Source organism: Streptococcus oralis, from assembly GCF_024399415.1.
In the GTDB taxonomy this organism is placed as follows: domain Bacteria; phylum Bacillota; class Bacilli; order Lactobacillales; family Streptococcaceae; genus Streptococcus; species Streptococcus oralis_CS.
Genome location: NZ_CP029257.1, coordinates 897,231 through 1,012,573 on the forward strand (window position 1 = coordinate 897,231; position 115,343 = coordinate 1,012,573).

A 115,343-nucleotide genomic window follows, 5' to 3' on the forward strand; every position below is an offset into this window, starting at 1 on the left:
TTCCCAGAAATCAAGGATATGAACGATGAGCGTGCTTATCATTACATGGACTTGGAGCCTGGTCAAAAGCCAGCGGACATTGAACTAGGTTATATCTTTATCGGGTCTTGTACCAATGCTCGTCTCAGTGACTTACAGCTGGCTGCGCGATTTGTCAAAGGGAAGAAAATTGCTCCCAATCTAACAGCAATCGTAGTACCAGGTTCTCGTCCTGTCAAACGAGCTGCTGAGAAGTTGGGCTTGGATAAGGTCTTCCTAGACGCTGGCTTTGAATGGAGAGACCCAGGTTGTTCTATGTGCCTAGGGATGAATCCCGACAAGGTCCCTGATGGTGTCCACTGTGCCTCAACCAGTAACCGAAACTTTGAAGACAGACAAGGATTTGGTGCTAAAACCCATCTCTGCAGTCCAGCTATGGCAGCTGCGGCGGCTATCGCAGGGCGCTTCGTAGATGTTCGGCAAATGCCAGAGGCCCAGTAAGGAGAGGATATGGAGAAATTTACAGTTTATACGGGAACGACCGTTCCTCTCATGAACGATAACATCGACACCGACCAAATACTCCCCAAGCAGTTTCTCAAGTTGATTGATAAAAAAGGCTTTGGTAAGTACCTCATGTATGCTTGGCGTTATCTAGACGACAAGTATACTGAGGACCCAGACTTTGTTTTTAACCGACCTGAATATCGTAAAGCTAGTATTCTCATCTCAGGGGATAACTTTGGGGCAGGTTCTTCGAGAGAACACGCAGCTTGGGCTCTAGCCGACTATGGTTTTAAGGTTGTGATTGCAGGATCTTTTGGGGACATTCATTACAATAATGAACTCAATAATGGCATGTTGCCTATTGTTCAGCCTAGGGAGGTTAGAGAAAAGCTAGCCCAACTCAAACCGACCGATCAGGTAACTGTAGACTTGGAACAACAAAAAATCATCTCACCAGTTGGAGAATTCACTTTCGAAATCGATAGCGAGTGGAAACACAAACTTTTAAATGGTTTGGATGATATCGGTATTACCTTGCAGTATGAAGATTTGATTGCTGCTTATGAAAAACAACGCCCATCCTATTGGCAGGATTAGAAAAAATAGAAAAGGAACTATAGAACTATGACAAAACACATTCAATGGAACGGAACACTTTCTCAAGAAGGCTATGACATTTTAAAAGGTGAGGGCGGATGTATTGTTTGTCCTACAAAAGTTGGTTACATTATCATGACGAGCGATAAGGCAGGTCTTGAGCGTAAGTTTGAGGCTAAAGAACGTAATCGTAACAAACCAGGTGTTGTACTTTGTGGTAGCATGGACGAGCTACGCGCTTTAGCAAAACTCAACCCAGAAATTGAAGCCTTCTACCAAAAACATTGGGATGAAGATATTCTCCTTGGTTGTATCCTTCCTTGGAAACCAGAAGCTTTTGAAAAACTCAAAGCATACGGTGATGGCCGTGAAGAACTCATGACTGACGTTCGTGGTACTAGCTGTTTTGTCATCAAATTTGGTAAAGCTGGTGAACAGTTGGCTGCTAAACTTTGGGATGAAGGTAAAATGGTCTATGCGTCATCAGCCAACCCATCTGGAAAAGGAAACCGTGGTAAGGTGGAAGGTATCGGTCAACGAATCGAAGGAGCAGTGGATCTTGTCATCGAAGCAGACGACTACGTGGCATCTATCCAACCAGACAAAACGATTGAAACGCGCTACGAGCAAGGTGTGATGGTCTCTATGGTCGATAAGGACGGAAAACTCATCCCAGAACAAGGAGGAGCCCGTTCAACCTCACCAGCACCAGTCGTTATCCGCAAAGGGCTTGACATTGATAAAATCATGATGCACCTGTCAGATACCTTTAACTCTTGGGACTACCGTCAGGGAGAGTATTACTAAGATAAAAAAAGAAGTCTAGTGTTAAGAGTCATTGAAGCTCCTAACGCTGGGCTTTTTTTAGAAGTTCTTTTCTTTTTTAAATAGATATGATATTCTATATATGAAATAGGGTTTTGAAATATTAAATACTAACTAGCCTATAATATGAAAATGGAGCTACAAAATGGAAGAAAAATTAAATTATTGGATGATAGTTGCAGGAGGAGGTGGAAAAGTTTGGTCTTTATTCAAAGAAGAGAATATAGCTTGTATAGATTTCGATTCTAGTTTATCTAATATTTTAGATTACAATAATCCTGAAGAATTGAAGCAAGGAAAGCGGAGCAATTTATTTATTTGGAAGTTTGCACATGACATAAAAATAAATGATTATATAATAGCTACCTCAGGATTTAACAAAATTTTAGGTATTGGACAATGTGTGAAAACATATTACTTTGATGAAACAAAAACAGAGTTTAAACATTGTATTGGTGTTAATTGGTTGAAAGTAGATGGTGGATGGGAATACCAAGGTAAAAAAGGTACAAGACAAACCATCAACTGGGATAGAAATTCAGAACGTATCAATTTATATAAATCTATTATAAATGGTACATACAGAAAAAATATAGAGAAAGTTGTTATGGATAAAAATATTAACGATTATTTAGATAAATTAAAAAAATCCAAAAACCTCATCCTCCGTGGTGCACCTGGCACAGGAAAAACTTATCTTGCTAAAGAAATTGCTAAAGAATTAACGGATGGTAACGAAGACCAAATCGGATTTGTACAATTTCACCCATCCTATGATTATACGGATTTTGTGGAGGGTTTAAGACCGGTATCAAATGGGGATGGAGCTATTGAGTTTAAATTACAGGATGGTATTTTTAAGAAGTTCTGTCAGAGAGCGAAAGAAGCTCAGAAAACTGGAGGACAAGATAATTTTGAGGAAGCGTGGGGTAAGCTAACGGATGCTATCAATGAAAAACAAGGACAATACTTCTTCCCTCGTAGTTCTGTTCCAGCTAGTTTAAATAGTCAAGGGAATGTGAAGTTTGATTCTCCTGTTGCTACCAAAGAAAAAGTGTATCTTTTGTACAAGGGTGAAGATACTAATTTAAAGTACGAAACTTATCAAAACATTGTTTTGGATCACATGAAAGAAAGTTATGGATTATGTGATTATGTATCTCCAACGATTGACACAGACAAGAAATTCGTCTTCATCATCGATGAAATCAACCGTGGGGAGATTTCTAAGATTTTTGGTGAACTCTTTTTCTCTATCGACCCTGGCTATCGTGGTGAAAAGGGAAGTGTTTCTACCCAGTATGCTAATTTACATGAGACTGATGATAAATTTTATATCCCTGAAAATGTCTACATCATCGGAACAATGAATGATATTGACCGTTCAGTAGATACCTTTGATTTTGCTATGCGTCGTCGTTTCCGTTTTGTTGAAGTTACTGCTGAAAGTCAGTTATACATTCTAGATAACGAACTAGATGGACATGAGGAGGAAGCGAAAAAACGTCTAAGAAACTTGAATGCTGCTATCGAAAACGTTCAAGAGCTAAATAGTCATTATCATATCGGACCAAGTTATTTCCTTAAGTTGAAGGATGTGGATTTTGACTATGAGTTACTCTGGTCTGATTATATTAAACCGCTCCTAGAAGACTACTTGCGTGGTTCTTATGAAGAAGATGAAACTCTGCAAACATTGAAAAAAGCATTTGATCTGACAAATAACGAGCAAACAGTTCGGCAAGAGACTGGTGATGATGATGCGGATAACTGATAATCAGCATAAAATTGCTAAAGAAGACTTTGTAGCAGAATATCCCAAACTAAGTCAAGCGCTTCTTGATAGAACACTGGATAACCTTTCTCGAGAGGACCGTATCTTTATTTTCCCGAATGATTTGATAAATTCTCTTGATTTAGATAAGGACCAAAAGATTTTGGAAACAGTTAATCAGGAAATCAAGACAGGAAACGTGATTGGTTTTCTTGGATATGGTCAGGAAAGATTAACGATTGCCTCTCGTTTTTCTGATGAAAGTAACGACCATTTTTTGCATTATCTCTTACAAAAGGTTCTCAATATCAATCTGACTAGTTTAGACATCGGTCTATCTCTAGAGGATAAACTCTATCAGCTTTTGATTTACCTCTTTCCCAAGTATTTACAAGCTGCTCTCAGAAAAGGTCTTTATAAGGAATACCAGAGATTTTCTCATAACGACAGTCATGTAAAGGGAGCCGTTGATGTAGGAAATCATCTTAAGAAAAATCTTCCTTTTACGGGAAATATTGCCTATACAACAAGAGAGTTTACCTATGATAATCCACTCATGCAGTTGATTCGGCATACGATTGAGTACATAAAGATTCAAAAAAGTTTTGGAGCACTACTTGATAGTAATCGTGAAAATATAACTGAAATTACTCGTGCAACTCCAGCTTATAAACTAGCTGATCGTGCTAAGATTATCAGAATGAATAAAATCAAACCCATCCGACACGCCTACTTCAGAGAGTACAGAAAGTTACAGGAACTCTGCTTGATGATTCTGAGTAGAGAAAAGCATGGTCTTGGCCCTCAATCTCAAAGGGTACATGGTATTCTTTTTGATGTTTCCTGGCTTTGGGAAGAGTATGTCTACACCTTGTTGCCAAAATATTTTGTACATCCCAGAAGTAAGGATAGGACGGATGGAATTTCAGTATTTTCTGTTGGGAAACGAAAAGTATATCCAGATTTTTATGACAGAGAACGAAAGATTGTTCTAGATGCAAAATATAAAAAACTGGAGTTTACTGAAAAAGGGATTAACCGTGAGGACTTGTTCCAATTGATTTCCTATTCTTATATCTTAAAATCTGAGAAAGCTGGACTGATTTTTCCTAGTATGGAGCAGTCAGTAAATAGTGAAATAGGGAAACTAGCTGGCTATGGATCTCAATTGAAGAAGTGGTCTATCCAAATCCCTCAGAATGCCTCATCCTATAGTGCATTTTGTAAAATGATGGAAAACTCCGCAGAAATTTTTAAAGCGATTATTGATGAAGAAGTGGGGAGAAAATAATCTCTTCACTTTTTTGATATTTATATAAGCAATTTCCGAACAATATAGTTTGATTATTAAAAATATTTGACAAAAACTGTACTTTAGTTTATAATAAATCAAGGAAACGTCAGAAAAGACGTAGGGATGCGCAAGCATAGGTAGGTCATTACAAAAGAAACGAGACATCGATATGTTAAATGAATTTCCAATTTTTGATTATGAAGATATTCAGTTGATCCCAAATAAATGTGTCATTAAAAGCCGTGCAGAAGCAGACACGAGTGTCACACTAGGAAATCACACTTTCAAACTACCTGTTGTACCTGCAAATATGCAGACGATTTTGGATGAGAACGTAGCAGAGCAACTGGCTAAAGGCGGTTACTTCTACATTATGCACCGTTTTGATGAAGCGGGGCGCATTCCTTTTATCAAGCGCATGCACGACCAAGGCCTCATTGCTTCCATTTCTGTCGGTGTCAAGGATTATGAGTATGATTTTGTTAGTCAACTCAAGGCTGATGCTCCTGAGTATATCACGATTGACATTGCTCATGGTCATGCGGATAGCGTGATTTCTATGATCCAACACATCAAGAAAGAATTACCAGATACTTTTGTCATTGCTGGTAACGTGGGAACACCAGAAGCTGTTCGTGAATTGGAAAATGCTGGTGCGGATGCAACAAAGGTTGGAATCGGTCCTGGTAAGGTTTGTATAACCAAGGTCAAGACAGGTTTTGGTACAGGTGGCTGGCAGTTGGCTGCCCTACGTTGGTGTGCCAAGGCTGCGCGTAAACCGATTATCGCTGATGGTGGCATTCGTACTCATGGTGATATTGCCAAGTCTATCCGTTTCGGTGCCAGCATGGTCATGATTGGTTCCCTATTTGCAGGACATATCGAAAGCCCAGGAAAGACGATTGAAGTCGATGGCGAACAATTCAAAGAATACTATGGTTCAGCTTCACAATATCAAAAGGGTGCTTATAAAAATGTGGAAGGTAAACGCATCTTACTTCCTACCAAAGGGCATTTGCAAGACACCCTTACTGAGATGGAGCAGGACTTGCAAAGTGCTATTTCCTACGCAGGTGGACGCAAGGTTGCTGACCTCAAGCACGTTGATTATGTGATCGTGAAAAACTCTATCTGGAACGGTGATGCATCCCACTAATGGACGCTTAGTCCACCCATAAAAAACTTGTTATTAGAGCAAATTTCTGTTATAATAAGACAAGTTTCCACCCTTAGTGTAATGGATATCACGTAAGATTCCGGTTCTTGAGATGGGGGTTCGATTCCCTCAGGGTGGATGTAAATAGCCTAAGAAAGCCTTAAATAAGGCTTTTTTCTTTATCTCGCCCCGAGTTTGCCCCTAAAAATGAAAAGTTTGTTCTAAAAATGCTCAAATCTCCTCTAGTCCCGTTTTAAAGTGACTCAGGGGGCTTTTTTTGATATAATAAAAGAGACTGTTATCAGTTAGAAAGAGGTTGGTATGAAAGAATTACAAACTGTACTAAAGAAGCGTTTTGCAATCGAATTTGCAGACAAAAACTTACTAGAAACGGCCTTTACTCATACGAGTTATGCCAATGAGCACCGCCTCTTAAAAATTTCACACAATGAGCGCTTGGAATTTTTAGGAGACGCTGTTCTGCAATTATTGATTTCAGAATATCTGTATAAAAAATATCCTAAGAAACCAGAGGGAGATTTGTCTAAACTTCGTGCTATGATTGTCCGTGAGGAGAGTTTGGCTGGTTTTGCGCGTGATTGTCAGTTTGATCAGTTTATCAAGCTAGGAAAAGGGGAAGAAAAGTCTGGTGGGCGCAATCGCGACACCATTCTTGGGGATGCTTTTGAAGCCTTTCTGGGAGCATTGCTTTTAGACAAGGATGTTGCTAGGGTAAAAGAGTTTATCTATCAGGTCATGATTCCCAAGGTTGAAGCAGGTGACTTTGAAATGATTAAGGATTACAAGACACATCTGCAAGAGTTGCTCCAGGTCAATGGAGATGTAGATATTCGCTACCAGGTTATCTCTGAGACAGGGCCTGCTCATGATAAGGTTTTTAATGTAGAAGTTCTGGTTGAAGGCAAGAGTATCGGAAAAGGCCAAGGCCGTTCTAAAAAATTAGCAGAGCAAGAGGCCGCAAAAAATGCAGTTGAGAAAGGGCTGGATTCATGTATTTAAAGGAGATTGAGATTCAGGGATTCAAGTCCTTTGCTGACAAGACCAAGGTCGTCTTTGATCAAGGTGTGACAGCTGTCGTTGGGCCCAATGGTTCTGGGAAGTCAAATATTACAGAAAGTCTGCGATGGGCCTTGGGGGAGTCTAGTGTCAAGAGCCTTCGTGGAGGCAAGATGCCCGACGTTATCTTTGCTGGAACTGAAAGCCGCAAACCACTCAATTATGCCTCTGTTGTCGTGACTTTGGACAATGAAGATGGCTTTATCAAGGATGCGGGGCAAGTCATTAAGGTAGAGCGTCATATTTACCGTAGTGGAGATAGCGAGTATCGAATTGATGGCAAAAAAGTTCGCTTGCGTGATATTCATGACCTCTTCTTGGATACAGGTTTGGGGCGGGATTCCTTTTCCATCATTTCCCAAGGGAAGGTTGAGGAGATTTTTAATTCCAAGCCAGAGGAACGCCGAGCTATTTTTGAAGAAGCTGCTGGAGTTTTAAAATACAAGACTCGTCGAAAAGAAACAGAAAGCAAACTGCAACAAACTCAAGACAATCTCGACCGCTTAGAAGACATTATCTACGAGTTGGACAATCAAATCAAGCCCCTTGCAAAACAAGCTGTGAATGCGCGCAAGTTTCTCGACTTGGATAGTAAACGCAAGGCCATTTACTTGGATGTACTGGTTGCCCAAATCAAGGAAAACAAGACTGAACTAGAGCTAACAGAAGAAGAGCTTACGCAAGTTCAGGAACTTTTGACTAGCTATTACCAAAAGCGTGAAGAGTTAGAAGAGGAAAATCAAACTCTTAAAAAGAAACGCCAAGATCTCCAGGCTCAAATGGCCAAGGATCAAGGGAGCTTGATGGATTTGACTAGTTTGATCAGTGACTTAGAGCGAAAACTAGCCCTATCCAAACTGGAATCTGAGCAAGTGGCCCTTAATCAACAAGAAGCGCAAGCCCGTTTGGCGAGTCTGGAAGATAAGAGAAAGGCTCTAAGTAAGGAAAAGGCTGAAAAAGAAGCGAGCTTGGAACAGTTAGAGAAAAGTCTAGCTGAAAACAACAAGGAACTCAATCGCCTAGAAGCAGAGTTGTTGGCTTTTTCAGATGATCCTGACCAGATGATTGAGCTCCTGCGTGAACGTTTTGTGGCGCTTTTACAAGAAGAAGCGGATGTCTCAAACCAGTTGACCCGCATCGAGAATGAGTTGGAAAACAGTCGTCAACTCTCTCAAAAACAAGCAGATCAACTTGAGAAATTGAAAGAACAACTGGCTACAGCTAAAGAGAAGGCTAGTCAACAACAGGCTGAGCTTGAAACTGCCAAGGAGCAGGTTCAGAAATTATTGGCAGACTATCAAGCTAGTGTCAAGGAACAAGAGAAGCAGAAAGCTTCTTACCAAGCCCAGCAGAGCCAACTCTTTGACCGTCTGGACAGTCTCAAAAATAAGCAGGCTAGAGCCCAGAGTTTGGAAAACATCCTAAGAAATCATAGTAATTTTTATGCGGGTGTTAAGAGTGTTCTTCAAGAAAAAGCCCGTCTTGGTGGGATCATTGGTGCAGTCAGTGAACATTTGACCTTTGATGTGCATTATCAAACTGCTTTGGAGATTGCACTTGGAGCTAGCAGTCAGCATATCATTGTAGAAGATGAAAACGCGGCAACAAAGGCGATTGATTTCCTAAAACGTAACAGAGCTGGTCGTGCAACTTTTCTTCCATTGACGACTATCAAGGCACGTACAATATCTAGTCAGAATCAAGATGCTATCGCAGCAAGTCCAGGATTTCTGGGAATGGCAGATGAGTTGGTGTCGTTTGACAAGAGACTAGAAGCCATTTTTAAGAATTTGTTAGCTACGACGGCTATCTTTGACACAGTAGAACACGCGCGTACGGCAGCTCGCCAAGTTCGTTATCAGGTTCGCATGGTGACACTAGATGGGACAGAGTTGCGTACAGGTGGTTCCTACGCGGGTGGTGCTAATCGTCAAAATAACAGTATCTTCATCAAGCCAGAACTAGAGCAATTACAAAAAGAAATTGCTGAAGAAGAATCTAATCTGCGGTCAGAAGAAGCGAGTTTGAAGACCTTGCAAGATGAGATGGCGGTATTGGCAGAAAGGTTAGAAGCTATCAAATCTCAAGGTGAGCAAGCTCGTATTCAGGAGCAAGGTTTGTATCTTGCTTATCAACAAACCAATCAGCAGGTCGAAGAACTGGAAACGCTTTGGAAACTTCAAGAAGAGGAATTAAATCGCCTATCTGAAGGAGATTGGCAAGCGGATAAGGAAAAATGCCAAGAGCGCCTTGCCACCATTGCCGGTGAAAAACAAAATCTGGAAGCTGAGATTGAAGAGATTAAGTCTAACAAAAACGCTATTCAAGAACGTTATCAAAACTTGCAGGAACAGATTTCTCAAGCGCGCTTGCTTAAGTCCGAACTGCAAGGACAGAAGCGGTACGAAGTGACTGATATTGAACGCTTAGATAAGGAATTGGATAACCTCAATCTCGAACAAGAGGAAATTCAGCGCCTTCTCCAAGAAAAGGTTGATAATCTTGAGAAAGTGGATACGGATTTGCTAAGTCAGCAGGAGGAAGAGGCCAAAACTCAGAAAGCCAATCTTCAACAAGGTCTGATTCGCAAGCGGTTTGAATTAGATGATATCGAGGGTCAACTGGATGATATTGCCAGCCATTTGGATCAGGCTCGTCAGCAGAATGAGGAGTGGATTCGTAAACAAACGCGTGCTGAAGCCAAAAAGGAAAAGGTCAGCGAACGCTTGCGCCATCTACAAGGTCAGTTAACAGACCAGTACCAGATCAGTTACACAGAGGCGCTAGAAAAGGCTCATGAACTGGAAAATCTCACTATGGCGGAGCAAGAGGTTAAGGATTTAGAGAAGGCTATTCGCTCGCTGGGTCCTGTCAACTTAGACGCTATTGACCAGTACGAAGAAGTCCACAATCGTTTGGATTTCCTCAATAGCCAACGAGATGATATTTTGTCTGCGAAAAACCTACTCCTTGAGACCATCACAGAGATGAATGATGAGGTTAAGGAACGATTCAAATCAACCTTTGAGGCGATTCGTGAGTCCTTTAAAGTGACCTTTAGACAGATGTTTGGCGGTGGTCAGGCAGACTTGATATTGACTGAGGGCGATCTTTTAACTGCTGGTGTGGAGATTTCTGTCCAACCTCCAGGTAAGAAAATCCAGTCTCTCAATCTTATGAGTGGTGGTGAAAAAGCCCTATCAGCCTTGGCCTTGTTGTTCTCCATCATTCGAGTCAAAACTATTCCTTTTGTTATCTTGGACGAGGTAGAGGCAGCGCTGGACGAAGCCAATGTCAAACGTTTTGGGGATTACCTCAACCGCTTTGACAAGGATAGTCAGTTTATCGTCGTAACCCACCGTAAGGGGACGATGGCGGTAGCGGACTCTATCTATGGAGTTACCATGCAAGAATCAGGTGTTTCTAAGATTGTTTCGGTTAAGTTAAAAGATTTAGAAGAAACAATAGACTAGTTACCAAATGATAGCATCTCTTAGGAGGTGCTATTTTTTTAAACTAAAGTGCTAAATTTTCTCTTACGGTCAGTTCAGGCGCAAAAAACGACATTTGGGATTTCCTCTTAGCGAAAAGACTTTCTCTATGATATAATAGTTTCATGATTACAACAGTACCTATTAAGAACGAAAAAGATATTGCAGTACCGGGAAAAACAGTCCTTGTACTAGGTTATTTTGATGGCATCCACAAGGGTCATCAGAAACTCTTTGAAGTGGCCAGCAAGGCTTCGATGAAGGACTATCTGCCAGTTGTCGTGATGACCTTTACAGAGTCGCCAAAACTTGCCTTACAACCCTACCAACCTGAGCTCATGCTTCACATCGTCAATCATGAGGAGCGGGAGCACAAGATGAAGTGGCACGGAGTAGAGGCTCTTTTCCTACTTGACTTTAGTAGCAAGTTTGCTAGTTTAACGGGTCAAGAATTCTTTGATACCTATGTTCGAGCTTTAAAACCAGCGATTATTGTAGCAGGATTTGACTATACCTTTGGCTCTGATAAGAAAACTGCGGATGACCTGAAGGATTATTTTGATGGAGAGATCATCATTGTTCCTCCGGTCGAAGACGAAAAGGGCAAGATTAGTTCCACACGGATTCGTCAGGCTATTCTTGATGGAGATGTCAGGGAAGTCAATCAACTGCTCGGCACACCGCTCCCAACCCGTGGGATGGTCGTTCATGGAAATGCTCGTGGGCGGACTATCGGTTATCCAACAGCAAATTTGGTCCTAAGAGACCGAACTTACATGCCAGCTGACGGTGTTTATGTAGTCGATGTCGAGGTGCAACGTCAAAGATATCGTGGAATGGCGAGCGTTGGCAAAAATGTCACCTTTGATGGAGAAGAACCACGTTTTGAAGTCAACATTTTTGACTTTTCAGATGATATTTACGGAGAGACAGTCATGGTCTACTGGTTGGACCGTGTCCGTGATATGGTCAAATTTGACTCCATCGACGAGCTCGTAGACCAACTCCAGAAAGACGAAGAAATTGCTCGGAACTGGAAGGATGGAGAGTAAGAGTTTGCTATCAATTCGAAAGAGTAGATAGAATGAAATTCATATAATGGACAAAAAAAGTAGCCTTTGCAGGCTACTTTTTATTAAAACACACGATAGACATAAGGATTTTCTGGTTTGTCTACTTTTGTGAAACTCTCAACTTCCAGTGTTGGGAGTTTTTGTTTGAGTTCTTTATGGTAATGGAGGGTCAGGGTTCCTCTAGCGGTAATCCAGGTATTATCAGGATACTGGCGTGAGTTCCCCTTTGTCAAGAGTCCATATACACCAGAATCGGCTATACAGTGGATGATTCCAAAGCGAAAGAGGAACTGGCTATCTTCATGGCTAGGATCGTTATAGACGAAGCCTGTAAACTCGATTTTCTTTCCTTCAAACTCTTGAGGGTAGTCATAGAGAACTTCCATGACCTCCATATAGTTTTCATCAGTGATGTGAATGGTTTGCTGGGAGAGGTATTTATCAGCTGTAGTCCTCATTTCCTTTTCATAAGCAGATTTGGAAAAATAGGTGCTGGTATCGGGTTTGAGGTATTGACTGGATGTGCCTTCACTTGCCTGAATAGCTGCGTTGATTCCCTCAGCAAGTGGGAAATGATAACCTTTGGCAGATACGGTTCTCGAGTCCAAACTTACTGTCGGAAAGGCAACCCCAATCAACAGAGGTAGTGACAGTAAAAGGATACTGATTCGTCTAGCTCGACGACTTTCCAAATGGCTGTGAGAGTTGATTTTCTTAATCCAGATGTAGAATTGAACCAGAGCCAATAGAAGAGAAAGGATCATGGAGATATAGACTAGATAGGAATAGTGGAGGTTGATGTAGTGACTGAGCTTGCCAGATAGCTGCAGATAAAGGGTCAGAGCAAAATAACCTAGTAGAATGATAAATCGGATCATAGCATCACCCCCATCATGTAAGAATAAAGCAAGACAAGCACTGTCACGATACCCATGAATTGCCAGATGAAGCGCGCTTTTAGATAGTGCTTCATCATGAGGAGATTTTTGATATCAAGCATGGGGCCAATGACCAGAAAGGCAAGGACTGGCGCTAGGCCGAAGCTCGAGAGGAGAGAAGCGCCGATAAAGGCGTCCGCCTCGCTACAAAGAGAGAGGAGAAAGGCTAGAAACATGAGCAAGAGAATCGCAAGGACTGGACTAGCACTGATAGAGGTCAAGATCCGAGTCGGGACATAGACCTGCACGATAGCCGCAAAGAGACAGCCAAAGACCAAGTAACGCCCCATATCGAAAAACTCATCAATAGCCTGTATAAAGACCTGAAACACTTTTCTAGAGGGACTCAAGTGTGAAAAGTCATGTTCGTGACAAGTAATAGAATTCTCTTTTTGAATGGGTTCCTTCCAGAAAAATCCTAGGAAAATCCCAAGCACCAAAGCAATCATAATAGCTCCCAGCGCTCGCAAAAAGGCAAGTTTTATTGAATTGCCAAAGGCAGAATAAGTAGCGAAAAGAACGATAGGATTGATAATGGGAGCAGTCACCAGAAAAGGAACGGCCGTGTAGCTGGGCACTTTCTTTTCCAGAAAACGATTGATGATGGGAATGATTCCACATTCGCAAGAAGGAAAGAGAAAACCAATGAAGGTACCAAAAAAGATCCTCCCCCAACGATTGCGAGGGAGAAACTCATAAACTTTATCAGGTGTGATATAGACCTCAATCAATCCCGAAATGAGACTCCCAATCAAGACAAAGGGAAGGGCTTCAATCATGATGGAGAGAAAAATAGCTCCCGCTTGTAATACACTAGGAGGAAGAGATTGGAAAATCGTCATCTATTTTTTCTTCTCAACTTTTTCTTTTTTGTCTTTGTCATCTGGGAAACTGACTTGTGTTAAGTCAGGAAGTTTAGCAAATTCTTCAAACATCTTGTCCAAGTCATCGGTTTTTGTAAATTTAACAGCCATGGGCCTACCTCTTTTCTACATTCTACCTCTATTATACTATTATTTTTTGGAAAAGGGATTATTTTGATAATCAAAGATGCAAAAACAGGTAAGGCAAAACAAGAGCAGTTTCTTATGGTATAATAGATTTATGGATAAAAAATATGAAAAAATCTCCCAAGATTTGGGAGTAACCTTAAAGCAAATCGATACTGTTCTAAGTTTGACTGCCGAAGGGGCGACGATTCCCTTTATCGCGCGTTATCGGAAGGATATGACTGGTAGTCTGGATGAAGTGGCGATTAAGGCCATTATCGACTTGGATAAAAGCCTGACTAATCTCAATGATCGCAAGGAAGCTGTCTTGGCTAAGATTCAAGAACAAGGTAAGCTAACCAAGGAATTGGAAGAAGCTATCTTAACTGCCGAAAAACTAGCAGATGTAGAAGAACTGTATCTTCCATACAAGGAAAAGCGTCGGACCAAGGCAACTATTGCCCGTGAAGCTGGACTCTTTCCTCTTGCGCGCTTGATTTTACAAAACGTAACTGACTTAGAGAAAGAGGCTGAGAAGTATGTCTGTGAAGGATTTGCGACTGGTCAAGAAGCCTTGGCTGGGGCAGTTGATATTTTGGTAGAAGCCCTATCTGAAGATGTCAATCTACGTGCTATGACCTATCAGGAAGTGTTGAGACACTCTAAAATCACTTCGCAAGTCAAAGATGAAAATCTTGATGAAAAACAAGTTTTTCAGATTTATTATGATTTTTCAGAGACAGTTGGCAACATGCAGGGCTATCGAACCTTGGCGCTCAACCGTGGTGAAAAATTAGGCATCTTGAAAGTTGGCTTTGAACATGCGACGGATCGTATCCTAGCTTTCTTTGCTGCTCGTTTCAAGGTGAGAAACGCCTATATTGATGAAGTTGTTCAACAGTCAGTTAAGAAAAAGGTCTTGCCTGCTATCGAGCGCCGTATTCGGACAGAATTAACCGAAAAGGCAGAAGAAGGGGCGATCCAACTCTTTTCAGACAACCTGCGTAACCTCCTCTTGGTTGCTCCGCTAAAAGGGCGCGTGGTTTTAGGATTTGATCCTGCCTTTCGTACAGGTGCCAAGCTAGCCGTCGTTGATGCGACGGGGAAAATGCTGACGACCCAAGTCATCTATCCTGTTAAACCAGCCTCAGCTCGTCAGATTGAAGAAGCCAAGAAAGACTTGGCCGACCTGATCGGTCAATACGGTGTGGAAATCATTGCCATCGGAAACGGAACGGCCAGTCGTGAAAGTGAAGCCTTTGTGGCGGAAGTTCTGAAAGATTTTCTTGAAGTCAGCTATGTTATCGTAAATGAGAGCGGTGCTTCTGTCTACTCTGCTAGCGACCTTGCTCGTCAGGAATTTCCAGAATTAACTGTTGAAAAACGCTCTGCTATCTCAATCGCCCGTCGCTTGCAGGACCCCCTTGCTGAATTGGTCAAAATCGATCCCAAGTCAATCGGTGTCGGTCAATACCAGCACGATGTCAGTCAGAAGAAACTATCTGAGAGTCTGGACTTTGTCGTTGAAACCGTAGTTAACCAAGTCGGTGTCAATGTCAATACAGCCAGCCCAGCTCTTCTTTCCCACGTAGCTGGACTCAATAAAACTATTTCTGAAAATATTGTCAAATACCGTGAAGAAGAGGGAAAAATCACTTCACGCGCTCAAATCAAGAAGGTTCCTCGTCTGGGTGCCAAGGCCTTTGAGCAGGCTGCTGGTTTCCTCCGTATCCCTGAAAGTAGCAATATCCTTGATAATACAGGAGTTCACCCAGAAAACTATGCTGCCGTCAAGGAGCTCTTCAAACGCTTGGATATCAAGGACTTGAATGAAGAAGCACAAAATAAGCTTAAGTCCCTATCAGTCAAGGAGATGGCGCAAGAACTAGAACTTGGTCCAGAAACCCTTAAAGATATCATTGCTGACCTTCTCAAACCAGGTCGAGATTTCCGTGATTCATTTGATGCACCTGTGCTTCGTCAAGATGTCTTGGATATCAAGGATTTAAAAGTCGGCCAGAAACTGGAAGGTGTGGTGCGGAATGTCGTTGACTTCGGTGCCTTCGTTGATATCGGGATTCACGAGGACGGCTTGATTCATATTTCCCATATGAGTCGTAAATTTATCAAACATCCCAGCCAAGTGGTATCAGTCGGAGATTTGGTAACGGTTTGGGTCAAGAAAATCGATACCGAACGTGAAAAAGTCAATCTGTCGCTCTTAGCTCCAGATGAAACTGACTGAGTACGTTCAGTCTGTTTCCCTCGAAGACTTTGGTAGACCTTTTACCCACCAAGCCCAGTGGAATTCTCGTCTGCGAACGACAGGTGGACGATTTTTCCCCAAGGATGGGCATTTGGACTTTAATCCCAAGGTTTATAATGAACTAGGTTTGGAAGTCTTTCGCAAAATCGTGCGCCATGAACTCTGTCACTATCACCTTTATTTTCAGAAAAAGGGTTATCGACATAAGGACCGAGATTTTAAAGAACTTTTGAAAGAAGTGGATGGACTGCGCTTTGTTCCCCATTTGAAAGACCAAAGTAATTTCCTGGTCTATCAGTGCCAATACTGCCAGCAACGCTATCAACGCAAGAGGAAGGTTGATACAAAACGCTATCGCTGTGGCGTCTGCCGTGGCAAACTCGTCATTTTAAATCGGCCTAAGGACTGATGTTTGTGACCCCGTTTCATGCTATACTACTTGTAAGAATACCGAAAGAGGAAACAATCATGAATACAAAATTTTATAAAATGAAACGAAACAGCATGGTGTCGGGAGTTTTAGCTGGTCTATCAGACAAGTGGAATTTTGATGTAACCCTAGTCCGCTTTCTCTTCGCCATTTTTACCGTAGCAAATTTTGGAATTGGTGTGATAATCTACATCATCCTTGCCTCTATCCTGCCAACTAAGGAAGAAATCGAAGCCGAAATGTACGGAACAGGACCACGCAAACGTAAGGAAGCCGAGGCCATTGATGACAATGATGGCTGGTTTTGGTGAGTCAGATTTGGAAATAGTTTACAGACACTTTCCTTATTTCTCAAAGAAGTCAGAAAAAGAAGTGAACCTTAACCCTTGTATCCGCAAGGGTTTTCTTCTTGTATTTCATTTATGGTAAAATATTGATAGCGAAATTACTTGATATTCTTCTATCTTACAAAAATGTAAGATTAAAGTCTCTTTTGTAAGGTTAGGTTATGGCAAGCCGTCTTTTTTTGCGATAAACTAGACTCATAAAGAACAAAGGAGCAAAACCATGAAAAGAATCTTACAAAAGAAAACAAGAAAACCAAGTCAAAAAGATATCGAGCGTGTTCAACTGGGATGCGCTATGATGCAAGCACAGTTTCAAATGATGGGATATTAAGAAGGAGAAAATCATGACACTTTTAGATGTAAAACACGTTCAAAAAATCTACAAAACACGTTTCCAAGGCAACCAAGTAGAGGCCCTCAAGGATATTCACTTTACCGTGGAAAAGGGTGACTACGTGGCTATCATGGGAGAGTCTGGCTCTGGGAAATCAACCCTGCTCAACATCCTAGCTATGCTGGATAAACCAACTCGAGGTCAGGTTTACTTAAACGGAACAGACACAGCCACTATTAAAAATTCACAGGCTTCGAGTTTCCGTCGTGAGAAGTTGGGATTTGTCTTCCAAGACTTTAACTTGCTAGATACCCTGTCTGTTAAGGACAATATCTTACTTCCGTTAGTTCTATCACGAAAACCTATCACGGAGATGATGAAGAAATTGGTAGTAACCGCTGAAAATTTGGGCATAAACCAATTGCAAGAGAAGTACCCTTATGAGATTTCTGGTGGTCAAAAACAGCGGGTAGCAGTAGCACGCGCCATCATCACCGAACCTGAAATTCTCCTTGCGGATGAGCCAACAGGAGCCCTTGACTCCAAGTCATCTGCAGCTTTACTCGATGTATTTGATGAAATCAATGAACGCGGTCAAACCATTCTCATGGTAACTCACTCAACGGCAGCAGCCAGCAGGGCCAAGCGCGTTCTCTTTATCAAGGACGGCATTCTTTACAACCAAATCTACCGTGGAGACAAGACAGAGCGTCAAATGTTCCAAGAAATCTCTGATACTTTGACTGTTATGGCAAGCGAGGTGAATTAGTATGTTCCGATTAACCAATAAGTTAGCGGTATCTAATTTGATTAAAAACCGCAAACTCTACTATCCCTTTGCCCTTGCTGTTCTCTTAGCAGTGACCATCACCTATCTCTTTTACTCACTGTCACTTAATCCTAACATTGGCAAGATCCGAGGGGGAGAAACTATCTCTATGACCCTTGCTCTCGGAATGGTGGTTGTTACCATCGCTTCTGGAATTATTGTCCTTTATGCCAATAGTTTTGTCATGAAGAACCGCTCCAAGGAGCTGGGTGTATATGGTATGCTGGGTCTTGAAAAGCGCCATTTAATCAGTATGGTTTTTAAGGAGCTTCTTATTTTTGGTTCCTTAACCTTGACAGCTGGTCTCGGCCTAGGAGCTCTCTTTGATAAGCTAATCTTTGCCCTTCTTCTGAAGTTGATGAAGATGAAAGTGGAGCTCGTTTCGACTTTCCAACCAATTGTCTTTATCCTAGTTCTCATCGTCTTTGGAGCTATCTTCCTAGGTCTAATTTTTATCAATGCCTTTCGTATCGCACGCATGAATGCCCTTCAGCTCTCTCGTGAGAAGGCCAGTGGTGAGAAAAAAGGACGTTTCTTAGGTCTTCAAACTATACTAGGTTTGATTAGTATGGGAGCTGGCTACTACCTAGCAGTTACCGTTGAAAATCCACTTTCTGCTGTTCTGATTTTCTTCGTAGCAGTCTTGTTGGTAATTTTGGGAACTTATCTTCTCTTCAATGCAGGGATTACAGTCTTCTTACAAATCTTAAAGAAAAACAAGCGTTATTATTACCAACCCAACAACATGATTTCCGTATCCAATCTCATTTTCCGTATGAAGAAAAATGCGGTTGGTCTGGCGACGATTGCTATTCTCTCAACCATGGTCTTAGTGACTATGTCTGCTGCAACAAGTATCTTTAAGGCATCAGAAAACTTCAAGAAGGTCATGAATCCACATGATTTTGGGATTACAGGACAGAATGTTGAAAAAGAAGACATCGAAAAACTCTTGAACCAGTATGCTAGTAATAAAGGATTGACTGTCACAAAGAAAGAAGTCCTTACATACAGTAACTTTGGTGTGGCAAATCAAGAAGGTACGAAATTGACAATCTTTGAGAAAGGTCAAAATCGTGTTCAACCGAAAACTATTTTTATGGTCTTTGACCAAAAAGACTACGAGAATATGACAGGACAGAAACTTGGACTTTCAGGCCATGAAGTTGGATTGTTTGCTCAAAACAAGCAACTTCAAGGGCAGAAAGAACTGACTCTGAATGACCAGACTTACACAATTAAAGAAGAAATCAAAAAAGATTTTATTCTTGAACATGTCCCAAATCAGTACAATATCCTAACTTCGGACTATAACTATTTGGTTGTTCCTGACTTACAAGCCTTTCTAGAACAGCATCCTAACTCTTCCATCTTTAATCAATACTATGGTGGTATGAATGTAACGGCTAGTGAGGACGAGCAGCTTAAAATTGCAGATGACTATTCAAAATTCGTTAACAACTTTAATAGAGAACTAAACAAAGAAGGAAGCTATGTTTACGGAAGCAATCTGGCTGATAGTAGTGCGCAGATGAGTGCTCTCTTTGGTGGAGTTTTCTTCATCGGTATCTTCCTCTCTATCATCTTTATGGTGGGAACAGTTCTTGTCATCTACTACAAACAAATCTCTGAAGGATACGAAGACCGCGAACGCTTTATCATTTTGCAAAAAGTCGGTCTCGATCAAAAGCAAATCAAGCAAACCATCAACAAACAGGTGCTAACTGTATTCTTCCTCCCATTGCTCTTTGCCTTCCTACACCTTGCCTTTGCCTATCATATGCTTAGCCTCATCCTAAAAGTCATTGGGGTGCTAGATGCGACCATGATGTTGACTGTCACTTTATCCATCTGTGCTATCTTCCTCATCGTCTATGTCTTAATCTTTATGATTACCTCAAGAAGCTATCGCAAGATTGTGCAAATGTAAAAAAAAGATACCTCGATATTCATCGAGGTATTTCTTTATCTTAAATGCTGAAGAGTTGTCCAAACAGGTAAGTCACTCCCATGGTGAGAAGTCCGATACAGAGGTTACGGATCATAGCAGTTTTCGTAGGTGCCTTGCCTAGTTTAGCACTGGTATAGCCAGTGACGAGAAGGGAAAGGGCAACGATAAAAACAGTAGCAGGAATGCGATAATCACTTGGAAAGACAGTGATCGAAAGCATGGGAGGAAGACTTCCCAGTACAAAGGCGATAAAGCTAGAGATGGCAGCATGCCAAGGATTGGTAAATTCTTCGTACTCGATACCGTATTTTTCCTCAACCAAGGCTTTGAGGGGATTTTTTAAAAAGGCCTTGTTGGTCAAGAGTTGGGCGGACGTTTCACACTCACCGTTTTGAAGATAAGCAGCATAGAGGGATTGTTTTGCAGATTCCATGTCTTTATCCAAGAGTAATTGCTCTCTCTCAACAGCGGCTTCTTCCGTATCTTTCTGAGTGGATACAGAGACATATTCGCCACCTGCCATAGAAAAAGCACCAGCGAGGATAGCAGCCAATCCTGATAAAAAGATAATCCAGATATTGCTTGTCGCACTGGCAACCCCAATAACGACTCCAGCGATGGAAATAATTCCATCATTGGCACCCAGAACACCTGCGCGTAGGATATTGAGTCGTCCTGCAAAGTTAGCATCAATTTCATGTTTTATTTCTGTCATAGTCATCTCCTTTCTCTCCATTATAGAGAAAAGAATAGTGGAATACAAACTTTTTAAACTATCTGAAAAAAGTTCTACGATTCTAATTTTTAGGCCCTTTGAAGTTTCTCCGAAAAAGTAGTGCTATCCTACTGTACTGGACCTTTTTAAACTTATCTATGGTATAATAGAAGATAGATTTATCAATTGGAGAATGAAGGATTTTATGATTAAACTTGTAGCAACCGATATGGATGGAACCTTTCTAGATGGAGAGGGTCGGTTTGATATGGAACGCCTTAAAAATTTACTTGTTTCCTACAAGGAAAAGGGGACTTATTTTGCAGTGGCTTCAGGTCGTGGTATTCTGTCCCTGAAAAAGTTGTTTGCGGATGTGCGAGATGAAGTGATTTTTATAGCTGAAAATGGTAGCTATGTTGAGTTTCATGGCGAGGATATGTACGAGGCTACTATGTCTCGGGATTTTTACTTGAGCACTTTTGAAGCTTTAAAGAAATCACCTTATTTTGATGAAAGAAAAATGCTACTGACGGGGAAAAAAGCTTGTTATGTTTTGGATACAGTGGATGAGACCTATCTCATGTTTAGTCGTCACTACAATGAAAACATTCAAAAAGTAGCGAGTTTGGAAGATATCACGGATGAGATTTTTAAATTCACTACTAACTTTACTGAAGAAACGATAGAAGCTGGGGAGGCCTGGGTCAACGAAAATGTTCCTGGTGTGAAAGCCATGACAACTGGTTTTGAATCCATTGATATTGTCTTGGACTACGTTGATAAGGGTGTGGCTATTGTTGAGCTAGCCAAAAAACTGGGGCTTAGCATGGATCAGGTTATGGCTTTTGGCGACAATCTCAATGACCTTCACATGATGCAGGTTGTGGGACACCCAATCGCTCCTGAAAATGCGCGACCAGAGATTTTAGAATTAGCAGAAGCAGTGATTGGCCACCATAAGGACCAATCAGTGATGACTTATATGGAGGGTTTGTAATGGCAGATATTAGATTGATTGCACTTGATTTGGATGGTACTTTACTGACAACGGATAAAAAGCTGACAGATCGTACCAAGGAAGTCCTCAAAGCTGCGCGTGACCGTGGTATCAAGGTCGTTCTGACAACGGGACGTCCTCTGAAAGCTATGGATTTTTTTCTCAAGGAGTTAGGAACTGATGGTCAGGAGGACGAGTACACCATCACCTTTAATGGTGGTCTGGTGCAGAAAAACACAGGAGAGATTCTCGATAAAACCGTCTTTTCAATCGACGATGTGGCACGATTGTATGAGGAAACTGAAAAACTCGGACTTCCGTTAGATGCTATTTCAGAAGGAACAGTCTATCAAATCCAGTCGGACCAAGAAAGTCTCTATGCGAAGTTCAACCCAGCCTTGACTTTCGTACCTGTCGCTTTTGAAGATCTATCTAGTCGGATGACGTATAATAAATGTGTGACTGCCTTTGCCCAAGAACCTTTGGATGCAGCGATTCAACAGATTTCTCCTGAATTGTTTGACCAATATGAAATCTTCAAATCGCGTGAACTTTTATTGGAATGGTCACCGAAAAACGTCCACAAGGCAACAGGTTTAGCGAAATTAATTAAACACTTAGGAATCAATCAAAGTCAAGTGATGGCTTGTGGGGACGAGGCCAATGACCTTTCCATGATTGAATGGGCAGGTCTGGGAGTTGCTATGCAAAATGCTGTTCCAGCAGTTAAGGAAGTTGCCAATGTGATTACCCCAATGACCAACGACGAGGAAGCCGTTGCCTGGGCTATCGAAGAATACGTGCTAAAGGAGAACTAAAATATGGGATTATTTGACCGTCTATTCGGAAAAAAAGAAGAGCCGAAAATCGAAGATATTGTAAAAGAAGCTCTGGAAAATCTTGATTTGTCAGAAGAAGTTGAGGAAAACCAAACGGCAGTCGAAGAAACTTCTCAGGAAGTGACAGCAAGAGACAAAGTGGAAGAAACCCCTCAGATCTTGACAGAAGAAGTTATTGAACCAGAAGCAGTCGAAGAAATTGCTCAGGAAGATCTTGAGCTAGAAGCTGATGAATTGGAACAACTCCAAGAGCTGGAAGAAGTTTTAGAAGAAGAGAGCCAAGAGTATCTAGAAACTGAAGAAGAACTTCCTCAGGTTGAGGAAACCGTTCAGGAAAAATATGACCGCAGTCTCAAGAAAACCCGTACGGGATTCGGAGCTCGTTTGAATGCTTTCTTTGCCAACTTCCGTTCAGTCGATGAAGAATTCTTCGAAGAATTGGAAGAACTGCTCATCATGAGCGACGTCGGTGTGCAAGTCGCTTCAAACTTAACAGAAGAACTACGCTATGAAGCTAAACTCGAAAATGCTAAGAAGCCTGACGCGCTCCGTCGTGTCATTATCGAGAAATTGGTCGAGCTCTATGAGAAGGATGGCAACTACGATGAACAAATCCATTTCCAAGATGGTTTGACAGTCATGCTCTTTGTCGGAGTCAATGGTGTTGGGAAAACAACTTCTATCGGGAAATTGGCTCATCGCTACAAACAAGCTGGCAAGAAAGTCATGTTGGTTGCGGCAGATACCTTCCGTGCTGGCGCCGTTGCCCAGCTAGTAGAATGGGGCCGTCGTGTGGATGTTCCTGTTGTGACGGGACCTGAAAAGGCTGATCCAGCAAGTGTGGTATTTGATGGGATGGAACGTGCTGTAGCAGAAGGAATTGATATCCTTATGATTGATACAGCAGGCCGTCTGCAAAACAAGGACAACCTTATGGCCGAGTTGGAAAAGATTGGTCGCATTATCAAACGTGTCGTTCCTGAAGCACCTCATGAAACTTTCCTGGCACTCGATGCTTCAACTGGACAGAACGCCTTGGTACAAGCTAAGGAATTTTCGAAGATAACACCATTGACAGGTATTGTTTTGACAAAAATTGACGGAACTGCCCGAGGTGGTGTTGTTCTGGCTATCCGCGAAGAACTCAATATCCCTGTAAAATTGATTGGTTTCGGTGAAAAAATTGATGATATTGGGGAATTCAACTCAGAAAACTTTATGAAGGGTCTCTTAGAAGGCTTGATTTAATACAAAATAAATATCCTGCAAGTCAATCTTGCAGGATATTTTTGCTATTCTAAACGGCCATCTTCACGATAGGCGATATCTGGTTGCCAGGTCCATTTGGCTCCATACTTTTCAAGTAAGTCAAAGCTAGCTTGAGGTCCCATACTTCCGGCTTTATAGTCATGAAGTGGGGCGCCATTTTCAGCCCAGAGCTCTTCGATACGGTCAATCAATTTCCAAGAAGCACTTACCTCATCCCAGTGGCTAAAGTTGGTAGAGTTGTTATTCAAGACATCGTAGATTAATTTCTCGTAAGGATCTGGTGAGGCCCCGGTAGCAGTAGCATCTGTACGATAATCCAGAGAGCTTGGTGCCAGGTTAAATTCTTCACCTACTTGCTTACCATTTAGGCTGAGTGAGAAGCCTTCTGTTGGTTGGATATAGATGGTCAAGATATTTGGTGCCAAAGGCTCACCAAAGATAGAGTCCATTTGCTTAAAGACGATATTGACATGAGTGCCTTTTTCTGTCAGGCGTTTACCAGTACGGAAGAAGAAAGGAACACCACGGAAGCGATCGCTATCTACAAAGAAGGCACCAGATGCGAAAGTTTCTGTTGTGGATTCAGGATCGACATTTGGTTCGCTTCGATAGGAAATGTATTTCATGCCATCGATTTTACCAGAGCGATATTGACCACGGATAAACTGTTCTTTCAGTTCTTCCTCAGTTGGATGATAGAGGTTTTTAAAGACCTTTATCTTTTCAGCACGAATCTCATCTTTTGTAAAACTAGCTGGTTTGTCCATGGCTAGAAGAGAGAGGAGTTGGAGAGTATGGTTTTGCACCATATCACGAAGGGCACCAGATTGATCATAGTAGCCACCGCGTTCTTCAACACCCAAGCGTTCCGCAAAGGTAATCTGTACATTATCAATGTGCTCACGGTTCCAAACATTCTCAAAGATCATGTTGGCAAAACGAACAGCAAAGATACTCTGAATCATCTCTTTACCTAGGTAATGGTCGATACGGTAGATTTGCTCCTCATCAAAGGCCGCAAGGAGATCTTCATTGAGTTTGCTAGCTGTTTCGTAGTCTGTACCGAATGGTTTCTCAACGATCAAGCGTTCAAAACCTTTGCCATCAACAATGTTTTCAGATTTGAGGTGCTTGGCAATGGTTCCAAAGAACTGAGGTGCCATAGACAAGAAGAAGAGCTTGTTGTGTTCAGCTTGGTATTTTTCGTTGAGCTCAGCTTGTAATTGGCGCAAAGCAATGTAATGTTCCGTATCATTCACATCATGGCTTTGATAGTAGAAGTGGCTAGCAAATTCCTGGGCTTGCTCGGTACTATCTGCCAAATCAAGGATGGACTCGACAACTACAGATTCAAAATATTCCTTACTCCAAGGTCTACGAGCTGTTCCGATAACAGCAAAATGCTCAGAGAGATTGCCTGATTTATAGAGTCTGAAAAGGGAAGGGTAGAGTTTGCGTTTAGCTAAATCTCCACTCGCACCGAAAATTGTAACAATAACCTTTGATGACATCTAGCTACCTAATTTCTATATTTTTTCCTAGTTGGACTAGGGATGAGATTTCCTCATTTTCATAGTCTTTATTTTATCATAATTTTCAAAAAAATCAAAAAATCCAATACGCAATTAAAAAACTGTAAGGAGAACCTTACAGTTTTGTTTTATACATTTAAGACCTTGTCCAAGAACTCTTTTAGACGAGGGTGTTGCGGGTTATCAAAGATTTGGTCTGGAGTTCCATCTTCAAGAAATTCTCCATCAGCTGTGAAAATAACACGATTAGCTACCTGACGAGCAAATCCCATCTCGTGGGTTACGATGATCATGGTCATACCTTGCTCTGCCAATTCCTTCATAACGTTCAAAACATCTCCAACCATCTCAGGGTCAAGAGCGGAAGTTGGCTCATCAAAGAGCATGATATCAGGATTCATGGCAAGTCCACGAGCGATAGCTACACGCTGTTTCTGACCACCTGAAAGGCTATCTGGATTTGCCTTAGCCTTGTCTGCAAGACCGACTTTCTCCAGCAATTCCATCCCCAATTTTTCAGCTTCTTCTTTGGTCATCCGTTTGTGTTCAATAGGTGCAAAAGTGATATTTTCTAGGACGGACATGTGAGGGAAGAGATTGAAATGTTGGAAGACCATTCCCACGTTTTCGCGGACATGGTCGACATTGGTTGACTTTTCAGTCAAATCATAACCATTTACTGTGATGTGGCCACTCGTTACCTCCTCGAGAAGGTTAAGGCTACGGAGGAAAGTGGATTTACCAGAACCAGAAGGACCGATGATGCAGACAACATCTCCTTCATAGAATTTAGTTGTAATTCCTTTTAAAACCTCATTTTTTCCATAATACTTATGCAAATCATTTACATCAATTTTTAGTTTTGCCATTAACGAATCCTCTTTTCTAAGCGTTTCGCTAGTCTAGTCAAAAGCGTGATAATTACAAGATAGAAGATAGCAAGGATTGCATACATCTTGAAACTTTGGTAGTTACGGGCGATGATGATCTTACCAGTTTGGAAAAGTTCCACCAGACCGATAGCAGATACGATGGTTGTATCTTTAAGAGCGATAACGAATTGGTTGACAAAGTTTGGCAACATCAATTTAGTCGCTTGTGGCAAGATAATCTTACGCATGGTTTTTCCATAAGAGATACCAAGACTGCGGCTGGCTTCCATTTGCCCAACTGGAACAGCTTGAATCCCACCACGAACGATTTCAGCGATATAAGCTGCCGCATTGAGTGAGAGGGCAATAGTACCAGCTACAAAGTCATTGATTGGACTTTGTTGGCCTGTAATCGACTCGATGAAGTTTGGAATACCCCAGAAGATGAATGCTGCAAGAATCATCAATGGAATACCACGAATAACGTCAACGAAAATCTCAGAGATCAGACGAAGAGATTTGTATGGGCTAACGCTAAACATACCAAAGATAATCCCGATGACAATGGCAATTGCAAATGAGATAAGAGCTAGAGCAAGAGTGATTCCAAGTCCACTCAGAAGTTGTTTGTAGTTGTTTTGAAGCAAGCCCCAGATAGTTGTTTCGTCAACCGTACTTGTTGAGTCAGTTGAAGTTTCGCTAGCTAGATACTTGTCAAGAATTTTTTGGAATTCTCCGTTAGCTTTGAGGTTCGCAAGTCCGTTATTGAACATCTGGATCAATTCTGGATTTGTACCTTTTTTAACCGCAAAGGCTGTTTCACCGATTGGAGTTCCAGCGATTGGCGTTTTCAATTTTTGACCTTGGCTGATAGAATATTTGAGAACTGGCTCATCATCCATCACGGCATCGATAGAGCCAGTATTCAGACTGTCATACATAGAAGCGCCATCTGCAAAGGTTTTAATCTTATAGCCGTATTTGCTTTGATTTTCAGTAAGGAACGTTTGAGAAGCAGTTCCGTTTTTAACACCGACAGTTTTATCCTTGAGGTCTTCATAAGAAGTAATTGTGCTTGATTCTTTCACACCGAGAATCGTATTTGCTGTGTAGTATGATTCTGAGAAGTCAAAGGTTTCCTTACGAGCATCTGTTACAGACATACCAGCAATGATACCATCTGCTTGTCCAGCTTGAACAGCACTAATGGCTGCGTCAAATCCTGGATTGGTAATCTCAATTTCAAAACCTTGATCTTTGGCAATGGCCTTGATGAGGTCCATATCAATACCGGTGTATTGATTGCTTGAATTTTGAAAGACGAATGGGGCGAAAGATGAGTCGCTGGCAATAATGTACTTGCTTTTCACAGGAGTAGCTTTTTGTCCAGCAGCAGTAGTAGTAGTAGTTGTTGTTGTTGTTGGGCTTGCCGTAGTTTTAGAAGCCGTCCATTTTTGGATGATTTGCTCCAAGCTACCATCCTTCTTCATTTGTGCTAGGGCTTCGTTAAACTCGGTAACCAAGTGTTCATACTTGCTCCCTTTCTTGACACCGAAGGCAAAGCTTCCAACAGCCTCACCATCCATATTGATGCTGAGATCTTGTCCTTGGTTAATCGCATACTCGATAACAGGTTTATCATCCATGATGGCATTTACAGCACCAGCACTTAGACTGTTATTCATCAAATCACCTGTATCAAAGGTTTTGATAGAGAAGCCGTATTTATCTTTGATACTTTCGAGGAAACGTTGGGCGGCAGTTCCGTTCTTAACTCCAACTGTTTTTCCGCTAAGTTCCTCATATTTGGTGATTTTATTTGCCTTTGTGGTAGCAATGACAACTTTTGTATCATAATAGGTATCAGACATGGTAAAGACATTTTCGCGTTCTTTTGTTTTTGTCATACCTGCCATAATGGCATCTGCTTGACCTGACTGCACTGCATTTACAGCTGCATCAAAGCCAGGATAAGACATTTGGATGTTCCATCCTTTGATTTCTGCGACTTTATTGATAATATCAACATCAATCCCTTTATAGGTTTGATCTGAATCTTTAAACTCAAAAGGTGCGTAAGCTGTATCAGACACAATCTTAACAGTATCAGCTTTTGCCATACCTAGTGAGAAAATGGGAAATAAAATGAGCAAACATGCTAGTATTTTTTTCTTCATTTTTAGTCTCCTTTTCCGAATATTTTCCCATTATATCAGAAAATGAATGAAAAGGCAAATTTTATGGATTTTATGTAAGGAAATGTAACATGAAATACTCACTCTTATCAACTTAGAGAGGAGTCTGAAAAGTAAATTTATGGTAAAATAGAAGGATAGAAAAATGCAGATGAGGCAATCATGATTAATCGAATTACAGATAATAGATTTAAACTAGTATCAAAATACCAACCTTCAGGTGATCAACCACAAGCGATTGAGCAGTTGGTTGAAAACATCGAGGGTGGAGAGAAGGCTCAAATTTTGATGGGGGCGACGGGTACAGGGAAGACCTATACAATGAGTCAGGTCATTTCCAAAGTTAATAAGCCAACTTTGGTCATTGCCCATAACAAAACCCTAGCTGGTCAGCTCTATGGGGAGTTCAAGGAATTTTTCCCTGAAAATGCTGTTGAGTACTTCGTATCTTACTATGATTATTACCAACCCGAGGCCTATGTCCCTTCTAGTGATACCTATATTGAAAAGGATAGCTCGGTCAATGATGAGATTGACAAGCTCCGTCACTCAGCGACTTCAGCCCTTCTGGAGCGCAATGACGTCATTGTCGTGGCTTCAGTCTCTTGTATCTATGGTTTGGGTTCGCCCAAGGAATATGCTGACAGTGTGGTGAGTCTCCGTCCAGGTCTGGAGATTTCTCGTGATAAACTCTTGAATGACTTGGTTGATATTCAGTTTGAACGCAATGATATTGATTTCCAACGGGGAAGATTTCGCGTTCGCGGGGATGTGGTGGAGATTTTCCCAGCTTCCCGAGATGAACACGCTTTTCGAGTAGAGTTTTTCGGGGATGAGATTGACCGTATCCGTGAAGTTGAGGCTTTGACAGGTCAGGTATTGGGAGAAGTCGATCATTTGGCGATTTTCCCTGCCACTCACTTTGTGACCAATGACGACCATATGGAAGTTGCCATTGCCAAGATTCAGGTGGAGTTGGAGGAGCAGTTAGCTGTCTTTGAAAAGGAAGGCAAACTGCTAGAAGCTCAGCGTTTGAAACAACGGACAGAGTATGATATTGAGATGTTACGTGAGATGGGTTATACAAATGGGGTTGAGAACTACTCACGCCACATGGATGGTCGTAGTGAAGGAGAGCCTCCTTATACGCTTCTTGATTTCTTCCCAGATGATTTCTTAATCATGATTGATGAAAGTCACATGACCATGGGGCAGATTAAGGGCATGTACAATGGAGACCGTTCACGTAAGGAAATGTTGGTCAATTATGGTTTCCGTTTGCCGTCTGCCTTGGACAATCGCCCTCTCCGTCGTGAGGAGTTTGAGAGTCACGTTCATCAGATTGTATATGTTTCAGCGACACCAGGTGACTATGAAAATGAACAGACCGAGACAGTGATTGAGCAAATCATTCGTCCGACAGGACTTCTAGATCCTGAAGTGGAAGTCCGTCCGACTATGGGACAGATTGATGACCTCCTAGGTGAAATCAATGCCCGTGTTGAAAAGAATGAACGAACCTTTATCACAACCTTGACCAAGAAAATGGCAGAAGACTTGACCGACTACTTCAAAGAAATGGGCATCAAGGTCAAGTACATGCACTCAGATATTAAGACCTTGGAACGAACGGAGATTATCCGTGACCTACGTTTGGGTGTCTTTGATGTCTTGGTCGGAATTAACCTGCTCCGCGAAGGGATTGACGTTCCTGAAGTGAGTTTGGTTGCCATTCTCGATGCTGATAAGGAAGGTTTCCTTCGTAACGAACGTGGCCTCATCCAGACCATTGGTCGTGCTGCCCGTAATAGCGAAGGGCATGTCATCATGTATGCGGACACGATGACTCAGTCTATGCAACGTGCTATCGATGAAACGGCCCGCCGTCGGAAAATCCAGATGGCTTATAATGAAGAGCATGGTATCGTTCCACAAACCATTAAGAAAGAAATCCGTGACCTAATCGCCGTAACCAAGGCAGTTGCCAAGGAAGAGGACAAGGAAGTCGATATCAATAGCCTCAATAAACAAGAACGCAAAGAACTCGTCAAAAAACTCGAAAAACAAATGCAAGAAGCTGTCGAAGTGCTTGACTTTGAACTCGCAGCTCAGATTCGTGATATGATGCTGGAAGTCAAGGCGTTGGATTAGATAGGAGAAAACGAATGAAAATTTTAGTCATCAATGGACATCCTGACAAGGGAAGTTTCTGTCAAGAAATTTTTCGAACGATTGTAGAAAATATTGACTCAAATCATCATGAGCTTGAATCTATTAACCTAAATGAGATAGATTTTGATCCTGTATTGCGTTATGGTTATCGAAAACGGATGGAAGAGGACTCTTTCATACTTCGCTCTCAGGAATTAATTCAGTGGGCAGATCATTTCATTTTCGTTTATCCAATTTGGTGGAGTAGTATGCCTAGTTTATTGAAGGGTTGGATCGATCGTGTTTTCACGCCAGGAATTGCGTACTCTGCCAATAATCAAGGAAGTTTTATTTTAAACTACTTAAGGGGTCAGCAGTTTAAAAAGTTACTAAAAGGAAAAACAGCTAGTATTTACGCAACATCCATGGCACCAACATGGTGGTACAAAGTATTTTCAGGTCCTATCAATATCCCAGACAGTTATGGAATATCAGTATTAAAGAATGCTGTCCTAAATCATTGCGGTATCAAAACAAAGAAAGTTTCAATTTTGGGTGAGTTAGGGCGTGAGGTGAATACAAATTCTACAAGACAAAAATATCTACAAAAAGTAGCTGAGGAAGTCAAGGCTTTGGATTAGTGAAATAAATTTTAATATGTTTATCTAGGAGAATGTAGTAATGAAAAAAGCGTTAGTGTTGAATTTCAGTTTTATCGCAATTATCCTCTCAGCCTGTTTTCTGAGTTTTGTAGTCATTTTATTAGTTACCTTTCATACTACTTTTTCAGGACCATCTAAATCTGAAATTGAGAGTGTAACAAGAAGCACCTTAAAGTTATATGGTTTTGAAGGAGATGTAAAGGTTACTAAATATTCTAGATACAGATGGCCTTCTGTAGAGTATGAAATTGAATACGATTATAGTGAAGAAGTTAATGGTAGGAAAGTCACTGTCAGTGATAGTTTGATATTTGATCCTAAATCTTCCAGTACTTCTAGAAAAACGTATGAAGCACTGGCATACGATGGAACTATTGAAACGATGTTACATCAATTTTCACATATAGCAGATCAGCTACTCAACCAGAATCCTGTCAGTGTTTCTAACAAAGAAAAGGTAGAGAGTTTTTTCAAGCAATATGAAAATCCCAATTTGGAATTCGTAAGTAGTTACTGGAGTGTCGATACTGAATCTGACAATATCCAAGACTATTATGCTCTCATCGAAAAGAACCATAAGGAAGGGAAAGCTTTTCAAGGTTTATATGACCTCCCTATTGATGAATTTTTGGAAAAAGGAATTATTAAAGGAAGTGTTAGATATAAAGACACTGTTTTAGAAGAGGGTGAGAAAGATTATTTTGATGGTGAAGGCGGACTGACAGGATTTATTTCAAATGGGATAGATAATGCTGAGTTGCCAGATGCCTTTTATGAGGTTTCTTATTACTATGGTGCTAAAGGATATCGTTCAGGTAGTGGTGTTTCTTTAAAGATTAAAAATCATAAACTGATAAGTTACGAAGAGAACAGAACTAAGAAATTTTAAATCTTAAAATTTAGCTTTGAACCTATACCACCTATACGTTTTAGATTATATTTTAAATAGAGGGAAGTTATTATGAATTTGAAAGAGAAGAATTATAAGAAGTCATCAGGCTTAGATTCTGTTCGTTTTTGGTTACAAGGGCATCGATTTGTCAAATTTATGCTTGATATTGTCTTTTATATCATCTTGTTCCTAGTTATAGAATTTACAACATCACAAAACAAAAGCATTCCAGCTGATTTTCGGTACAGAGAGCTTTTATTTCCCTTGCAATTGAATCTTTTTATCTTGGGTAATAGGTTCTATGCTCTCTTTTTGTCAGTGAAAACTGAAAAAGAAAGGACCCTTAAAAGATTTTGTGAACCCTTTATTTATATCAATGTCCTTAGCTTCATTTTTCAACTGATTGGTGTGAGAAAAAGAGGAAGAGTCGTTCTGTCACCATTGTTTTCACTGGAGTCATCCTATATCTGGTTTCCTATTGTCGTCTACCTTCTAGTCTTGATGTTAACTCTGGCAATCTTCTTTCTCTCTAAAGGCTCAAAAAAAGGAGTAGATGAAAATGAAGATGAGTAGACAAATGAAGTACAAGACAAAAGAAAAGTCTTCTTGGACTAAGAGGATTTTTCTTTGGCTGGAAAGGCACAGAAGGATTGGTCAACTTTTGGATACGAGTGTATTATTTGGATCTATGTTTGTATCATTTCTTGCCGCCTCTTACATTAGTTATCCATTACCGAACATGAACTATCTTTCCCCCTTAAGCTTCAATCTTATCCTTCTGATCTTATCAACCTATTTCCTTGTCTTTCGTTTTAGTAGTGATAAACTTCAGAAATGGCGTTACTTTTCATGGGGATTTATTGGGTTCAATGGTCTTCTTTTTCCCTTTCATCTCTTGGTAGGTCTGAATTGGCTAGGACGTCGTAAGTCAACGAATTTCCCTCCCATAATTTCTATGGATCCAGCATATGTCTGGGTTCCTATTGTAAGTTATCTCTTTTTCTTTTTCTTGGGGCTGGGCATTCTGCTTTTGATTATACAGAAAGAAAAGAGAAGAAGGAGGCGAAAATGGAACGAAAGATTAAGAAACCAAAGAAGATCAAGCAACAGAACAGACAAATGAGAAAAATCCAGAAAAAGTATTCTTTGATAGCTCACGTCCAATTGTGGATGGAAAGACATTCAAAGATTGTTTCTTTTATGGATGGTGGTATAATATTATTATCTATTTTTGGTATCATGTATGTGTTGTTCGGGACGTCACTTATCCCGAAACCGTATCAAGAAATGTCCTATGTCTTGCCAATTATTATGAATTTTGTCTTTTTGGTGCACACACTTTATCAAGGTATTTTTAGAGATGGTTTTAGCAATAAGGCTTCAGTACAAGGATTTTTAAAAACTTTTCTATTCATAAACGGACCTATTTTTCTCCTCCACTTAATTGTTGGGGTGAAAGGGAGAAATGTTAAAAAAATTCCTTCCCTATTATCTATCGATTATCGCTACATCTGGCTTCCAATTACTACCTATCTAATCTTTTTCATCATTCCAGCGATATTAATGGTGATTTTGAAATATAAGGACAAAAAGAGGAAAAATCATGACAAAAGAAAATCTAACTAAGTTATTTTCATTTAAAACTCTCTATTTGGCTTTGCTAGCTTTTGTGATTCTTCATTTGGTACTGTTAGTTTTTGGCCTATCCTTTACTCCAGTTTTGTGGAATAGTTGGTTTTTTATTCTTTGTTTAACCTTCCTAATCCACCCCTGGAGAATCTTTTATAGAACAAGAGATTTTCAATGGTATCACCTTATTTTTCAAATATTTAGTGGATTGGTGACATTTTACCTTTGGTTTGCAGCATTCTTTGTTTTATCAGTTATCTCGGATCCAGCCGTCCCTATCAATATAGACTATCGCATAGAAGATAAGGAAATCATCATAGCTAGAGGTTTTTTGGCCCGTACTACTTATGACCATCATGAATTGATCAATCCCTTTATCATGAAGTCCGAAGTAAAATATCGAGATGAATAATAGCAAATAGAAAGTGAGTGAATCCATGTCACGTTCCCAAAAGACAATCCTAACAAACATCTGCCTTGTCGAAGATAAGGCGCGAGGTAAAGTCCTAATGCAATATCGCTCTCCTGAAAACAATCGCTGGTCTGGCTATGCCTTTCCAGGAGGACATGTTGAGAATGGCGAGGCCTTTGCCGAGTCTGTCATTCGTGAGATTTATGAAGAAACAGGTCTAACCATTCAGAATCCACAACTAGTCGGCATTAAAAACTGGCCCTTAGATACAGGTGGGCGCTACATCGTCGTTTGCTATAAAGCGACAGAGTTTACTGGAAATCTCCAATCTTCAGATGAAGGAGAAGTATCTTGGGTACAAAAAGACCAGATTCCAAATTTGGATCTGGCCTATGATATGTTGCCTCTGATGGAAATGATGGAAGCACCTGACAAGTCTGAGTTCTTCTATCGCCACCGCACAGAGGACGGCTGGGAAAAAGAAATTTTCTAGTCTTTTACTAAATAACCTAACTGATCCAAGGCCTCCTCGATATAGTGGAGGTCTTGTTGTGTCTCGGCTTCAACAAGGTGGTAATGAATGCCATCTGTCAATTCAGAAAGGGGTCTAAAGTCTGAATTCTCTACTTGTTCGAGAAAATGCTGGACATCTCGGCGGCAAGTGAGTTTGAGTAGGGTTTCAATTTCGCCATAAACGGGATGATCGATTAAGATATTTTGAACGCGTCCGCCGTTATCTACAATGGCTAGTAGTTCCTGACCGATTTCTTCCAGTTCATGTTTCACTTTAAAGAGTTTGTGGACGTAGGGGCTGGCATCATTTTCTTTGTAGATATAGCCACGATTGGTGGATAGGATAGGAGCTCCATCTGCTCGGAGAATAGCGATGTCCTGTACAATGACTTGGCGCGTAACATGGAAGTGTTCAGCCAAGGTTTGACCATTGAGAGCTTTTGGCGCCTCTTTTAACAGTTTGAGAAGAGCTTGTTTGCGATCCTTTGTCATAGTTTTTCCTTTTAGCGACGTTTTCGAAGCACTTTATAGACAGCTAGTGCTAATGTATAGTCTACCATACTATGAACGATTGTGCCAAAACCAACTAGGACAAAGAGAACATAAAACATATTTTCAACATTTGTCCCTGAAGTAGCATAAAAGATGATACAAGCTATTACTTCAGCGATAGCATGAACAACACCCAAAACAAAGTTAAAAATCCAAGACGCCTTTGGTTTATCCAAGGTTTCAGGGAATTTCTTTAAGTACAAAGCCCCCAAAGTACCAAAAACAATGTGAGAGAAGGCACGGAGTACAATAACAGGCGGATAGCCTGCCATCAGAAAACCAAGACTAGAAGCAATAATCACAAAAGCAGCCATCAAAGGCGAAAGAAACATGGCGATAAAGATGGGGATATGACTTCCCAAGGTGTAAGAAGCCGGTGGGATAACGATTTTAAAAGGCATAATGATTGGAATCAAAATCGCTATTGCAGTGAGTAGGGCAGTCATGGTCATAAACTGCGTTTTTTTCCGTATATCCATAAGAACCTCCATTTATCTGTATATACACAAGTATAGTACAATAAATCACCAATCAAGTCAAGAAGCATTATTGATTTTTCAGGAAAATTTGGTTAAAATGTGGTAAAGAATAATAGGAACTGAGGAGAAATTGTGATGATACTTTTTGTTTACCTAATCGTGGTAATCGTGATGATGTCAAAGCAGAAAAAAGAAGGGAAAGTAGTCTCAGGTTGGACTCGCTTCCTAGTTTATAGTTTATTGGTCCTTTCGCTATTCTCTCTATTAGCAGGTGTTTTGGCTCTTTCACTTGTCTTAAATCCCTTAGTAGGATTTTACTATATGGAAGTTATAGGAATCATGTTAGAAATTGTTCATTTTGTCAATATGATGATTGCTTTTGGTTTGATTTTATTGTCGGTAAGTATATACTTGGATAGTCAGAGAAACCAAGAACCAACTCCTCTTTCACATCATGTAGTGAGACTCGGTGTTCATATCCTTTTGATTATTCTCATGCTTAAAATATGAAAACTCCACTTTCATTATGAAAGTGGAGTTGATTTTTTATTTTTTCAAGGTTTCGAGACGGGGAACAATTGCTACTGTTAGAACGGCAGAGATGACAAGCTCGGCAATTGAGTTTGTAGAAATAACGGTTGCCAGGAGTTTTTGGATATTTCCATCAAAGACACTTCCAAAAAGGAAGAAGATTCCCCCAAGGACAAAGACGGTGTTGGTAAGGGAACCGAGAGCACCAGCAAAGATGAGACCTGTTCTGTTTTTTAATAATTTATAAACCAAGTAAGGTGTCAGACCAATCAAAACGCGAGGGACAATAGCGATAATCGCAGAATAGATGTTTCCGTTCGGTACGAATGGTGAGAAGAGGTAGCTGGTCGGAAGGATGGTAATCGTATTTACCGTTAAGCTCAATAGTCCCATAAGAAAACCAAGTGTAACTCCAACTCGAGGGCCATAGATGATACTAGCAATAATGACTGGAATATGAACGATAGTTGGTTTAATCGGGAATGGGAAAAGGTTAAATAGGAGAGAACTCAAAAAGTGGATAACGAGCATAACTGCAAAAAAGATAGCAATCGGTGCAATGTTAGAGCGTTTGTTCATCGAGGGTTTCCTTTATTCTTTCTAAAATAGTATTCAGGTCAGCTAGGGCGCCTTTGCCGTGATCGCCACAGGCTAGTAGAGATTCTTTTGGAGAGATGATTTGATAACCAAAAGTCTCTAATGTTCTTAGATTAGTCTGAGTTGCCGGATGGTCATACATTTTTGTATTCATGGCTGGTGCGACTAACTTTTTGACGTGGTTTGGCAGGGCAAGCGCTGTGCTTGTCACCATGTTGTCAGCAAATCCGTGTGCTAGTTTGGCAATGGTATTAGCAGTAGCAGGAACAACAATAAAAAGGTCAGTCCTTTTGCCTAGTTCGATATGATTGACTTGATCAGGAGCAGGTTCCTTCATGACATCAAGGTGGACAGGATTTTGAGAGAGGACCTGTAGTGTCAACGGTTGGATAAACTCTCTCGCTGCCTCAGTCATTAAGACAGTGACCTGATGGCCCTGTTTCTTCAAGGAACTAACTAGGTCAGCTGATTTATAGGAGGCAATGGAACCTGTCACTGCGATAAGAATATTTGCCATGGCTTTCCTTTCTAAAAATCGTATGCTTGAATTTTTTCAAGGAGGAGGTTTGCGATTTCCTCTTTGGTTTGAACGGTTTGAAGATGATCATTCTCAACAAAGATTGCGCGATGCTGATTTGCTGAAATTTGAGTCAGGTCATTTGCGATGATTAAGTCTGCTTGGTTCTTGATAAGACTCTTTCGTGCGATCTCAATGAGATAATCCTCAGAGACATCAACCAATAGTTTGAAACCAATCAGATGAATGGCAGGGTTCCATTCTTTGACCAAAGAGATGATTTTGGGTGTTTTTTTCAGGAATAAGACCTGAACCTCATCAGTTGAAGAAATCTTCGCTTGATGATTCTGCTTGTTTAAGAATTCTTCCAGATTGGAGCTAGCCTGAACTTCCTCAAGCCCCGTCATATAAACAGGTGTGTAGTCAGATACAGCCATAGAATGAATCAAGACTTGATAATTTTGAACACGTTTTTGCATCTCAACTAGAAGGTCGTTGGTATTATTAATTTCTCGAATGCTTAGGTTGGGATGAGCTTCTGGCTTCAGAGCTCGTTTTGTTGTTATCAAACAAACTTCATGCCCTGCCGCCAGCAAGGTCTCCGTGATGATTTTCCCCAAGCGACCTGTAGAATGGTTAGTAATAGAGCGGACACTATCGATAGCTTCACTGGTACCGCCTGACGTGACTAAAATTTTCATAGCACTATTGTACACAAAAATAAACAGTAAGTAAAATGAAAGCGATAAAATTTTGCTAAAACAAAGCTACACTATAGTTTATAACTATAAAGCCATATAAAATTTTTAAAAGAGCCCTAAAAATCTTGAAATTCAGGATATTTACGAACGTTTAGAGAGTTTATGGATGTTAAAAATCTTGTTTTGTGTTATAATGAATTATCACATTAGAGGTTAGAGGAGTTTTGAATGAAAACAGATATTGAAATCGCACAGAGTATTGAGTTGAAACCAATCGTTGATGTTGTTGAGAAACTTGGTATTTCTTACGACGATTTGGAATTGTACGGGAAGTATAAGGCTAAGCTCAGCTTTGATAAAATTCGTGCAGTTGAGAGCAATCCAGTTGGGAAATTGATCTTGGTTACTGCCATCAATCCAACACCAGCAGGTGAAGGGAAATCAACTATTACCATTGGTCTGGCAGATGCCTTGAACAAGATTGGTAAGAAAACCATGATTGCTATTCGCGAACCGTCTCTTGGCCCAGTAATGGGGATTAAGGGTGGTGCAGCCGGTGGTGGTTATGCCCAAGTGTTGCCAATGGAAGACATCAACCTTCACTTTACCGGGGATATGCATGCCATTACAACTGCTAACAACGCTCTTTCTGCCTTGATTGACAACCACTTACACCAAGGAAATGAGCTGGGAATCGACCAACGTCGTATTCTTTGGAAACGTGTTGTGGACTTGAATGACCGTGCCCTTCGTCATGTGACTGTTGGCCTTGGTGGTCCTCTAAATGGTATTCCTCGTGAGGATGGCTTTGATATTACCGTTGCTTCAGAAATCATGGCCATTCTTTGCTTGGCTACGGATATTGAAGACTTGAAACGTCGTTTGGCGAATATCGTTATCGGCTATCGTTACGATCGTACGCCAGTTTCTGTTGGTGATTTACAGGTTGAGGGGGCTTTAGCATTGATTTTGAAAGATGCTATCAAACCGAACTTGGTTCAGACAATTTACGGTACACCTGCCTTTGTACATGGTGGTCCATTTGCCAATATCGCTCATGGATGTAACTCTGTTTTGGCAACGACTACAGCCCTTCACTTAGCGGACTACACAGTTACTGAAGCTGGTTTTGGTGCGGACCTTGGTGCTGAGAAATTCCTTGATATCAAGACACCAAACTTGCCAACTTCTCCAGATGCTGTTGTCATCGTTGCAACCCTTCGTGCCCTTAAGATGAATGGTGGTGTAGCTAAGGACGCTTTGACAGAGGAAAATGTGGAAGCAGTTCGTGCAGGTTTTGCTAACTTGAAACGCCACGTTGAGAACATCCGTAAGTTTGGTATTCCAGCAGTTGTTGCGATTAACGAATTTGTTACTGATATAGAAGCTGAAATTGCAGCTTTGAAAGAACTTTGTGCTTCTATTGATGTGCCAGTTGAACTAGCAAGTGTCTGGGCTGATGGGGCAGAAGGTGGTGTAGCACTTGCCGAAACGCTTGTCAAGACAATCTCAGAAAATCCAGCAAACTACACTCGTCTTTATGACAATGACCTTTCTGTCCAAGAAAAGATTGAAAAAATTGTCACTGAAATCTACCGCGGTAGCAAAGTGAACTTTGAGAAGAAAGCTCAAACGCAAATTGCCCAAATCGTTCAGAATGGTTGGGACAAATTGCCAATCTGTATGGCGAAAACTCAGTACAGTTTCTCAGACAATCCAAATGCACTTGGAGCACCAGAAAACTTTGAAATTACCATTCGTGAATTGGTACCAAAATTGGGTGCAGGCTTCATCGTTGCCCTAACTGGTGATGTCATGACCATGCCAGGTCTTCCAAAACGTCCAGCCGCTCTTAATATGGATGTGGAAAGTGATGGAACCGTTCTAGGTTTGTTCTAGTAAATTGCAATTGATTTAAATGAGTTTGGAAAAGCTATCCAAGCTCATTTTCTTGTCTAAATCTAAGGAGTTGTCTTCTGCTGATAATAGTGTTACTCTCTAGACGTAATCAGTCTAGGTAAAGATATTTTCCCTGATTTCTGATATAATAGAAACATTGACTTCAAGAGTAAGGAAGAGAAAATGAACGCATTATTGAATGGAATGAATGACCGTCAAGCTGAGGCGGTGCAAACGACAGAAGGGCCCTTGTTGATCATGGCTGGGGCTGGTTCTGGGAAGACTCGTGTTTTAACTCACAGAATCGCCTACTTGATTGATGAAAAGATGGTCAATCCTTGGAATATCTTGGCCATTACCTTTACCAATAAGGCTGCTCGTGAGATGAAGGAGCGTGCCTATGGGCTCAATCCAGCTACTCAGGACTGTCTGATTGCGACCTTTCACTCCATGTGTGTTCGTATCCTGCGTCGCGATGCGGATCATATTGGCTACAATCGGAATTTCACCATTGTAGATTCTAGTGAACAGCGAACCCTCATGAAACGCATTCTCAAGCAATTAAACTTGGATCCTAAAAAATGGAATGAACGGACTATTTTGGGGACTATTTCCAATGCTAAGAATGACCTGATTGATGATGTGGCTTATGCTGCTCAAGCTGGTGATATGTATACGCAAATCGTGGCTCAATGTTATACAGCCTATCAGAAAGAGCTTCGTCAGTCTGAGTCGGTTGACTTTGATGATTTGATTATGCTGACCTTGCGTCTTTTTGATCAAAATCCTGATGTTTTGACCTACTACCAGCAAAAATTCCAATATATCCACGTTGATGAGTACCAAGATACCAACCATGCCCAGTACCAATTGGTCAAACTCTTGGCTTCACGCTTTAAAAATATCTGCGTAGTCGGTGATGCTGACCAGTCTATTTACGGTTGGCGTGGGGCTGATATGCAGAATATCTTGGATTTCGAGAAAGATTATCCTCAAGCCAAGGTCGTTTTGTTGGAGGAGAATTACCGTTCAACAAAAACCATTCTCCAAGCCGCCAATGACGTCATCAAAAACAATAAAAATCGTCGACCTAAGAATCTCTGGACCCAGAATGCTGATGGGGAACAGATTATTTACTATCGTGCAAATGACGAACTGGATGAAGCTGTTTTTGTAGCCAAAACCATCGATGAACTTGGTCGTAGTCAAAACTTCCTCCACAAGGATTTTGCAGTTCTTTATAGGACTAACGCCCAGTCTCGTACTATTGAGGAAGCCCTCCTAAAGTCCAATATTCCTTATACTATGGTCGGCGGGACCAAGTTCTACAGCCGTAAGGAAATCCGTGATATTATCGCCTATCTTAATCTCATTGCCAATCTGAGTGACAATATCAGTTTTGAGCGCATTATCAACGAGCCGAAACGTGGAATCGGTCCAGGAACGGTTGAGAAAATCCGGGATTTTGCTAACCTGCAAGAGATGTCTATGCTGGATGCTTCAGCCAATATTATGTTGTCAGGTATCAAAGGAAAGGCAGCTCAGTCTATCTGGGATTTTGCCAATATGATTCTGGATTTGCGGGAAAAACTGGATCAATTAACTATCACCGAGCTGGTTGAGGCTGTTCTAGAAAAAACTGGTTATATCGATATTCTCAATGCCCAAGCGACCTTAGAAAGCAAGGCGCGAGTTGAAAATATCGAAGAGTTCCTATCTGTTACCAAGAACTTTGATGACAATCCTGATAGTCAAGAAGAGGAAACAGGTTTAGATAAACTCAGTCGTTTCTTGAATGACTTGGCTTTGATTGCAGACACAGATTCAGGCAGTCAGGAGACATCAGAAGTAACCTTGATGACCTTGCACGCAGCTAAGGGACTTGAGTTCCCAGTTGTCTTTATCATTGGGATGGAAGAAAATGTCTTTCCACTTAGTCGTGCAGCAGAAGATCCGGATGAACTGGAAGAGGAACGCCGTTTGGCCTATGTAGGTATCACGCGTGCGGAGAAAATTCTCTATCTGACCAATGCCAACTCACGCTTGCTTTTTGGTCGTACTAGCTACAATCGTCCAACTCGTTTTATCAATGAAATCAGTTCGGATTTGCTTGAGTATCAAGGTTTGGCCCGTCCAGCGAATACTAGCTTTAAAGCCTCTTATAGCAGTGGTGGGATTGCTTTCGGTCAAGGTATGAGTTTGGCTCAAGCCCTTCAGGAACGGAAACGCAAGGCTGCACCAAGCTCTATCCAGTCAAGTGGTCTTCCGTTTGGACAGTTTACATCCAGAAATAAAAAAGATTCAAGCGATACTAACTGGTCTATTGGAGATATTGCACTTCACAAGAAATGGGGAGAGGGAACGGTCCTTGAAGTTTCAGGTAGTGGTGATACTCAGGAACTAAAAATCAATTTCCCAGAAGTCGGTCTGAAAAAACTCTTAGCTAGTGTAGCCCCAATTGAGAAAAAAATCTAATTTTCCATCCTTCTCACGAATAATAAAGTGAGGAGGATTTTTATGTACAGTATTTCATTCCAAGAAGATTCACTCTTACCTAGAGAAAGACTAGTAAAAGAAGGAGTAGAGGCTCTAAGCAATCAAGAGTTGTTAGCTATTTTGCTCAGAACGGGAACGCGTCAGGCCAATGTTTTTGAAATTTCCCAGAAAGTCTTGAACAGTTTGACCAGTCTAACTGATTTGAAAAAAATGACCCTGCAGGAATTGCAGAGTCTGTCTGGTATTGGACGGATTAAGGCCATTGAACTACAAGCAGTAATTGAACTGGGGCATCGTATTCATAAACATGAAACCCTTGAGATGGAAAGTATTCTCAGTAGTCAAAAGCTAGCCAAGAAAATGCAACAGGAGCTTGGCGACAAAAAACAAGAGCACCTAGTGGCGCTCTATCTCAATACTCAAAATCAAATCATTCATCAGCAAACTATTTTTATCGGCTCTGCGACACGCAGTATTGCTGAACCGAGGGAAATCCTTCACTATGCTTTGAAGCATATGGCTACCTCCGTGATTCTCGTTCACAATCATCCATCTGGTGCAGTATCCCCTAGTCGAAACGACGACCATGTCACTAAACTAGTCAAGGAAGCCTGCGAACTGATGGGAATTGTTTTCTTGGACCATCTGATTGTCTCTCACTCTGATTACTTTAGTTACCGTGAAAAGACGGATCTGATTTAGAGTTCGTTAACAACATAGTCAAATAGCGTTTTATCTTTGGGGCGATTTTCAAAGAGAAATTCAGGATGCCATTGAACACCAAGATAAGGAAAGCCGTCCGTAGTTGTCACAGCCTCAATGATTCCATCTTTAGGATCATGTGCTACAACCTTAAGATTTGAAGCTAGATCTTTAATACTCTGGTGGTGGAAGGAGTTGATATGAGAGATTTCTCCATAGATTTCTCGGAGAATGGTATCAGGTTCCGTTACGAGGCGTTGAGTCGTGTATTCGGCTGAACAGTCCTGCCAATGATCCTCGATATCTTGGTGTAGCGTGCCTCCCATGGCGACATTGAAAAGTTGAGTACCCCGACAAACAGAGAAAATTGGTTTCTTTTGCTTAATCGCTTCTTTGATAAGTGCTAGTTCAAAAATATCTCTTTGAAGGTGGTAGTCATCACTATCAATAGCCTTTGATTCACCATAGTATTTTGGATCAACATTTTGCCCACCCGTTAGGATGAGCTTATCAATGATACTGATGTAATAGGCAGCCATTTCTTGATCACCAATCGGTAGGATGATTGGAATTCCGCCAGCGTCCTTGACTCCTTCAACGAAGCCCTTTGCTGCATAGCTCATCATGATGTCATCATCTGGATGAGCTTTTTCATTTCCTGTAATCCCAATAACTGGTTTTTTCATAAATGCTTTCGCTTTCTAATCCTCTTTACGCATAAAATAGAGGAGGGTTTGGAGTTCGCTTGTCAAATCGACATACTGAACGACCACATCTTTTGGGAGGTGAAGGTGAACAGGGGAAAAACTGAGAATACCTTTTATACCTGCCTCAACCAAAAGATTGGCAACTTCTTGTGATTTAACACTTGGAACTGTTAGGATAGCAGTTTTGACATCTGCTTCTTTGATTTTTTCTTTAATCTGTGAGATACCATAGATTGGAATTCCATCAGGTGTCTGGCTTCCAACTTCTGGATGGTCATCTAGGTCAAAGGCCATGATAATTTTCATCTTGTTACGCTCGTGGAAGCGGTAGTGGAGAAGGGCATGGCCCATATTTCCAATCCCAACCAGCATAACATTTGTAATTGAGTTATCATTTAGGAGATCAGCAAAAAAATTCATCAATTTTTTGACATCGTAACCAAAACCACGACGACCTAGCTCGCCAAAATAGGAAAAATCACGTCGAACGGTCGCAGAGTCGATACCGATAGCCTCTGCAATTTGCTTGGAGTTAGCACGTTCGATTTTTTCTGCATGAAATCTCTTGAAAATTCGATAGTAAAGAGAGAGTCTTTTTGCTGTTGCTTTTGGAATAGCAGACTGTTTATCTTTCACAAAATCACAACCTTTCTATTCTTCTATTTTATAGAAACATTGTGAAAAAATCAACAAAAACAAGAAAAAACTAAGAAATTTCTTAGTTTTTATCTGAAAAATGAGCTTGTGATAGAAAACGGTAGAGATCGCCAACCAATCCTTGATAAATCACCTTATCATTCAGCGTTAAGGAGCTGATTAGGAGAGTATCAGGTAAGGTCACACAGCCTGATAGAGATAACATGAGCTCTTCGTAATCCTTATATTCAAGTGTACGTTCTACGTGATAGTTATCTTGATAGGTAAGTCGATACATAGTCAATTATCTTTCTTCTTTAGTGAAGATACCGCGTTCTACAAGGCTGTCCATGAGGAAGTAGAATTTTTCCTGATGAATGTGGTGGTCTTCTGATTTAAAGATATTCACCAAACGAAGGCCAGACTTGTCAGTGATGTTGAGTTTAGCACCTGTAAGGTCTTTATTGATGATGATTTTTAGGTTGAAACCTTCACCACTGTTGGGTACTTTTTCAAGTAGACGAGTTAGTTCGAAGTTTCCTACCTTTGTTTCAAAGAAAGTATTATCTTTCAGTGTGAACTTTTTAACAGTTGGACTAAGTGTATAGTCGTAGCGGCAGTTTTGTAGTTTAATGGTTTTTTCGAATGCCATTAGTTTAATCTCCAATAATATTTTTTAAGGTTTGTGCGAGTTGTTTCAGTTCTTCCTCAGTATTAAGAGGAGAGAGACTGATACGGACAGATTCTTTTAAACGAGGCGAATCGGGCCCATAGAAAGCTTCGAGTACATGACTGGTTTGCACAATACCAGCAGTACAAGCTGAACCGGTAGAAATTGAAATTCCTTCAAGATCTAACCGTAGTAAGAGCAAATCATTCTTTTGACCAGGAAAGCCAATGTTGACAACATAAGGAAGTTGGTGGTTACTTTCATTGAGATAGTAGTCGAGACCTGCAATTTCTTCTAAAAAAGTAGCTTTGAGTGCGCTTAGTTTTTGGTAATGCTCAACTTGGTCATTTAAATCCTCTTTGAGAGCAGCGACCATACCTACAATGGCAGCGAGATTTTCTGTTCCAGCCCGTTTCTTTTGTTCTTGGTCTCCACCGTGAAGGTAGGAATCAAAGTCCGCGGAAGAAGCATAAAGAAAGCCGATTCCCTTTGGTCCATGGAATTTGTGGGCAGAAGCGCTGAGGAAATCAATACCTAATTTCTCGGGATGGATAGGAATCTTCCCGATAGCTTGAACAGCATCTACATGATAAGCTGCAGGATGATCTTTTAAAATACGTCCAATCTCAGCGATAGGTAAGAGGCTACCTGTTTCATTATTAGCATACATGGTGGAAACGAGAATGGTATCGTCATGTAATGCTTCTTGAATTTGCTGGGCAGTAATTTCTTGATTTACTGGTTGGATGATGGTCGCTTCAAAACCAAAATGTTGTACCAGATAATCGATAGTCTCAAGCACAGAATGGTGTTCAATAGCTGTCGTGATGATATGTCTTCCACGATTTTGATGACGGAGACAATAGCCGATAATGGCTGTATTGTTACTTTCTGTACCGCCAGAAGTGAAAAAGATATGTTGAGGTTTGGTTCCTAGTAAGTGGGCTAAGTCCTGACGAGCTTCTCGCAAGAGTTTGCCAGCCTGCCGACCATGACTATGAATACTAGAAGGATTACCATGAGTTTCTTGCATGACCTTGGTCATTTCAGAAATAGCTACTGCTGACATAGGAGTCGTAGCAGCATTGTCCAAATAAATCAAAGAATCACCTTATTTCTTTTTGTTGTAAGCAAAGAGTGGGCTGACTGGTTTTCTTTCATGGATGCGGACGATAGCATCTCCGATTAATTCGCTAGCAGTAATGTAACATACATTTTCTGGAGTTCTTTCTTTGGTCGCTACTGAGTCTGTCACGAGGATTTCTTTGATGTTTGTAGAGTCAAGAAGGTCTGCTGCACCTTCAACAAATAAACCGTGACTGGATACTGCATAAATCTCAGTTGCGCCTTCACGTTCAACGATTTTGGCTGCTTCAGAGAAAGTACGACCAGTATTTAGGATGTCGTCAATCAAGATAGCCTTTTTGCCTTCAACATCCCCAATGATATAGCCTTCGTTACGATCAGAATCATCTTGCGCGTAGTCAATGATAGCGATAGGAGCATCAAGGTATTCAGCCAAACTACGAGCACGTTTAACACCAGAGTTCTTTGGACTAACAACAACAACATCAGAACCAAGAAGTCCTTTATCACAGTAGTGCTTAGCAAATAGAGGAACAGTATAAAGATTGTCTACAGGAATGTCAAAGAAACCTTGGACCTGAACAGCATGGAGGTCAAGCGTTAGAACACGGCTTACACCAGCTTTGACAAGCATATTGGCAACCAGTTTTGCAGTGAGGGGTTCGCGAGAAGAAGCAATACGATCCTGACGCGCATAACCAAAGTAAGGAAGGACAACGTTGATACTATGAGCACTTGCACGTACACAAGCATCAACCATGATCAACAACTCCATTAGGTGGTTGCTAACGGGGTAGCTGGTTGACTGGATGATGAAGACATCGTAGCCACGGACACTTTCTTCAATGTTGACTTGGATTTCGCCGTCAGAAAATTGACGAGAGGATAATTTCCCAAGAGGTACACCAACTGTATCCGCAATCTTTTGAGCGATTTCATGGTTAGAGTTTAGGGTGAAAAGTTTCATGTTGTTTCTATCTGACATTATAGACCGTCCTCTGTAAACTTTGTGAATCTTCTTTGAGAAAGTTTTGTTTTTCAAAGCCAGATTCTTTTATTTTTATCTTTTCTATTTTACCAAAAAAAGGAGATTATTTCAGCTTTTTTTCATGCTTTTAATAAAACGAATTAATTTTGAAGGAGCTTTCTGATAGGTTATCTGATTTTCATCTAAAAATCTCTGAAAATCGGCTTTCCCTTTTTCATGGTCGGTGACTTCAAGCTCGAGTTCATAGTCCGTTTGGTCAAAGTAGTGACTTTCATCCAAGGCCATTAAGCCAATCTCAGTTTTCATTTCATAACGAAGGGTTGAAAGGCAGCCTAGAACAAACCAGTCATGGCTTTCGATGCCAATCTTAGAGAGCTTCTCTAGAACGAGACCCTGAGGTAGTTTTTGTTTTTCTAGGTACGATTCAGCTTCTGGAAGAGTTAGTTTCTGGTTGTATTCCATATTTCCTACAGTTTGAGGTACCTTTAAGGTCAATTCTGCCCAATCTGAAAAGGTGCGAATGCGCATGGCAACCTTCTTTTCACGCAATTGGAAATCTGGCGTGTCAATGTAGTAGTTTTTCTGAAGGACGGGCTGGATATGGGAAAACTGTTTTTTTAGATGATCATAGTCCTCTTTTTTCAGAAGTGTTTTCAATTCTATTTCTAAATGTTTCATTTTTTCAACCTTTTCTATATCTTTGAAAGCGATTTATGGTATAATGGACAATGTATTTATTGTATACGAATGTACTGAAAAAATCAAAGATTTTCGACAGAGTAATCAAACATTACAAGGGAGAAAGTATGACCATAGAATGGGAAGAATTTTTAGATCCTTACATTCAGGCTGTTGGTGAATTGAAGATTAAACTTCGAGGAATTCGCAAACAGTATCGTAAGCAAAACAAGCATTCTCCGATTGAGTTTGTAACGGGTCGTGTCAAACCGATTGAAAGTATCAAAGAAAAAATGGCTCGTCGAGGAATTACATATGCAAGTCTGGAACATGATCTGCAAGACATTGCGGGTTTACGTGTCATGGTTCAGTTTGTTGATGACGTTAAAGAGGTAGTTGAGATTCTACGTAAACGCCAAGATATGAGAGTCGTTCAGGAACGAGACTATATCACTCATCGTAAGGCTTCGGGCTATCGTTCTTATCACGTGGTTGTCGAGTACACGGTTGATACGATCAACGGGGCTAAGACGATTTTGGCGGAAATTCAAATACGTACTTTGGCCATGAATTTCTGGGCTACGATTGAACACTCGCTCAATTATAAATATCAGGGCGATTTTCCAGAAGAAATCAGGAAAAGATTGGAAATCACAGCGAAAATAGCCTATCAACTGGATGAAGAAATGGGTAAGATTCGTGATGATATCCAGGAAGCGCAGGCTCTCTTTGATCCATTGAGCAGAAAACTAAACGATGGTGTAGGAAATAGTGACGATACAGATGAAGAATACAGGTAAACGAGTTGACCTCATAGCAAATAGAAAGCCACAAAGTCAGAAGGTCTTGCATGAACTGAGGGAAAAACTAAAGAAACAGCATTTTATACTGAACGATACCAATCCCGACATCGTCATTTCCATTGGTGGCGATGGAATGCTTTTGTCTGCCTTTCACAAGTATGAGAATCAGTTAGACAAGGTTCGATTTGTAGGTGTTCATACAGGGCATTTGGGATTTTACACAGATTATCGTGATTTTGAGCTGGATCAGTTGGTGACCAATCTTTTACTAGATACTGGTGCCAAAGTTTCCTATCCAGTCTTGAATGTCAAGGTAACGCTTGAAAATGGAGAAGTGAAAATCTTCCGTGCTTTAAATGAAGCCAGCATCCGTCGATCAGACCGCACCATGGTTGCGGATATCATCATTAACCATGTTCCGTTCGAGAGATTTCGTGGAGATGGAGTGACTGTTTCAACGCCGACGGGAAGTACCGCCTACAACAAGTCCTTGGGTGGAGCTGTCTTGCATCCCACCATTGAAGCCTTACAATTGACGGAAATAGCAAGTCTTAACAACCGAGTCTATCGCACTCTGGGATCATCAATCATTATTCCCAAAAAAGATAAGATTGAGCTCTTGCCGACACGCAATGATTACCACACGATATCAGTTGATAACAGTGTCTATTCCTTCCGTAATATCGAACGGATTGAGTACCAAATCGACCATCATAAGATTCACTTCGTAGCGACTCCAAGCCACACTAGTTTCTGGAATCGTGTCAAAGATGCCTTCATCGGCGAGGTGGATGAATGAGGTTCGAATTTACCGCAGATGAGCACGTCAAAGTCAAAACTTTCCTCAAGAAACATGAGGTTTCCAAGGGACTTTTGGCCAAGATTAAGTTTCGAGGCGGGGCTATACGGGTCAATGGCCAACCTCAAAATGCGACGTATCTGTTAGATATCGGAGATAGGGTTACCATCGATATTCCAGCTGAGGAAGGATTTGAGAGCCTTGAAGCCATTGATCGACCACTCGATATCTTGTATGAGGATGATCATTTTCTGGTTTTAAATAAGCCTTATGGAGTAGCATCCATCCCCAGTGTCAATCATTCCAATACCATTGCCAATTTTATCAAGGGCTACTATGTTAAACAGGAATATGAAAATCAGCAAGTTCACATCGTGACTAGGCTTGATAGAGATACTTCTGGTTTGATGCTTTTTGCCAAGCACGGCTACGCTCATGCACGTTTAGACAAGCAGTTGCAACGAAAGTCTATCGAAAAACGTTACTTTGCTTTGGTTAAAGGAGCTGGTGTCTTGGAGCCTGAAGGGGAGATTATTGCCCCGATTGCGCGTGATGTGGACTCCATTATCACAAGACGGGTTGCCAAAGGTGGGAAATACGCCCATACATCTTACAAAGTTGTCGCGTCTTATGGAAATATTCACCTAGTCGATATTCGTCTTCATACTGGGCGAACTCATCAGATACGAGTGCATTTTTCTCATATCGGTTTTCCTTTGTTGGGAGACGATCTCTATGGAGGCAGCTTAGACGACGGTATCCAACGTCAGGCTCTGCATTGCCATTATTTATCTTTTTATCATCCCTTTCTAGAGCAAGATTTGCAACTAGAAAGCCCCTTGCCGGATGATTTCAGCAATCTTATTACTCAGTTATCAACTAATACTCTTTAAAAATTGTTTGGAGTATAATTTATTTTCTTAAAGGAGAAAACTCATGGAAGTTTTTGAAAGTCTCAAAGCCAACCTGGTTGGCAAAAATGCTCGTATCGTTCTCCCTGAAGGGGAAGAGCCACGTATTCTTCAAGCGACAAAACGCTTAGTAAAAGAAACAGAAGTAATCCCTGTTTTGCTTGGAAATCCTGAAAAAATTAAAATTTATCTTGAAATTGAAGGAATCATGGATGGTTATGAAGTCATTGACCCTCAACACTATCCTCGATTTGAAGAAATGGTTGCTGCTTTAGTAGAGCGTCGTAAGGGCAAAATGACTGAAGAAGAAGCGCGCAAAGTTTTGGTTGAAGATGTCAACTACTTTGGTGTGATGCTAGTCTACTTGGGCTTGGTTGACGGTATGGTATCTGGTGCGATTCACTCAACTGCTTCAACAGTTCGCCCAGCCCTACAAATCATTAAAACTCGACCAAACGTAACTCGTACTTCAGGTGCCTTCCTCATGGTACGCGGTACGGAACGTTACCTATTTGGAGACTGTGCCATTAATATCAATCCAGATGCGGAAGCCTTGGCTGAAATTGCCATCAACTCAGCAATCACAGCTAAGATGTTTGGTATTGAACCTAAAATTGCTATGCTAAGCTATTCTACTAAAGGTTCAGGTTTTGGTGAAAGTGTTGACAAGGTAGTGGAAGCTACAAAAATTGCTCACGACTTGCGTCCCGACCTTGAGATTGATGGTGAGTTGCAATTTGACGCTGCCTTTGTTCCTGAAACTGCAGCTCTAAAAGCTCCAGGAAGTAATGTAGCTGGTCAAGCAAATGTCTTTGTCTTCCCAGGTATCGAAGCCGGAAATATTGGGTACAAGATGGCAGAACGTCTCGGTGGTTTTGCGGCTGTAGGACCTGTTTTGCAAGGTTTGAACAAGCCTGTTAACGACCTTTCTCGTGGATGTAATGCAGATGATGTTTACAAGTTGACCCTTATCACAGCAGCTCAAGCAGTTCATCAATAAGATTTAGTCCTCTTTCCCATGGGAAGAGGCTTTTTAGTACTGAGAAAAGGACAGTTAGAAGCTTCTATGTTATACTAGATATATGTTAGATTTGAAAGAATACGGTATCGTCATGTGGCCGGAGGAGAAGATTATTTCTTTTCGTGAAAAACTCCTCAACTGGTATGATGAAAACAAAAGAGATTTACCCTGGCGTAGAAGTAAAAATCCTTATCATATCTGGGTATCTGAAATCATGCTTCAGCAGACCAGGGTGGATACAGTTATTCCCTACTACGAACGATTCTTGGACTGGTTTCCAACAGTTGAAAGTTTGGCCAATGCCCCTGAAGAACGTTTGTTGAAGGCTTGGGAGGGATTGGGCTATTATTCTCGAGTGCGCAATATGCAGGCTGCAGCCCAGCAGATTATGACTGACTTTGGGGGGCAATTTCCAAATACCTATGAAGGAATTTCTAGTTTAAAAGGGATTGGCCCTTACACTGCGGGAGCTATTTCCAGTATCGCTTTTAATTTGCCTGAGCCAGCGGTTGATGGCAATGTCATGCGGGTTTTGGCACGCTTGTTTGAGGTTGATCATGATATCGGAGTTCCCAGCAATCGCAAAATTTTTCAGGCAATGATGGAAATCTTGATTGACCCGAAACGACCAGGTGACTTTAACCAAGCTCTGATGGATTTAGGGTCTGACATAGAGGCTCCAGTTAACCCTCGACCAGAAGAAAGCCCTGTTAAGGACTTTAGCGCAGCCTATCAGAATGGGACTATGGATGTATATCCAATCAAAGAGCCCAAGAAAAAGCCCCTCCCAATCTATCTCAAGGCTTTGGTTGTACGCAATGACCGTGGGCAATATTTACTAGAGAAAAATGAAAGCGAGAAACTGCTAGCCGGTTTTTGGCATTTCCCCTTGATCGAAGTTGATGATTTCTCAAGTGATGACGATCAGCTAGATCTCTTTTCACAAGTCAAAGAGGAAAGCAGAGCATTTGGACCAAGCCCTCAAGAAAACTTTGAGCAAGATTATGATTTAGAAGTGAATTGGTCCCAGCAAGTATTTGACCAGGTCAAGCATGTATTTAGTCATCGGAAATGGCATATTCAAATCATCGCTGGTCAAGTGACGGAAACAAAACAGTTTTCTGACAGAGAAATTCGCTGGGTTTCTCCTCAGGAGTTTTCTGATTATCCACTTGCGAAACCTCAACAAAAAATTTGGCAGGCTTATAAAACAAATCTTGAAGATGAAGGCCTACAGTAGCCATTTGTGCCTTCTTTACATTTTTTTGTTATAATAGATAAAGAAAAGGTGATAAAATGAAAAAAATATTAATTGTAGATGATGAGAAACCAATCTCAGATATTATTAAGTTTAATATGGCCAAGGAAGGTTATGAAGTTGTAACAGCCTTCAATGGTCGTGAGGCAATCGAGCTATTTGAAGCTGAGCAACCGGATATTATTATCCTCGACTTGATGCTACCTGAAATTGATGGTTTAGAAGTTGCTAAAGCTATTCGTAAGACTAGTAGCGTGCCGATTATCATGCTATCAGCTAAGGATAGCGAATTTGACAAGGTTATTGGTTTAGAGTTAGGTGCAGATGATTATGTTACAAAACCTTTCTCAAACCGTGAGTTGCAGGCTCGTGTTAAGGCCCTTCTTCGTCGTACCGATCTAGTTTCAGTAGATAACCAAGAGTCTGATGAGAAGAAGACGCAACCTTTACAAATTGGTGATTTGGAAATCGTTCCAGATGCTTACGTGGCAAAGAAATATGGTGAGGAATTAGATTTAACCCACCGTGAGTTTGAACTCTTGTATCACTTGGCGTCTCATATTGGTCAAGTGATTACACGTGAACACTTGCTTGAGACTGTATGGGGTTATGACTATTTTGGTGATGTTCGTACTGTGGACGTGACCATTAGACGCTTGCGTGAGAAAATAGAAGATACTCCAAGTCGTCCAGAGTACATTCTCACACGTCGTGGTGTTGGATACTATATGAGAAATAATGATTGAAGATATTAGACAAACTATTCTGACCAGCGATTTTATCTTTATCTTGATTTTACTGGGTTTTATCTTGGTGGTAACCTTGCTGTTATTGGAAAATCGTCGGGATAATATCCGTCTGAAGGAGATAAATCAAAAGGTTAAGGACTTGATTGCAGGTGATTATTCTCAAGTTTTGGACTTGCAAGGAAGTACAGAAATCACCAATATCACCAATAATCTGAACGATTTGTCAGAAGTAATTCGTTTGACCCAAGAAAATCTGGAACAAGAGAGTAAACGATTAAATAGTATTCTTTCTTATATGACAGATGGCGTTCTTGCGACTAATCGCCGTGGCCAGATTACTATGATCAACGATATGGCAAAGAAACAGCTCGGTGTGCAGAAAGAAGATGTTCTTAATAAAAGCATTCTCGAATTGCTTAAGATAGAAGATGAGTATGAGCTGCGTGACCTGATTACACAGATTCCTGAGTTGACGATTGACTCCCAGGATGTAAATGGGGAATACCTGAGCCTTCGTGTACGTTTTGCTCTGGTTCGTCGTGAGTCGGGTTTCATCTCTGGTTTGGTTGCCGTTTTACATGATACGACCGAGCAGGAAAAGGAAGAGCGTGAGCGAAGACTCTTCGTTTCGAACGTGAGTCATGAGTTGCGGACTCCTTTGACCAGTGTTAAATCTTATCTTGAAGCCTTGGACGAGGGAGCTCTGTATGATCCTGTTGCTCCTGATTTTATCAAGGTTTCACTCGATGAAACCAACCGTATGATGCGGATGGTGACAGATCTCTTACATCTCTCTCGTATTGATAATGCGACTACTCAGTTGGATGTGGAGTTGATTAACTTTACAGCCTTTATCACCTTTATCCTCAACCGCTTTGATAAGATGAGAAGTCAGGATGACGAGAAAAAATATGAACTTGTTAGAGATTACCCTATTAATTCAGTTTGGATCGAGATTGATACCGATAAGATGACTCAGGTGATTGATAATATTCTTAACAATGCCATCAAGTACTCACCAGATGGTGGGAAAATTACTGTCAGCATGAAAACCACTGATGACCAGATGATTTTATCTATCAAAGACCAAGGTCTAGGTATTCCAAAACAAGATTTGCCGAAGATATTTGACCGTTTTTATCGTGTGGATCGCGCAAGAAGTCGTGCACAAGGTGGAACTGGGCTAGGTCTAGCCATCGCCAAAGAAATCATCAAACAACACAATGGCTTTATTTGGGCCAAAAGTGAATACGGTAAGGGCTCAACCTTTACCATCGTGCTCCCTTATGATAAGGATGCCGTAAAAGAAGAAATATGGGAGGACGAAATAGAAGACTAGAATGAGTGAAAAAGGCTTTAAATACAGTATTTTAGCATCAGGTTCCAGTGGAAATTCCTTTTATCTGGAAACCCCAAAAAAGAAAATCCTAGTAGATGCGGGCTTGTCTGGTAAGAAAATTTCAAGTCTGCTAGCTGAAATTAATCGCAAACCTGAAGATCTGGATGCGATTCTGATTACGCATGAGCACTCAGACCATATCCATGGGGTCGGTGTCTTGGCTCGTAAATATGGCATGGATCTTTACGCCAATGAAAAGACTTGGCAGGCTATGGAAAATAGTAAGTACCTCGGCAAGGTGGACTCTTCGCAGAAGCATATTTTTGAAATGGGAAAAACCAAAACTTTTGGTGATATCGACATTGAGAGTTTTGGTGTCAGTCATGATGCGGCAGCACCACAGTTTTACCGATTTATGAAAGACGACAAGAGCTTCGTCATGCTGACCGATACAGGTTATGTAAGTGACCGTATGGCAGGAATTGTCGAGAATGCGGACGGCTACCTCATCGAGTCCAACCACGATGTGGAGATTTTGCGAGCAGGATCTTACGCTTGGCGTCTCAAACAGCGAATTCTATCGGATCTCGGTCACCTTTCTAACGAAGACGGTGCTGAGGCCATGATTCGTGCAATGGGAAATCGAACAAAGAAAATCTATCTTGGTCACTTGTCCAAAGAGAACAATATCAAGGAGCTGGCTCATATGACTATGGTCAACCAGCTAGCCCAAGCGGATCTGGGAGTCGGAGTAGACTTTAAGGTTTATGATACCTCACCAGATACTGCAACACCATTGACAGATATATAAAAAAGAAGGCGAGTGCCTTCTTTTGTTTTGTACTTTGTCAGGAATTTAGTGTGGTATAATGATTAAAAAAACTAAAGGAGTAGCAGTGTGAAGAGAAAATGGCTATTAAAGGATTACTATGACACAACGATTATCATACTTGCATTGATATCCGTTGTCCTTGTCTTGCTTGGATTTGCTGAGATGATTGATTTGGATAATCCACCCTATAGTATTATTGACTTACTACTTTGGTTTATCTTTGTGGTGGATTATGGCTGGCGTTTCTTTACAAGTAAGGAAAAGTGGCGATTTCTTCTTGAAAATATTTTTGACTTGCTAGCTATCCTTCCTTTGAATGCTATTTTTACAGTATTTCGATTAGGGCGAATCTTCCGCTTAGCAAGGCTGACAAAATTACTGAAACTAACTCGTCTTTTAAGAGTCGTTGGATTGACTGGCAAGTTGGAAAAGAAGGTTGGAAAACTCTTACGAACAAATGGCTTACTTTATATTTTCTATCTCAATTCCTTTATTGTACTGGTAGGTAGTTCAATTTTATCTGTTGTTGAAGAAAAATCATTCTCAGATAGTCTTTGGTGGGCGCTTGTGACTGTAACGACTGTTGGTTATGGAGATATTGTTCCTGCGTCGATTTTTGGGAAGTGGTTAGCTGTTTTACTAATGCTTGTTGGTATTGGCACAATAGGGATGTTAACGAGTGCCTTGACAAACTTTTTTGTAAAGGATAATCCATTTGATCAGATAAAGCTTGATAAACTTCAAGACGAATTAATAACTCAAAGAATATTACTAGAGAAACAATCTGAGAAGATAGAAGAACTGCATAGAATGATACAAGACTTGCTTGAAAAAAAGTAATTTAGACTATACAAAAACCACTCGACGAGTGGTTTTTTACAATCCTGCAAATTCTTTGATTTCTTGTGCGGACATAGAAGAGTCGCAACGGACATTGATTTGGCCATCTGCAATGTGAACGAAGCCTGGTACAGTTGGAATTCCATAGCGTGAACGGAATTCTTGTAACTCATTGAGTTGGCTTGGTTCTTCACTGTTGATGAAGTAGATGTGAGCTTTAGTTTCAGCTACGACACCTGCCAAGGTACCTGCGAATTTACGGCAGTAAGGGCAAGTTTTACGACCAATAAAGAAGGTTGCAGTTTCTTTCTTATCAAGAGCTTCTTGTGCACGCGCAACTGTAGTGACTTCAAGGTCTTTAATGTTTTCTAAAAATTGTTCCATGAGATTACCTCGCTTTCATTGATAAGTCTAGTATGCCATAAAGTTTCTAAAAATGCTTAGATTTGATACGAAAAAAAGATGAGATTGGTTGGTCTCATCTTTTATAATTTCTTATTTAACAAACGCATTGATTTCTGCTTCGATGTTGGCAATCTTAGCTTGTGAATCTTCGTTGCTTTCACCCACAACGGCAATGTAGAACTTGATTTTTGGTTCTGTACCTGAAGGGCGAACTGCAATCCAAGAACCATCCGCAAGAGTGTATTTCAAAACATCACTTGGAGGAGTTGTCAAGTTTGTAACAGTACCGTCAGCAGCAGTAGCAGTTTGAGCCTTGAAGTCTTCTACGACAGTGATAGCTGTTGCGTTCCATTCTTTTGGAGCATTGTTACGGAACTTAGCCATAATGGCTTTGATTTGTTCAGCACCATCAACACCAGAAAGGGTAACAGAGATGGTCTTTTCAGCGTAGTAGCCGTATTCTTTGTAGATTTCTTCGATACCGTCAGCAAGTGTCAAACCACGTGAACGGTAGTAGGCAGCAAGTTCAGCAACGACAAGAACAGCTTGAATAGCATCTTTATCACGTACGAATGGTTTAATCAAGTAACCGAAGCTTTCTTCAAATCCCATCATGTAAGTGTGATTGTGTTTTTCTTCAAATTCTTGGATTTTTTCAGCGATAAATTTGAAACCTGTCAAAACGTTGAACATGGTTGCGCCGTAGCTTTCAGCAATCTTCGTTACCAAGTCAGTTGATACGATGGATTTGCAGAGGGCTGCATTTTCAGGAAGAGTTCCAGCATTTTTGTGGGCTTCCAAGATGTATTTAGCCATGATAGCGCCGATTTGGTTACCTGAAAGGTTGAGGTAGCTACCATCTTTTTGAAGAACTTCAACACCAACACGGTCAGCGTCAGGGTCAGTTGCAACAAGCACATCTGCACCAACTTGACGACCAAGTTCTTCAGCAAGGGCAAAGGCTGCTTGGCTTTCTGGGTTTGGAGATTTTACAGTAGAGAAATCAGGGTCTGCAGTTGCTTGTGCTTCAACAACTTGAACAGAGTCAAATCCTGCTTGAGCAAGAGCACGACGAGCCAACATTTCACCCGTTCCATGAAGTGGTGTGTAGACAATCTTCATGTCTTTACCGAATTCTTCAATCAATGTTGGGTTGATGTTTACGTCCTTAACTTCTTTAAGATATTCAACATCGACAGCTTCGCCGATAACTTCAATCAAGCCAGAAGCTTTTTCAGCTTCGACATCAGCAACTTCCACAGCGAATGGATGTTCGATTGCACGAATGTAAGTTGTCAAAGCATCTGCATCATGTGGAGGCATTTGTCCACCGTCTTCTCCATAAACCTTGTAACCGTTAAATGGAGCAGGGTTGTGACTGGCAGTAATCATGATACCTGCGAAACAGTTGAGGTGACGAACTGCAAATGAGAGTTCTGGAGTCGGACGAAGGCTTTCAAAAACATAAGATTTGATACCGTGTTTAGCGAGAACTGCCGCAGATTCAAAGGCAAACTCAGGTGAGAAGTGACGGCTATCGTAGGCAATTGCTACACCACGTTCTTTTTCATTTCCACCTTTTGACTCAATCAAACGAGCCAAACCCTCAGTTGCTTGACGAACAACATAGATATTGATACGGTTTGTACCAGCACCGATCAAACCACGCATACCTGCAGTACCAAATTCAAGATTTGTATAGAAGGCATCTTCCTTTGTTTTTTCGTCCATATTTTCCAAATCTTGACGAAGGTAGTCTGGAAGGTCAGCAAAATCGACCCATTTTTGATAATTTTCTTGGTAAGTCATAGAGTGTCTCCTTTGTTTATTTGCTTTAATCGCTTTCATTATATCACGATTTGACATTTTAGTAAAACGTTAGCATAACTTAAAATGTAGGAAATTAACTTTTGCACTTTAGCGGGAAAATGGTGGGGACTGTGCTTACTTATACTAAGTTAGGGATGAAAATTAATTATTAGATACTTTATAACATGAAAGTTTATAATTCATTTTGTAGGTTTGTTGAAGAAAAAAATCAAAAATATTGTTATATTCTATTCTTTTTATAAAGAATCCTTTAATGTATCAAATGAACAGATAGAAAAATTTAAGTTAAAACTCTATAAATTTAAGATATTTTGAAAAATTCTGGTTTCTGTTTTGAATTTTATTCTACGTATGGTAAAATATAGTAAATCATTAAAGGAGAATCCATTATGAAAAAAATTCTTAAGCATTCTGCCTTGCTTTTATCAGCTTTAGCACTGGTTGCCTGTGGAGCTCAAAAAAAAGCAAGCGACAATGGTACAGCTTCAAACTCTAATTTTGAGGTTTCTGTAAAAGACGGTATGTATGTATTGCCTAAAGATGAGGATTCATCATCAACATACCTTGCACTTCAAGTCGAAATCAAGAACAATCGTGATAAACAGTTTAGTTTTACTAGCCAAGATATCACGCTATACAATGAAAAGGATGAAAAATTACAACCAATTCAAGTTTATGAAAGCGACAGTAAAACTAAATTTATGTCATATGGTGACAGTCTTTCTAAAGGAAAGAGCGTTGCTGGTTATGTAGTGTATGAAGTCGATAAGAATGCTAAGTATGAACTTCACTTTGCACCTAGCTTTTACGATGACATCAAAGAAAATTCTAAAAAGAATAACGATGTAGCAATCAAGGTGGATCCAAGTCAGTATGAAGACAATATTGATGAAGCGAAAGATGTAATGAAAAAATATGTCGATGCTGTTTACCTTAATGGGGAAAGCTCTGGTGGTGGAACGAACCTAAGTGCTACTGACAAAAAGTCGCAAGTTGTAGCACTTGCTGATGATAAAAAATCTTCTGATAATAGTGCTGAATTCACAAACGATGCGAAAGCTGATAAAGAAGAGTTTATCAAGAAATTTACAGAGTCATTCGGAAAAGGTTTCTATAACTACAAACCATCTGATTCAGAACTTAGAACATTCGCAGATGCCTACATCAAAGCAAATGCTAAGAGAGCAAAAGTTGATTACAAGGTGAAGACATACTTGCCTGATTATGCTGTTGTTTATGTTAGACCAGAAACAATCGACTTGGATAACTTGAATGTTTATGAATTGAGCCGTAAATTCTACGAAGAAAACAAAGGTAAATATAGCAACTACTCTGAAGCTATGAAAGCTGGTGAAAAATACATTTTAGAAAATGCACCGAGTCAATTTGATTCAACTCCTCTAGACACTAGTGATAACATGAAGAAAGAGGGTTATGAAATTAAAATGACCAAGAAAGATGGAAAATGGACCATCGATACCTCTTCTAAAAACTATGAATTGAAAGATATGGCTCGCACATTCCGTGGAGGCATTGGATACTAAGATGAAAGGTTCGAGTTTATGACTCGAACTTTTTTCATTGCAATTGTGCAAAAGAGAAAAAGATAGTAAAATAGATGTATGATTATTTTACAAGCTAATAAAATTGAACGTTCTTTTGCAGGAGAGGTTCTTTTTGATAATATCAACCTGCAAGTTGATGAACGAGACCGGATTGCCCTCGTTGGGAAAAATGGGGCAGGTAAGTCCACTCTTTTGAAGATTTTGGTTGGGGAAGAGGAGCCGACCAGTGGAGAAATCAATAAGAAAAAAGATGTTTCTCTGTCTTACCTAGCCCAAGATAGCCGTTTTGAGTCTGAAAATACCATTTATGATGAAATGCTTCACGTCTTTGATGACTTGCGTCGGACTGAGAAGCAACTTCGTCAGATGGAACTGGAGATGGGTGAAAAGTCTGGTGAAGATCTGGATAAACTGATGGCGGATTATGATCGTTTATCAGAGAACTTCCGTCAGGCTGGTGGCTTTACCTACGAAGCTGATATCCGTGCTATCTTAAATGGATTCAAGTTTGACGAGTCTATGTGGCAGACGAAAATTGCCGAGCTTTCAGGTGGTCAAAATACTCGTCTAGCACTGGCTAAAATGCTCCTTGAAAAGCCCAATCTCTTGGTCTTGGACGAACCTACCAACCACTTGGATATTGAAACCATAGCCTGGCTAGAGAATTACTTGGTGAACTATAGCGGTGCCCTCATTATTGTCAGCCACGACCGTTACTTCTTGGATAAAGTTGCGACGATTACGCTAGATTTGACCAAGCATTCTTTGGATCGCTATGTGGGAAATTATTCTTGTTTTGTTGAGTTAAAGGAGCAAAAGCTAGTTACTGAGGCAAAAAACTATGAAAAGCAGCAGAAGGAAATCGCTGCTCTGGAAGACTTTGTCAATCGCAATCTAGTCCGAGCTTCAACGACAAAACGTGCTCAATCTCGCCGCAAGCAACTGGAAAAAATGGAGCGTTTGGACAAGCCTGAAGCTGGCAAGAAATCAGCCAATATGACCTTCCAGTCTGAAAAAACGTCGGGAAATGTCGTTTTGACTGTTGAAAATGCGGCTATTGGCTATGATGGGGAAATATTGTCTGAGCCAATCAATCTGGACCTTCGTAAAATGAATGCTGTTGCCATCGTTGGACCAAACGGCATCGGGAAATCAACCTTTATCAAGTCTATTGTGGACCAGATCCCTTTTATCAAGGGAGAGAAGCGTTTTGGTGCCAATGTTGAGGTTGGTTACTATGACCAGACTCAAAGCAAGCTAACACCAAGCAATAGTGTCCTAGATGAACTTTGGAATGATTTTAAACTAACACCAGAGGTTGAAATCCGTAATCGACTTGGAGCCTTCCTTTTCTCAGGAGATGATGTTAAGAAATCAGTTGGCATGCTGTCAGGTGGCGAAAAAGCTCGTTTGTTACTTGCCAAACTTTCTATGGAAAACAACAACTTTTTAATTCTTGACGAGCCGACCAACCACTTGGATATTGATAGCAAGGAAGTGCTAGAAAATGCCTTGATTGACTTTGATGGGACCCTTCTTTTCGTCAGTCACGACCGTTACTTTATCAATCGTGTAGCCACTCATGTTTTGGAATTGTCCGAAAATGGTTCAACCCTCTACCTTGGAGATTATGACTACTATGTTGAAAAGAAAGCAGAAGTAGAAGCGATTCAGACAGCGGAAGCTTCAACTAGCAATCAAGAAAAAGAAGAAAGTCCAGTTAATGATTATCAGGCTCAGAAAGAAAGTCAGAAAGAAGCCCGCAAACTCATGCGACAAATCGAAAGTTTAGAATCTGAAATCGAAGAACTAGAAAGTAAAAGCCAAGCCATCTCTGAACAAATGTTGGAAACCAATGACGCTGAAAAACTCATGGAGATGCAGGCTGAACTGGAAAAAATCAGCCATCGTCAGGAAGAAGCCATGCTTGAGTGGGAAGAATTATCAGAGCAGGTGTAAAGATGGAACATCTTGGAAAAGTATTTCGTGAATTTCGAACCAGTGGGAACTACTCTTTAAAGGAAGCAGCGGGCGATTCTTGCTCGACCTCTCAGTTATCTCGCTTTGAGCTTGGTGAGTCTGATTTAGCAGTTTCCCGTTTCTTTGAGATTTTGGATAATATTCATGTGACTATTGAAAATTTCATGGACAAGGCTAGGGATTTTCAAAATCATGAACATGTTGCCTTGATGGCACAGATTATTCCGCTTTACTACTCAAATGATATTGCAGGTTTTCAAAAGCTTCAAAGAGAACAACTTGAAAAGGCTAAGAGTTCGACCAATCCCCTCTATTTTAAGCTGAATTGGATTCTGCTACAAGGACTGATTTGTCAAAGAGATGCTTATTACACGATGAGGCAGAGTGATTTGGAAAAGGTAGCAGATTATCTTTTTCAAACAGAAGAATGGACTATGTATGAGTTGATTCTTTTCGGAAATCTCTATACTTTCTACAATGTGGACTATGTGGCTCGAATTGGCAGAGAAGTGATGGAGAGGGAAGACTACTACAAGGAAATTGGTCGGCATCGAAAACTTGTTTTGATTTTAGCTCTTAACTGTTACCAGCATTGTTTGGAAAATCGATCCTTTGCGGATGCGGACTATTTTGAGGGCTATGTGGAGAAGTTAATTGGAAATGGTATCAAGCTTTATGAGCGCAATATCTTCCATTATCTCAAAGGTTTCGCCCTCTACCAGAGAGACTTGAAAGAAGAGGGTTGTAGTCAGATGCGGGAGGCCATGCATATTTTTGCTGTGCTTGGACTTCCAGAGCAAGTGGCTTACTATCAGGAACATTATGAAAAATTTGTAAATCCTTAAATTTCCCAAATAAGGGAAAAATAAAGAGACTCCTTTCAGTTTTGATACAATAGTTTCAAAATTTGAGAGGGGTTTTTTATATGAATCGACATGCAATCCAGTTGATTAGTCGTGGTGCTATTAATAAAATAGGAAATATGCTCTATGATTATGGAAACAGTGTTTGGTTGGCATCAATGGGAACGATAGGGCAGACTGTTCTTGGGATTTATCAAATTTCTGAACTCGTCACATCGATTCTGGTCAATCCCTTTGGCGGAGTGATTTCAGACCGATTTTCGCGTCGCAAAATTTTGATGACGACAGACTTGATTTGTGGCGTTCTTTGCTTAGCTATTTCTTTCATCAGAGATGATAGCTTGATGATTGCTGCCTTGATTTTTGCCAATATTGTTCAGGCGGTTGCCTTTGCATTTTCTCGTACATCTAACAAAGCCATTATAACTGAGGTTGTAGAGAAAGACGAGATTGTGACCTATAACTCTCGCTTGGAGTTAGTTTTACAGGTTGTAGGAGTCAGTTCTCCGGTGCTTTCTTTTCTCGTTTTACAATTTGCCAGTCTCCATATGACGCTCGTTTTAGATGCCATTAGTTTTTTTATCGCATTTACCTTAGTAGCTTTTCTCCCAAAAAAAGAGACTCAGGAACAAGAGAAAAAGACTTTCAGCTGGAAAAATATTTTTGCTGATATGAAAGAAGGGATTCGCTATATTTGGCGCCAGCAAGAGATCTTTTTCCTTTTGGTAGTAGCTTCCAGTGTTAATTTCTTTTTTGCAGCTTTTGAATTTCTCCTCCCTTTTTCAAATCGACTATACGGGGTAGAAGGAGCTTATGCAACTATTTTAACTATGGGCGCTATTGGTTCGATTATTGGAGCTCTTCTAGCTAGTAAAATAAAGGCAAGTGTTTATAATCTTTTGATTCTATTGGCTTTAACTGGAGTTGGAGTTTTTATGATGGGATTACCACTGCCAACTTTTCTCTCCTTTTCTGGAAATTTAGTTTGTGAACTGTTTATGACGATTTTTAATATTCACTTTTTTACTCAGGTTCAAACCAAGGTTGAGGGGGAATACTTGGGAAGAGTACTAAGCACCATTTTTACCTTAGCCATCCTATTTATGCCGATTGCAAAAGGCTTTATGACGGTGCTACCAAGTGTCCATCTTTCTTCTTTTCTGATAATTGGAAGCGGTGTTATCATCCTGTCTTGTTTATCCCTCGTTTATGTGCGAAGTTATTTTAAAAAAGAGTTATAATTTCTCTTTTTTAGAAAATATTTCATTACGAATCATTTTTCAGTCCTTCTCTATTGTGAGGAGGGCTTGCTTTGTGGTAAAATGGGATTATGAATGAAAGAATGAATGAGTTAGTTGCCTTACTCAACCGCTATGCGACCGAGTACTATACGAGTGACAATCCCTCGGTTTCAGATAGCGAGTATGATCGTCTCTACCGAGAGTTGGTTGAGTTGGAAGCCGCCTATCCAGATCAAGTTTTAGCGGATAGTCCAACTCATCGTGTTGGTGGTAAGGTTTTAGATGGTTTTGAAAAATACAGTCATCAGTATCCTCTATACAGTTTGCAGGATGCTTTTTCACGTGAAGAGTTAGAAGCTTTTGATGCGCGTGTGCGAAAGGAATTACCCCAACCGACCTATATTTGTGAGCTGAAAATCGATGGTTTGTCTATCTCGCTTACGTATGAAAAGGGGATTTTGGTTGTTGGTGCCACACGTGGGGATGGTTCTGTTGGTGAAAATATCACCGAAAACCTCAAGCGTGTCAAGGACATTCCTTTGACCTTGCCCGAAGAACTAGATATCACCGTTCGTGGAGAGTGTTACATGCCACGCGCTTCCTTTGATCAGGTCAACCAAGCCCGCCAAGAAAATGGGGAGCCTGAATTTGCTAATCCTCGTAACGCAGCTGCAGGCACCTTGCGTCAGTTGGATACAGCAGTAGTGGCCAAGCGTAATCTTGCTACTTTCCTCTATCAAGAAGCCAGCCCTTCAACTCGTGATAGTCAAGAAAAGGTCTTGGAGCATCTTGAACAGCTTGGTTTTGTAGTTAATCCTAAACGAATATTGGCTCAAAGTATAGATGAGGTATGGGATTTTATCCAAGAAGTAGGACAAGAACGGGAGAAACTGCCTTACGATATCGATGGGGTGGTCATCAAGGTTAACGACCTAGCAGGTCAAGAAGAACTCGGTTTTACCGTTAAAGCACCTAAGTGGGCAGTAGCTTATAAATTTCCTGCTGAGGAAAAAGAAGCTCAACTCCTTTCAGTTGACTGGACAGTAGGTCGTACGGGTGTTGTGACCCCGACTGCCAATCTAACACCTGTTCAGCTTGCTGGCACAACTGTTAGCCGTGCAACTCTTCACAACGTAGATTATATTGCTGAAAAGGATATCCGCAAAGATGATACGGTTATCGTTTATAAGGCTGGAGATATCATCCCTGCTGTTCTGCGTGTGGTAGAGTCTAAACGTGTTTCTGAAGAAAAACTAGATATTCCGACTAACTGTCCGAGCTGTGACAGTCAGTTGCTTCATTTTGAAGATGAAGTGGCTCTTCGTTGTATCAATCCACGCTGTCCTGCCCAAATCATGGAAGGTTTGATTCACTTTGCCTCTCGAGATGCTATGAATATTACGGGTCTTGGTCCATCTATCGTCGAAAAGCTTTTTGCTGCTAATCTGGTTAAGGATGTGGCAGATATTTACCGTTTGAAAGAAAACGATTTCCTTCTTTTAGAAGGCGTCAAGGAAAAGTCTGCTTCTAAACTATATCAGGCCATTCAAGCATCCAAGGAAAACTCTGCTGAAAAACTCTTGTTTGGTCTGGGAATTCGCCATGTCGGAAGTAAGGCTAGCCAACTCTTGCTCCAACATTTCCACTCTATTGAAAATCTAGCCCAAGCAGATCCTGAGGAAGTAGCAAGTATCGAGAGCTTGGGTAGTGTGATTGCCCAAAGCCTTCAGACTTATTTTGCTACAGAAGGATCGAAGATTCTTTTAGACGAGTTGAAAGAAGCTGGAGTTAATCTGGACTACAAAGGGCAGACAGTAGTAGCAGATGCAGCCTTGTCAGGTTTGACAGTTGTATTAACAGGAAAATTGGAACGTCTCACACGTTCTGAAGCCAAAAATAAACTCGAAATCCTTGGTGCTAAAGTTACAGGCAGTGTATCTAAGAAAACGAATCTTGTCGTAGCAGGAGCAGATGCAGGAAGCAAGCTCCAAAAAGCACAAGAACTTGGTATCGAAGTTCGAGATGAAGCTTGGCTAGAAAGTTTGTAAAGAATAGTTGAAAACTAGATGTTAGATAGTCTGAAACTATCTCTCCTGATGTGTTTTTATATCTATTAATGCTATTCTCTATTGTGCTGAAATTCCCGCTAAATTCTTCAGCACTACATAAAAAAATTGAAATTAGGAATTAGGAAAAGAAATGTATAGATACCCAGTAGTCATCCATTTTCACCGAAAAAATGGGGATTATGATGCTTGTTCATTCAGTAGAAAACAGGCAGATGTTAAAGAAAATTTGTATTATGAAAATGACTATTTTGGAGCAAAATTCTCCTTTACAGTTACAAGTGCAGAAAGGCTCGATACTCTGACCTTTTCTGTCGAAATAGATGGAAAGACAAAAGATTATCTCCTACGGTTTAACTATTATCCACTGTTGACTGAGGTTTGGATTTTGGATGGTGATGAGACGGTTTATTATTCTGAAAATCCAGCCATTGCAAGTTCTTGCTATAAAGATCGAAACCCGTTTGCTTTTGATAAAGCCTTTCACAGTGAAAGTTTTGATCACCATTGGGGATACCAAGGAGAGTTGGGGTATAGTATCTCTGACTACCAGACAAGCTTTAAACTCTGGGCTCCAACCGCTACAGCAGTCCAAGTGGTCGTTTATGAAAATACAAGTAACGACGCGCCGATTTGGAAAACCTTTAATCTTGAGCGTGGGAATAGCTATTCATACAGTCATAAGTACAATACCATTGGTGTTTGGAGTGTAGATTTAGACGAAAATCTTGCAGGTAAAGCTTATCAGTATCAGATTGAGTTTCCACACCATCAGACTTTGACACGAGATCCTTACACTATTGCTACAAGCCCTGACGGGAAACGTTCCGTCATTCTCTCTCAGCAAGATAGACAGGTAGAAGGATTTAAAGTCAAACATGGGACAGATGCTCCTTGGCGTTTGGAAAACCCATGTAAAGCCGTTATCTGTGAGATGCACATTCGTGATTTTACAAAATCGCCGACATCTGGAGTTCCAGAAAACCTTCGAGGAACCTTCCTTGGGGCTACCCATACTGGAACGGTTAACCAGTATGGTCAAGCAACAGCCTTTGACTATATCAAAGAACTCGGCTGTAATTATGTTCAGCTCCAACCAATCTTTGATCGTCATAAGGAATACGACGAGGAAGGAAATGTAACCTATAACTGGGGTTATGACCCTCAAAACTACAATGCGCCAGAACCAAGTTTCTCTAGCAATCTAGATGATCCTGGACAGGTTATTCGAGACCTTAAGACCATGATTCAGGCATATCATGATGCGGGAATCGGTGTCATTATGGATGTCGTTTACAACCATACCTTCTCAACGGTCGATGCACCTTTCCAAACAACTGTTCCCGATTATTACTATCGTATGAATCCAGATGGAACCTTCCAAAACGGAACAGGTGTTGGAAATGAAACCGCAAGCGAACACGAAATGTACCGCAAGTATATGATTGACTCACTCCTTTATTGGGTGAAAGAATACAATATTGACGGTTTCCGTTTTGACTTGATGGGAATTCATGATGTCAAAACCATGCAGGCGATTCGTTGGGCACTTGATGAAGTTGATCCACGTATTATCACTTACGGAGAAGGTTGGGATATGGGGACTGGTCTTGCACCTTATGACAAGGCCAAGAAGGACAATGCCTACCAGATGCCAAATATTGGATTCTTCAACGATGATCAGCGTGATGCCATCAAAGGAGGAGAAGTTTATGGCTCAATCAAGGCAGGATTTGTTAGCGGTGCAGCTACAGAACCAATTGTAGCCAAAGCTATTCTTGGTAGCCGAGAGTTGGGCTCATATCTTAGTCCAAACCAAGTTCTTAACTATGTGGAGGCCCATGATAATTACAATTTGCATGATTTGTTAGTAACCCTTCATCCAGATCACAGCTCAGATAAGATTATGCGTCAGGTTGAGACTGCAACAGCGATGAGCATTCTCATGCAAGGGATGTCCTTTATAGAGCTGGGGCAAGAATTTGGTCGTACCAAACTCCTTGCTACTGGAGAAAATGGAGAGCTGACTGCGGCAGATAGAGAACGGGCCATGAATAGTTACAATGCTCCAGATAGTGTCAACCAGGTCAACTGGGATTTAATCAATGAGAGACAAGAGAGCATTGACTTTATTCGCCAGATTATTCGCCTAAAAACACAAACGCGTGCTTTCTCTTATCCTACATACGAAGAAGTTTATCGTCATGTCTTCGTCCATACAGCTGCTGAAAATAGTGGGTGGATTGTTTACGAAATTCACGGTGGATCAGAGCACTTATTGGTGGTATTCAATGCTAAAGGAACTTCCTTCTACTTTGAAAATGCAGGAAATCTAGAAATGCTTGTGACAAATAGTCATTCTAAAGAGTCTAATGTGATTGATGATATCAGCGTTGCAGTCTTGAAGGTACTTTCATAGTAAATGCTACAAAAAGGTTTAGTTAAAACTAGACCTTTTTTGATTTTTATTGAAAAACCAATATCTAATAGGAATAAATTTCAAATAATTTGAAGAATCAAGTTTGTGAAAAAAATATCAATATTTTCCAAAAAAGGGTTGTAATTTTCTGAAAATTTGATAAAATAAGTTTTAATCATTTTCAGGAGGAAGAGAATTTGACAAATTATCAGAATTTAGTGAATGGAAAATGGAAATCATCAGAGAATGAAATTGCCATCTATTCTCCCATCAATCAAGAAAAGTTGGGGACAGTACCCGCTATGAGTCAGGCTGAAGTAGATGAGGCTATGAAAGCTGCGCGTGCAGCTCTCCCAGCATGGCGTGATTTAGCACCCGTTGAGCGAGCAGCCTATTTACATAAGACAGCAGACATTTTGGAACGTGATAAAGAAAAAATTGGTACGATTCTTGCCAAAGAGGTTGCAAAAGGGATTAAAGCAGCCATTGGAGAAGTAGTACGTACAGCAGAATTGATTCGTTTTGCTGCCGAGGAAGGTCTCCGTATCACTGGACAAGCAATGGAAGGTGGCGGTTTTGAAGCTGCAAGTAAAAATAAACTAGCCGTTGTTCGTCGTGAGCCAGTTGGAGTGGTCTTAGCTATTGCACCGTTTAACTACCCAGTCAACCTTTCTGGATCTAAGATTGCTCCGGCATTGATTGCCGGAAATGTCGTTATGTTTAAACCACCAACACAAGGATCTATTTCTGGTCTCTTGTTGGCTAAAGCATTTGACGAAGCCGGAATCCCAGCAGGTGTCTTTAACACCATCACTGGACGTGGTTCTGAAATCGGAGACTACATCATCGAACACAAGGAAGTAAATTTCATTAACTTTACAGGTTCAACACCGATTGGGGAGCGTATTGGTCGTTTAGCTGGTATGCGCCCGATTATGCTGGAACTTGGTGGGAAAGATGCAGCAATTGTCTTAGAAGATGCAGATTTAGAAAATGCAGCTAAGCAAATCGTAGGTGGTGCCTTTAGCTACTCTGGTCAGCGTTGTACCGCTATCAAACGTGTTTTGGTTGTGGAAAGCGTCGCAGACAGATTGGCTGAATTGCTCCAAGCTGAAGTTGCCAAGCTAACTGTTGGTGATCCATTTGACAATGCAGATATCACGCCAGTTATTGATAATGCTTCAGCTGATTTCATCTGGGGATTGATTGAAGATGCTCAGGAAAAAGGAGCCAAAGCGCTCAGCCCAATCAAACGTGAGAACAATCTCATTTGGCCAGGACTTTTTGATTATGTCACAAGAGATATGAAATTAGCCTGGGAAGAACCATTTGGACCTGTTCTCCCAATTATTCGAGTTGCAGATGCCAATGAAGCACTTGAAATTGCTAATGAATCAGAATTCGGTCTTCAATCTTCAGTCTTTACAAATGACTTTAAGAAGGCATTTGAAATTGCTGAGAAACTTGAAGTTGGTACCGTTCATATTAACAATAAAACACAACGTGGACCAGATAATTTCCCATTCCTTGGTGTAAAAGGTTCTGGTGCGGGAGTGCAAGGAATTAAATATAGTATCGAAGCGATGACAAATGTCAAATCCATTGTTTTTGATGTGAGATAATTTATAAAATCAGGAAAATAACTTCCTGATTTTATTTTTTTCAAAATAATACAGTAAAAAATTGATAAAAAACGAATATTCTGGTATTATAATAAAAAAATATATGGAAATTGTTTTGTGTTCTATTTTCTGGATATCTTTTTTAAAATGCTAGGTAATTTTTTGAAGGCTTTCATAAAAAAATATGATTTCCTTCGTAAATTACTTGAAAGTTATCTTAAAAGAGTGTATAATAGAATCATAGAAAACGCTTACAAAAGAAAGGGGATTGAATGAATAATCAAGAAGCATTAAGAACCTTTACTACAGGTGAGAACTTTCACCTCCAGCATTATTTAGGAGCGCATAGAGAGGAGAAAAACGGAGAAATAGGCTATACCTTTAGGGTTTGGGCCCCAAATGCACAAGCAGTTCATCTAGTTGGTGATTTTACCGATTGGGTTGAGAATCAGATTCCTATGGTTCGTAATGAAGCAGGTGTTTGGGAAGTCTTTACGAGTCAAGCCCAGGAAGGTCAGATTTATAAATATCATATCACGCGTGCAAATGGTCACCAGATTATGAAGATCGATCCTTTGGCAGTTTATTTTGAAGCTAGACCGGGTACAGGAGCTGTTTTGACCAATATCCGTGAAAAGAAATGGAAAGATGGCCTTTGGCTAGCACGTCGCAAACGTCTGGGATTTTTCGAGAGACCAGTTAATATATATGAAGCCCATGCAGGATCTTGGAAGAGAAATCCAGATGGTAGTCCCTATACTTTTTCGCAACTGAAAGACGAGTTGATTCCATACTTAGTTGAGATGAACTATACACATATTGAGTTCATGCCTTTAATGGCTCACCCACTTGGATTGAGCTGGGGCTATCAACTTATGGGTTACTTTGCTTTTGAACATTCCTATGGTACACCTGAGGAATTCCAAGATTTCGTTGAAGAGTGTCATATAAATAACATTGGTGTTATCGTAGACTGGGTTCCAGGTCATTTCACCATTAATGATGATGCCTTGGCATATTATGACGGTACACCAACTTTTGAATACCAAGATCACAACAAGGCTCATAACTACGGTTGGGGTGCACTGAATTTTGACCTCGGGAAAAATGAGGTCCAGTCTTTCTTGATTTCAAGTATTAAATTTTGGATTGATTTTTACCACTTAGATGGTATTCGGGTCGATGCAGTGAGCAATATGCTGTATCTAGATTATGATAATGCTCCTTGGACTCCAAACAAAGACGGTGGAAACCTTAACTACGAGGGTTATTATTTCCTTCAACGGTTGAACACAGTGATTAAGTTAGCTCATCCAGATATCATGATGATTGCAGAAGAAAGCTCATCAGCGACAAAGATTACTGGTATGAAAGAAATGGGCGGCCTTGGATTTGACTATAAATGGAATATGGGCTGGATGAATGACATTCTCCGTTTCTACGAGGAAGATCCTATTTATCGCAAGTATGACTTTAATCTTGTGACCTTCAGCTTTATGTATGTTTTCAATGAAAACTATCTCTTACCTTTCTCGCATGATGAAGTGGTTCATGGCAAGAAGAGTATGATGCATAAGATGTGGGGAGATCGCTACAATCAGTTCGCTGGTCTGCGCAACCTCTACACCTATCAAATTTGTCATCCAGGTAAGAAACTCTTGTTCATGGGTAGTGAGTACGGGCAATTCCTAGAGTGGAAGTCTGAGGAGCAGTTGGAATGGTCTAATCTAGAAGATCCGATGAATGCCAAGATGAAGCATTTTACTTCTCAACTCAATCAATTCTATAAAGACCATCGCTGTCTTTGGGAAATTGATACTAGTTATGATGGTATCGAGATTATCGATGCTGATAATAGAGATCAGAGTGTCCTTTCCTTTATTCGTAAGGGCAAGAAAGACGAAATGTTAGTCTGTGTCTTTAACATGGCACCAGTTGAACGTAAGGACTTTACGATTGGTTTACCTGTTGCAGGTATTTACGAAGAAGTTTGGAATACAGAATTAGAAGAATGGGGAGGTGTGTGGAAAGAGCACAATCAAACAGTTCAGACTCAAGAAAGCTTATGGAAAGATTATGAGCAGACCTTGACCTTCACCTTGCCTGCCATGGGAGCAAGCATCTGGAAAATCAAGCGTCGTTTGAAACCAGCTAAGAAAAAAGAATAATGAGCTGTTGATGATATTTTTTAGATTTTAAAAACGGATGTACTTGTATTGGACTTGAAACACAAGAGAAATGGATTTCCTATTATTTTTATAAAAAAGTTTGACTTCCGACCTTCTTTCGATTTTAACGTTCACATGTCTTTATAAAGGAGTAGAAAATGAAGAATGAAATGCTAGCTTTGATCCTTGCGGGTGGGCAAGGAACACGTCTCGGAAAACTCACTCAAAGCATTGCCAAACCGGCAGTGCAATTCGGTGGGCGCTACCGTATCATTGACTTTGCTCTTTCCAACTGTGCAAACTCTGGAATCCATAATGTTGGCGTGATTACTCAGTACCAACCTCTTGCTTTGAATAACCATATCGGAAACGGCTCTAGCTGGGGATTGGATGGTATCAATTCAGGTGTCTCTATTTTACAACCTTATTCAGCCAGCGAAGGAAACCGTTGGTTTGAAGGGACTAGTCACGCTATCTACCAAAACATTGACTACATCGACAGTGTTAATCCTGAGTATGTTTTGATTCTTTCTGGTGACCACATCTACAAGATGGACTACGATGATATGCTTCAGTCCCACAAGGATAACAATGCCAGTTTGACAGTAGCTGTCCTAGACGTACCTCTCAAAGAAGCTAGCCGTTTCGGTATCATGAATACAGATGCCAATAACCGTATCGTTGAATTCGAAGAAAAACCTGCGCAACCTAAGTCTACAAAGGCTTCTATGGGAATCTATATTTTCGACTGGAAACGACTTCGCAATATGCTTGTTGCTGCTGAAAAGAGCAATGTGGATATGTCAGACTTTGGGAAGAACGTTATCCCTAACTATCTCGAGTCTGGTGAAAGTGTCTATGCTTATGAATTTAATGGCTACTGGAAAGACGTTGGTACGATTGAGTCACTTTGGGAAGCTAATATGGAGTACATTTCACCAGAAAACGCCTTGGATAGCCGCAATCGTCAGTGGAAAATTTACTCTAGAAACTTGATTTCACCACCAAACTACTTTGGTGCGCATGCACACGTTGAAGATTCATTGGTCGTGGATGGCTGTTTTGTAGATGGAACTGTAAAACGTTCGATTCTTTCAACAGAAGCACAAGTACGTGAAGGTGCTGAGGTCGTTGATTCTGTCATCATGAGCGGAGCTATTATTGGCCATGGCGCAAAGATTACTCGTGCTATTATTGGTGAGGGTGCCATTATTGCTGATGGCGTAGAGATTGATGGAACGGATGAAGTACAAGTAGTAGGATACAATGAAGTAGTGGGGGTAGCAACAGATGAAGATTGATAAATATTCAGCCATTTTAGGAAACACAGTTGGTTTTCATGATATGTCAACGTTAACAGAACACCGTCCGGTAGCTAGCTTGCCTTTCGGTGGGAAATACCGTTTGATTGACTTCCCCCTTTCCAGTCTTGCAAATGCAGGTGTTCGTAGTATCTTTGGTATTTTCCAACAAGATAATATCAGCTCAGTTTTCGACCATATCCGTTCAGGTCGTGAGTGGGGCTTGTCAACCCTTCTAAGTCACTACTATCTAGGAATTTACAACACTCGTGTTGAAAGCAGTACAGTTGGAAAAGAGTATTACCAACAGCTTCTTACCTACTTGAGACGTTCAGGTTCAAACCAAACCGTTTCGATTAACTGCGATGTTCTGGTGAATATTGATTTGAATCAAGTCTTCCACCTACACAATACAACAAAAGGTCCGATTACAGTTGTATATAAGAAACTTCCTAAGAAAGACATTTCTGATGTGAATGCTATCTTGGAAATCGATGAAACTGACCATGTTCGTTCGCACAAACTCTTTGATAACAAATCCACGGATGAACTCTTCAACATGTCTACAGATATCTTTGTTGTGGACACTCCTTGGTTGATTGAACGACTTGAAGAAGAGGCTCAGAAAGAATATCCTGAAAAGTTGCGCTATGTCCTTCGCGATTTGGCTGTAAAAGAAGGGGCTTTTGCTTACGAATACACAGGATACTTAGCAAACATTCATTCTGTTCAGTCCTATTATCAAGCAAATATTGATATGCTTGAATCTAAAAAATTCTACTCTCTTTTCTCACCAAATCAAAAGATTTATACCAAAGTTAAGAATGAAGAACCAACTTACTATGCGAATACTTCAAAAGTAAGTACTTCTCAGTTTGCTTCTGGTAGTATCATTGAGGGTGAAGTAGTTCAGTCAGTCCTATCTCGTAACATTTATGTTCACAAAGATAGTGTTGTGAAGAACAGCGTTCTGTTCCCTCGTGTTGTGATTGGTCAAGGTGCACAAGTTGAATATGCTATCTTGGACAAGGGAGTTGAGGTTGCGGACGGTGTTGTCATTCGAGGCACAGCAGAACATCCAGTTGTAGTGAAGAAGGGTGAAACAGTAACAGAGGACATTTATTCATGAAAATTTTATTTGTAGCGGCAGAAGGAGCACCCTTTTCAAAAACAGGTGGTTTGGGCGATGTCATTGGCGCACTTCCCAAATCACTTGTAAAAGCGGGGCACGAAGTTGCAGTTTTCTTGCCTTATTATGATATGGTAGAAGCTAAGTTCGGTGACCAGATCGAGGATGTTCTCCACTTTGAAGTTAGTGTGGGATGGCGTAGACAGTACTGTGGCATTAAGAAAACGGTCTTGAATGGGGTTACTTTCTACTTCATTGATAATCAGTATTATTTCTTCCGTGGTCATGTGTACGGTGATTTTGACGATGGCGAACGCTTTGCCTTTTTCCAACTGGCTGCTCTTGAAGCCATGGAACGCATTGGCTTTATCCCTGACCTTCTCCATGTTCATGATTACCACACAGCCATGATTCCCTTCTTGTTAAAAGAAAAGTATCATTGGATTCAGGCATATCAAGGAATCAGAACAGTTTTAACCATTCATAATTTGGAATTTCAAGGTCAATTTTCTGAAGGGATGTTATGGGATTTGTTCGGTGTTGGCTTTGAACGCTATGCTGATGGCACCCTTCGCTGGAATGATTGTCTTAACTGGATGAAAGCGGGTATTCTCTACGCGGATCGTGTCTCAACCGTTTCCCCTAGTTATGCGCATGAGATTATGACCAGTCAGTTTGGTTGCGGTTTGGACCAGATTCTTCGGATGGAGTCAGGTAAGGTTTCAGGTATAGTTAATGGTATTGACGCAGATCTCTATAATCCAGAGACAGATGCTCTTTTAGACTATCATTTTGATAAAGAAGATTTGTCTGGAAAAGCACAAAACAAAGCAAAATTGCAAGAGAGAGTTGGTCTACCTGTGCGAGCAGATGTTCCTCTAGTTGGGATTGTCTCTCGTTTGACACGCCAAAAAGGTTTTGATGTCGTTGTAGAAAGCTTGCATCGTTTCTTACAAGAGGACGTTCAAATCGTTCTTTTAGGAACAGGTGACCCGGCTTTTGAACATTCCTTTTCTTGGTTTGCACAAGTCTATCCAGACAAGCTATCAGCAAATATCACTTTTGACGTCAAACTTGCTCAAGAAATCTACGCAGCTTGTGATCTCTTCCTCATGCCAAGTCGTTTTGAACCATGTGGTTTGTCTCAAATGATGGCGATGCGCTATGGAACTCTACCATTGGTTCATGAAGTGGGTGGCTTGCGTGATACGGTTCAATCCTTCAATCCGATCGAAGGGACTGGTACTGGATTTAGCTTTGATAATTTAACACCATACTGGCTTAACTGGAGTTTCCAAACAGCCTTGGATGTTTATAAGTACCAGCCAGACGTTTGGAGAAATCTACAAAAACAAGCTATGGAATGCGATTTCTCATGGGATACAGCCTGCAAATCTTACCTGGACTTGTACCATAGTTTAGTCAACTAATAGATAAAATCGTATGATTCTTTCATACGATTTTTGGGCTGTTTAGAAAGGAAAGCTTATGTCTCAAGTAAAAGGCTTGTGTGTCATGGACGTTGACGGCACCCTGATAGCAGAAGAAGTGATTGATCTTTTAGGAAAAGAAGCAGGTTGCGAAGAAGAAATATCGCAGATTACAAGCCAGGCAATGCGAGGTGAACTGGACTTTGGAACAAGCTTACGAGCGAGAGTGGCTTTGTTAGAAGGTCTTCCAGTTTCGGTTTTTGATACTGTCTTCAAATCCATTCATCTATCTAAGAATGCTCAAGAATTTATCTCCATACTTCAAAAGAAGGGCATTCTAGTCGGTCTAGTGTCTGGTGGATTTACACCAATAGTTGAGAGATTAGCAAAGTCTCTTGGGATCACTTATTACTCTGCAAATCAGTTAGAAGTCAAAGACGGTTTTTTAACAGGTCGACTAGTTGGTGAAATTGTGACAGGTCAAGTAAAACAAGTTACTCTTGAGAAATGGAGAAAGGAATTAGAACTGCCCAAAGAAAGAACGTTTGCTATCGGTGATGGTGCCAATGACCTCTTGATGTTAAAGTCAGCAGGACGTGGTATTGCATTTTGTGCCAAAGAGGTCGTAAAAACAGAGATAGCTTGTCATGTAGATACGAGGGATTTTTTGGAAGTTCTACCTTTGATTGATTTCTTAGAATGAGAGGAACTATGAAAATTGTAATTGCACCCGATTCTTTTAAAGAAAGTTTGACGGCAGAAGAGGTTGCTCAAGCTATAAAAAGAGGATTCCAAAAATCGATAGTAGATGTAGAATGTCTGCTTTGCCCTGTAGGTGATGGCGGGGAAGGAACTGTAGACGCTATCCGACATTCTCTTGACCTAGAAGAAAAATGGCAAGAGGTTACGGGACCTTTTGGCCAAAAAGAAGCCATGCGCTGCTTTCAAAAAGGTCAAATAGCGCTCTTTGAAGTTGCTGACTTGGTTGGTCTTGGAAAGATTCCGCGGGAGAAACGAAATCCCCTTCACATCCAAACCAAAGGTATCGGAGAGTTGATTCGCCATCTCATTGATCTTGGAATGAAAGAAATCTATATCGGTGTAGGTGGTACGGCAAGTAATGATGGTGGAATTGGCATTGCAGCTGGTTTAGGTTATCGTTTTTATGATAAGAATGGAAAGGAATTGCCAGCTTGCGGTCAGACTTTGCTTGAATTCGAGTTAGTTTCAAATAGTAAGTTGTATAGGATTCCTGAAGATGTAAAAATTCGCATTTTAGCAGATGTTGTGAGCCCTCTATGTGGTCATCAAGGGGCGACCTATACATTTGGAAAACAAAAGGGCTTGGATCCTGCTTTGTTTGAGACAGTAGATTTGGCTATACAGCGGTTCTATGAAAAATTTTCACCATCAACCCTGTCTCTTAAAGGAGCAGGAGCCGGCGGTGGGATTGCGGCTGGGCTCTGTGCCTTTGCTGAGGCCACTATCGTATCTGGGATTGATACTTGCTTGGATTTGATTGACTTTGACAAGAAGGTTGCACGGGCCGACTTGGTTATCGTTGGGGAAGGTAGACTGGACAGTCAAAGCTTTGTTGGAAAAGCTCCTATTGGTGTAGCAAAAAGAACCCCTAACGGAGTTCCTGTTATTGCTATTTGTGGTAGTCTTTCCGAGGATTTACCTTCCCTACCATTCGAAAATATACAAGCAGCTTTCTCTATCCTAGAGAAAAGTGAACCTTTGGAAGACAGTTTGAAAAATGCAAGACTCTATTTGGAGCACACAGCTACTAATATTGGTCGTTTGTTAAATTTGAGAAATCATTAACCAAACCATTTTTTCCAGATGGATTTTTTAGGTGGCTCTGCCTTTTTCTCTTCCCAGAGGCTTGAGAAAGCAAGTCTGAGGTCCTTTTCATCTACTTGAACAGGTTCATTTGTATGAATGACAAGACCGAAAGGAGAGGTGATATGATCGTCTGAAACAATAGTCGCCTGGCAGTTGCTTTCCTTTGCTTGTCTTAAGTAAAAGACCTGTTTGTCAAACTCGATATTTGGTGAAATCTTCACAAAAAGTGCCTCAACCTTTTCTTGAAACCCCTCTAAAATAGAGAAAAATCCATGTTCTAATTCAGAACTATTGGCAGTACTGATATCCGCGTAGCCAAGAACTCTTTCCTCGAAAGTGCCGAGATAGCGGCGTTGTTCGTCAGGGTTTAATTTCGGCCCACCATGAGCTTTTTCTAGTAGTTGTTTTGATAAATCTGTCATAAAAACAGTATATCACAAAAATCGCAAGAAAACAGACAAAAGAAAGCGATTACTTTATAAAGTTAAGGAAAATTTGCACAAAGATAACGTTTTTTCTTGAAAAACGCTTATTTTTAAGGTATCATAGAGGTGTAAAAAATTTAACTCAAAGGAGAGTAAAAAATGTCAATTATTACTGATGTTTACGCTCGCGAAGTCCTAGACTCACGCGGTAACCCAACACTTGAAGTAGAAGTTTACACTGAATCAGGTGCTTTCGGACGTGGTATGGTTCCATCAGGAGCTTCTACTGGTGAACACGAAGCAGTTGAACTTCGCGACGGTGACAAATCTCGTTACGGTGGTCTTGGTACACAAAAAGCTGTTGACAACGTAAACAACATCATCGCTGAAGCAATCATCGGCTACGATGTACGTGACCAACAAGCTATCGACCGTGCTATGATCGCACTTGACGGTACTCCTAACAAAGGTAAATTGGGTGCAAACGCAATTCTTGGTGTGTCTATCGCTGTAGCTCGTGCTGCTGCTGACTACCTTGAAATCCCACTTTACAGCTACCTTGGTGGATTCAACACTAAAGTTCTTCCAACTCCAATGATGAACATCATCAACGGTGGTTCTCACTCTGACGCTCCAATCGCTTTCCAAGAATTCATGATCGTACCTGCTGGTGCACCATCATTCAAAGAAGCTCTTCGTTGGGGTGCTGAAATCTTCCACGCACTTAAGAAAATCCTTAAATCACGTGGTTTGGAAACTGCCGTAGGTGACGAAGGTGGATTCGCTCCTCGTTTCGAAGGAACTGAAGACGGTGTTGAAACTATCCTTGCTGCGATCGAAGCTGCTGGATATGTTCCTGGTAAAGACGTATTTATCGGATTTGACTGTGCATCATCAGAATTCTACGATAAAGAACGTAAAGTTTACGACTACACTAAATTCGAAGGTGAAGGAGCTGCTGTACGTACTGCTGCAGAACAAATCGACTACCTTGAAGAATTGGTAAACAAATACCCAATCATCACTATCGAAGATGGTATGGACGAAAACGACTGGGACGGTTGGAAAGCTCTTACTGAACGTCTTGGTGGTAAAGTTCAATTGGTTGGTGACGACTTCTTCGTAACAAACACTTCTTACCTTGAAAAAGGTATTGCAGAAGGTGCTGCTAACTCAATCCTTATCAAAGTTAACCAAATCGGTACTCTTACTGAAACTTTCGACGCTATCGAAATGGCGAAAGAAGCTGGTTACACTGCCGTTGTATCACACCGTTCAGGTGAAACTGAAGATTCAACAATCGCTGACATCGCAGTTGCAACAAACGCAGGACAAATCAAGACTGGTTCACTTTCACGTACAGACCGTATCGCTAAATACAACCAATTGCTTCGTATCGAAGACCAACTTGGTGAAGTAGCTGAATACCGTGGATTGAAATCATTCTACAACTTGAAAAAATAATCTCTTTATGCGATTAGAGACTGTAAAGTCTATAAAAAAAGCACTTTGGGGCTCTTCCCCTTAGTGCTTTTTTGACTGGAGCTTGTCAACGTATATTATTTGTTAGTCAGTCGCCAGCCTATAGCAATCTGAATAAATGGTTTGAAACTTATTCAGATTTGTATTTTAGCATTATTCCATTACCTAATATGGGAGTGTATCATGAGTTGGTAGATATCTAGTTGATTATATGATATAATGAACCAAAGTACAATGAGTAGTATATAGGAATTGCGCCTTAATTGAGGAGATTCCGGTTCGAATCCGGGCTATTGTGCTAGCATCTAGGAAACTAGGTGCTTTTTGTTTCTATCGATTAAGTAGCTACTCCATTTCTGAATTAAAAAAATAACACTATGAAAAGTGCTATTTCCCTTGCCTGCTGACCCCGTCAATTTTATTACCTTTTTTGTTACCTCTTAAAAATACCCTACTTGTTTGTACCTTCTCACTTTTACTAGATTAGACAAAATAAGCTCTTTAAAATTGTGCATTTTTTTGGTAATTTATTATAGGTAGATAACTTAAAAAAATTATCGTTGATTTAACAACGTTTTTAGGCCCTCGGATTTTTTCCGAAGGGCTTTTTCTTTATTCGAGGGGCATAAAAGGGACAGTGTTTATGGTATAATAGACAAAAACACTTGTATTAGGAAGAAATTATGTCTAAAGAGATTGATATTGAGTATTACCACCAACTAGCACTGCAAAAGCAGAAGGAGCACCGCAAAGTGTTAGCTAATCTAAAGAAAAAACCTCCTAAAAACTTAGATAAGATTGCGCAGCAGATTCACCAAGAAGTCTTTGCTGAGATTGATTGTACTGCCTGTGCTAACTGTTGCAAGACTTTGGGGCCTGACTTTAAAGAAGCAGATATCACCCGTATCGCTAAGTACTTTAAGATGAAATTACCGGCTTTTGAAGCGGAATTCCTTCAGGTGGATGAAGATGGGGATAAGGTTTTCAAATCCATGCCTTGCCCCTTTCTAGGAGGAGACAATCTCTGCTCCATCTATGATGTTCGTCCCAAGGCCTGTCGTGAATTTCCCCATACAGATCGGAAAAAGATCCATCAAATCAACCATTTGACGATTAAGAATACCTTGACCTGCCCAGCAGCCTATCTCTTTGTTGAGAAATTAAAAGATAAGTTATAGATTTTACACCTTTAAATCTTGTACAAAAATTCTGGGGCGGAAGTATCTTATATCTGTTAGACTATAGTTAGAATTGAACACGGCCTAAAAGCTGTGTGAAAAAGATGAAATTTTATCGGAGCAGGAGCTCCTCCGTCAATTTTCCTATTTTCACTTTGCTTTTAACGACCTTTGTATCTTGTGGAGGTAAGAAAAGAAGAATATGATGCATCAATTCAATCAAACCATGGATTATTTGGAGCAGCAACTGACTGGAGAAGTGGATATGAAAAGATTTCAGCAGCTATCGGGCTATTCTTACCCTCTCTTTAGCAGGCTATTTTCTATCCTGGCAGATATGACATTAGCAGAATACTTGCGCAATCGCAGGCTATCAGAAGCTGTGACAGACTTGCGGGAAGGCTCTGAGAAAGTCATTGACATAGCAATGAAATACGGCTATGAGTCTGCGGATGCCTTCAGCGCAGCCTTTAAGAAATTCCATGGTGCAACCCCCTCAGAAGTTCGAAATGGAAAACCTTATCGGATCTTTCCTAGACTTCAATTATCCTTAAAAATCACAGGAGGAAAGAACATGGATATCCAGATTCAAAAGAAGCCTGCTTTTACCGTGGCAGGCGTCCTATTGGAAGCTATTGACAATAGCAAATGCCCGTCTGCTTGGGAGAAACTCTATAACAATCACAGCTTGGAAAGCCTAGAGAATCTAGGCAGTGGCCAATCCTTCGGCATCTGTTCGGATGTCAAAGAAGGCGAAATTATCAACTATATGGCTGCCTATGATGTGACGGATAAAGCTAAAGCAGAAGAACTGGGTCTATCAATCAAAGAAATCGCAGAAGCTGAATATGCTATCGTACCAGTCAAAGGCCCAATACCAGAAAGCATCCATCATGCTTGGAAATATGTTCTAGAGATTTTTTTCCCAGAAACTGGCTATCGTCATTCAGGTGCTCCAGATTTTGAAGTCTATTCCGAGGGCGATATGTCGTCCCCAGACTATCAAATGGAACTCTGGATACCAGTGATTAAGGACTAGATCATTTTCTGACATTTTATAAAGATGCAAATCGAACTCTGTAGAAGATAGCTTTTACAGAGTTTTTTCTTTATTTGGATTTTGAATTTATAAGAATAACAATAAATCTGATTTTACTTAAATTTAAGTATAAGGAATTTTTAAGCATTTACCTGTATACTTTTTCAATCATCAAAGAAAGAGGTGTAAATATGAACTATCTAGTTATTCCAGCTTACGAACCTGACTACAATCTCATCAAATTGATTGAAAAGATTCACAATAAGAGCGATTTTTACATCATTGTCATTGATGATGGAAGTTCGGCAGAATGCCAAGACATTTTTGCTCGAGCGAAGGATTTTGCGACGGTGCTTCACCACCAGGTCAATCAAGGAAAAGGTCAAGCTCTGAAAACAGCTTTTGAGCACATTCAGTCTCTCAATAAGCCAGGGACTGTGGTTACAGCAGATGCAGATGGACAGCACAGGATCTGGGACATATTTCGTAGCTTGACCAAATCAAATGAAAATCCTAATACACTTGTCCTTGGTGTCCGTGCCTTTACTGGCAAGGTTCCCTTACGTAGTCGTTTTGGAAACAGCTTGACTCGTATCTTGTTTAAACTGCAGACAGGTGTCGCTGTATCCGACACACAGACAGGATTACGTGCCTTTTCAACGGATATGATTCCTTTTATGCTCAAGGTAGAAGGACAACGGTATGAATACGAGATGAACATGCTCCTCGAAGCAAGTCAAGCCTACCCAATCTTAGAAGTTCCGATTGAAACAGTCTATATCAACGACAATGAGGCTTCTCACTTCCGACCTATTCGAGATGGCTTGATGATTTATAAAAATATTTTAAAGTTTGCACTCTCGTCTTTTAGTAGTTTTATCGTAGATTATGTGGTCTACGCTCTCTCTATTCTATGCTTGAACTTTATTCCGACAGGTTTGCGTGTTCTCCTCTCAAATGGTTTGGCACGTGTGACTAGCTCCATCTTTAACTTTTCCACCAACAAAAAATTGGTCTTTAAGAACAAGGCGAGCAGTTTCAAAACAGGATCAGGCTATTTTGGATTAGCAGTTGGTCTCTTTATCTTAGACACCATCCTGATTCGCCTCTTTAATTCGGGTCTTGGAGTCAATTTGCTGATTGCGAAGATACTTGTCGGAATCATGCTCCTTATTCTCTCTTGGACCATTCAAACTCGCTTTATTTTCAAAGAAAGGACCTGTAGCCCATTATGAAAGTTTTAAAGAAACCCTATCTATACGCCTCGGTCTTGGGCTTGCTCCTGACAAGTTCCTTTACCTATTCGATGTTGAAGACCTTTGTACTCGCTGAAACGATTTCCACTGTATCTAATACCGGCTCAACCTCTAACACCGCAGCAGCAAGTCAGGCAGCAAAAAATGCCCAGGTGACGGATACTAGCTATTCAGATGGAAATATCAGTGTCACCCTCACTGAAAAGACTGTTAATGAAACGCAGATCTATGTGGCAGATATAACCCTCAGTTCATCGGATTATCTAAAAACAGCTCTAGCTCAAAACTCCTATGGAACCAACGTCACAGCTAAAACCTCTGTAACAGCCGCTGAAAACAATGCTATTCTAGCTGTCAACGGTGACTACTATGGAGCTAATAGTTCTGGTTATGTTATACGTAATGGAGTTGTCTATCGTGACAGTGTCCGTGAAGACGCTAGTAATGGCGATCTTGCTATTTACAAGGACGGCTCCTTTAAAATCATCTACGAGGACCAAGTTTCAGCCGATCAGTTGGTTCAGGACGGTGTCGTCAATCTACTGGCATTTGGTCCGTCTCTAGTTGAGAATGGAGAAATATCTGTTGATACCAATACAGAAGTCGGTCAGGCCATGTCATCGAATCCTCGTACAGCTATCGGGATTATCGATGAAAATCACTACATCATCGTCGTTTCGGATGGTCGTACCTCTGAAAGCAAGGGCTTGTCTCTTTACCAGATGGCAGAAGTGATGAAATCTTACGGAGTGAAGACAGCCTATAACCTTGATGGTGGTGGATCCTCAACTCTCTACTTTAACGGTCAGGTAATCAATAAACCGACTACGGGTGGAAGCAAGATATCAGAAAGGGCGGTGAGTGATATTGTCTACATCGGTTACTAAAATTAAAAACAAACGCCTCAAAAAGACACTCGTTGGCTATAGTCTTCTCACTATTTTCTTCTTTGCATTTGGCCGTATTTACGAGTCCTTTAGTTTTGGGGAGACGTCGCTTCATATGCACTATCTCTTTGCAGTACCTTTAGTAGGGGGCATTGTTCTAGCATTATTGTTGAAAATCATGCCAAACCTAGGACGAATCAGCCTAAACTTATGGAACTCGGCAGTTGCAGTCCTAACAGCTGGAATGCTCTTTCGAGGAATTGTCAATCTATCAGGTCGTTCAACGACTCTAGATCAACCTTACTGGTATGTCGGCCTAGCCTTTGGTATTTTGGCTATCGCCTCGCTTTTCTTTCATAAGAAAAACAGTCAAAAATTAGCTTAAAAATTAAAAACTGGTTGTTGAGAGGAACAGCCAGTTTTCTTGTTGAAGTTCATGACTATAGATCACAAATACCCATATTTTTTGTTTGGATTTTATGGGGCATACGAATAGTTTTCTCGGTATAATAGTCCCATAGAAGATAAGGAGGCAGGAATATGCAGATGTATTTTGGAGATGTATCACTTTGCTATAGCTATTCATTGGCAATGGCACTGGATGCCTATGGTTATGACTTTAAAGCAGAGTTTTTAGAGGCAATTATGGTAATGGGCAATGGCGCTAGTATCGCAAAGGAAGATGAACGACATCCTCTAGTATTTTTTGATAATGGAATGCCAGATCTTTCTATCTCTCATTCCTTAAAAATACTAGGGTTTGACTATGAGGATTTCTATCTAAAAGATGGAGCGGAAGTAGATTTGGAAGAGATTAAAGGAAAGTTGGAAACATTTCTGTCCAATGGATCTGTCGTACTGGGGCCTCTTGATATGGGCCATCTGACCTACAATCCCAATCACACAATCCTTTATGGTGTGGATCACTTTGTAACCGTGTATGACATTGATGATCAGTACCTCTATTTGCACGATCCAGCTGGTTTTGCCTGTATGAAGGTTGCTTTTAATGACATACTAGAAGCATGGAAGGCAGAGGCTATTGACTATAAGCGCGGAGCCTACTCCATGTGGGGAAATTTTAAGAAGGTCAAGAGTCCTAGTCAGACTGAAATCTATCAAGAAACAGCAAGGATTATGAAGACCCGATATCTGAATGGTCAAAGTGGTGTGTTGGAATGCTATGCAAAAGTAGTTGCTGAAAACGGCTTAAATACGGAGCAAAGACAACTGCACCAGTATTTTAGCTTTAAACTTGCAGCTGTTCGAAATCTCTATCTCAGTAAGTTCTTAAAAGATCATGATCCGAAAGGGGCAAGATTAAAAGAAGAATTGGCTACTCTATTTAGCCAAGCCCACCTTTCATGTTTAAAAGAAGATTACCAAGAACTATCCCGCTTGCTCTGTCAGATAGCAGAAGTAGATGGTCTCTTTAAAGATTTATATGTAAAGTAGTGACTATAAGCATAAAAAAATAGTTCGTAAAAGCGGTTTTTCGTAAAACGAAGAACTGCTTTTTGATTATGGTATAATGAAGTAAGAAAATAGCTTATTCTAGTTGAAAATGAAGGGAGAACGCCTATGCCTAGACCAAAAACAAAAGAGGAATTAGTGCTAGCCTCTAAGGAAAACTATGAAAAACTTAATCTCTTAATTTCTCAGCTAAGTGAAGAGGAGCTACAGACTCCTTTTGATTTTTCAAAAGACCAAAAGAAAAAAGAAGCTCACTGGAAAAGAGAGAAAAATCTACGGGATGTTCTAATCCATCTCTACGAATGGCATCAGTTACTTTTGAATTGGGTAGATTCTAATCAAAAGGGTCATGAAAGACCTTTTCTCCCCGAACCTTATAATTGGAAAATTTATGGGGAAATGAATGTCGCTATTTGGAAGAAGCACCAGAAAACGTCTTTAGAAGAAGCGACTAGACTACTAGAGCAATCGCACGAAGAGGTTTTAGAGTTGATGGAAGGCTTCAGCAATGACGAATTGTTCACAAAAGGTATCTATAAGTGGACGGGAGGGACAAGTCTAGGTTCCTACTTTGTCAGTAGTACCTCCAGTCACTATGACTGGGCTCTGAAAAAACTCAAAGCTCATCAGAGAAATTGTAAGAGTAGCTAGTTGAAGTGCTATTGAAATTCAGAAAAGGTTCTTCTAAGCTTCGAATAGCTTAGTTCTCGTGATTTTAGAGCTATTCTAGCTTTAGAATCCTTCTAAAATTAAAATTTAGGGTTATCATAAACTTAGAATAGCACTAAAACATGTATATCAATGCAATTCTAAGTTTAGAATCACACTGATATTAAAGGGATTGAGCTGTTCGATGCTTAGAATAGCTTGATTCTGAGAAATGTTGACTAGAAAATGATTCGAATAGCTTTTTTTCTGATATAGGATAATAGATAGAGGTGAGATGATGAACATACAAAAAGAGAAAGTTAGAAAAGAGTTGGTGTCCCTCTGTTTGGGAGAGTTCACGGCCGTCCTATCTATTTGGTTTTGTTTTTTCCTTTTGAAAAATCGGCTTGGTGATGTGAATAGTCTAGTCACCATTCTCTATCCTCTGTCTTTACTGACATTTATATTGCTTCAAGGTTCAATCTATTGGGCGATTTTGATTAGAAGACTCTCGAAACCTCAGTTCGGAAGCGCTAGTGTCCCCAAACTATATAGTGGTTTCAGAATACTAGACCTTGTTTTACTTATTTCAGGCTTTCCTTTTATTGTCTGGAACACGCAAAGTGTCCAAGTGGCTGTCTTAGCCACGTTGATAGAGTTTTTTGCCCTTATCGAATGGCTTAATTACTACATTGTACGCCTATCTTATAGTTTGAACCCGCTTGTTTTATGGAAAAGAATTGCCAAGGGAAAACTTGAAAAAAGCAGAATAGCTAAGGAGTTGGGGTAGGGGTGAATGAATGTATGTTTTAGATACTATCAATATAAAACTTTAGTTGACGTTAAATAATATTAAAAATGAATAGGAGAATATCCATGTCTGTAGGGTTAATGGTTGGTTATAATTGGTGGACTATAGGAGAAGGGAGTCTTTTTAATTCATTCTTTTCGACTATTTATGTTCGCTTAGAGAATAATGAGTGGGGAAGTAGATACCCAGTAATAATGAATAAGCTTTACTGGGGAGATGTTCCTTTTGAATCTGTTGAAAGAGGAATAGCTGAGTTGGTATCTATCCAAGAGGAGTTGAAAAAATTTCTCCCTCAGGATGTTATATGGGATTTTGAAGATTTGTCACTCACTCCTCCTTGGGGAAATAATATCGCAGAGCATATAACAAATTTATCGCATTATTTCATAACGAGTTCCGGAAAAGATTTATTCGAAGTTTTGCTGACTAGTTTTAGATTTGCACTTGAGCACGGTCAAAATGTGAGTGTAAAAAGTATTTGAAACTCAATAAATCAAAGGTTCATTTATGCTATAATGTTCTTAATGAATTTTCAGAAAGGAAACTCAATGCCCTACAAATTTCTACTCTTCGATCTTGACCATACTCTTCTTGATTTTGATGCTGCTGAGGATGTGGCTTTGACGCAACTTCTAAAGGAAGAAGGAGTTGCGGACATTCAAGCCTATAAAGACTATTACGTTCCTATGAACAAGGCTCTCTGGAAGGACTTGGAGCAAAAGAAAATCAGTAAACAAGAACTGGTTAACACGCGCTTTTCTCGTTTATTTGCTCATTTTGGACAGGAAAAAGACGGTAGGTTACTTGCCCAGCGTTACCAATTTTACTTAGCCCAACAGGGACAAACTCTTTCGGGTGCTCATGAACTCTTGGACAGCCTCATCGAACGTGATTATGACTTGTATGCTGCGACAAATGGCATTACTGCCATTCAGACAGGTCGTCGGGCTCAATCAGGTCTGGCTCCCTATTTCAACCAAGTCTTTATCTCTGAACAGTTGCAAACGCAAAAACCTGATGCACTATTCTATGAAAAAATCGGTCAGCAGATTGCAGGATTTGATAAAGAAAAGACGCTGATGATTGGAGATTCCCTAACAGCTGATATTCAAGGTGGCAATAATGCTGGAATTGATACTATCTGGTACAACCCTCATTATCTGGAAAACAAGACGCAAGCCCAGCCGACTTATGAAGTCCATTCTTACCAAGACTTGCTGGATTGTTTAGATGCTATGTAGTGCTTTTCCTAAGAGGGGATGATATGGAAACTAAAGTCATTGAAGAGATTGATAACTTACTAAACCTCATCGAGCAGTATCAGTTAAAAGGTGTGGTTGCTCAAGTAAATTCGTTAAAAGAGTTAAAGTATATCATAAGCAATCATATAGAGTTAAGTACTCGAGAGAAGATGAATATTCACTATTCACTCTTTCTTCCTAGGGGTGGCTTATCTGAGCTCTACTATATGGACGCTAATTTTGAACGGATGATGTCTGTAAATAATCAACTTTCCTATGCTATTGAAACAATCGAAAAGTTTTTAATGGCTGATTGATACTGTGAATACTAATGTCAAATATTAGGATCAATAACAGTATATATAAGAACTGTAAAAAGTGGTTTAGATAGCCACTTTTTGCTATAATAGAGGCAGTAAAAACGAAGGAGTTGGCGATGCAACACTCATCTTGGCATGCTTTGATTAAGGAGCGATTACCTGAGGGTTATTTTGGGAAAATCAATCAGTTTATGGAGCAGATCTATGCCCAGGGAATTGTTTATCCACCTAAGGAAAAGGTTTTTCAGGCTCTCTTGACTACTCCTCTGGAAGAAGTTAAGGTGGTGATTCTGGGGCAGGATCCTTATCACGGGCCAGGTCAGGCGCAGGGCTTGAGTTTTTCGGTTCCAGATGCTATTCCAGCCCCGCCATCCTTGCAAAATATCTTGAAAGAATTAGGAGATGATGTTGGCGTTAAGGAATCCCATGATTTGACAGCTTGGGCTGAGCAAGGAGTCTTGCTTCTTAATGCTTGTTTGACGGTTCCTGCTGGTCAGGCCAATGGTCATGCTGGGCAGATATGGGAGCCTTTTACGGATGCTGTGATTCGGGTGGTCAATGATCTGGACAGGCCAGTCGTTTTTGTACTCTGGGGAGCCTATGCACGTAAGAAGAAGGCCCTGGTTACCAATCCTCATCACTTGATTATTGAATCAGCTCACCCAAGTCCTTTATCTGTTTACAGAGGATTTTGGGGTTCCAAGCCTTTTTCTAAGGCCAATGCATTCTTAAGAGAGACAGGACAAGAGCCAATCGATTGGCTTAGATAAGGAGAGAATATGCCTCAGTTAGCGACGATTTGCTACATTGATAACGGAAAAGAACTGCTCATGCTCCATCGTAATAAGAAGCCTAATGATGTCCATGAAGGCAAATGGATTGGTGTGGGTGGTAAGCTAGAGCGAGGAGAGACACCTCAGGAATGCGCAGCGCGTGAAATCCTCGAAGAAACAGGGCTCAAAGCCAAGCCAGTACTTAAAGGTGTTATCACTTTTCCTGAATTTACGCCAGATTTAGACTGGTACACCTATGTTTTTAAGGTGACAGAGTTCGAGGGTGACTTGATTGACTGCAATGAGGGGACCTTAGAATGGGTTCCCTATGATGAAGTCTTAAGCAAGCCAACTTGGGAGGGTGATCACACCTTTGTTGAGTGGCTTTTAGAGGACAAACCCTTCTTTTCAGCCAAGTTTGTTTATGATGGGGATAAATTGTTGGATACCCAAGTTGATTTCTATGAATAAAGGAGAAAGCAGATGCTACTAATCAAAAATGGTCGTGTAATGGATCCCAAGTCTGGTTTGGATCAAGTGTGTGATATTTTAGTCCAAGATGGAAAAATTGTCAACATTGCCCCTGAAATCAAGGAAGAAGGAGCAGAGGTGCTTGATGCTACTGGTCTTGTAGTTGCGCCTGGACTAGTCGATATCCATGTTCATTTCCGTGAACCTGGTCAGACCCACAAGGAGGACATCCATACTGGGGCATTAGCGGCTGCTGCAGGTGGTTTTACAACGGTTGTTATGATGGCTAATACCAGTCCAACCATCTCGGATGTGGAAACTCTTCAAGAAGTTCTACAGTCAGCTGCCAAGGAACAAATCAATGTCAAGACGGTTGCGACCATTACTAAGAATTTTAATGGCCAAGACTTGACAGACTTTAAGGCACTTTTGGAAGCTGGAGCCGTTGGTTTTTCTGATGACGGTATTCCGCTTGAGAGCAGTAAAGTGGTCAAGGAAGCCATGGAAGAAGCTAAAAAACTTAATACCTTTATCTGCCTTCATGAGGAAGATCCAGGTTTGAATGGGATTCTTGGATTTAACGAAAACATTGCTAAAGAATATTTCCATATCTGTGGAGCGACAGGAGTGGCAGAATACGCTATGATTGCGCGTGATGTTATGATTGCCTATGCAACCAAGGCCCATGTTCACATCCAGCATTTGTCTAAGGAGGAAAGTGTCAAGGTAGTGGAATTCGCTCAAGGTTTGGGAGCGCAAGTCACAGCAGAAGTAGCGCCACAGCATTTCTCTAAGACAGAAGCACTTCTCTTGACTCAAGGTAGTAATGCTAAAATGAATCCTCCGCTTCGTTTGGAGTCAGATCGTCGTGCCGTTATCGAAGGTCTCAAGTCAGGTGTTATCACAGTTATCGCAACGGACCACGCGCCTCACCATGCAGACGAGAAAAATGTAGAAGATATCACTAAAGCACCATCTGGTATGACAGGTTTGGAAACCTCTCTTTCTCTTGGTTTGACTTATTTGGTGGAAGCTGGTGAGCTAAGCTTGATGGAATTGCTTGAAAAAATGACTGTCAATCCAGCCAAACTTTACAACTTTGAAGCTGGTTACTTGGCTGAGAATGGTCCAGCGGATATCACTATCTTTGATGCTAAGGCTGACCGCCTTGTGGATTCAAACTTTGCTTCAAAATCAGCTAATTCTCCATTTATTGGTGAAACTTTAAAAGGGCAGGTTAAATATACCATTTGTAAGGGACAAATCGTCTATCAAAACTAGATGGGATTCTGCTCTGAAAATGATAAGAATAGAGAGCGTATATGTATCCAACCCATCAATTTAAAGATAAGTTTGTCTTATTTCTTAAGATATTTTTTCCTATCCTGATTTATCAGTTTGCCAATTATTCTGCCTCATTTGTTGATACAACCATGACTGGGCAGTACAATACCATGGACTTGGCAGGAGTATCAACTGCAACGAGTCTATGGAATCCTTTCTTTACTTTTTTAACAGGGATTGTTTCGGCCATGGTTCCCATCATAGGCCATCATCTGGGACGGGGCAAAAAGGAAGAAGTGGCATCTGACTTTTATCAATTCATCTACTTAGCTTTCGGACTGTCTTTGGTCTTGCTTGGCATGGTAGTATTCTTAGCACCGCCTGTCTTAAATCATATCGGGCTAGAAGCTCAAGTAGCGGCAGTTGCAGTTACTTATCTTTGGTACCTTTCTATCGGGATTATTCCCTTGTTGCTTTTTAGTGTCATTCGGTCTTTGTTAGATTCTCTTGGTTTGACCAAACTATCTATGTATCTCATGCTCCTATTACTTCCGCTCAATAGTGGTTTTAACTATCTCTTGATATATGGAGCCCTTGGTTTTCCAGAGCTTGGTGGCGCAGGAGCAGGGCTAGGAACTTCTCTAGCCTATTGGGTTTTATTAGGGATTTCTCTTCTTGTTTTGTTCAAACAAAAAAGATTAAAAGCGCTACATCTTGAAAAACGGATTCCACTCAATGTAGATAAAATCAAGGAAGGTGTTCGGCTAGGTCTACCAATCGGGGGAACCGTCTTTGCTGAAGTAGCTATCTTTTCTGTGGTTGGACTAATCATGGCTAAGTTTTCATCGCTCATCATCGCCAGTCACCAGTCAGCTATGAACTTTTCCAGCCTCATGTACGCTTTTCCTATGAGTATTTCCTCTGCTATGGCGATTGTTGTGTCTTACGAGGTGGGGGCCAAACGTTTTGAGGATGCAAAAACCTATGCTTGTCTGGGGAGAGTAACCGCCCTTATTTTTGCAGGTCTTACCCTATCCTTTCTCTACATTTTTAGAGATCGTGTAGCAAGTTTATATGGAAATGACCCTCAGTTCATTGAAACAACTGCTGTATTTCTAACCTACAGTCTCTTTTTCCAATTAGCTGATACCTTTGCGGCTCCGCTCCAAGGAATTTTAAGAGGGTATAAGGACACTATCGTTCCTTTCTATCTTGGCCTAATCGGATATTGGGGAGTAGCGATACCACTAGGATATCTACTAGATCAAGTAACTGACTTAGGGGCATTTGCCTACTGGATTGGGTTAATTGCCAGCTTGATTGTTTCTGGTTGTTTGTATCAATGGCGTTTGAAAACCGTAATGAAAAGATTGAGCTAATTTTAAGAAATTATCCTGAAAAACAACTTTGTGAAAAAATGCTCTAACTAGAGAGAATCCCTGTTTTAACAGGGGTTTATTTTTTAACCTTGTGAAATTTTATTAGCCATATACTTTGACAGTGTATACTAAAAAAGGTAAAATAGTAAGGTAAGAACAAAGTTAGAAAGGCAAGATTATGTCAACTTTAGATAAGAATCTTTTGCTAGAGATGTTCCGTAAGATGGAAGAAATCCGTCGCATGGACTTAAAAATTGCTCAGTTAGTGAAAAAGGGGAAAGTTCCCGGTATGACTCACTTTTCTGTCGGAGAGGAAGCAGCTAACGTCGGAGCGATGCTGGCTCTTAATCCAGATGATCTGATTACCTCAAATCACCGTGGACACGGGCAAGCTATTGCCAAAGGGATTGACCTCAACGGAATGATGGCTGAAATCCTTGGAAAATACACTGGAACCTGTAAAGGAAAAGGTGGTTCTATGCACATCGCCGACTTAGATGCTGGGAACCTCGGTGCCAATGGTATCGTTGGTGGTGGTATGGGAATCGCTGTCGGTGCAGCCCTCAGTCAGCAAATGCAGAACACTGGAAAAATTGTCGTCTGCTTCTTTGGAGATGGTGCGACTAACGAAGGTGTTTTCCACGAAGCAGTGAACATGGCTTCTATTTGGAAACTTCCTGTTATTTTCTACTGCATTAACAACGGTTATGGAATTTCTGCGGATATCAAGAAAATGACCAATGTGGAGCATATCCATCAACGTAGTGCGGCATATGGAATTCCTGGAATGTTTATCGAAGATGGAAACAACGTCATCGATGTTTATGAAGGATTTAAGAAAGCTGTAGACCATGTTCGTGGCGACAATGGCCCAGTCTTGATTGAAAGTGTCACTTATCGTTGGCTTGGTCACTCATCATCTGACCCTGGTAAATATCGTACGCGTGAAGAAGTGGAATTGTGGAAACAAAAAGACCCAATCGAAAATCTTCGTAACTACCTCATTGAAAACAATATTGCAAGTGCAGAAGAATTGGAAGAAATTCAAGCACAAGTCAAGGAAGCAGTAGAAGCTTCTGTTAAATTTGCAGAAGAAAGCCCATTCCCACCACTAGAATCAGCATTTGAAGATATTTACGCAGACTAAGGAGAAAGAGATAAAAATGGAAACAAAAACAATGTCGTTCCGTGACACCATTATCCTTGCTATGTCTGAGGAAATGCGTCGCGATGAAAATGTATTCTTGATGGGAGAAGACGTCGGTGTCTTCGGAGGAGACTTCGGAACTTCTGTTGGAATGCTTGAAGAATTTGGTCCAGAACGTGTTCGTGACTGTCCGATTTCTGAAGCTGCCATCTCAGGTGCAGCAGCAGGAGCAGCCATGACAGGACTTCGCCCAATCGTTGATATGACCTTTATGGATTTCTCTGTTATTGCCATGGACAATATCGTCAACCAAGCTGCTAAAACACGCTATATGTTCGGTGGTAAAGGTCAGGTTCCAATGACAGTTCGATGCGCAGCTGGTAACGGAGTTGGTTCTGCCGCTCAGCACTCGCAATCACTAGAGTCTTGGTTCACTCACATTCCAGGACTTAAGGTTGTAGCTCCAGGTACACCTGCTGACATGAAAGGACTGCTCAAGTCTTCTATCCGTGATAACAACCCTGTTATCATCCTTGAGTACAAGTCAGAATTTAACCAAAAAGGGGAAGTGCCAGTTGATCCAGACTACACAATTCCACTTGGGGTAGGGGAAATCAAACGTGAAGGTACAGATGTAACAGTTGTTACTTATGGAAAAATGCTTCGCCGTGTGGTTCAAGCTGCTGAAGAATTAGCAGAAGAGGGAATTTCAGTTGAAATTGTGGACCCACGTACCCTCGTTCCGCTTGATAAGGATATCATCATTAACTCAGTGAAGAAGACTGGTAAGGTGGTGCTTGTCAACGATGCTCACAAGACAAGTGGCTATATCGGAGAGATTTCAGCTATTATTTCAGAATCAGAAGCATTTGATTATCTAGACGCACCAATCCGCCGTTGCGCCGGAGAAGATGTGCCAATGCCTTACGCGCAAAACCTTGAAAATGCAATGATTCCAACAGTTGAAAGCATCAAAGATGCAATCCGTAAGACTTATAACAAAGAATGATATCACATAAATTAAATTATGTAAAATTTTATTTTTTTAACTTTAGTAACTTGAGTTATGTTTTGTATCCAAGTTGTATATAAAGTTGCGACAGTTTTTTGACGAATCGATCATATTCGACAAAAAACTTAGTAAGTCTACTAGGTTGACCGCCTAATAGCGGCAACCGTAATAACTTGAGACGCGTTTCGTATCCAAGTTACTTGTAGAGTTGAACACGGGCTAAAAGCTCGGAAAAAAGATAAATCTCCTTGGCTTCATCGAAGCCAGCATTGATTTCCTATTTTTCAGTCGCTTTTGACGCCCTTTATATCATGTAATTGAATTCGGACGGAGGTCTGCGAAAAAAAGATAGATTTCCTTGTGTTCATCGAACACATCGTCAATCTCCTATTTTTTCATTGCCCTCTTCGTCCTTAATATCTTATATTCGAACACGGGCTAAAAGCTCGGAAAAAAGATAAATCTTCTTGGCTTCATCGAAGCCTGCGTAGATTTCCTATTTTTCAGTCGCTTTTTACGCCCTTAGTATCATAATTAGAATTGGAGAGGTCATGGCTGATTACAAGCTAAGAGCGACTCCTGCGGCTAGAAAGTTAGCGGATGATTTAGGAATCAACCTCTACGACGTTTCTGGCTCAGGTGCAAACGGTCGTGTCCACAAAGAAGACGTGGAAACTTATAAAGACACAAATGTGGTTCGCATTTCGCCACTTGCAAAACGAATTGCCCTCGAACATAACATTGCTTGGCAGGAAATCCAAGGAACGGGTCATCGTGGTAAGATCATGAAGAAGGACGTTTTGGCCTTGCTTCCTGAAAATATCGAAAACGACACCATCAAGTCTCCTGCTCAGATTGAAAAAGTGGAAGAAGTTCCAGACAATATCACTCCTTATGGTGAGATTGAGCGTATTCCAATGACACCAATGCGTAAGGTTATAGCTCAACGTATGGTTGAATCTTACCTAACTGCGCCAACCTTCACACTCAACTATGATGTCGATATGTCAGAAATGTTGGCCCTTCGTAAGAAGGTTCTTGATCCGATTATGGAAGCGACTGGTAAGAAGACTACTGTAACAGACCTTCTTTCACTCGCTGTTGTGAAAACATTGATGAAACACCCATACATCAACGCTTCATTGACAGAAGACGGCAAGACCATCATCACTCATAACTATGTCAACCTTGCGATGGCGGTTGGGATGGATAACGGTCTAATGACACCAGTTGTTTACAATGCTGAAAAAATGAGCTTGTCAGAGTTAGTAGTAGCCTTTAAAGACGTGATTGGTCGTACCTTGGATGGCAAATTGGCTCCAAGCGAACTGCAAAATTCAACCTTCACAATTAGTAACTTGGGAATGTTTGGCGTTCAGTCCTTTGGTCCGATTATTAACCAACCAAACTCAGCTATCCTCGGAGTTAGCTCAACAGTTGAAAAACCTGTAGTTGTCAATGGTGAAATTGTTATTCGTCCTATCATGAGCCTTGGTTTAACTATTGACCACCGTGTTGTAGATGGTATGGCTGGTGCTAAGTTTATGAAAGACTTGAAAGCCTTAATTGAGAACCCAATCTCAATGTTGGTTTAAGTTAGCTATTGTTATTTTAGAGTTTTAGATAAAGGAAGTAAGACATGGCCTTAGAAGTAATTATGCCAAAAGCCGGCGTGGATATGACAGAAGGACAAATCGTCCAATGGAATAAGAAAGTCGGTGAATTTGTAAAAGAAGGAGAAATCCTTTTGGAAATCATGACTGACAAAGTCAGCATGGAATTGGAAGCCGAAGAAGATGGATACTTGATTGCCATCCTCAAAGGAGATGGTGAAACTGTCCCTGTAACGGAAGTTATCGGTTACCTTGGGGAAGAAGGTGAGAATATCCCAACAGCTGGTGCTGTAGCGCCAGAAGCTAGCCCGGCGCCTGCAGCTAGTGCCTCAAACGACGACGGTAAGAGTGATGACGCCTTTGATATCGTTGTGATTGGTGGAGGTCCTGCTGGTTATGTTGCAGCGATTAAAGCTGCCCAACTCGGTGGTAAGGTTGCCCTTGTTGAGAAATCTGAACTCGGTGGAACCTGCTTGAACCGTGGATGTATCCCAACTAAGACCTACCTTCACAACGCTGAAATCATCGAAAACATCGGTCATGCAGCAAACCGTGGTATCGTCATCGAAAATCCAAACTTTACTGTAGATATGGATAAACTTTTAGAAACTAAATCTAAAGTTGTCAATACCTTGGTAGGTGGTGTTGCGGGTCTTCTTCGTAGCTACGGAGTTACTGTTCATAAGGGTGTTGGTACAATCACTAAAGACAAGAATGTCTTGGTAGATGGTTCTGAATTGCTTGAAACCAATAAAATCATCCTTGCCGGTGGTTCAAAAGTCAGCAAGATTAACGTCCCTGGTATGGAATCTCCACTTGTGATGACCAGCGATGATATTCTTGAAATGAACGAAGTGCCAGAAAGCCTCGTAATCATCGGTGGTGGGGTTGTCGGTATCGAACTTGGTCAGGCCTTCATGACATTTGGTTCAAAAGTAACTGTTATCGAAATGATGGACCGTATCGTTCCAGCTATGGATGCGGAAGTTTCTAAGAATCTTCGCTTGATTTTGGAACGCAAAGGTATGACTATCTTAACAGGTACAAAACTGCAAGAAATCATCGAGGAAAATGGTCAACTTCGTATCAAGGTTGAAGGTAAAGACGATATCATTGCAAGCAAAGCCCTTCTTTCAATCGGTCGTGTGCCAGACCTCGAAGGAATTGGCGATGTTGAGTTTGAGTTGGATCGTGGACGTATCAAGGTCAACGAATATATGGAAACTTCTGTTCCAGGTATTTACGCACCAGGTGACATCAACGGTACTAAGATGTTGGCGCACGCAGCCTTCCGCATGGGTGAAGTTGCTGCTGAAAATGCCCTCAAAGGAAATCATGCTGTTGCCAAATTGAACTTGACTCCTGCAGCCATCTATACTCTTCCTGAAGTAGCAGCAGTAGGTTTGACTGAAGAACAAGCGCGTGAGAAATACGATGTAGCCATCGGTAAATTCAACTTTGCAGCCAACGGTCGTGCCATTGCATCTGATGCTGCTCAAGGTTTCGTAAAAGTTATCGCTGATAAGAAATACGGGGAAATCCTTGGTGTGCACATCATTGGTCCTGCAGCCGCAGAATTGATTAACGAGGCATCAAGCATTATCGAAATGGAAATCACTGTTGAGGAAATGCTGAAGACCATCCACGGACACCCAACCTACTCTGAAGTTATGTACGAAGCGTTTGCGGATGTTCTAGGAATGGCTATCCATTCACCTAAGAAAAAATAAATAAGATTTTCAACTAAATTTTCTTAAAGTAGTACGGACGGCAGCGACCTCTATTAGAGTTCCATGCCTAAAAATTGAGCCTCTTGTCTCAATTTTTCCGAGAAATGTAACGATAACACGTTACATTTCTTTTTACCACTTTAGAAAATTTGATTGCTATGAACAGAATTTAAAAACTAAATTTTTGGAAATACTATGAAATACATTATCAATCATTCAAACGACACTGCTTTTAATATCGCCTTGGAAGAATATGCCTTTAAACACTTACTAGATGAGGATCAAATCTTCCTTCTTTGGATTAACAAACCTTCTATCATTGTTGGTCGTCACCAGAACACTATCGAAGAAATTAACCGTGATTATGTTCGAGAAAATGGTATTGAGGTAGTCCGTCGTATCAGTGGTGGTGGAGCTGTTTATCACGATTTAAACAACCTCAACTACACCATCATTTCAAAAGAAGATGAAAACAAGGCCTTTGACTTCAAGAGCTTCTCAACTCCAGTTATCAATACCTTGGCTCAACTAGGCGTTAAAGCTGAGTTCACAGGCCGTAATGACCTTGAGATTGATGGCAAAAAATTCTGTGGCAATGCCCAAGCCTATATCAATGGCCGTATCATGCACCACGGTTGCTTGCTCTTTGACGTTGATTTGTCAGTCCTTGCTAATGCCCTCAAGGTTTCAAAAGATAAGTTTGAATCAAAAGGTGTGAAATCCGTCCGTTCTCGTGTAACCAATATTGTCAATGAATTACCAGAAAAAATCACAGTTGAAGAATTCCGTGATTTGCTATTGGAATACATGAAAAAAGAGTACCCAGAGATGACTGAATACGTTTTTTCTGAGCAAGAATTAGCCGAAATCAATCGTATCAAGGATACCAAGTTCGGTACTTGGGACTGGAACTACGGTAAATCACCTGAATTTAACGTCCGTCGTGGTACAAAATTCACTAGTGGTAAGGTTGAAGTTTTTGCCAACGTCATTGAATCAAAAATCCAAGATATCAAGATTTACGGTGATTTCTTTGGTATCGAGGACGTTGCAGCTGTAGAAGATGTCCTTCGTGGCGTAAAATATGAACGCGAAGATGTCCTTAAAGCACTAGAAACTATTGACATCACACGCTACTTTGCTGGTATTAGTCGTGAAGAAATCGCTGAAGCAGTAGTGGGGTAAGGAAAAAGAATCCATTTATGATGGATTCTTTTATTAGGGTTAAACTTAATAATCATGCTGATTAGATTATAATAGAGATGAAAAATGAAAAGGAATTATTCATTAATGTTAGAAATTCCAGTAGAAAGTCTTAATCTATTTGAACAGTTAGACCGCAATGTTGTTGCTTTCTATAGAAATGAAGAAATTTATCAAACTGAAAGTTTAAATATAAGCATCACACAAGAACATTATGATATGAAATACAAAGAGCTTCAGCCTTTAGGATACCAGGCTGTTCAAATACCTTTAGGAATGGCTTTAGATAATGTAATCCAGCAAGCATATTTCCAAAAACTTATAATTGGCGGTCTTCTGCCCGATGAAATCAAAGTAAACAAAGAAGACTTAATGCCTTTGAAAGATATTGTTGATAGTTTTTGTATTATGTATGCTGCAGCGAATAACCGACTAGAACATAGTAAGGCTTATGAATTTATGAAAGATAAGACAGTATTCTTTATTGGTAAACTGTTAACTGACGATCTTAAAAATGGTGACGAAATTTCGTATATGGGAATCGAAAGAGAATCAGCTGATGGAACTTCTTATGAAGCAGTAAAATGTTTTCTAACTAAAGAGAGTGCTGAGCAGTACAATGATTCAAAAAAACCTGTAAGCCAAGCAAATCTAGCCTATCTGCAAGCCTTTTGGGATAAACCAGTAATTATAGAGCCACACCGTAACTACTGGATTGAGTTTAAATAACTAAAAAACGAAAGATAAAAGGAATTGATCTTTCGTTTTTTAACGATAATTGGTTTACATAATTTATAATATGTAACACTTATAAACTGTCCAAAGCATTCTTTTGTTCATCATTGACAATATGGGTATAGAGGTCAGTGACTTGTGTACTGGCGTGTCCTAGCTGATGGCTGACCAAAACCTGTGATTTAGTTGCATCATAGAGCCTAGTTGCCAGGGTATGCCGTAGTTTGTGGGGAGTTACACGGACTTTGAAGTCCTCAGAGTACTTAGCAACCATTTTCTCGACGCTGGAAGCATCGATACGATTGGGAACACCACGATATAAGGTCAGAAAGAGCGCTGTATCTGTTTTTTCCGTCTTATAGCGTTGATTTCGAATGGCGAGATAATTTTCAAGGTAAGACTTGGCAAAGGCTGCGACATTGACAGAATCACGTTTGCCCCCTTTTCGAGTGACATCAATGACCATCATTTTGAGATTAAGGTCTCTTAGATCCAGATTAACAGCTTCAGATAGGCGGACACCAGACGCCAAGAGAAGGGCAATAATGGCTAAATCACGTTCTTTATTTTTATTGAATGACGAGAGAGCACGATTTGAGAGTTGTTGTGGGTACTCTTGGTCAATATAAGTCAGAAAACCTTCTGTTTCATCACCTAGAAAGAGTTTTTGCTTGATGTTTTCAGCTCTGGCAGCAAGTGTTTCTTTCTTTTTCTTGGTTGAAACTTTCTTCATTACATTACGATAGAAATAAGGCTCCCCCTGGTCGTTTTCGACTTCCTCGGTTAGATACTTGTAAAGACTAGATAGTGCTGACAAAGTGCGATTGATTGTTGTCTGAGAGACACCTTGTTTAGTTGTATTAGCATTCAGCAAAGGTCGTTCACGAAGATATAGAATAAAGGACTCCATGTCTTTTTTAGACATATTTTCCAAGACCGATAAAGGAATATCGACCATTTTATCCGCATTTGAGATTCCAGACTCCAAAACCCAGCTGAAAAATCGATCGTATTCCTTGAGGTATTCGTATAAGGTTGTAAAACTGTAGGGCACAGCAAGCTTAGATTGGTAGTATTCCAGAACATACCAGGGCATGATTTGTTTTAGTTTGTCGATTCGCTCTAGTAAAATCTCACGTTTCATGTATTTTCTCCATAATTAAGTCTACTAGTAGTATAGCATAGACTTACATATTTTTCAAGAAAATTATAGTTTTTCGGAAAGATATTATAAGAAACTTAAAACAGAAGTCTAACTTTCCCCCAGTTATCCTGAACCCTTTATTAAATTTCATCATACTTGAGCAACATATTCGGAATCTTTTCTTCAAGACTCTTGCGAACTTTACCTTGAATTGCAGTGTCCATCTGGCTGTTTATGCTTGTAATGGTTGATTTGGTTTCTGTAGCAATTTTCTTTGCTGCTTTATTAAAGTTATCTTTTAATTTATTTTTTGCTGTTATCGCTAACTTTGCTTCCGTAATGATTCGGTTTCTTTCCATCATTCGATACATTTGTTTCAGTGCATATTGGTATTCTTCATCCGTGTAGTATTCATTCATTGGTGCTTGCATAATCTCTCCTTAATCTGTGAAATTCTTCGTCTAAATCATTTCTTTTTTTACGAAACTCGTTATCGTATTTTTCTCTCTCATCTTCGAGTTTAACCCTATGATCTCTGTATACTTGATTCGAAAAGTGTCTCAAATTTTCTATTTCTGTAAAGTAGTCTCTAACATCATCAACACTTGTCTCAAATTTTCTCAAAATATGAGACATTTTATCAACTTCTTCGGAAATTAGTTTTTCTAAGTTTGCATTTCGTTCGTCTAGATCAAGGGCTTTCTTATCAAGTTCTTTCTTTTGTCGATAATATCGTTCTTCTAGAGTATACAGTTCTCTCTCTTTTTCTCTAATTTCCTCCCATTTTACATCTTTTCTTTCCATTGTCGAAACTCCTTGGCTAATTGCTTATCTGTTGCTACTGTTTTTTCGATAACTTCCTGTAATTGTTTATCCATATTTTCAAATGCTTTGGCGGAAGCATTCATCTTAGTGGCTGTTTGATTTGTCTCTGACTGAAACGTATCGATAAACTGTGCTTGAGTGATGCCTTGACTAGCAAAAAGGGCCTCAACCTCATAGGGAGCTAATGCTGTGTAGCTCGTAAAGTCGATTTTTGACCAAATTTCTTGTAATTCTTGATTGGCTTTTTTGGCTAAGGCGCTCACTTCATCAGCTCCAGTTCTTGCTGCCGTAGCCATAGATGATGATAAGATAGAACCTTGAGCTGCATCTAGGTATATTTCCTCAGAGCTACTAATGCCACCTGATGACCATTTTGACTTCAAGTCCTTGTAATGAGCCATTCCTCGGAGACTGTTGGCATACGCTCGATAAACGCCACTGATTAAGGGTTTCCCACCTTTACCATCTACAAGTTGACCAGTTACAGGATCAAACTCCCAGTCACCAATTTTATGACTCGAACCATCAAGCCAGTGAATCGTGTTAGGCATAGAGTCAGTTATATCAGAATACCATTCAGGGTGATTGAAATCATTCCAACGTACTACGTCATCATGTTTTCTACGGTAATCAATAAACATAGCTGGATTATTTTCAATAAATGCTTTTTCTTCCAGTGTGAGCGCACCGTATTTAAACCAAGCATTAAATGTAGTTGTAGGTATGTGGTATTTAGCTCCTATTTTCAGCATATAAGACCCTTGGGAATAGCCAGATAGTTGACTAACTTCATATCTGGGATCATCCATAATTTCTTTAACAAATTGATCTGCAACCTTATATTGTGGTGATAAATACATTTTTTTTGCAATTATGGCACTATTGACATCACGTGAAACAAACATACTTTTATTCACAGGACTATCAGGGTCCGTTCCTGCAGCAATCACAGCTACATTTTTATAATCTGGTTTGCCATTCACAATAGGTGCAACTGCCAGTCCATCAAAACCTGTTTCAATGTCAGACTTAGTGGCAACGACACGGAATTCTTGACCATCGGAGGTGGTTATAGTGTTGGTTTCGTTTTTATTATTTGGATTATCTGTCACAAATTTCTTTTTATTGCGTTCTGAAAATTCTTTATTAACACTATAGACCGCAAAATCTTGGTTTAAATTATTCAATTGATTATCAGTATAATTAAATACCATTATTGCTCTCCTGTTTCACCATTTGAATATCGTACTAATATTGTAGAATCTGTTTTACCAATGTGTTTTTGAAGTATAGACCATTGTTGATCAATTTCTTCATTAGTATTTCCTTTCATAAGACCATCATGGTTTTCTTTATAGGTTAATCTGTGATTAATTCCATAAGTAATAGTTTGACTATCATTGAACTGTACTGAAATATCACAAGACCACGAACCCGGTTTGTCATTATAGTAAGGATCCATAATCTTAATCTCCTTAATCCCTTGGTAGGAATTCTTTAAAGCATTAACCAGACTTACTTCATATTCTCTATTTCGACGCTCTTCTTGAGACTTCCCTAACATACTAAACACAAAAACACCTCCTGTTGTGATGGCTACGAGTAACAAAACGATTAGTAGTCTTATATATCTTTTTTTATTGCTGGAAATATTCATTTAAGCTTTTCTCCTTTTCTCTATTCTACTATAATTTAAAGATAAATAACAGTAGAATAGAGAAAATCAAGTCAATTGTCACAGACACTGCATCAAATCCCGATATTCGGTGAGACTTAGTCGCAACAACACGGGATTCTTGATCATCTGAGGTGGTTATAGTGTTAGTTTCGTTTTTAGGATCAATATTAGACTTTTCTACAACCTGTTTTGTCTTTTTTCTACTTGAAAACTCTTCGTTCACACTATAAACAGCATAATCTTGGTTTAAATTATTCAAGTGTTCATCAGTATATTGGAAATTCATCATAGTTCTCCTTGCTCACTATCAGAATAAGTAATTTTCACTGACTTTAAAGTTTGCCCTTTATGAGTTTCTAAATACTGCCAATCTTCGTTTGTTTCTTGACGTCCACCATAATTGGTTTTATAGTTTAAATGATGATTAATTCCATATGAAAGAGTTCTTTCATCTTTAAATTTAATTTCGACATCACAAGACCACGAACCAGGAGGACTTGTGTACTCTGGATTGGAAATTTTAATCTCCTCAATCCCTTCATAGGAATTTTTTAAAGCATTAACTAGACTTACTTCATACTCTCTATTTCGACGCTCTTCTTGAGATTTTCCTAACATACTAAATATAAAAACACCTCCTAATGTGATAGTTGCGAGTAGAAAAACTATGAATAATGGTTTATAGCTTTTTCTTAATCTATCTTTACTCATTATCATTTCCTCTTTTTCTCAGCATATTCATCATTGACACTGTATACATTTTTCCCTTGATCTAATTCATTAAGTTGTTTTTCTGTATAATTAAATACCATTACTGTTCCCCTCTTTCTTTGTTAGAGTATGTAACCGTAACTGTATTAGTTGTTATTCCTTTTCTTCGGTTAAGAAAATCTCGCTGTCCATAAGTCATACGACCATTGTAAGTTTCTATCTCATCTAAGTTATGTGGAATTCCATAGAATATTTTTTCCCCATCTTCAAACAAAATATCAACCTTACAAGACCAGTCACCAGGAGGGTTCGTATATGTTGGATTGGAAATTTTGATTTCTTCTATCCCTTCATATGAATTCTTTAAGGCATTAACCAGACTTACTTCATATTCTCTATTTCGACGCTCTTCTTGAGACTTCCCTAACAACCTAAACATAAAAATAGCTCCTGCTGTGATGGCTACGAGTAACAAAACGATTAGTAGTCTTATATATCTTTTTTTATTGCTGGAAATATTCATTTAAGCTTTTCTCCTTTTTCTCCTTGAAGACTTTTCGTTCACACTATAAACAGCATAATCTTGGTTTAAATTATTCATCAGTATAATGGAAATTCATCATAGTTCTCCTTGCTCGCTATCAGAATAAGTAATTCTCACTGACTTTAAAGTTTTCCCTCTATGAGTTTCTAAATACTGCCAATCTTCGTTTGTTTCTTGACGGCCACCATAATTGGTTTTATAGTTTAAATGATGATTAATTCCATATGAAAGAGTTCTTTCATCTTTAAATTTAATTTCTACATCACAAGACCACGAACCAGGAGGGCTTGTGTATTCTGGATTAGAAATTTTAATCTCTTCAATCCCTTCATAGGAATTCTTTAAGGCATTCATCAAACTAACTTCATACTCTCTATTCCGATGTTCTTCTTGCGATTTTCCTAACAACCTAAACATAAAAATAGCTCCTAATGTGATGAATACGAATAGTAAAACTATGAATAATGGTTTATAGCTTTTTCTTAATCTGTTTTCACTCATTGTTATTTCCATTCCTCTCAGCATATTCATCATTGACACTGTATACATTTTTCCCTTGATCTAATTCATTAAGTTGTTTATCAGTATAACTAAATGCCATTATTGCTCTCCTTCGTCATTATTAGAATAAGTTACCCTAATTTTCGAAGCAGTTTTACCTTTGTTTTCATTTAAAAATTGTCGATCTTTTACTCTATTTTCCCATTCCAATGAAGTATCTGTTATTTCTTCAGTGTCTAGAGAATATCCAACACTATACTTAATTTTTTCTTCATGTTTAAATTTGATTTCTACATCACAAGACCACGAACCAGGAGGGCTTGTGTATTCTGGATTAGAAATTTCGATTTCTTCTATCCCTTGATAAGAATTCTTCAAGGCATATACCAAACTAACTTCATATTCTCTATTTCGACGTTCTTCTTGGGATTTCTCTAACATACTAAACATAAAAATAGCTCCTACTGTGATGGCTACGAGTAACAAAATGATTAGTAGTCTTATATATCTTTTTTTATTGCTGGAAATATTCATTTAAACTTTTCTCCTTTTTCTTATTATACAATATTCTAATCATTCTTTACAAAGTAGGGGGTAAAAATCATTCTATATACTGAAAATTAGATTTCTAATTCTTAAAAAACCAAATCTTTTTTGATTTGGTTTTGAAGATTTATAATTAATTTTATTTATACCGATTATACTCATCTTTTTTATGTATTACCATATAGCAGGATACCAAGATGATGAAGATTTTAAGCAGGTAGGTTTCGTATTGATCAGTATCTATGGTTAGCTGAGACAAGACGTTAATGATCGAATGTGTCATAACGCAAATCCAGAGATTCTTTGTTTTGATATAAAGAGCTGAGAGTATGAAAGAATTCGTAAGCAATCCAAATAAAAACGGTAGAGTTTTCAGTGTTGCTAGGGAACCATCTATGTAAAAGAACAACAGATGCCAAAGTGCCCAGCTGAAAAAGGTTAGGATTGTTGAGTAAAAATATGGCAACTTCTCTTGTAAAATTTGTTGAAAGACATATCGCCATCCAATCTCTTCTATACCACCAAAGACAATAAATTTGAAGAACATCAAAAATGGGAGATACCAGCTAAATTCTATCATTTTCCCACCAAACATTAGAAAAGAAAAATCAAGGATAATTAGGGAAAAAGATAATAAATAGTGTTTATAACTGGTATGAATGTTCAAAAAATCGTTAACGATCTTCTTAAAAGGAATATGAAAAAAGTGATTTGCAACAATGATTCCCCAAAGTGCTGAAGAAATGCCACCTAGAAAGATTCCTAAAATAGATAATAGATTGGACTGAACAGAAAAATGATTCAAGAGAAAGAAAAGGAGACAAGCTGATATTATTTGGCTAAAAGTGCCCAGCAAAAATACCGCAATTGCCTTATTTCTTTTCATTGAGAATCCTTTCAATAATATTTTACGTAAAATAAATTATGTAAACAGAACTTATAACAACAAATCTTTGACTTTTCCAATTTCACTTTTTGGAATCACCAGGTGAATCATATCACCAAGATACATTCTAGTTGAGCCGTTAACTGTTTGGCTTTTGCCATTATGGACTTGGGTGGTAATGAGTACGTTATGTGGCAAGTTGAGCTCGTGAACCTGTTTTCCAGCGATTTTGTCAGACACAGGGATTTCTATGAGGGTGACTTCTCCTTCGTCTGTTGCTTCTTCTGGTAGCATTTTTTCGAGCATGGCCTCATAGACTGGTGCTCCCTTGAGCAGATCCATGACGATGTAGGCGACTAAGGTCACTAAGCCCAGTGGCATGAGGTTGCGAATATCCCCAACCATCTCAGTTACGAGGATCATGGCAGTTAAGGGTGCCTTGGAAATTGCCCCAAAGTAGCCACTCATTCCCAGAATGACAAATATAGGGAATTGCTCCTGACTGACAAGCCCAAGGTTGACACAAATGACACCAACTAGGGCACCAAGTAAGGAACCAAGCGCCAGAATGGGAAGGAAAATTCCTCCTGGGAGGCCACTTCCATAGCTAATCATGCTCCAAATAAAGCGAATCAAAAAGTAAGCTAATAAAACCTGGAAACTAAAATCTTGCTCAGTTAGGGAAAGAACAAGCTGATTTCCACCACCAAGGATTTGTGGCAAGAAAATCCCGACTGGTATGATAAGGATAAAGGCTAGGATTGGATAATAAGCTTTATCCAAATGGATTTTTTGACCAATCCAGTCATAAATTCGACCAACATTGAGTACAGCCTTCTCATAGAGAAAACCAGAAAGCCCGAGAAAAACTCCCATAAGGAGGTATATCCAATACTGGTCTAGGTTCATGAGAGGAATGTTGTCTGGCATATCCAGTACGGGTGTTAGGCCAAATATGAGTAGTGAAACAAAGTTTGCTACGAGACTAGCTGCTAGTGTTGAGACCCAGAAAAAGCGGGAAAAATGGTGATATACTTCTTCTACGACAAAGAGCAACCCAGCAATCGGAGCATTAAAGGCAGCAGCTAAGCCTGCAGCAGCTCCACTGGCAATCAGGGAACGTTCCTCTACTGGGCTAGATTTGAGCCACTTCGCAATGCCTTTACCACCAACCGCTCCAAGTTGAATACTTGGTCCTTCACGCCCTAGCATAAGGCCACTTGCAATAGCAAGAATCCCTAGAATATACTTTTTCCAGAGGACACTCCACCAGTTGAGGCTCATCAGTCCCTTCAGCTCGGCTTCGACTTGAGGAATTCCTGAACCCTTGATATCTTTTTCTGACCGAGTTAGTTTCGCACTAAGCCAGCAAACTATTAAATAAAATAGACTAATGATAAAAAGATTGCGCACTAGGTGCGCTTGATCTTGATAAAGTCCTTGTATCAGGTGGAATCCCTTTTCGATTAAGAAACGAAAGGATCCGACGATTAGCCCGACGACGAGACCAACAATGATTCCTCGTCCAACTTGGGATAATATGGTGCTTGAGGCAAAGGCAAATTCTTTCTTGGAACTAAGTGTTTCTGACTGTTCCTCCATAATCATTTCCTCTTACTTATCTTTCTTGGTTGAAACCAGTGTTTTGACTGGTTCAAAACTGGTTCGGTGAATTGGGGTGACACCTAGTTTTTCCAATCCTTCTAGATGTTTAGCTGTTCCATAGCCTGCATTAGCTGTAAAATCATAGCCAGGATATTGCTGATCGTATTCCTTCATCAATTCATCCCGTGTCACCTTGGCTACTATAGATGCTGCTGCGATTAAGAGGGAGTTAGCATCTCCTTTGATAATGGAGGTTTGTGAAATTGGTAACTCCAGTTTCATGGCATCTATCAAGAGGTGCTCAGGTTGCGGACTGAGCTGGGAGATTGCTTCCTTCATGGCTAGTTTGGTAGCTTCATAGATATTGACTTGGTCGATGACCTGATTATCCATGATACCAATGCCGATTGCTAAGGCTTGGTCTTGAACAGCATGATAAATTTCCAGATGTTTCTTTTTGGGGATTTTTTTACTATCGTTGAGGCCTTTAATCTTACAATTTTTAGGTAAAATAACAGCTGCAGCAACTACAGGGCCAGCCAGAGGACCACGGCCGACCTCGTCAACACCTGCAATTAGGGTCAATCCTTGCTTATACAGTTCTTTTTCATAGGAAAGCATAGTTTCTAGGCGAAGGTCTTCGTCCAGTTCAGCCTGAATGGATTTTTTACGCTTGTTGATTTCTTTTTGAACTCCAGAACGAGGATCCTTTTCCAGTTCAAGAAAAAGGGGATTGTCTAATTCTTTGACAGTAGCAAGAAGTTCCTTGATTTCTTTAATCGTCGTCATCGATGTCGTCCAATGTATCTAAGGTGTAGTTACCGAGTTTTCCATCACGGACTTCCTTGACGAAGAGGCTGTAAAAGCGGTCGTAGTCGTCTCGGAAACCAAGGGCACGGGTCATATCCATGATGATAACAGGTGCTTCTTCTTCTATCTTCATTTGTTTGAAGCGTTCAGCTAGCTTTTCTGGATAATGTTTTTTGAAATAATTGAGACCAAAAATGGTCACTTCATCCATTGGGAGTAGTTGATCTTTAATTGCTCCAGTCAAGGCTAGTTTCAAAGCAACGGTTTCGTCTTCAAATTTAGGCCATAGAATACCTGGCGTGTCTAATATTTCCAGGTCTTTGTTGGTTTTGAGCCACTGTTGCCCCTTAGTAACACCTGGTTTATTGCCGACCACCGCAATCTTTTTCCCTGCCAAACGATTCATGAGAGTTGACTTACCAGCATTTGGAATTCCGATAATCATGGTCCGCAAGGTTTCGATCTTGATACCGCGTTCTTTCTGGCGTGCAATCTTATCAGCCATGAGCTTTTTAGCCGCATCTGTCACAACTTTTACAGTTACTTGCTCTTTGGAGTTGATAGCCAGAGTTTGGATTCCCTGTGATTCAAAATACTGACGCCATTCTTTGGTCATTGCTGGGTCTGCTAGGTCAGCCTTGTTCAAAATCAAGAGTTTAGGTTTATCACCCACAATCTTGGTTAACATAGGATTTTGACTAGATAAAGGTAGCCGAGCATCCACCAAAATCGTCACAAAATCAACAAATTTTAAATTCTCCTGAACTTGCCGCCGAGCCTTAGACATGTGGCCCGGAAACCATTGAATAGTAGCCATAATATTTTCCCCTTCCGACTAAAAAAAACGTGATTAAAACGTTTTCTTTCTTACCATCTATTCTATCATAAATGAGGAACTTTTGCACAGGCTTTGACCACAATAAATGACAAATAGTATTGGTCGACACATCCTTGATGCCAGTCAGGATTTACTTGACTTTTTTTGCTAACAGGTATATACTTAGTGTATACTAATTCGTGGAGGTAGAGCAATGAATACAGTAAAGACTCGGAAGGTGGGGAATTCGCTCACTGTGACCATTCCTAAAAATTTGGGGATGACAGAAGGTCAAGAAATGGTCGTCTACAAAGGGATTGACGGAGTCATTGTCTTAGCTCCAAAACTGAAAGATCCTTTTGATGGGATTACTGATTTGAGAATGACAAATGATTTTGAAGGAGTAAGGTCACTTGATAGCGAAATCTGAGTATATTCCTGAAAAGCAGGATATCATTTGGCTGGACTTTGATCCATCAGTCGGTCGAGAAATCCAGAAACGGCGACCTGCCTTGGTAGTTTCTAGGAGAGAATATGCCTTGCAAACTGGTTTTGTAGCTGTCTGTCCTATCACTCATGGCCAACAACGCTTGGCAGAAAAAGGCTTGCTCGTTCCTGTCTCGTCGGACAAGGTAGATGGCGCTGTCAATCCATTTCAACTGTATACCTTTGATTTTCGGATGCGTAATGCTCAAAAAATAACAAGAATGGACACGCAGTGTTTTCAGAAAGTCGTCCAACTTTACCAGTACATATTTGGTGATACTTAAATCCTACCATGCATAGACAAGGTAGGATTTTTTCTATATGAGTAACCTATCTAAAAACGGATGAAGACAATTGAGGAGAATCCCTCTAGTCCAACTTTCTTGTGCAGATGATAGATGTTCTGCCTGAAGGCATTCTTTTAGAAAATCGCGGACTTGTTCTGGTGCAATTTCAAACTCAAAGGCTTTCATCTTGTAGAAAAAATCGATGAGATGCTCAGATAAGTAATCATCTGAAAAAGGTACTTCTCCACTTTTTCGAAATTCTAATAGGAGCCGAGAAAATCTGGATTTTTCATCAGGTAAATCCCGAAAATAGGAATTAAGAAGCCAAGTCTGCTTCTGCTTTCGTTCAATAGGATCTTGATTTGCAATCCGCTGATCCTTTTCCAGCTCCTTTTGGTTTTGTTTAGCCTTGATAGCCCGTTCGTCTCTATTCTTACCAAAGAGAATTTTTTCCCATTTTCGTTCTTCTTGGGTCAAGGTTTCTGTAAAGCCGAAGTAATCTTGATAGGCTCGTTCTGCAGGCCCCATAGCAAGAATGAGGTTGTCAGCGTATTGCTTGGCGATTTTATCTCTTTTCTTGCGTTCTTTCTCTGCCTGAATCCGTAAATGCTGCTCGTAGTCGATTTTCTCCTTGCCTAGTTTGACAAGGTAGAGTTGTTCATCGGTCTTACCAAGTAGAGAAGGTTTGATACACTTTTCCAGCACTTCTTCCATACGAGCCTTCTTCTTTGGCTCTGCCTTGGTCCAACTTCCGCCTTGAAAGACCTCTAGGAAGAGCTGATAGTCTCTCTCAGGCGCAAAATGATTGCCACGATTGGCTTTGAAAACACCTTTCTCCCAAAACCATTTTAGAAGTCGTTCGTCAAAATCGCTTTTATTAACCTTGATTTTTTCCTTTTTCTGAGCTTTCCTGGTCAGGTTTTCAACTTTTCTGAGTAGTTTTTCTTCCTCTTCTAGTTGCTGGTCAAGGGATAATCGATGAAAATGACGAACACAGTCGCTTCCTATAGGAAAGAGACGTTGGCCTGTAACTCCGTTAAAGAGTTCGTAGGCGTATTTAATGGCATTTCCGCAGATACAATTACTACGCCCAATACCATTAAAAATCAAGGAAACTTCATTCCATTCCTTGGTAGCTTGATCCCAAGTATCAGCTTTTGAAGCTTGTAAAACTGCATCGTGCAGGGATTTTCTAACTGGAAGTGTCATGAGGTCTCCTTTCTAGGTTATACTTTTACAACTTGAACCTCATCTTTGCCGAGCAAAATCAAGTATTTTTCAATGTTTTCAATCGAATAGGCTCGTGATAAAGCTTCTCCGTATAAGGCTAACTGACCACGATAGCGGTCTATGAGTTGACTTGGTTCATCGTAATGGTCTGTTTTGTAGTCGAAAAGAACGATACGATCCTTATAAAGAAGATAGCCATCCAAGATTCCACGAACAACAAAGTCTTCCTGACTCTTTTGGTCGCGTTTGAGCATGGAGAAAGGTTGCTCGCGATAGAGATGATTTGTATTGGCGAGAATTTCTTGACCGAGTGACGTATCAAAGAAGGCTAGGATTTTAGAAAGATTGATCTTGTCTCTAACAGCTGGACTAGTTTGAACTTGTTTAAGAGTATCTTTCAGGCTAGCAAGTGTTGGTTGCTGACCAAGGTCCATTCTCTGCATGAGTTCGTGGGTTGCACTACCAATTTCTGCTCCTGTTACCTTTTCTTTAGTTGAAAAATCTGGTAAATCAAAGCTGATTGGCTTCTCTGGTGATTTGGTTTGGTTAGCAATTTGTACCCCTTCCATATCCATTACTGGTTCGTAGAATTTCTTGATTTGGCTTGGAGTTTGGACACTAGGGAGTTCAATAGCTGCACGGTGAAGCGTATTATAGACTTCTACTTCTTTTAGCATTTCCAAAGCTTCTTTGATAGTTTCTGACTGGCGATTGTCTGCTTGAGAGCTATCTTGGAGAGGGCTCTTGTTTTCCAATTCTCCGATAGCTTCTCTAGTCAACTGGTCTTCACCAACAAAACGATAGCTAAAGTTGAGATTGTCCTTGGTAAATACTTTACTGATAGCCCAGACCCAATCTTGGAAATTTCTTGCTTGCAGTCTGGTATTGCCATCTAATTTTCCATTGTTTGCTGCTGGATATTCCTTGGCTTCTAGCTTTTCACGAGAACCCTTGCCGACAAGATAGAGTTTTTTCTCAGCTCGCGTCATGGCAACATATAGCAGACGCATCTGCTCTGAATAGCTAGCCAGTTGCAGTTCTTTCTCATTCTGCGTATAAGTTAAGCTAGGAATAGAGAGTTTGATGGTTTTAGGATAGTGTGCTTCCACTGCTCCTGTTTCCACTTTGGCAATGTATTTGACACCAAGCCCATTTTGACGACTGAGAATAACTTCTGACATCGAGTCTTGCTTGTTGAAGTCCTGATCCATATTGAGGATAAAGACATAAGGAAACTCCAGTCCTTTGCTCTTGTGAATGGTCATAAGTTCCACGGCATCTTTAGGCGGTGCGACGGCTACGCTTGCGAGATCATGCTGGGCTTCCAAAACCTGATCAATCATACGAATAAAACGAGACAAGCCCTTGAAATTACTCTTTTCAAACTGATCTGCTCGCAGAGCTAGGGCGTAGAGATTGGCCTGTCTAGCAGGTCCGTTTGGCAAAGCCCCAACATAGTCATAATAAAAACGGTCGTTGTAAATCTTCCAAATCAAGTCATAGAGAGAGTGGGTTTTGGCATATAAGCGCCAAGAATCCAAAATATCCATGAATTGATTGAGTTTTTCAGCTAGAGCTGTATGAATCAAGTTTTTCTGACTTGTTGCCAGTTTTTGAGCATTGACCAGTTTCTCATAGAGATTTTCTTGGATTTTATTCTCTGCTTTCTGGAGGGATAAACGTGCCAACTCGTCCTCATCAAAACCAAACATTGGAGACTTCATCAGAGCAACTAAGGCATAGTCTTGCAGGGGATTGTGAATGACACGAAGCGTATCCAGCATGACTTGCACTTCTAGGGATTGGAGATAATTGTTTTGCTCACCGTCGGTTTTGACAGGTATCCCGTACTCAGACAGGGCAAGAAGAATCTGGTCATTACGACTGCGGCTGGAAGTCAAAAGGGCTATTTCTTTAAAGGTAACACCTTTTTCCTGATGAAGCTTTAAGATTTCCTTGATGACCAGGCGCATTTCCCCAGTGAGTTTCGTTTCTGCTTGGCTTTCTTCTTCCTCTTGCCCACTATCGTTCTTGTCGTAGAGGAGAAATTCTGCCTTATTTTCTGGATTGGGAGTTAGTTTGGTATTGGCAAAAACAAGCTGGTGCATGCTATCGTAGTTGATTTCGCCGACCTCCTGGTCCATAAGGCGTCCAAAAACATCATTGGTTGCTGACAGAACTTCTGAACTACTACGGAAATTTTCCTTGAGCAAAATCAGCTTTCCTTCTTGAGGATTTTGCGCATAGCGTTGGAATTTTTCATTGAAAATCTGGGGATCTGCCTGACGGAAACGGTAGATGGACTGCTTGATATCTCCCACCATAAAGCGATTGTGACCATTCGACAGCAATTCCAGCATCCGTTCTTGAATGTGGTTGGTATCCTGATACTCATCGACCATGACTTCATGGAATCTCTCTTGATAAGTCTCGCGAACTTGTGGGAAATTCTCTAAAATCTCAATGGTGTAATGACTAATATCAGCGAATTCAAAGGCATTTTCCTGGTGTTTGCGTTCACGATAAGCCTCCACAAAATCACTCATAAAGGTTTGGAAAGTTTTAGCTAGCTCCCAAGTATCTTCATGATAACGTTCTTGGTAGTCGAGAATGGTTATCTGGTCCGCTAGTTGTCCTAGTTTAGCAAACTGGGTCTTTCTCTCTTCGTTGTAGGCATCAGCCAGTGGCTTCAAATCGGCCTTACGACTGGAGTTAGCTAGAGATCGACCATTTTTCTCCTTAGAGATGGCGATAATACGCGCAAGCACAGCTTGATAAGCCTGGCTATCGGACTCTTGATTTAAGGAGCCAATTTCATCCAGAACCAGCTGCACATTTTCTAAATAGGCAGCTTTTGGAAACTCCTTGGCATCGTTATCCAGATGATAACGGAAGAAACTTTCCAAGTCCCAAAGCGCCTGCTTGATTTGCTCAGTTAGTTTGTCTTTTTCATTTGCAAAGTCAGCTTCTTCA

112 protein-coding genes and 1 tRNA gene (2 of these 113 cut by a window edge) are annotated in these 115,343 nt (G+C 40.4%); 75 read left to right on the forward strand and 38 right to left on the reverse strand.

Features of this window, described 5'->3' with window-relative positions; all coding sequences use genetic code 11:
- From leuC to DG474_RS04465, 10 genes are all read left to right on the forward strand, one after another.
- Positions 1-480, forward strand: the 3' portion of a protein-coding gene (gene leuC, locus DG474_RS04420; RefSeq protein WP_255778904.1) for a 3-isopropylmalate dehydratase large subunit. Its footprint begins 903 nt before the window's first position; only the last 480 of its 1,383 coding nucleotides appear in the window; its start codon lies off the left edge, out of view; its stop codon occupies positions 478-480.
- Between the two features lie 9 nt (positions 481-489).
- On the forward strand, positions 490-1,083 hold the full coding sequence (gene leuD, locus DG474_RS04425; RefSeq protein WP_049478171.1) for a 3-isopropylmalate dehydratase small subunit: 594 nt from the start codon (positions 490-492) through the stop codon (positions 1,081-1,083).
- A 27-nt stretch (positions 1,084-1,110) separates the two neighbouring features.
- Entirely contained in the window at positions 1,111-1,890 is a 780-nt protein-coding gene (locus tag DG474_RS04430; RefSeq protein WP_084943394.1) for an L-threonylcarbamoyladenylate synthase, read from the forward strand.
- Between the two features lie 163 nt (positions 1,891-2,053).
- Positions 2,054-3,682 carry an AAA family ATPase gene (locus tag DG474_RS04435; protein ID WP_215804719.1) on the forward strand — a complete coding sequence of 543 codons (1,629 nt, stop codon included), beginning with the start codon at positions 2,054-2,056 and terminating at the stop codon, positions 3,680-3,682.
- Complete coding sequence (locus DG474_RS04440) at positions 3,669-4,973, forward strand: McrC family protein (RefSeq protein ID WP_255778961.1); 1,305 nt, start codon at positions 3,669-3,671, stop codon at positions 4,971-4,973. The genes DG474_RS04435 and DG474_RS04440 overlap by 14 nt, the downstream gene beginning before the upstream one ends.
- A gap of 172 nt (positions 4,974-5,145) precedes the next feature.
- Complete coding sequence (locus tag DG474_RS04445; RefSeq protein WP_247917409.1) at positions 5,146-6,132, forward strand: GMP reductase; 987 nt, start codon at positions 5,146-5,148, stop codon at positions 6,130-6,132.
- Between the two features lie 67 nt (positions 6,133-6,199).
- Positions 6,200-6,271: transfer RNA gene (locus tag DG474_RS04450), tRNA-Arg, on the forward strand.
- A 182-nt stretch (positions 6,272-6,453) separates the two neighbouring features.
- On the forward strand, positions 6,454-7,152 hold the full coding sequence (rnc, locus tag DG474_RS04455; RefSeq protein ID WP_000661471.1) for a ribonuclease III: 699 nt from the start codon (positions 6,454-6,456) through the stop codon (positions 7,150-7,152).
- On the forward strand, positions 7,143-10,682 hold the full coding sequence (gene smc, locus DG474_RS04460) for a chromosome segregation protein SMC (protein ID WP_255778905.1): 3,540 nt from the start codon (positions 7,143-7,145) through the stop codon (positions 10,680-10,682). The genes rnc and smc overlap by 10 nt, the downstream gene beginning before the upstream one ends.
- A 143-nt stretch (positions 10,683-10,825) precedes the next feature.
- Positions 10,826-11,752 (forward strand): bifunctional riboflavin kinase/FAD synthetase, encoded by a 927-nt coding sequence (locus DG474_RS04465; RefSeq protein ID WP_255778906.1) that lies wholly within the window; start codon positions 10,826-10,828, stop codon positions 11,750-11,752.
- An 83-nt stretch (positions 11,753-11,835) separates the two neighbouring features.
- Here DG474_RS04465 and DG474_RS04470 read toward each other — a convergent pair whose 3' ends face one another.
- Genes DG474_RS04470 through DG474_RS04480 form a run of 3 tightly spaced genes read right to left on the reverse strand, consistent with a single transcriptional unit; the run spans position 11,836 to position 13,685 of the window.
- On the reverse strand, positions 11,836-12,651 hold the full coding sequence (locus tag DG474_RS04470; protein WP_255778907.1) for a TIGR03943 family putative permease subunit: 816 nt from the start codon (positions 12,649-12,651) through the stop codon (positions 11,836-11,838).
- A complete protein-coding gene (locus tag DG474_RS04475) occupies positions 12,648-13,553 on the reverse strand; it encodes a permease (RefSeq protein WP_255778908.1) in 906 nt (301 codons plus the stop codon). The genes DG474_RS04470 and DG474_RS04475 overlap by 4 nt, the downstream gene beginning before the upstream one ends.
- Entirely contained in the window at positions 13,554-13,685 is a 132-nt protein-coding gene (locus DG474_RS04480; protein ID WP_049505878.1) for an SPJ_0845 family protein, read from the reverse strand.
- Between the two features lie 130 nt (positions 13,686-13,815).
- Between DG474_RS04480 and DG474_RS04485 the strand changes: the two genes are divergently transcribed.
- The 5 genes from DG474_RS04485 to DG474_RS04505 all read left to right on the forward strand — a co-directional run bounded on the left by DG474_RS04485 (position 13,816) and on the right by DG474_RS04505 (position 19,836).
- Complete coding sequence (locus tag DG474_RS04485) at positions 13,816-15,945, forward strand: Tex family protein (RefSeq protein ID WP_255778909.1); 2,130 nt, start codon at positions 13,816-13,818, stop codon at positions 15,943-15,945.
- Complete coding sequence (locus tag DG474_RS04490; protein ID WP_000778611.1) at positions 15,932-16,375, forward strand: SprT family protein; 444 nt, start codon at positions 15,932-15,934, stop codon at positions 16,373-16,375. The genes DG474_RS04485 and DG474_RS04490 overlap by 14 nt, the downstream gene beginning before the upstream one ends.
- A 59-nt stretch (positions 16,376-16,434) precedes the next feature.
- The gene (locus DG474_RS04495; protein ID WP_255778910.1) at positions 16,435-16,707 is read left to right on the forward strand and encodes a PspC domain-containing protein; all 273 of its coding nucleotides are present in this window, start codon (positions 16,435-16,437) and stop codon (positions 16,705-16,707) included.
- Positions 16,708-17,087: 380 nt separating this feature from the next.
- A complete protein-coding gene (locus DG474_RS04500) occupies positions 17,088-17,846 on the forward strand; it encodes an ABC transporter ATP-binding protein (protein WP_000173369.1) in 759 nt (252 codons plus the stop codon).
- Position 17,847: 1 nt separating this feature from the next.
- Entirely contained in the window at positions 17,848-19,836 is a 1,989-nt protein-coding gene (locus DG474_RS04505; RefSeq protein WP_255778911.1) for an FtsX-like permease family protein, read from the forward strand.
- 40 nt (positions 19,837-19,876) lie between these two features.
- On the opposite strand, the gene DG474_RS04510 is transcribed toward DG474_RS04505, so the two are convergent.
- Entirely contained in the window at positions 19,877-20,572 is a 696-nt protein-coding gene (locus tag DG474_RS04510) for a VIT1/CCC1 transporter family protein (RefSeq protein WP_255778912.1), read from the reverse strand.
- Between the two features lie 205 nt (positions 20,573-20,777).
- On the opposite strand from DG474_RS04510, the gene DG474_RS04515 reads away from it, so the two are divergent.
- Genes DG474_RS04515 through ftsY form a run of 3 tightly spaced genes read left to right on the forward strand, consistent with a single transcriptional unit; the run spans position 20,778 to position 23,656 of the window.
- Positions 20,778-21,569 carry a Cof-type HAD-IIB family hydrolase gene (locus tag DG474_RS04515; RefSeq protein ID WP_255778913.1) on the forward strand — a complete coding sequence of 264 codons (792 nt, stop codon included), beginning with the start codon at positions 20,778-20,780 and terminating at the stop codon, positions 21,567-21,569.
- Entirely contained in the window at positions 21,569-22,387 is an 819-nt protein-coding gene (locus tag DG474_RS04520; RefSeq protein WP_255778914.1) for a Cof-type HAD-IIB family hydrolase, read from the forward strand. Before DG474_RS04515 ends, DG474_RS04520 begins: the two co-directional genes overlap by 1 nt.
- 3 nt (positions 22,388-22,390) lie before the next feature.
- Entirely contained in the window at positions 22,391-23,656 is a 1,266-nt protein-coding gene (ftsY, locus tag DG474_RS04525; protein ID WP_084859861.1) for a signal recognition particle-docking protein FtsY, read from the forward strand.
- A 44-nt stretch (positions 23,657-23,700) separates the two neighbouring features.
- Here the strand turns inward: ftsY and zwf are convergent, their stop codons facing one another.
- The 3 genes from zwf to DG474_RS04540 all read right to left on the reverse strand — a co-directional run bounded on the left by zwf (position 23,701) and on the right by DG474_RS04540 (position 28,258).
- Positions 23,701-25,188 carry a glucose-6-phosphate dehydrogenase gene (gene zwf / locus DG474_RS04530; protein ID WP_084867388.1) on the reverse strand — a complete coding sequence of 496 codons (1,488 nt, stop codon included), beginning with the start codon at positions 25,186-25,188 and terminating at the stop codon, positions 23,701-23,703.
- Positions 25,189-25,337: 149 nt separating this feature from the next.
- Positions 25,338-26,078, reverse strand: a complete 741-nt coding sequence (locus DG474_RS04535) for an amino acid ABC transporter ATP-binding protein (RefSeq protein WP_001096336.1) — start codon at positions 26,076-26,078, stop codon at positions 25,338-25,340.
- Positions 26,078-28,258: an ABC transporter substrate-binding protein/permease gene (locus tag DG474_RS04540; protein WP_255778915.1), complete on the reverse strand. Its 2,181-nt coding sequence runs from the start codon at positions 28,256-28,258 to the stop codon at positions 26,078-26,080. The genes DG474_RS04535 and DG474_RS04540 overlap by 1 nt, the downstream gene beginning before the upstream one ends.
- Positions 28,259-28,438: 180 nt before the next feature.
- Here DG474_RS04540 and uvrB point away from each other — a divergent pair, with 180 nt between their 5' ends.
- From uvrB to DG474_RS04575, 7 genes are all read left to right on the forward strand, one after another.
- Positions 28,439-30,427, forward strand: coding sequence for an excinuclease ABC subunit UvrB (gene uvrB, locus DG474_RS04545; RefSeq protein ID WP_255778916.1), 1,989 nt, complete (start codon positions 28,439-28,441; stop codon positions 30,425-30,427).
- 14 nt (positions 30,428-30,441) lie between these two features.
- Positions 30,442-31,068: an NAD(P)H-dependent oxidoreductase gene (locus DG474_RS04550; protein ID WP_129313009.1), complete on the forward strand. Its 627-nt coding sequence runs from the start codon at positions 30,442-30,444 to the stop codon at positions 31,066-31,068.
- A 40-nt stretch (positions 31,069-31,108) separates the two neighbouring features.
- Positions 31,109-31,978, forward strand: coding sequence for a hypothetical protein (locus tag DG474_RS04555; protein WP_084857531.1), 870 nt, complete (start codon positions 31,109-31,111; stop codon positions 31,976-31,978).
- A 72-nt stretch (positions 31,979-32,050) separates the two neighbouring features.
- On the forward strand, positions 32,051-32,554 hold the full coding sequence (locus DG474_RS04560; RefSeq protein WP_255778917.1) for a hypothetical protein: 504 nt from the start codon (positions 32,051-32,053) through the stop codon (positions 32,552-32,554).
- A gap of 495 nt (positions 32,555-33,049) precedes the next feature.
- Positions 33,050-33,607 (forward strand): hypothetical protein, encoded by a 558-nt coding sequence (locus tag DG474_RS04565; RefSeq protein WP_255778918.1) that lies wholly within the window; start codon positions 33,050-33,052, stop codon positions 33,605-33,607.
- Positions 33,585-34,022, forward strand: coding sequence for a hypothetical protein (locus tag DG474_RS04570; protein WP_255778919.1), 438 nt, complete (start codon positions 33,585-33,587; stop codon positions 34,020-34,022). The genes DG474_RS04565 and DG474_RS04570 overlap by 23 nt, the downstream gene beginning before the upstream one ends.
- 25 nt (positions 34,023-34,047) lie before the next feature.
- Positions 34,048-34,515, forward strand: a complete 468-nt coding sequence (locus tag DG474_RS04575) for an 8-oxo-dGTP diphosphatase (protein WP_125414200.1) — start codon at positions 34,048-34,050, stop codon at positions 34,513-34,515.
- Here DG474_RS04575 and DG474_RS04580 read toward each other — a convergent pair.
- Both DG474_RS04580 and DG474_RS04585 read right to left on the reverse strand, forming a co-directional pair.
- Positions 34,512-35,027 (reverse strand): transcription repressor NadR, encoded by a 516-nt coding sequence (locus DG474_RS04580; protein WP_000159158.1) that lies wholly within the window; start codon positions 35,025-35,027, stop codon positions 34,512-34,514. The two genes, DG474_RS04575 and DG474_RS04580, sit on opposite strands and share 4 nt — an antisense overlap.
- Positions 35,028-35,038: 11 nt before the next feature.
- The gene (locus DG474_RS04585) at positions 35,039-35,566 is read right to left on the reverse strand and encodes an ECF transporter S component (RefSeq protein WP_000354644.1); all 528 of its coding nucleotides are present in this window, start codon (positions 35,564-35,566) and stop codon (positions 35,039-35,041) included.
- Positions 35,567-35,701: 135 nt separating this feature from the next.
- Between DG474_RS04585 and DG474_RS04590 the strand changes: the two genes are divergently transcribed.
- Positions 35,702-36,076, forward strand: a complete 375-nt coding sequence (locus DG474_RS04590) for a hypothetical protein (protein ID WP_084857520.1) — start codon at positions 35,702-35,704, stop codon at positions 36,074-36,076.
- 36 nt (positions 36,077-36,112) lie between these two features.
- Here DG474_RS04590 and DG474_RS04595 read toward each other — a convergent pair whose 3' ends face one another.
- From DG474_RS04595 to coaB, 3 genes are read right to left on the reverse strand one after another with little or no spacing between them, the layout of a single operon-like run.
- Positions 36,113-36,676: an ECF transporter S component gene (locus tag DG474_RS04595; RefSeq protein WP_044020697.1), complete on the reverse strand. Its 564-nt coding sequence runs from the start codon at positions 36,674-36,676 to the stop codon at positions 36,113-36,115.
- A complete protein-coding gene (gene coaC / locus DG474_RS04600) occupies positions 36,660-37,211 on the reverse strand; it encodes a phosphopantothenoylcysteine decarboxylase (RefSeq protein ID WP_044020699.1) in 552 nt (183 codons plus the stop codon). The genes DG474_RS04595 and coaC overlap by 17 nt, the downstream gene beginning before the upstream one ends.
- Positions 37,212-37,222: 11 nt before the next feature.
- A complete protein-coding gene (gene coaB, locus DG474_RS04605; protein WP_084857518.1) occupies positions 37,223-37,912 on the reverse strand; it encodes a phosphopantothenate--cysteine ligase in 690 nt (229 codons plus the stop codon).
- A gap of 228 nt (positions 37,913-38,140) precedes the next feature.
- Between coaB and DG474_RS04610 the strand changes: the two genes are divergently transcribed.
- The 3 genes from DG474_RS04610 to radC all read left to right on the forward strand — a co-directional run bounded on the left by DG474_RS04610 (position 38,141) and on the right by radC (position 43,009).
- The gene (locus tag DG474_RS04610) at positions 38,141-39,811 is read left to right on the forward strand and encodes a formate--tetrahydrofolate ligase (RefSeq protein ID WP_255778920.1); all 1,671 of its coding nucleotides are present in this window, start codon (positions 38,141-38,143) and stop codon (positions 39,809-39,811) included.
- 183 nt (positions 39,812-39,994) lie between these two features.
- Positions 39,995-42,286, forward strand: a complete 2,292-nt coding sequence (gene pcrA, locus DG474_RS04615; RefSeq protein ID WP_255778921.1) for a DNA helicase PcrA — start codon at positions 39,995-39,997, stop codon at positions 42,284-42,286.
- A gap of 42 nt (positions 42,287-42,328) precedes the next feature.
- Positions 42,329-43,009, forward strand: coding sequence for a RadC family protein (gene radC, locus DG474_RS04620; RefSeq protein ID WP_065371810.1), 681 nt, complete (start codon positions 42,329-42,331; stop codon positions 43,007-43,009).
- Here the strand turns inward: radC and DG474_RS04625 are convergent.
- The 7 genes from DG474_RS04625 to DG474_RS04655 all read right to left on the reverse strand — a co-directional run bounded on the left by DG474_RS04625 (position 43,006) and on the right by DG474_RS04655 (position 47,774).
- Positions 43,006-43,695: a gamma-glutamyl-gamma-aminobutyrate hydrolase family protein gene (locus tag DG474_RS04625; protein WP_049479336.1), complete on the reverse strand. Its 690-nt coding sequence runs from the start codon at positions 43,693-43,695 to the stop codon at positions 43,006-43,008. The genes radC and DG474_RS04625 overlap by 4 nt on opposite strands.
- Before the next feature lie 15 nt (positions 43,696-43,710).
- Positions 43,711-44,352, reverse strand: a complete 642-nt coding sequence (locus tag DG474_RS04630; RefSeq protein ID WP_125413097.1) for a redox-sensing transcriptional repressor Rex — start codon at positions 44,350-44,352, stop codon at positions 43,711-43,713.
- A gap of 82 nt (positions 44,353-44,434) precedes the next feature.
- Positions 44,435-44,650, reverse strand: coding sequence for a DUF4649 family protein (locus DG474_RS04635; RefSeq protein ID WP_000286093.1), 216 nt, complete (start codon positions 44,648-44,650; stop codon positions 44,435-44,437).
- Positions 44,651-44,656: 6 nt separating this feature from the next.
- On the reverse strand, positions 44,657-45,004 hold the full coding sequence (locus DG474_RS04640) for a DUF1831 domain-containing protein (RefSeq protein ID WP_000863524.1): 348 nt from the start codon (positions 45,002-45,004) through the stop codon (positions 44,657-44,659).
- Positions 45,005-45,008: 4 nt separating this feature from the next.
- Positions 45,009-46,124, reverse strand: coding sequence for a cysteine desulfurase family protein (locus tag DG474_RS04645; protein WP_255778922.1), 1,116 nt, complete (start codon positions 46,122-46,124; stop codon positions 45,009-45,011).
- A 9-nt stretch (positions 46,125-46,133) separates the two neighbouring features.
- The gene (locus tag DG474_RS04650) at positions 46,134-47,093 is read right to left on the reverse strand and encodes a ribose-phosphate diphosphokinase (RefSeq protein ID WP_217970789.1); all 960 of its coding nucleotides are present in this window, start codon (positions 47,091-47,093) and stop codon (positions 46,134-46,136) included.
- Positions 47,094-47,204: 111 nt separating this feature from the next.
- Positions 47,205-47,774: a CYTH domain-containing protein gene (locus DG474_RS04655; RefSeq protein ID WP_255778923.1), complete on the reverse strand. Its 570-nt coding sequence runs from the start codon at positions 47,772-47,774 to the stop codon at positions 47,205-47,207.
- Between the two features lie 128 nt (positions 47,775-47,902).
- On the opposite strand from DG474_RS04655, the gene yjbM reads away from it, so the two are divergent.
- From yjbM to DG474_RS04700, 9 genes are all read left to right on the forward strand, one after another.
- Positions 47,903-48,574: a GTP diphosphokinase gene (gene yjbM, locus DG474_RS04660; RefSeq protein WP_000151555.1), complete on the forward strand. Its 672-nt coding sequence runs from the start codon at positions 47,903-47,905 to the stop codon at positions 48,572-48,574.
- Positions 48,558-49,376 (forward strand): NAD kinase, encoded by an 819-nt coding sequence (locus tag DG474_RS04665; protein ID WP_000799063.1) that lies wholly within the window; start codon positions 48,558-48,560, stop codon positions 49,374-49,376. The genes yjbM and DG474_RS04665 overlap by 17 nt, the downstream gene beginning before the upstream one ends.
- The gene (locus tag DG474_RS04670) at positions 49,373-50,269 is read left to right on the forward strand and encodes an RluA family pseudouridine synthase (RefSeq protein WP_255778924.1); all 897 of its coding nucleotides are present in this window, start codon (positions 49,373-49,375) and stop codon (positions 50,267-50,269) included. Before DG474_RS04665 ends, DG474_RS04670 begins: the two co-directional genes overlap by 4 nt.
- Positions 50,270-50,312: 43 nt before the next feature.
- Positions 50,313-51,287 (forward strand): phosphate acetyltransferase, encoded by a 975-nt coding sequence (gene pta / locus DG474_RS04675; protein ID WP_049484120.1) that lies wholly within the window; start codon positions 50,313-50,315, stop codon positions 51,285-51,287.
- 82 nt (positions 51,288-51,369) lie between these two features.
- Positions 51,370-52,548, forward strand: a complete 1,179-nt coding sequence (mutY, locus tag DG474_RS04680; RefSeq protein ID WP_255778925.1) for an A/G-specific adenine glycosylase — start codon at positions 51,370-51,372, stop codon at positions 52,546-52,548.
- Positions 52,549-52,604: 56 nt separating this feature from the next.
- The gene (gene yycF / locus DG474_RS04685; RefSeq protein WP_000722056.1) at positions 52,605-53,312 is read left to right on the forward strand and encodes a response regulator YycF; all 708 of its coding nucleotides are present in this window, start codon (positions 52,605-52,607) and stop codon (positions 53,310-53,312) included.
- Complete coding sequence (gene vicK / locus DG474_RS04690) at positions 53,305-54,654, forward strand: cell wall metabolism sensor histidine kinase VicK (protein WP_000568720.1); 1,350 nt, start codon at positions 53,305-53,307, stop codon at positions 54,652-54,654. Before yycF ends, vicK begins: the two co-directional genes overlap by 8 nt.
- A gap of 1 nt (position 54,655) precedes the next feature.
- The gene (gene walJ, locus DG474_RS04695; protein WP_001290606.1) at positions 54,656-55,465 is read left to right on the forward strand and encodes an exodeoxyribonuclease WalJ; all 810 of its coding nucleotides are present in this window, start codon (positions 54,656-54,658) and stop codon (positions 55,463-55,465) included.
- A gap of 87 nt (positions 55,466-55,552) precedes the next feature.
- Positions 55,553-56,326, forward strand: a complete 774-nt coding sequence (locus DG474_RS04700) for a potassium channel family protein (protein WP_000824597.1) — start codon at positions 55,553-55,555, stop codon at positions 56,324-56,326.
- Between the two features lie 36 nt (positions 56,327-56,362).
- On the opposite strand, the gene DG474_RS04705 is transcribed toward DG474_RS04700, so the two are convergent.
- Complete coding sequence (locus DG474_RS04705) at positions 56,363-56,710, reverse strand: DUF6568 family protein (protein WP_070800487.1); 348 nt, start codon at positions 56,708-56,710, stop codon at positions 56,363-56,365.
- Positions 56,711-56,821: 111 nt separating this feature from the next.
- Positions 56,822-58,540, reverse strand: coding sequence for a phospho-sugar mutase (locus DG474_RS04710; protein ID WP_049518753.1), 1,719 nt, complete (start codon positions 58,538-58,540; stop codon positions 56,822-56,824).
- 410 nt (positions 58,541-58,950) lie between these two features.
- Here DG474_RS04710 and DG474_RS04715 point away from each other — a divergent pair, with 410 nt between their 5' ends.
- The 13 genes from DG474_RS04715 (at position 58,951) to DG474_RS04775 (ending at position 78,172) form a co-directional block, all read left to right on the forward strand.
- The gene (locus DG474_RS04715; RefSeq protein ID WP_000722099.1) at positions 58,951-60,105 is read left to right on the forward strand and encodes a DUF4352 domain-containing protein; all 1,155 of its coding nucleotides are present in this window, start codon (positions 58,951-58,953) and stop codon (positions 60,103-60,105) included.
- Positions 60,106-60,183: 78 nt separating this feature from the next.
- Positions 60,184-62,085 (forward strand): ABC-F family ATP-binding cassette domain-containing protein, encoded by a 1,902-nt coding sequence (locus DG474_RS04720; RefSeq protein ID WP_255778926.1) that lies wholly within the window; start codon positions 60,184-60,186, stop codon positions 62,083-62,085.
- Positions 62,086-62,087: 2 nt separating this feature from the next.
- Positions 62,088-62,951 (forward strand): Rgg family transcriptional regulator, encoded by an 864-nt coding sequence (locus DG474_RS04725; protein ID WP_049479328.1) that lies wholly within the window; start codon positions 62,088-62,090, stop codon positions 62,949-62,951.
- Positions 62,952-63,031: 80 nt separating this feature from the next.
- Complete coding sequence (locus tag DG474_RS04730; protein ID WP_255778927.1) at positions 63,032-64,210, forward strand: MFS transporter; 1,179 nt, start codon at positions 63,032-63,034, stop codon at positions 64,208-64,210.
- An 89-nt stretch (positions 64,211-64,299) separates the two neighbouring features.
- On the forward strand, positions 64,300-66,258 hold the full coding sequence (gene ligA / locus DG474_RS04735; RefSeq protein ID WP_049490620.1) for an NAD-dependent DNA ligase LigA: 1,959 nt from the start codon (positions 64,300-64,302) through the stop codon (positions 66,256-66,258).
- 151 nt (positions 66,259-66,409) lie between these two features.
- On the forward strand, positions 66,410-68,695 hold the full coding sequence (gene pulA, locus DG474_RS04740; RefSeq protein WP_255778928.1) for a type I pullulanase: 2,286 nt from the start codon (positions 66,410-66,412) through the stop codon (positions 68,693-68,695).
- 197 nt (positions 68,696-68,892) lie between these two features.
- Complete coding sequence (locus DG474_RS04745; protein WP_255778929.1) at positions 68,893-70,317, forward strand: NADP-dependent glyceraldehyde-3-phosphate dehydrogenase; 1,425 nt, start codon at positions 68,893-68,895, stop codon at positions 70,315-70,317.
- A gap of 272 nt (positions 70,318-70,589) precedes the next feature.
- Positions 70,590-72,485: a 1,4-alpha-glucan branching protein GlgB gene (gene glgB / locus DG474_RS04750; protein WP_255778930.1), complete on the forward strand. Its 1,896-nt coding sequence runs from the start codon at positions 70,590-70,592 to the stop codon at positions 72,483-72,485.
- A 158-nt stretch (positions 72,486-72,643) separates the two neighbouring features.
- Positions 72,644-73,786 (forward strand): glucose-1-phosphate adenylyltransferase, encoded by a 1,143-nt coding sequence (locus DG474_RS04755; protein ID WP_000787250.1) that lies wholly within the window; start codon positions 72,644-72,646, stop codon positions 73,784-73,786.
- Positions 73,776-74,915, forward strand: a complete 1,140-nt coding sequence (gene glgD / locus DG474_RS04760; RefSeq protein WP_095726010.1) for a glucose-1-phosphate adenylyltransferase subunit GlgD — start codon at positions 73,776-73,778, stop codon at positions 74,913-74,915. The genes DG474_RS04755 and glgD overlap by 11 nt, the downstream gene beginning before the upstream one ends.
- Entirely contained in the window at positions 74,912-76,345 is a 1,434-nt protein-coding gene (gene glgA / locus DG474_RS04765) for a glycogen synthase GlgA (RefSeq protein WP_255778931.1), read from the forward strand. Before glgD ends, glgA begins: the two co-directional genes overlap by 4 nt.
- 58 nt (positions 76,346-76,403) lie before the next feature.
- Positions 76,404-77,048: a phosphoserine phosphatase SerB gene (gene serB / locus DG474_RS04770; RefSeq protein ID WP_255778932.1), complete on the forward strand. Its 645-nt coding sequence runs from the start codon at positions 76,404-76,406 to the stop codon at positions 77,046-77,048.
- An 8-nt stretch (positions 77,049-77,056) separates the two neighbouring features.
- Positions 77,057-78,172, forward strand: a complete 1,116-nt coding sequence (locus DG474_RS04775) for a glycerate kinase (protein ID WP_255778933.1) — start codon at positions 77,057-77,059, stop codon at positions 78,170-78,172.
- Here the strand turns inward: DG474_RS04775 and DG474_RS04780 are convergent.
- Entirely contained in the window at positions 78,169-78,615 is a 447-nt protein-coding gene (locus tag DG474_RS04780; RefSeq protein ID WP_255778934.1) for a DUF1694 domain-containing protein, read from the reverse strand. The two genes, DG474_RS04775 and DG474_RS04780, sit on opposite strands and share 4 nt — an antisense overlap.
- 162 nt (positions 78,616-78,777) lie before the next feature.
- Between DG474_RS04780 and eno the strand changes: the two genes are divergently transcribed.
- The 22 genes from eno (at position 78,778) to DG474_RS04890 (ending at position 100,294) form a co-directional block, all read left to right on the forward strand.
- Positions 78,778-80,082, forward strand: coding sequence for a surface-displayed alpha-enolase (gene eno / locus DG474_RS04785; protein WP_000022821.1), 1,305 nt, complete (start codon positions 78,778-78,780; stop codon positions 80,080-80,082).
- Positions 80,083-80,783: 701 nt separating this feature from the next.
- Positions 80,784-81,278 carry a YkgJ family cysteine cluster protein gene (locus DG474_RS04790; protein ID WP_000031476.1) on the forward strand — a complete coding sequence of 165 codons (495 nt, stop codon included), beginning with the start codon at positions 80,784-80,786 and terminating at the stop codon, positions 81,276-81,278.
- A gap of 202 nt (positions 81,279-81,480) precedes the next feature.
- Positions 81,481-82,317, forward strand: a complete 837-nt coding sequence (locus tag DG474_RS04795) for an AraC family transcriptional regulator (protein WP_255778935.1) — start codon at positions 81,481-81,483, stop codon at positions 82,315-82,317.
- Positions 82,318-82,508: 191 nt separating this feature from the next.
- Positions 82,509-83,552, forward strand: a complete 1,044-nt coding sequence (locus DG474_RS04800; RefSeq protein WP_255778936.1) for a bifunctional glycosyltransferase family 2/GtrA family protein — start codon at positions 82,509-82,511, stop codon at positions 83,550-83,552.
- Entirely contained in the window at positions 83,549-84,460 is a 912-nt protein-coding gene (locus DG474_RS04805; protein WP_255778937.1) for a phosphodiester glycosidase family protein, read from the forward strand. Before DG474_RS04800 ends, DG474_RS04805 begins: the two co-directional genes overlap by 4 nt.
- Entirely contained in the window at positions 84,435-84,845 is a 411-nt protein-coding gene (locus tag DG474_RS04810; protein ID WP_255778938.1) for a hypothetical protein, read from the forward strand. The genes DG474_RS04805 and DG474_RS04810 overlap by 26 nt, the downstream gene beginning before the upstream one ends.
- A gap of 155 nt (positions 84,846-85,000) precedes the next feature.
- A complete protein-coding gene (locus DG474_RS04815; RefSeq protein WP_255778939.1) occupies positions 85,001-85,915 on the forward strand; it encodes a YobF C-terminal domain-containing protein in 915 nt (304 codons plus the stop codon).
- 126 nt (positions 85,916-86,041) lie between these two features.
- Positions 86,042-86,584 carry a ClbS/DfsB family four-helix bundle protein gene (locus DG474_RS04820; protein ID WP_255778940.1) on the forward strand — a complete coding sequence of 181 codons (543 nt, stop codon included), beginning with the start codon at positions 86,042-86,044 and terminating at the stop codon, positions 86,582-86,584.
- A gap of 295 nt (positions 86,585-86,879) precedes the next feature.
- Positions 86,880-87,371 carry a hypothetical protein gene (locus DG474_RS04825; RefSeq protein WP_255778962.1) on the forward strand — a complete coding sequence of 164 codons (492 nt, stop codon included), beginning with the start codon at positions 86,880-86,882 and terminating at the stop codon, positions 87,369-87,371.
- An 86-nt stretch (positions 87,372-87,457) separates the two neighbouring features.
- Positions 87,458-87,874, forward strand: a complete 417-nt coding sequence (locus tag DG474_RS04830) for an immunity 70 family protein (protein WP_000110625.1) — start codon at positions 87,458-87,460, stop codon at positions 87,872-87,874.
- Between the two features lie 66 nt (positions 87,875-87,940).
- Positions 87,941-88,633 carry a pyrimidine 5'-nucleotidase PynA gene (gene pynA / locus DG474_RS04835; RefSeq protein WP_255778941.1) on the forward strand — a complete coding sequence of 231 codons (693 nt, stop codon included), beginning with the start codon at positions 87,941-87,943 and terminating at the stop codon, positions 88,631-88,633.
- Positions 88,634-88,656: 23 nt separating this feature from the next.
- On the forward strand, positions 88,657-88,950 hold the full coding sequence (locus tag DG474_RS04840; protein WP_033629749.1) for a hypothetical protein: 294 nt from the start codon (positions 88,657-88,659) through the stop codon (positions 88,948-88,950).
- A gap of 119 nt (positions 88,951-89,069) precedes the next feature.
- A complete protein-coding gene (locus DG474_RS04845) occupies positions 89,070-89,723 on the forward strand; it encodes a uracil-DNA glycosylase (RefSeq protein WP_255778942.1) in 654 nt (217 codons plus the stop codon).
- Positions 89,724-89,732: 9 nt separating this feature from the next.
- Positions 89,733-90,197 carry an NUDIX hydrolase gene (locus DG474_RS04850; RefSeq protein WP_001135768.1) on the forward strand — a complete coding sequence of 155 codons (465 nt, stop codon included), beginning with the start codon at positions 89,733-89,735 and terminating at the stop codon, positions 90,195-90,197.
- A 12-nt stretch (positions 90,198-90,209) separates the two neighbouring features.
- Positions 90,210-91,478 carry a dihydroorotase gene (locus DG474_RS04855; protein ID WP_255778943.1) on the forward strand — a complete coding sequence of 423 codons (1,269 nt, stop codon included), beginning with the start codon at positions 90,210-90,212 and terminating at the stop codon, positions 91,476-91,478.
- A 41-nt stretch (positions 91,479-91,519) separates the two neighbouring features.
- Positions 91,520-92,860 (forward strand): MATE family efflux transporter, encoded by a 1,341-nt coding sequence (locus tag DG474_RS04860; RefSeq protein WP_255778944.1) that lies wholly within the window; start codon positions 91,520-91,522, stop codon positions 92,858-92,860.
- 178 nt (positions 92,861-93,038) lie between these two features.
- On the forward strand, positions 93,039-94,007 hold the full coding sequence (locus tag DG474_RS04865; protein WP_255778945.1) for a thiamine pyrophosphate-dependent dehydrogenase E1 component subunit alpha: 969 nt from the start codon (positions 93,039-93,041) through the stop codon (positions 94,005-94,007).
- Between the two features lie 16 nt (positions 94,008-94,023).
- Positions 94,024-95,016 carry an alpha-ketoacid dehydrogenase subunit beta gene (locus DG474_RS04870; protein ID WP_000448714.1) on the forward strand — a complete coding sequence of 331 codons (993 nt, stop codon included), beginning with the start codon at positions 94,024-94,026 and terminating at the stop codon, positions 95,014-95,016.
- A gap of 554 nt (positions 95,017-95,570) precedes the next feature.
- Positions 95,571-96,614: a dihydrolipoamide acetyltransferase gene (locus DG474_RS04875; protein WP_255778946.1), complete on the forward strand. Its 1,044-nt coding sequence runs from the start codon at positions 95,571-95,573 to the stop codon at positions 96,612-96,614.
- Between the two features lie 44 nt (positions 96,615-96,658).
- Positions 96,659-98,362: a dihydrolipoyl dehydrogenase gene (gene lpdA / locus DG474_RS04880; protein ID WP_255778947.1), complete on the forward strand. Its 1,704-nt coding sequence runs from the start codon at positions 96,659-96,661 to the stop codon at positions 98,360-98,362.
- Between the two features lie 195 nt (positions 98,363-98,557).
- Positions 98,558-99,547 carry a lipoate--protein ligase gene (gene lplA / locus DG474_RS04885; RefSeq protein ID WP_255778948.1) on the forward strand — a complete coding sequence of 330 codons (990 nt, stop codon included), beginning with the start codon at positions 98,558-98,560 and terminating at the stop codon, positions 99,545-99,547.
- A gap of 105 nt (positions 99,548-99,652) precedes the next feature.
- Entirely contained in the window at positions 99,653-100,294 is a 642-nt protein-coding gene (locus DG474_RS04890; protein WP_255778949.1) for a hypothetical protein, read from the forward strand.
- A gap of 79 nt (positions 100,295-100,373) precedes the next feature.
- On the opposite strand, the gene xerS is transcribed toward DG474_RS04890, so the two are convergent.
- The 14 genes from xerS to ylqF form a co-directional block, all read right to left on the reverse strand.
- Positions 100,374-101,444, reverse strand: coding sequence for a tyrosine recombinase XerS (gene xerS / locus DG474_RS04895; protein WP_000817865.1), 1,071 nt, complete (start codon positions 101,442-101,444; stop codon positions 100,374-100,376).
- 140 nt (positions 101,445-101,584) lie between these two features.
- Positions 101,585-101,875, reverse strand: coding sequence for a hypothetical protein (locus tag DG474_RS04900; RefSeq protein WP_001148766.1), 291 nt, complete (start codon positions 101,873-101,875; stop codon positions 101,585-101,587).
- Positions 101,856-102,248 (reverse strand): hypothetical protein, encoded by a 393-nt coding sequence (locus DG474_RS04905; RefSeq protein WP_255778950.1) that lies wholly within the window; start codon positions 102,246-102,248, stop codon positions 101,856-101,858. Before DG474_RS04905 ends, DG474_RS04900 begins: the two co-directional genes overlap by 20 nt.
- Complete coding sequence (locus DG474_RS04910; protein WP_255778951.1) at positions 102,230-103,483, reverse strand: hypothetical protein; 1,254 nt, start codon at positions 103,481-103,483, stop codon at positions 102,230-102,232. The genes DG474_RS04905 and DG474_RS04910 overlap by 19 nt, the downstream gene beginning before the upstream one ends.
- Positions 103,483-103,926 carry a hypothetical protein gene (locus DG474_RS04915; protein ID WP_042902266.1) on the reverse strand — a complete coding sequence of 148 codons (444 nt, stop codon included), beginning with the start codon at positions 103,924-103,926 and terminating at the stop codon, positions 103,483-103,485. Before DG474_RS04915 ends, DG474_RS04910 begins: the two co-directional genes overlap by 1 nt.
- A gap of 28 nt (positions 103,927-103,954) precedes the next feature.
- Positions 103,955-104,233, reverse strand: coding sequence for a hypothetical protein (locus tag DG474_RS04920; RefSeq protein WP_050491205.1), 279 nt, complete (start codon positions 104,231-104,233; stop codon positions 103,955-103,957).
- The gene (locus DG474_RS04925; protein ID WP_255777554.1) at positions 104,233-104,658 is read right to left on the reverse strand and encodes a hypothetical protein; all 426 of its coding nucleotides are present in this window, start codon (positions 104,656-104,658) and stop codon (positions 104,233-104,235) included. The genes DG474_RS04920 and DG474_RS04925 overlap by 1 nt, the downstream gene beginning before the upstream one ends.
- A gap of 100 nt (positions 104,659-104,758) precedes the next feature.
- Positions 104,759-105,181 (reverse strand): hypothetical protein, encoded by a 423-nt coding sequence (locus DG474_RS04930; protein WP_255777555.1) that lies wholly within the window; start codon positions 105,179-105,181, stop codon positions 104,759-104,761.
- Between the two features lie 96 nt (positions 105,182-105,277).
- Entirely contained in the window at positions 105,278-105,703 is a 426-nt protein-coding gene (locus DG474_RS04935) for a hypothetical protein (protein ID WP_255777556.1), read from the reverse strand.
- A 99-nt stretch (positions 105,704-105,802) separates the two neighbouring features.
- Positions 105,803-106,237 (reverse strand): hypothetical protein, encoded by a 435-nt coding sequence (locus tag DG474_RS04940; RefSeq protein ID WP_255777557.1) that lies wholly within the window; start codon positions 106,235-106,237, stop codon positions 105,803-105,805.
- A gap of 151 nt (positions 106,238-106,388) precedes the next feature.
- Positions 106,389-107,135, reverse strand: a complete 747-nt coding sequence (locus DG474_RS04945) for a CPBP family intramembrane glutamic endopeptidase (RefSeq protein ID WP_255777558.1) — start codon at positions 107,133-107,135, stop codon at positions 106,389-106,391.
- 51 nt (positions 107,136-107,186) lie between these two features.
- Complete coding sequence (locus DG474_RS04950; RefSeq protein ID WP_255777559.1) at positions 107,187-108,737, reverse strand: ClC family H(+)/Cl(-) exchange transporter; 1,551 nt, start codon at positions 108,735-108,737, stop codon at positions 107,187-107,189.
- Between the two features lie 12 nt (positions 108,738-108,749).
- Positions 108,750-109,529 (reverse strand): ribonuclease HII, encoded by a 780-nt coding sequence (rnhB, locus tag DG474_RS04955; RefSeq protein ID WP_049518701.1) that lies wholly within the window; start codon positions 109,527-109,529, stop codon positions 108,750-108,752.
- Positions 109,516-110,367 carry a ribosome biogenesis GTPase YlqF gene (gene ylqF / locus DG474_RS04960; RefSeq protein ID WP_000201310.1) on the reverse strand — a complete coding sequence of 284 codons (852 nt, stop codon included), beginning with the start codon at positions 110,365-110,367 and terminating at the stop codon, positions 109,516-109,518. The genes rnhB and ylqF overlap by 14 nt, the downstream gene beginning before the upstream one ends.
- Before the next feature lie 214 nt (positions 110,368-110,581).
- Between ylqF and mazE the strand changes: the two genes are divergently transcribed.
- A complete protein-coding gene (gene mazE / locus DG474_RS04965) occupies positions 110,582-110,797 on the forward strand; it encodes a type II toxin-antitoxin system PemI/MazE family antitoxin (protein WP_001098942.1) in 216 nt (71 codons plus the stop codon).
- On the forward strand, positions 110,781-111,137 hold the full coding sequence (locus DG474_RS04970) for a type II toxin-antitoxin system PemK/MazF family toxin (protein WP_042902272.1): 357 nt from the start codon (positions 110,781-110,783) through the stop codon (positions 111,135-111,137). Before mazE ends, DG474_RS04970 begins: the two co-directional genes overlap by 17 nt.
- A gap of 33 nt (positions 111,138-111,170) precedes the next feature.
- Here DG474_RS04970 and DG474_RS04975 read toward each other — a convergent pair whose 3' ends face one another.
- Together DG474_RS04975 and addA are read right to left on the reverse strand one after the other, a co-directional pair.
- A complete protein-coding gene (locus DG474_RS04975) occupies positions 111,171-112,349 on the reverse strand; it encodes a hypothetical protein (protein ID WP_255777560.1) in 1,179 nt (392 codons plus the stop codon).
- 17 nt (positions 112,350-112,366) lie between these two features.
- Positions 112,367-115,343, reverse strand: partial view of a helicase-exonuclease AddAB subunit AddA gene (addA, locus tag DG474_RS04980; RefSeq protein WP_255777561.1) — the 3' portion only. It continues 677 nt past the right edge of the window; 2,977 of the gene's 3,654 nt are visible here — the last part of the coding sequence; its start codon lies off the right edge, out of view; the stop codon is at positions 112,367-112,369.

What these genes read in the sequence shown, in the direction of transcription:
- DG474_RS04950 (WP_255777559.1), bottom strand. Translation starts at nt 108,737, where the DNA reads ATGGAGGAACAGTCAGAAACACTTAGTTCCAAGAAAGAATTTGCCTTT.
- ylqF (WP_000201310.1), bottom strand. Translation starts at nt 110,367, where the DNA reads ATGGCTACTATTCAATGGTTTCCGGGCCACATGTCTAAGGCTCGGCGG.
- lplA (WP_255778948.1), top strand. Translation starts at nt 98,558, where the DNA reads ATGAAATACATTATCAATCATTCAAACGACACTGCTTTTAATATCGCC.
- DG474_RS04840 (WP_033629749.1), top strand. Translation starts at nt 88,657, where the DNA reads ATGGAAACTAAAGTCATTGAAGAGATTGATAACTTACTAAACCTCATC.
- DG474_RS04585 (WP_000354644.1), bottom strand. Translation starts at nt 35,566, where the DNA reads ATGGATATACGGAAAAAAACGCAGTTTATGACCATGACTGCCCTACTC.
- ligA (WP_049490620.1), top strand. Translation starts at nt 64,300, where the DNA reads ATGAATGAAAGAATGAATGAGTTAGTTGCCTTACTCAACCGCTATGCG.
- DG474_RS04755 (WP_000787250.1), top strand. Translation starts at nt 72,644, where the DNA reads ATGAAGAATGAAATGCTAGCTTTGATCCTTGCGGGTGGGCAAGGAACA.
- DG474_RS04865 (WP_255778945.1), top strand. Translation starts at nt 93,039, where the DNA reads ATGTCAACTTTAGATAAGAATCTTTTGCTAGAGATGTTCCGTAAGATG.
- DG474_RS04475 (WP_255778908.1), bottom strand. Translation starts at nt 13,553, where the DNA reads ATGACGATTTTCCAATCTCTTCCTCCTAGTGTATTACAAGCGGGAGCT.
- DG474_RS04625 (WP_049479336.1), bottom strand. Translation starts at nt 43,695, where the DNA reads ATGAAAAAACCAGTTATTGGGATTACAGGAAATGAAAAAGCTCATCCA.
- DG474_RS04510 (WP_255778912.1), bottom strand. Translation starts at nt 20,572, where the DNA reads ATGACAGAAATAAAACATGAAATTGATGCTAACTTTGCAGGACGACTC.
- radC (WP_065371810.1), top strand. Translation starts at nt 42,329, where the DNA reads ATGTACAGTATTTCATTCCAAGAAGATTCACTCTTACCTAGAGAAAGA.
- DG474_RS04575 (WP_125414200.1), top strand. Translation starts at nt 34,048, where the DNA reads ATGTCACGTTCCCAAAAGACAATCCTAACAAACATCTGCCTTGTCGAA.
- DG474_RS04670 (WP_255778924.1), top strand. Translation starts at nt 49,373, where the DNA reads ATGAGGTTCGAATTTACCGCAGATGAGCACGTCAAAGTCAAAACTTTC.
- rnhB (WP_049518701.1), bottom strand. Translation starts at nt 109,529, where the DNA reads ATGACGACGATTAAAGAAATCAAGGAACTTCTTGCTACTGTCAAAGAA.
- DG474_RS04910 (WP_255778951.1), bottom strand. Translation starts at nt 103,483, where the DNA reads ATGGTATTTAATTATACTGATAATCAATTGAATAATTTAAACCAAGAT.
- DG474_RS04920 (WP_050491205.1), bottom strand. Translation starts at nt 104,233, where the DNA reads ATGAATTTCCAATATACTGATGAACACTTGAATAATTTAAACCAAGAT.
- DG474_RS04485 (WP_255778909.1), top strand. Translation starts at nt 13,816, where the DNA reads ATGGATAAAAAATATGAAAAAATCTCCCAAGATTTGGGAGTAACCTTA.
- DG474_RS04490 (WP_000778611.1), top strand. Translation starts at nt 15,932, where the DNA reads ATGAAACTGACTGAGTACGTTCAGTCTGTTTCCCTCGAAGACTTTGGT.
- mazE (WP_001098942.1), top strand. Translation starts at nt 110,582, where the DNA reads ATGAATACAGTAAAGACTCGGAAGGTGGGGAATTCGCTCACTGTGACC.
- DG474_RS04805 (WP_255778937.1), top strand. Translation starts at nt 83,549, where the DNA reads ATGAAAGTTTTAAAGAAACCCTATCTATACGCCTCGGTCTTGGGCTTG.
- DG474_RS04710 (WP_049518753.1), bottom strand. Translation starts at nt 58,540, where the DNA reads ATGACTTACCAAGAAAATTATCAAAAATGGGTCGATTTTGCTGACCTT.
- rnc (WP_000661471.1), top strand. Translation starts at nt 6,454, where the DNA reads ATGAAAGAATTACAAACTGTACTAAAGAAGCGTTTTGCAATCGAATTT.
- DG474_RS04730 (WP_255778927.1), top strand. Translation starts at nt 63,032, where the DNA reads ATGAATCGACATGCAATCCAGTTGATTAGTCGTGGTGCTATTAATAAA.
- DG474_RS04905 (WP_255778950.1), bottom strand. Translation starts at nt 102,248, where the DNA reads ATGGAAAGAAAAGATGTAAAATGGGAGGAAATTAGAGAAAAAGAGAGA.
- DG474_RS04435 (WP_215804719.1), top strand. Translation starts at nt 2,054, where the DNA reads ATGGAAGAAAAATTAAATTATTGGATGATAGTTGCAGGAGGAGGTGGA.
- DG474_RS04650 (WP_217970789.1), bottom strand. Translation starts at nt 47,093, where the DNA reads ATGTCAGATAGAAACAACATGAAACTTTTCACCCTAAACTCTAACCAT.
- DG474_RS04875 (WP_255778946.1), top strand. Translation starts at nt 95,571, where the DNA reads ATGGCTGATTACAAGCTAAGAGCGACTCCTGCGGCTAGAAAGTTAGCG.
- DG474_RS04870 (WP_000448714.1), top strand. Translation starts at nt 94,024, where the DNA reads ATGGAAACAAAAACAATGTCGTTCCGTGACACCATTATCCTTGCTATG.
- coaC (WP_044020699.1), bottom strand. Translation starts at nt 37,211, where the DNA reads ATGGCAAATATTCTTATCGCAGTGACAGGTTCCATTGCCTCCTATAAA.
- DG474_RS04550 (WP_129313009.1), top strand. Translation starts at nt 30,442, where the DNA reads ATGAAAATTTTAGTCATCAATGGACATCCTGACAAGGGAAGTTTCTGT.
- DG474_RS04720 (WP_255778926.1), top strand. Translation starts at nt 60,184, where the DNA reads ATGATTATTTTACAAGCTAATAAAATTGAACGTTCTTTTGCAGGAGAG.
- DG474_RS04500 (WP_000173369.1), top strand. Translation starts at nt 17,088, where the DNA reads ATGACACTTTTAGATGTAAAACACGTTCAAAAAATCTACAAAACACGT.
- coaB (WP_084857518.1), bottom strand. Translation starts at nt 37,912, where the DNA reads ATGAAAATTTTAGTCACGTCAGGCGGTACCAGTGAAGCTATCGATAGT.
- DG474_RS04935 (WP_255777556.1), bottom strand. Translation starts at nt 105,703, where the DNA reads ATGAGTGAAAACAGATTAAGAAAAAGCTATAAACCATTATTCATAGTT.
- ftsY (WP_084859861.1), top strand. Translation starts at nt 22,391, where the DNA reads ATGGGATTATTTGACCGTCTATTCGGAAAAAAAGAAGAGCCGAAAATC.
- DG474_RS04800 (WP_255778936.1), top strand. Translation starts at nt 82,509, where the DNA reads ATGAACTATCTAGTTATTCCAGCTTACGAACCTGACTACAATCTCATC.
- vicK (WP_000568720.1), top strand. Translation starts at nt 53,305, where the DNA reads ATGATTGAAGATATTAGACAAACTATTCTGACCAGCGATTTTATCTTT.
- DG474_RS04540 (WP_255778915.1), bottom strand. Translation starts at nt 28,258, where the DNA reads ATGAAGAAAAAAATACTAGCATGTTTGCTCATTTTATTTCCCATTTTC.
- DG474_RS04790 (WP_000031476.1), top strand. Translation starts at nt 80,784, where the DNA reads ATGTCTAAAGAGATTGATATTGAGTATTACCACCAACTAGCACTGCAA.
- walJ (WP_001290606.1), top strand. Translation starts at nt 54,656, where the DNA reads ATGAGTGAAAAAGGCTTTAAATACAGTATTTTAGCATCAGGTTCCAGT.
- DG474_RS04555 (WP_084857531.1), top strand. Translation starts at nt 31,109, where the DNA reads ATGAAAAAAGCGTTAGTGTTGAATTTCAGTTTTATCGCAATTATCCTC.
- DG474_RS04775 (WP_255778933.1), top strand. Translation starts at nt 77,057, where the DNA reads ATGAAAATTGTAATTGCACCCGATTCTTTTAAAGAAAGTTTGACGGCA.
- lpdA (WP_255778947.1), top strand. Translation starts at nt 96,659, where the DNA reads ATGGCCTTAGAAGTAATTATGCCAAAAGCCGGCGTGGATATGACAGAA.
- DG474_RS04570 (WP_255778919.1), top strand. Translation starts at nt 33,585, where the DNA reads ATGACAAAAGAAAATCTAACTAAGTTATTTTCATTTAAAACTCTCTAT.
- glgD (WP_095726010.1), top strand. Translation starts at nt 73,776, where the DNA reads ATGAAGATTGATAAATATTCAGCCATTTTAGGAAACACAGTTGGTTTT.
- pulA (WP_255778928.1), top strand. Translation starts at nt 66,410, where the DNA reads ATGTATAGATACCCAGTAGTCATCCATTTTCACCGAAAAAATGGGGAT.
- DG474_RS04890 (WP_255778949.1), top strand. Translation starts at nt 99,653, where the DNA reads ATGTTAGAAATTCCAGTAGAAAGTCTTAATCTATTTGAACAGTTAGAC.
- DG474_RS04850 (WP_001135768.1), top strand. Translation starts at nt 89,733, where the DNA reads ATGCCTCAGTTAGCGACGATTTGCTACATTGATAACGGAAAAGAACTG.
- DG474_RS04580 (WP_000159158.1), bottom strand. Translation starts at nt 35,027, where the DNA reads ATGACAAAGGATCGCAAACAAGCTCTTCTCAAACTGTTAAAAGAGGCG.
- DG474_RS04815 (WP_255778939.1), top strand. Translation starts at nt 85,001, where the DNA reads ATGCAGATGTATTTTGGAGATGTATCACTTTGCTATAGCTATTCATTG.
- smc (WP_255778905.1), top strand. Translation starts at nt 7,143, where the DNA reads ATGTATTTAAAGGAGATTGAGATTCAGGGATTCAAGTCCTTTGCTGAC.
- DG474_RS04595 (WP_044020697.1), bottom strand. Translation starts at nt 36,676, where the DNA reads ATGAACAAACGCTCTAACATTGCACCGATTGCTATCTTTTTTGCAGTT.
- DG474_RS04915 (WP_042902266.1), bottom strand. Translation starts at nt 103,926, where the DNA reads ATGAATATTTCCAGCAATAAAAAAAGATATATAAGACTACTAATCGTT.
- DG474_RS04705 (WP_070800487.1), bottom strand. Translation starts at nt 56,710, where the DNA reads ATGGAACAATTTTTAGAAAACATTAAAGACCTTGAAGTCACTACAGTT.
- glgA (WP_255778931.1), top strand. Translation starts at nt 74,912, where the DNA reads ATGAAAATTTTATTTGTAGCGGCAGAAGGAGCACCCTTTTCAAAAACA.
- DG474_RS04845 (WP_255778942.1), top strand. Translation starts at nt 89,070, where the DNA reads ATGCAACACTCATCTTGGCATGCTTTGATTAAGGAGCGATTACCTGAG.
- DG474_RS04715 (WP_000722099.1), top strand. Translation starts at nt 58,951, where the DNA reads ATGAAAAAAATTCTTAAGCATTCTGCCTTGCTTTTATCAGCTTTAGCA.
- DG474_RS04795 (WP_255778935.1), top strand. Translation starts at nt 81,481, where the DNA reads ATGATGCATCAATTCAATCAAACCATGGATTATTTGGAGCAGCAACTG.
- DG474_RS04860 (WP_255778944.1), top strand. Translation starts at nt 91,520, where the DNA reads ATGTATCCAACCCATCAATTTAAAGATAAGTTTGTCTTATTTCTTAAG.
- DG474_RS04640 (WP_000863524.1), bottom strand. Translation starts at nt 45,004, where the DNA reads ATGGCATTCGAAAAAACCATTAAACTACAAAACTGCCGCTACGACTAT.
- DG474_RS04560 (WP_255778917.1), top strand. Translation starts at nt 32,051, where the DNA reads ATGAATTTGAAAGAGAAGAATTATAAGAAGTCATCAGGCTTAGATTCT.
- DG474_RS04505 (WP_255778911.1), top strand. Translation starts at nt 17,848, where the DNA reads ATGTTCCGATTAACCAATAAGTTAGCGGTATCTAATTTGATTAAAAAC.
- DG474_RS04830 (WP_000110625.1), top strand. Translation starts at nt 87,458, where the DNA reads ATGTCTGTAGGGTTAATGGTTGGTTATAATTGGTGGACTATAGGAGAA.
- DG474_RS04480 (WP_049505878.1), bottom strand. Translation starts at nt 13,685, where the DNA reads ATGGCTGTTAAATTTACAAAAACCGATGACTTGGACAAGATGTTTGAA.
- DG474_RS04495 (WP_255778910.1), top strand. Translation starts at nt 16,435, where the DNA reads ATGAATACAAAATTTTATAAAATGAAACGAAACAGCATGGTGTCGGGA.
- mutY (WP_255778925.1), top strand. Translation starts at nt 51,370, where the DNA reads ATGTTAGATTTGAAAGAATACGGTATCGTCATGTGGCCGGAGGAGAAG.
- DG474_RS04445 (WP_247917409.1), top strand. Translation starts at nt 5,146, where the DNA reads ATGTTAAATGAATTTCCAATTTTTGATTATGAAGATATTCAGTTGATC.
- DG474_RS04610 (WP_255778920.1), top strand. Translation starts at nt 38,141, where the DNA reads ATGAAAACAGATATTGAAATCGCACAGAGTATTGAGTTGAAACCAATC.
- eno (WP_000022821.1), top strand. Translation starts at nt 78,778, where the DNA reads ATGTCAATTATTACTGATGTTTACGCTCGCGAAGTCCTAGACTCACGC.
- zwf (WP_084867388.1), bottom strand. Translation starts at nt 25,188, where the DNA reads ATGTCATCAAAGGTTATTGTTACAATTTTCGGTGCGAGTGGAGATTTA.
- xerS (WP_000817865.1), bottom strand. Translation starts at nt 101,444, where the DNA reads ATGAAACGTGAGATTTTACTAGAGCGAATCGACAAACTAAAACAAATC.
- DG474_RS04430 (WP_084943394.1), top strand. Translation starts at nt 1,111, where the DNA reads ATGACAAAACACATTCAATGGAACGGAACACTTTCTCAAGAAGGCTAT.
- pcrA (WP_255778921.1), top strand. Translation starts at nt 39,995, where the DNA reads ATGAACGCATTATTGAATGGAATGAATGACCGTCAAGCTGAGGCGGTG.
- DG474_RS04855 (WP_255778943.1), top strand. Translation starts at nt 90,210, where the DNA reads ATGCTACTAATCAAAAATGGTCGTGTAATGGATCCCAAGTCTGGTTTG.
- DG474_RS04590 (WP_084857520.1), top strand. Translation starts at nt 35,702, where the DNA reads ATGATACTTTTTGTTTACCTAATCGTGGTAATCGTGATGATGTCAAAG.
- DG474_RS04975 (WP_255777560.1), bottom strand. Translation starts at nt 112,349, where the DNA reads ATGACACTTCCAGTTAGAAAATCCCTGCACGATGCAGTTTTACAAGCT.
- DG474_RS04470 (WP_255778907.1), bottom strand. Translation starts at nt 12,651, where the DNA reads ATGATCCGATTTATCATTCTACTAGGTTATTTTGCTCTGACCCTTTAT.
- DG474_RS04725 (WP_049479328.1), top strand. Translation starts at nt 62,088, where the DNA reads ATGGAACATCTTGGAAAAGTATTTCGTGAATTTCGAACCAGTGGGAAC.
- DG474_RS04535 (WP_001096336.1), bottom strand. Translation starts at nt 26,078, where the DNA reads ATGGCAAAACTAAAAATTGATGTAAATGATTTGCATAAGTATTATGGA.
- glgB (WP_255778930.1), top strand. Translation starts at nt 70,590, where the DNA reads ATGAATAATCAAGAAGCATTAAGAACCTTTACTACAGGTGAGAACTTT.
- pynA (WP_255778941.1), top strand. Translation starts at nt 87,941, where the DNA reads ATGCCCTACAAATTTCTACTCTTCGATCTTGACCATACTCTTCTTGAT.
- DG474_RS04940 (WP_255777557.1), bottom strand. Translation starts at nt 106,237, where the DNA reads ATGAATATTTCCAGCAATAAAAAAAGATATATAAGACTACTAATCATT.
- DG474_RS04930 (WP_255777555.1), bottom strand. Translation starts at nt 105,181, where the DNA reads ATGAATATTTCCAGCAATAAAAAAAGATATATAAGACTACTAATCGTT.
- pta (WP_049484120.1), top strand. Translation starts at nt 50,313, where the DNA reads ATGGAAGTTTTTGAAAGTCTCAAAGCCAACCTGGTTGGCAAAAATGCT.
- serB (WP_255778932.1), top strand. Translation starts at nt 76,404, where the DNA reads ATGTCTCAAGTAAAAGGCTTGTGTGTCATGGACGTTGACGGCACCCTG.
- DG474_RS04825 (WP_255778962.1), top strand. Translation starts at nt 86,880, where the DNA reads ATGAACATACAAAAAGAGAAAGTTAGAAAAGAGTTGGTGTCCCTCTGT.
- DG474_RS04820 (WP_255778940.1), top strand. Translation starts at nt 86,042, where the DNA reads ATGCCTAGACCAAAAACAAAAGAGGAATTAGTGCTAGCCTCTAAGGAA.
- DG474_RS04900 (WP_001148766.1), bottom strand. Translation starts at nt 101,875, where the DNA reads ATGCAAGCACCAATGAATGAATACTACACGGATGAAGAATACCAATAT.
- DG474_RS04465 (WP_255778906.1), top strand. Translation starts at nt 10,826, where the DNA reads ATGATTACAACAGTACCTATTAAGAACGAAAAAGATATTGCAGTACCG.
- DG474_RS04565 (WP_255778918.1), top strand. Translation starts at nt 33,050, where the DNA reads ATGGAACGAAAGATTAAGAAACCAAAGAAGATCAAGCAACAGAACAGA.
- DG474_RS04635 (WP_000286093.1), bottom strand. Translation starts at nt 44,650, where the DNA reads ATGTATCGACTTACCTATCAAGATAACTATCACGTAGAACGTACACTT.
- yjbM (WP_000151555.1), top strand. Translation starts at nt 47,903, where the DNA reads ATGACCATAGAATGGGAAGAATTTTTAGATCCTTACATTCAGGCTGTT.
- DG474_RS04520 (WP_255778914.1), top strand. Translation starts at nt 21,569, where the DNA reads ATGGCAGATATTAGATTGATTGCACTTGATTTGGATGGTACTTTACTG.
- yycF (WP_000722056.1), top strand. Translation starts at nt 52,605, where the DNA reads ATGAAAAAAATATTAATTGTAGATGATGAGAAACCAATCTCAGATATT.
- DG474_RS04780 (WP_255778934.1), bottom strand. Translation starts at nt 78,615, where the DNA reads ATGACAGATTTATCAAAACAACTACTAGAAAAAGCTCATGGTGGGCCG.
- leuD (WP_049478171.1), top strand. Translation starts at nt 490, where the DNA reads ATGGAGAAATTTACAGTTTATACGGGAACGACCGTTCCTCTCATGAAC.
- DG474_RS04655 (WP_255778923.1), bottom strand. Translation starts at nt 47,774, where the DNA reads ATGAAACATTTAGAAATAGAATTGAAAACACTTCTGAAAAAAGAGGAC.
- DG474_RS04515 (WP_255778913.1), top strand. Translation starts at nt 20,778, where the DNA reads ATGATTAAACTTGTAGCAACCGATATGGATGGAACCTTTCTAGATGGA.
- DG474_RS04925 (WP_255777554.1), bottom strand. Translation starts at nt 104,658, where the DNA reads ATGAGTAAAGATAGATTAAGAAAAAGCTATAAACCATTATTCATAGTT.
- DG474_RS04665 (WP_000799063.1), top strand. Translation starts at nt 48,558, where the DNA reads ATGAAGAATACAGGTAAACGAGTTGACCTCATAGCAAATAGAAAGCCA.
- uvrB (WP_255778916.1), top strand. Translation starts at nt 28,439, where the DNA reads ATGATTAATCGAATTACAGATAATAGATTTAAACTAGTATCAAAATAC.
- DG474_RS04945 (WP_255777558.1), bottom strand. Translation starts at nt 107,135, where the DNA reads ATGAAAAGAAATAAGGCAATTGCGGTATTTTTGCTGGGCACTTTTAGC.
- DG474_RS04440 (WP_255778961.1), top strand. Translation starts at nt 3,669, where the DNA reads ATGCGGATAACTGATAATCAGCATAAAATTGCTAAAGAAGACTTTGTA.